120 protein-coding genes and 1 tRNA gene (2 of these 121 only partly in view) are annotated in these 111224 nt (G+C 60.7%); 62 read left to right on the forward strand and 59 right to left on the reverse strand.

Annotated elements, in window-relative coordinates; all coding sequences use genetic code 11:
• The 5 genes from alc to FHT78_RS05370 form a co-directional block, all read right to left on the reverse strand.
• Positions 1-679: the 5' portion of an allantoicase gene (alc, locus tag FHT78_RS05350; protein ID WP_183741331.1), read on the reverse strand. The gene continues 344 nt to the left of window position 1, outside the view; only the first 679 of its 1023 coding nucleotides appear in the window; the start codon lies at positions 677-679; the stop codon falls past the left edge of the window.
• On the reverse strand, positions 680-1177 hold the full coding sequence (uraD, locus tag FHT78_RS05355; RefSeq protein ID WP_183741333.1) for a 2-oxo-4-hydroxy-4-carboxy-5-ureidoimidazoline decarboxylase: 498 nt from the start codon (positions 1175-1177) through the stop codon (positions 680-682). It lies immediately after the preceding gene.
• Positions 1164-2099: an allantoinase PuuE gene (puuE, locus tag FHT78_RS05360; RefSeq protein WP_183741335.1), complete on the reverse strand. Its 936-nt coding sequence runs from the start codon at positions 2097-2099 to the stop codon at positions 1164-1166. Before puuE ends, uraD begins: the two co-directional genes overlap by 14 nt.
• Positions 2100-2198: 99 nt before the next feature.
• The gene (locus FHT78_RS05365; protein ID WP_183741337.1) at positions 2199-2906 is read right to left on the reverse strand and encodes a DUF1045 domain-containing protein; all 708 of its coding nucleotides are present in this window, start codon (positions 2904-2906) and stop codon (positions 2199-2201) included.
• A 116-nt stretch (positions 2907-3022) separates the two neighbouring features.
• Positions 3023-4201 carry an FAD-binding oxidoreductase gene (locus FHT78_RS05370; RefSeq protein ID WP_183741339.1) on the reverse strand — a complete coding sequence of 393 codons (1179 nt, stop codon included), beginning with the start codon at positions 4199-4201 and terminating at the stop codon, positions 3023-3025.
• Between FHT78_RS05370 and mnmD the strand changes: the two genes are divergently transcribed.
• On the forward strand, positions 4200-4922 hold the full coding sequence (mnmD, locus tag FHT78_RS05375) for a tRNA (5-methylaminomethyl-2-thiouridine)(34)-methyltransferase MnmD (protein WP_183741341.1): 723 nt from the start codon (positions 4200-4202) through the stop codon (positions 4920-4922). The two genes, FHT78_RS05370 and mnmD, sit on opposite strands and share 2 nt — an antisense overlap.
• Here the strand turns inward: mnmD and FHT78_RS05380 are convergent.
• Entirely contained in the window at positions 4916-8302 is a 3387-nt protein-coding gene (locus tag FHT78_RS05380) for a response regulator (protein WP_183741343.1), read from the reverse strand. The genes mnmD and FHT78_RS05380 overlap by 7 nt on opposite strands.
• A gap of 161 nt (positions 8303-8463) precedes the next feature.
• Positions 8464-8625 carry a hypothetical protein gene (locus tag FHT78_RS29120; RefSeq protein ID WP_210289747.1) on the reverse strand — a complete coding sequence of 54 codons (162 nt, stop codon included), beginning with the start codon at positions 8623-8625 and terminating at the stop codon, positions 8464-8466.
• Here FHT78_RS29120 and FHT78_RS05385 point away from each other — a divergent pair.
• The 8 genes from FHT78_RS05385 to FHT78_RS05420 all read left to right on the forward strand — a co-directional run bounded on the left by FHT78_RS05385 (position 8624) and on the right by FHT78_RS05420 (position 17995).
• Entirely contained in the window at positions 8624-8935 is a 312-nt protein-coding gene (locus FHT78_RS05385; protein WP_183741345.1) for a hypothetical protein, read from the forward strand. The two genes, FHT78_RS29120 and FHT78_RS05385, sit on opposite strands and share 2 nt — an antisense overlap.
• Positions 8936-9266: 331 nt before the next feature.
• Complete coding sequence (locus tag FHT78_RS05390; RefSeq protein ID WP_183741347.1) at positions 9267-10991, forward strand: DEAD/DEAH box helicase; 1725 nt, start codon at positions 9267-9269, stop codon at positions 10989-10991.
• 297 nt (positions 10992-11288) lie between these two features.
• A complete protein-coding gene (locus FHT78_RS05395) occupies positions 11289-12698 on the forward strand; it encodes a circularly permuted type 2 ATP-grasp protein (protein WP_183741349.1) in 1410 nt (469 codons plus the stop codon).
• Positions 12698-13639, forward strand: coding sequence for an alpha-E domain-containing protein (locus tag FHT78_RS05400; protein WP_183741351.1), 942 nt, complete (start codon positions 12698-12700; stop codon positions 13637-13639). The genes FHT78_RS05395 and FHT78_RS05400 overlap by 1 nt, the downstream gene beginning before the upstream one ends.
• Before the next feature lie 12 nt (positions 13640-13651).
• The gene (locus FHT78_RS05405; RefSeq protein ID WP_183741353.1) at positions 13652-14476 is read left to right on the forward strand and encodes a transglutaminase family protein; all 825 of its coding nucleotides are present in this window, start codon (positions 13652-13654) and stop codon (positions 14474-14476) included.
• A gap of 704 nt (positions 14477-15180) precedes the next feature.
• Positions 15181-15384: a hypothetical protein gene (locus tag FHT78_RS05410; protein WP_183741355.1), complete on the forward strand. Its 204-nt coding sequence runs from the start codon at positions 15181-15183 to the stop codon at positions 15382-15384.
• Between the two features lie 31 nt (positions 15385-15415).
• Complete coding sequence (locus FHT78_RS05415) at positions 15416-15901, forward strand: NUDIX domain-containing protein (RefSeq protein ID WP_183741860.1); 486 nt, start codon at positions 15416-15418, stop codon at positions 15899-15901.
• 333 nt (positions 15902-16234) lie between these two features.
• A complete protein-coding gene (locus tag FHT78_RS05420) occupies positions 16235-17995 on the forward strand; it encodes a penicillin-binding protein 2 (protein ID WP_183741357.1) in 1761 nt (586 codons plus the stop codon).
• Between the two features lie 80 nt (positions 17996-18075).
• On the opposite strand, the gene araD is transcribed toward FHT78_RS05420, so the two are convergent.
• The 6 genes from araD to chvE all read right to left on the reverse strand — a co-directional run bounded on the left by araD (position 18076) and on the right by chvE (position 26395).
• Complete coding sequence (gene araD, locus FHT78_RS05425; protein ID WP_183741359.1) at positions 18076-19815, reverse strand: L-arabinonate dehydratase; 1740 nt, start codon at positions 19813-19815, stop codon at positions 18076-18078.
• A 62-nt stretch (positions 19816-19877) separates the two neighbouring features.
• Entirely contained in the window at positions 19878-21311 is a 1434-nt protein-coding gene (locus FHT78_RS05430; protein WP_183741361.1) for an aldehyde dehydrogenase family protein, read from the reverse strand.
• A gap of 74 nt (positions 21312-21385) precedes the next feature.
• Positions 21386-22381, reverse strand: a complete 996-nt coding sequence (gene araD1, locus FHT78_RS05435; protein ID WP_183741862.1) for an AraD1 family protein — start codon at positions 22379-22381, stop codon at positions 21386-21388.
• Positions 22382-22487: 106 nt separating this feature from the next.
• Positions 22488-23699 carry a multiple monosaccharide ABC transporter permease gene (gene mmsB, locus FHT78_RS05440; RefSeq protein WP_183741363.1) on the reverse strand — a complete coding sequence of 404 codons (1212 nt, stop codon included), beginning with the start codon at positions 23697-23699 and terminating at the stop codon, positions 22488-22490.
• Positions 23696-25234 (reverse strand): multiple monosaccharide ABC transporter ATP-binding protein, encoded by a 1539-nt coding sequence (gene mmsA / locus FHT78_RS05445; protein ID WP_183741365.1) that lies wholly within the window; start codon positions 25232-25234, stop codon positions 23696-23698. Before mmsA ends, mmsB begins: the two co-directional genes overlap by 4 nt.
• A gap of 96 nt (positions 25235-25330) precedes the next feature.
• Positions 25331-26395, reverse strand: a complete 1065-nt coding sequence (gene chvE, locus FHT78_RS05450; protein ID WP_183741367.1) for a multiple monosaccharide ABC transporter substrate-binding protein — start codon at positions 26393-26395, stop codon at positions 25331-25333.
• Positions 26396-26666: 271 nt separating this feature from the next.
• On the opposite strand from chvE, the gene FHT78_RS05455 reads away from it, so the two are divergent.
• Positions 26667-27677, forward strand: coding sequence for a LysR family transcriptional regulator (locus FHT78_RS05455; protein WP_183741368.1), 1011 nt, complete (start codon positions 26667-26669; stop codon positions 27675-27677).
• Between the two features lie 69 nt (positions 27678-27746).
• Entirely contained in the window at positions 27747-28211 is a 465-nt protein-coding gene (locus FHT78_RS05460; RefSeq protein ID WP_183741371.1) for a hypothetical protein, read from the forward strand.
• Between the two features lie 76 nt (positions 28212-28287).
• Here the strand turns inward: FHT78_RS05460 and FHT78_RS05465 are convergent, their stop codons facing one another.
• A complete protein-coding gene (locus FHT78_RS05465) occupies positions 28288-28560 on the reverse strand; it encodes a hypothetical protein (RefSeq protein ID WP_183741372.1) in 273 nt (90 codons plus the stop codon).
• A gap of 175 nt (positions 28561-28735) precedes the next feature.
• Here FHT78_RS05465 and iolG point away from each other — a divergent pair, with 175 nt between their 5' ends.
• Positions 28736-29728 carry an inositol 2-dehydrogenase gene (iolG, locus tag FHT78_RS05470; RefSeq protein WP_183741375.1) on the forward strand — a complete coding sequence of 331 codons (993 nt, stop codon included), beginning with the start codon at positions 28736-28738 and terminating at the stop codon, positions 29726-29728.
• A gap of 374 nt (positions 29729-30102) precedes the next feature.
• Here iolG and FHT78_RS05475 read toward each other — a convergent pair whose 3' ends face one another.
• Positions 30103-31326 (reverse strand): ROK family transcriptional regulator, encoded by a 1224-nt coding sequence (locus tag FHT78_RS05475; protein WP_183741377.1) that lies wholly within the window; start codon positions 31324-31326, stop codon positions 30103-30105.
• Between the two features lie 226 nt (positions 31327-31552).
• Between FHT78_RS05475 and xylF the strand changes: the two genes are divergently transcribed.
• From xylF to FHT78_RS05490, 3 genes are all read left to right on the forward strand, one after another.
• The gene (gene xylF / locus FHT78_RS05480; RefSeq protein WP_183741379.1) at positions 31553-32593 is read left to right on the forward strand and encodes a D-xylose ABC transporter substrate-binding protein; all 1041 of its coding nucleotides are present in this window, start codon (positions 31553-31555) and stop codon (positions 32591-32593) included.
• A gap of 258 nt (positions 32594-32851) precedes the next feature.
• The gene (locus FHT78_RS05485; protein ID WP_183741381.1) at positions 32852-34162 is read left to right on the forward strand and encodes a sugar ABC transporter permease; all 1311 of its coding nucleotides are present in this window, start codon (positions 32852-32854) and stop codon (positions 34160-34162) included.
• Between the two features lie 14 nt (positions 34163-34176).
• On the forward strand, positions 34177-34959 hold the full coding sequence (locus FHT78_RS05490; protein ID WP_183741383.1) for an ATP-binding cassette domain-containing protein: 783 nt from the start codon (positions 34177-34179) through the stop codon (positions 34957-34959).
• Between the two features lie 66 nt (positions 34960-35025).
• Here the strand turns inward: FHT78_RS05490 and FHT78_RS05495 are convergent, their stop codons facing one another.
• The gene (locus FHT78_RS05495; protein WP_183741385.1) at positions 35026-35685 is read right to left on the reverse strand and encodes a tetratricopeptide repeat protein; all 660 of its coding nucleotides are present in this window, start codon (positions 35683-35685) and stop codon (positions 35026-35028) included.
• Positions 35686-35969: 284 nt separating this feature from the next.
• Between FHT78_RS05495 and FHT78_RS05500 the strand changes: the two genes are divergently transcribed.
• A tRNA-Arg gene (locus tag FHT78_RS05500) sits at positions 35970-36043 on the forward strand.
• 329 nt (positions 36044-36372) lie between these two features.
• Here FHT78_RS05500 and FHT78_RS05505 read toward each other — a convergent pair.
• Positions 36373-37008: a DUF1684 domain-containing protein gene (locus tag FHT78_RS05505; protein WP_183741387.1), complete on the reverse strand. Its 636-nt coding sequence runs from the start codon at positions 37006-37008 to the stop codon at positions 36373-36375.
• Positions 37009-37206: 198 nt separating this feature from the next.
• Here FHT78_RS05505 and FHT78_RS05510 point away from each other — a divergent pair, with 198 nt between their 5' ends.
• Positions 37207-37548, forward strand: coding sequence for an NIPSNAP family protein (locus FHT78_RS05510; protein WP_183741388.1), 342 nt, complete (start codon positions 37207-37209; stop codon positions 37546-37548).
• A gap of 42 nt (positions 37549-37590) precedes the next feature.
• Here FHT78_RS05510 and FHT78_RS05515 read toward each other — a convergent pair whose 3' ends face one another.
• The 3 genes from FHT78_RS05515 to FHT78_RS29255 form a co-directional block, all read right to left on the reverse strand.
• Entirely contained in the window at positions 37591-38034 is a 444-nt protein-coding gene (locus FHT78_RS05515; RefSeq protein WP_183741390.1) for a hypothetical protein, read from the reverse strand.
• Positions 38035-38043: 9 nt separating this feature from the next.
• Positions 38044-38367: a hypothetical protein gene (locus FHT78_RS29250; RefSeq protein WP_246715159.1), complete on the reverse strand. Its 324-nt coding sequence runs from the start codon at positions 38365-38367 to the stop codon at positions 38044-38046.
• A gap of 75 nt (positions 38368-38442) precedes the next feature.
• Positions 38443-38949, reverse strand: a complete 507-nt coding sequence (locus FHT78_RS29255; protein ID WP_246715161.1) for a hypothetical protein — start codon at positions 38947-38949, stop codon at positions 38443-38445.
• A 446-nt stretch (positions 38950-39395) separates the two neighbouring features.
• Here FHT78_RS29255 and FHT78_RS05525 point away from each other — a divergent pair, with 446 nt between their 5' ends.
• Positions 39396-39659 (forward strand): DUF982 domain-containing protein, encoded by a 264-nt coding sequence (locus FHT78_RS05525; protein WP_183741394.1) that lies wholly within the window; start codon positions 39396-39398, stop codon positions 39657-39659.
• A 415-nt stretch (positions 39660-40074) separates the two neighbouring features.
• Here the strand turns inward: FHT78_RS05525 and FHT78_RS05530 are convergent, their stop codons facing one another.
• The 4 genes from FHT78_RS05530 to FHT78_RS05545 all read right to left on the reverse strand — a co-directional run bounded on the left by FHT78_RS05530 (position 40075) and on the right by FHT78_RS05545 (position 42579).
• Positions 40075-41397, reverse strand: coding sequence for a virulence-associated E family protein (locus FHT78_RS05530; RefSeq protein WP_183741395.1), 1323 nt, complete (start codon positions 41395-41397; stop codon positions 40075-40077).
• Entirely contained in the window at positions 41381-41647 is a 267-nt protein-coding gene (locus FHT78_RS05535; protein ID WP_183741397.1) for an AlpA family transcriptional regulator, read from the reverse strand. Before FHT78_RS05535 ends, FHT78_RS05530 begins: the two co-directional genes overlap by 17 nt.
• Before the next feature lie 152 nt (positions 41648-41799).
• Complete coding sequence (locus tag FHT78_RS05540) at positions 41800-42051, reverse strand: hypothetical protein (protein ID WP_183741400.1); 252 nt, start codon at positions 42049-42051, stop codon at positions 41800-41802.
• A 54-nt stretch (positions 42052-42105) separates the two neighbouring features.
• The gene (locus tag FHT78_RS05545) at positions 42106-42579 is read right to left on the reverse strand and encodes an Hsp20 family protein (RefSeq protein WP_183741401.1); all 474 of its coding nucleotides are present in this window, start codon (positions 42577-42579) and stop codon (positions 42106-42108) included.
• Between the two features lie 243 nt (positions 42580-42822).
• Between FHT78_RS05545 and FHT78_RS05550 the strand changes: the two genes are divergently transcribed.
• The 5 genes from FHT78_RS05550 to FHT78_RS05570 all read left to right on the forward strand — a co-directional run bounded on the left by FHT78_RS05550 (position 42823) and on the right by FHT78_RS05570 (position 45364).
• Positions 42823-43137: a hypothetical protein gene (locus tag FHT78_RS05550; RefSeq protein ID WP_183741403.1), complete on the forward strand. Its 315-nt coding sequence runs from the start codon at positions 42823-42825 to the stop codon at positions 43135-43137.
• 10 nt (positions 43138-43147) lie between these two features.
• Positions 43148-43444, forward strand: a complete 297-nt coding sequence (locus FHT78_RS05555; RefSeq protein WP_183741405.1) for a hypothetical protein — start codon at positions 43148-43150, stop codon at positions 43442-43444.
• A gap of 179 nt (positions 43445-43623) precedes the next feature.
• On the forward strand, positions 43624-43875 hold the full coding sequence (locus tag FHT78_RS05560; protein ID WP_183741407.1) for a hypothetical protein: 252 nt from the start codon (positions 43624-43626) through the stop codon (positions 43873-43875).
• A gap of 77 nt (positions 43876-43952) precedes the next feature.
• The gene (locus FHT78_RS05565) at positions 43953-44477 is read left to right on the forward strand and encodes an AAA family ATPase (protein ID WP_183741410.1); all 525 of its coding nucleotides are present in this window, start codon (positions 43953-43955) and stop codon (positions 44475-44477) included.
• 74 nt (positions 44478-44551) lie between these two features.
• Positions 44552-45364 carry a class I SAM-dependent methyltransferase gene (locus tag FHT78_RS05570; RefSeq protein WP_183741412.1) on the forward strand — a complete coding sequence of 271 codons (813 nt, stop codon included), beginning with the start codon at positions 44552-44554 and terminating at the stop codon, positions 45362-45364.
• 30 nt (positions 45365-45394) lie between these two features.
• Here FHT78_RS05570 and FHT78_RS05575 read toward each other — a convergent pair whose 3' ends face one another.
• Positions 45395-46150, reverse strand: coding sequence for a glucose 1-dehydrogenase (locus FHT78_RS05575; protein ID WP_183741414.1), 756 nt, complete (start codon positions 46148-46150; stop codon positions 45395-45397).
• Between the two features lie 212 nt (positions 46151-46362).
• On the opposite strand from FHT78_RS05575, the gene FHT78_RS05580 reads away from it, so the two are divergent.
• The 6 genes from FHT78_RS05580 to FHT78_RS05600 all read left to right on the forward strand — a co-directional run bounded on the left by FHT78_RS05580 (position 46363) and on the right by FHT78_RS05600 (position 50432).
• The gene (locus FHT78_RS05580) at positions 46363-46956 is read left to right on the forward strand and encodes a L,D-transpeptidase (protein WP_183741864.1); all 594 of its coding nucleotides are present in this window, start codon (positions 46363-46365) and stop codon (positions 46954-46956) included.
• A 167-nt stretch (positions 46957-47123) separates the two neighbouring features.
• Positions 47124-47246: an ABC transporter gene (locus FHT78_RS29260; RefSeq protein WP_220337921.1), complete on the forward strand. Its 123-nt coding sequence runs from the start codon at positions 47124-47126 to the stop codon at positions 47244-47246.
• Positions 47247-47402: 156 nt separating this feature from the next.
• Entirely contained in the window at positions 47403-47981 is a 579-nt protein-coding gene (locus FHT78_RS05585; protein WP_183741416.1) for a hypothetical protein, read from the forward strand.
• Positions 47982-48096: 115 nt separating this feature from the next.
• Positions 48097-48684, forward strand: coding sequence for a protein-S-isoprenylcysteine O-methyltransferase (locus tag FHT78_RS05590; RefSeq protein WP_183741418.1), 588 nt, complete (start codon positions 48097-48099; stop codon positions 48682-48684).
• A 60-nt stretch (positions 48685-48744) separates the two neighbouring features.
• Complete coding sequence (locus FHT78_RS05595; protein WP_183741420.1) at positions 48745-49545, forward strand: hypothetical protein; 801 nt, start codon at positions 48745-48747, stop codon at positions 49543-49545.
• A 47-nt stretch (positions 49546-49592) separates the two neighbouring features.
• Positions 49593-50432: an SDR family oxidoreductase gene (locus tag FHT78_RS05600; RefSeq protein WP_183741865.1), complete on the forward strand. Its 840-nt coding sequence runs from the start codon at positions 49593-49595 to the stop codon at positions 50430-50432.
• Positions 50433-50492: 60 nt separating this feature from the next.
• Here the strand turns inward: FHT78_RS05600 and FHT78_RS05605 are convergent, their stop codons facing one another.
• A complete protein-coding gene (locus FHT78_RS05605) occupies positions 50493-50780 on the reverse strand; it encodes a hypothetical protein (RefSeq protein WP_183741423.1) in 288 nt (95 codons plus the stop codon).
• Positions 50781-50956: 176 nt separating this feature from the next.
• Here FHT78_RS05605 and FHT78_RS05610 point away from each other — a divergent pair, with 176 nt between their 5' ends.
• The 6 genes from FHT78_RS05610 to FHT78_RS05635 all read left to right on the forward strand — a co-directional run bounded on the left by FHT78_RS05610 (position 50957) and on the right by FHT78_RS05635 (position 57250).
• Entirely contained in the window at positions 50957-51646 is a 690-nt protein-coding gene (locus FHT78_RS05610; protein WP_183741425.1) for a CerR family C-terminal domain-containing protein, read from the forward strand.
• A complete protein-coding gene (hlyD, locus tag FHT78_RS05615) occupies positions 51643-52650 on the forward strand; it encodes a secretion protein HlyD (protein WP_183741427.1) in 1008 nt (335 codons plus the stop codon). Before FHT78_RS05610 ends, hlyD begins: the two co-directional genes overlap by 4 nt.
• Positions 52647-54407: an ATP-binding cassette domain-containing protein gene (locus FHT78_RS05620; RefSeq protein WP_183741429.1), complete on the forward strand. Its 1761-nt coding sequence runs from the start codon at positions 52647-52649 to the stop codon at positions 54405-54407. The genes hlyD and FHT78_RS05620 overlap by 4 nt, the downstream gene beginning before the upstream one ends.
• Positions 54404-55528, forward strand: coding sequence for an ABC transporter permease (locus tag FHT78_RS05625; protein WP_183741432.1), 1125 nt, complete (start codon positions 54404-54406; stop codon positions 55526-55528). The genes FHT78_RS05620 and FHT78_RS05625 overlap by 4 nt, the downstream gene beginning before the upstream one ends.
• Position 55529: 1 nt before the next feature.
• A complete protein-coding gene (locus tag FHT78_RS05630; protein ID WP_183741433.1) occupies positions 55530-56642 on the forward strand; it encodes an ABC transporter permease in 1113 nt (370 codons plus the stop codon).
• A gap of 212 nt (positions 56643-56854) precedes the next feature.
• The gene (locus tag FHT78_RS05635) at positions 56855-57250 is read left to right on the forward strand and encodes a DUF1236 domain-containing protein (RefSeq protein WP_183741435.1); all 396 of its coding nucleotides are present in this window, start codon (positions 56855-56857) and stop codon (positions 57248-57250) included.
• 179 nt (positions 57251-57429) lie between these two features.
• Here FHT78_RS05635 and FHT78_RS05640 read toward each other — a convergent pair whose 3' ends face one another.
• The 5 genes from FHT78_RS05640 to FHT78_RS05660 all read right to left on the reverse strand — a co-directional run bounded on the left by FHT78_RS05640 (position 57430) and on the right by FHT78_RS05660 (position 61512).
• A complete protein-coding gene (locus tag FHT78_RS05640) occupies positions 57430-58263 on the reverse strand; it encodes an aspartyl/asparaginyl beta-hydroxylase domain-containing protein (protein WP_183741437.1) in 834 nt (277 codons plus the stop codon).
• Between the two features lie 303 nt (positions 58264-58566).
• Positions 58567-59610, reverse strand: coding sequence for a Gfo/Idh/MocA family oxidoreductase (locus FHT78_RS05645; RefSeq protein ID WP_183741440.1), 1044 nt, complete (start codon positions 59608-59610; stop codon positions 58567-58569).
• A 9-nt stretch (positions 59611-59619) separates the two neighbouring features.
• Positions 59620-60405: a ThuA domain-containing protein gene (locus tag FHT78_RS05650; protein WP_183741442.1), complete on the reverse strand. Its 786-nt coding sequence runs from the start codon at positions 60403-60405 to the stop codon at positions 59620-59622.
• A 182-nt stretch (positions 60406-60587) separates the two neighbouring features.
• Positions 60588-60929: an SMR family transporter gene (locus FHT78_RS05655; protein WP_183741444.1), complete on the reverse strand. Its 342-nt coding sequence runs from the start codon at positions 60927-60929 to the stop codon at positions 60588-60590.
• A gap of 19 nt (positions 60930-60948) precedes the next feature.
• Complete coding sequence (locus FHT78_RS05660; protein ID WP_183741866.1) at positions 60949-61512, reverse strand: TetR/AcrR family transcriptional regulator; 564 nt, start codon at positions 61510-61512, stop codon at positions 60949-60951.
• Positions 61513-61754: 242 nt separating this feature from the next.
• Here FHT78_RS05660 and FHT78_RS05665 point away from each other — a divergent pair, with 242 nt between their 5' ends.
• Together FHT78_RS05665 and FHT78_RS05670 are read left to right on the forward strand one after the other, a co-directional pair.
• Positions 61755-62144 carry a group II truncated hemoglobin gene (locus FHT78_RS05665; protein ID WP_183741446.1) on the forward strand — a complete coding sequence of 130 codons (390 nt, stop codon included), beginning with the start codon at positions 61755-61757 and terminating at the stop codon, positions 62142-62144.
• Positions 62145-62146: 2 nt separating this feature from the next.
• Positions 62147-62518 (forward strand): DUF423 domain-containing protein, encoded by a 372-nt coding sequence (locus FHT78_RS05670; RefSeq protein ID WP_183741448.1) that lies wholly within the window; start codon positions 62147-62149, stop codon positions 62516-62518.
• Between the two features lie 168 nt (positions 62519-62686).
• Here the strand turns inward: FHT78_RS05670 and FHT78_RS05675 are convergent, their stop codons facing one another.
• The 5 genes from FHT78_RS05675 to FHT78_RS05695 all read right to left on the reverse strand — a co-directional run bounded on the left by FHT78_RS05675 (position 62687) and on the right by FHT78_RS05695 (position 65683).
• Complete coding sequence (locus tag FHT78_RS05675) at positions 62687-63001, reverse strand: antibiotic biosynthesis monooxygenase (RefSeq protein WP_183741450.1); 315 nt, start codon at positions 62999-63001, stop codon at positions 62687-62689.
• A gap of 10 nt (positions 63002-63011) precedes the next feature.
• Positions 63012-63284 carry a hypothetical protein gene (locus FHT78_RS05680; RefSeq protein ID WP_183741452.1) on the reverse strand — a complete coding sequence of 91 codons (273 nt, stop codon included), beginning with the start codon at positions 63282-63284 and terminating at the stop codon, positions 63012-63014.
• On the reverse strand, positions 63281-63688 hold the full coding sequence (locus FHT78_RS05685) for a DUF2325 domain-containing protein (protein WP_183741454.1): 408 nt from the start codon (positions 63686-63688) through the stop codon (positions 63281-63283). The genes FHT78_RS05680 and FHT78_RS05685 overlap by 4 nt, the downstream gene beginning before the upstream one ends.
• 108 nt (positions 63689-63796) lie before the next feature.
• A complete protein-coding gene (locus FHT78_RS05690) occupies positions 63797-65179 on the reverse strand; it encodes an energy transducer TonB (protein ID WP_183741456.1) in 1383 nt (460 codons plus the stop codon).
• 72 nt (positions 65180-65251) lie between these two features.
• Positions 65252-65683 carry a hypothetical protein gene (locus tag FHT78_RS05695; protein WP_183741458.1) on the reverse strand — a complete coding sequence of 144 codons (432 nt, stop codon included), beginning with the start codon at positions 65681-65683 and terminating at the stop codon, positions 65252-65254.
• A 181-nt stretch (positions 65684-65864) separates the two neighbouring features.
• Here FHT78_RS05695 and hemP point away from each other — a divergent pair, with 181 nt between their 5' ends.
• From hemP to FHT78_RS05730, 7 genes are all read left to right on the forward strand, one after another.
• Positions 65865-66050: a hemin uptake protein HemP gene (gene hemP / locus FHT78_RS05700; RefSeq protein WP_112544040.1), complete on the forward strand. Its 186-nt coding sequence runs from the start codon at positions 65865-65867 to the stop codon at positions 66048-66050.
• A 21-nt stretch (positions 66051-66071) separates the two neighbouring features.
• Positions 66072-67121, forward strand: coding sequence for a ChuX/HutX family heme-like substrate-binding protein (locus FHT78_RS05705; RefSeq protein ID WP_183741460.1), 1050 nt, complete (start codon positions 66072-66074; stop codon positions 67119-67121).
• Between the two features lie 11 nt (positions 67122-67132).
• On the forward strand, positions 67133-68062 hold the full coding sequence (locus FHT78_RS05710; protein WP_183741462.1) for an ABC transporter substrate-binding protein: 930 nt from the start codon (positions 67133-67135) through the stop codon (positions 68060-68062).
• Between the two features lie 2 nt (positions 68063-68064).
• Positions 68065-69174 carry an iron ABC transporter permease gene (locus FHT78_RS05715; protein ID WP_183741464.1) on the forward strand — a complete coding sequence of 370 codons (1110 nt, stop codon included), beginning with the start codon at positions 68065-68067 and terminating at the stop codon, positions 69172-69174.
• 10 nt (positions 69175-69184) lie between these two features.
• Positions 69185-69979 (forward strand): heme ABC transporter ATP-binding protein, encoded by a 795-nt coding sequence (locus FHT78_RS05720; protein WP_183741466.1) that lies wholly within the window; start codon positions 69185-69187, stop codon positions 69977-69979.
• 134 nt (positions 69980-70113) lie between these two features.
• Positions 70114-70458, forward strand: coding sequence for a DUF883 family protein (locus FHT78_RS05725; RefSeq protein WP_183741468.1), 345 nt, complete (start codon positions 70114-70116; stop codon positions 70456-70458).
• A 109-nt stretch (positions 70459-70567) separates the two neighbouring features.
• Positions 70568-70969: a hypothetical protein gene (locus FHT78_RS05730; protein ID WP_183741470.1), complete on the forward strand. Its 402-nt coding sequence runs from the start codon at positions 70568-70570 to the stop codon at positions 70967-70969.
• Between the two features lie 164 nt (positions 70970-71133).
• Here FHT78_RS05730 and FHT78_RS05735 read toward each other — a convergent pair whose 3' ends face one another.
• The gene (locus FHT78_RS05735; protein WP_007815244.1) at positions 71134-71688 is read right to left on the reverse strand and encodes an RNA polymerase sigma factor; all 555 of its coding nucleotides are present in this window, start codon (positions 71686-71688) and stop codon (positions 71134-71136) included.
• A gap of 11 nt (positions 71689-71699) precedes the next feature.
• Complete coding sequence (locus FHT78_RS05740; protein WP_183741472.1) at positions 71700-71906, reverse strand: NepR family anti-sigma factor; 207 nt, start codon at positions 71904-71906, stop codon at positions 71700-71702.
• A 273-nt stretch (positions 71907-72179) separates the two neighbouring features.
• Here FHT78_RS05740 and FHT78_RS05745 point away from each other — a divergent pair, with 273 nt between their 5' ends.
• The 4 genes from FHT78_RS05745 to preA all read left to right on the forward strand — a co-directional run bounded on the left by FHT78_RS05745 (position 72180) and on the right by preA (position 77313).
• A complete protein-coding gene (locus tag FHT78_RS05745; protein ID WP_183741474.1) occupies positions 72180-72974 on the forward strand; it encodes a response regulator in 795 nt (264 codons plus the stop codon).
• Between the two features lie 193 nt (positions 72975-73167).
• The gene (locus tag FHT78_RS05750) at positions 73168-74163 is read left to right on the forward strand and encodes a sensor histidine kinase (protein WP_183741867.1); all 996 of its coding nucleotides are present in this window, start codon (positions 73168-73170) and stop codon (positions 74161-74163) included.
• A gap of 459 nt (positions 74164-74622) precedes the next feature.
• The gene (locus FHT78_RS05755) at positions 74623-75984 is read left to right on the forward strand and encodes an NAD(P)-dependent oxidoreductase (RefSeq protein WP_183741476.1); all 1362 of its coding nucleotides are present in this window, start codon (positions 74623-74625) and stop codon (positions 75982-75984) included.
• Between the two features lie 15 nt (positions 75985-75999).
• Complete coding sequence (preA, locus tag FHT78_RS05760; RefSeq protein WP_183741478.1) at positions 76000-77313, forward strand: NAD-dependent dihydropyrimidine dehydrogenase subunit PreA; 1314 nt, start codon at positions 76000-76002, stop codon at positions 77311-77313.
• A gap of 67 nt (positions 77314-77380) precedes the next feature.
• Here the strand turns inward: preA and ftrA are convergent, their stop codons facing one another.
• A complete protein-coding gene (gene ftrA / locus FHT78_RS05765; protein WP_183741480.1) occupies positions 77381-78361 on the reverse strand; it encodes a transcriptional regulator FtrA in 981 nt (326 codons plus the stop codon).
• A 104-nt stretch (positions 78362-78465) separates the two neighbouring features.
• On the opposite strand from ftrA, the gene FHT78_RS05770 reads away from it, so the two are divergent.
• Positions 78466-78876, forward strand: coding sequence for a rhodanese-like domain-containing protein (locus tag FHT78_RS05770; RefSeq protein WP_183741482.1), 411 nt, complete (start codon positions 78466-78468; stop codon positions 78874-78876).
• Between the two features lie 42 nt (positions 78877-78918).
• Here the strand turns inward: FHT78_RS05770 and FHT78_RS05775 are convergent, their stop codons facing one another.
• Positions 78919-79941, reverse strand: a complete 1023-nt coding sequence (locus FHT78_RS05775; protein ID WP_183741484.1) for an NAD(P)-dependent alcohol dehydrogenase — start codon at positions 79939-79941, stop codon at positions 78919-78921.
• A 102-nt stretch (positions 79942-80043) separates the two neighbouring features.
• Between FHT78_RS05775 and FHT78_RS05780 the strand changes: the two genes are divergently transcribed.
• Positions 80044-80943 (forward strand): LysR family transcriptional regulator, encoded by a 900-nt coding sequence (locus tag FHT78_RS05780; RefSeq protein ID WP_183741486.1) that lies wholly within the window; start codon positions 80044-80046, stop codon positions 80941-80943.
• Positions 80944-80974: 31 nt separating this feature from the next.
• Here FHT78_RS05780 and FHT78_RS05785 read toward each other — a convergent pair whose 3' ends face one another.
• Positions 80975-81625 carry a TetR family transcriptional regulator C-terminal domain-containing protein gene (locus FHT78_RS05785; protein ID WP_183741488.1) on the reverse strand — a complete coding sequence of 217 codons (651 nt, stop codon included), beginning with the start codon at positions 81623-81625 and terminating at the stop codon, positions 80975-80977.
• A 311-nt stretch (positions 81626-81936) separates the two neighbouring features.
• Here FHT78_RS05785 and FHT78_RS05790 point away from each other — a divergent pair, with 311 nt between their 5' ends.
• Genes FHT78_RS05790 through FHT78_RS05805 form a run of 4 tightly spaced genes read left to right on the forward strand, consistent with a single transcriptional unit; the run spans position 81937 to position 85654 of the window.
• Positions 81937-83190 carry a Zn-dependent hydrolase gene (locus FHT78_RS05790; RefSeq protein WP_183741490.1) on the forward strand — a complete coding sequence of 418 codons (1254 nt, stop codon included), beginning with the start codon at positions 81937-81939 and terminating at the stop codon, positions 83188-83190.
• Positions 83187-83792 carry a hypothetical protein gene (locus FHT78_RS05795; protein ID WP_183741492.1) on the forward strand — a complete coding sequence of 202 codons (606 nt, stop codon included), beginning with the start codon at positions 83187-83189 and terminating at the stop codon, positions 83790-83792. The genes FHT78_RS05790 and FHT78_RS05795 overlap by 4 nt, the downstream gene beginning before the upstream one ends.
• A gap of 24 nt (positions 83793-83816) precedes the next feature.
• On the forward strand, positions 83817-85271 hold the full coding sequence (hydA, locus tag FHT78_RS05800) for a dihydropyrimidinase (RefSeq protein WP_183741493.1): 1455 nt from the start codon (positions 83817-83819) through the stop codon (positions 85269-85271).
• Between the two features lie 5 nt (positions 85272-85276).
• Positions 85277-85654 carry a hypothetical protein gene (locus FHT78_RS05805; protein WP_210289749.1) on the forward strand — a complete coding sequence of 126 codons (378 nt, stop codon included), beginning with the start codon at positions 85277-85279 and terminating at the stop codon, positions 85652-85654.
• 2 nt (positions 85655-85656) lie between these two features.
• Here the strand turns inward: FHT78_RS05805 and FHT78_RS05810 are convergent, their stop codons facing one another.
• Complete coding sequence (locus tag FHT78_RS05810; RefSeq protein ID WP_183741498.1) at positions 85657-86070, reverse strand: cupin domain-containing protein; 414 nt, start codon at positions 86068-86070, stop codon at positions 85657-85659.
• A 94-nt stretch (positions 86071-86164) separates the two neighbouring features.
• Between FHT78_RS05810 and FHT78_RS05815 the strand changes: the two genes are divergently transcribed.
• The 7 genes from FHT78_RS05815 to FHT78_RS05845 all read left to right on the forward strand — a co-directional run bounded on the left by FHT78_RS05815 (position 86165) and on the right by FHT78_RS05845 (position 95538).
• Positions 86165-86950 (forward strand): ABC transporter ATP-binding protein, encoded by a 786-nt coding sequence (locus FHT78_RS05815; RefSeq protein WP_183741500.1) that lies wholly within the window; start codon positions 86165-86167, stop codon positions 86948-86950.
• Positions 86951-87167: 217 nt separating this feature from the next.
• Positions 87168-87539, forward strand: a complete 372-nt coding sequence (locus FHT78_RS05820) for an endonuclease domain-containing protein (RefSeq protein ID WP_183741502.1) — start codon at positions 87168-87170, stop codon at positions 87537-87539.
• Complete coding sequence (locus tag FHT78_RS05825; protein ID WP_183741504.1) at positions 87536-88420, forward strand: ABC transporter permease; 885 nt, start codon at positions 87536-87538, stop codon at positions 88418-88420. Before FHT78_RS05820 ends, FHT78_RS05825 begins: the two co-directional genes overlap by 4 nt.
• Positions 88417-89544 (forward strand): ABC transporter permease, encoded by a 1128-nt coding sequence (locus tag FHT78_RS05830; RefSeq protein WP_183741506.1) that lies wholly within the window; start codon positions 88417-88419, stop codon positions 89542-89544. Before FHT78_RS05825 ends, FHT78_RS05830 begins: the two co-directional genes overlap by 4 nt.
• Before the next feature lie 54 nt (positions 89545-89598).
• A complete protein-coding gene (locus FHT78_RS05835; protein ID WP_183741508.1) occupies positions 89599-90570 on the forward strand; it encodes an ABC transporter substrate-binding protein in 972 nt (323 codons plus the stop codon).
• A 408-nt stretch (positions 90571-90978) separates the two neighbouring features.
• Complete coding sequence (locus tag FHT78_RS05840) at positions 90979-92205, forward strand: efflux RND transporter periplasmic adaptor subunit (RefSeq protein ID WP_183741510.1); 1227 nt, start codon at positions 90979-90981, stop codon at positions 92203-92205.
• 12 nt (positions 92206-92217) lie between these two features.
• Positions 92218-95538: an efflux RND transporter permease subunit gene (locus FHT78_RS05845; protein ID WP_183741512.1), complete on the forward strand. Its 3321-nt coding sequence runs from the start codon at positions 92218-92220 to the stop codon at positions 95536-95538.
• Between the two features lie 57 nt (positions 95539-95595).
• On the opposite strand, the gene FHT78_RS05850 is transcribed toward FHT78_RS05845, so the two are convergent.
• Positions 95596-96657 carry a LacI family DNA-binding transcriptional regulator gene (locus FHT78_RS05850; protein WP_183741514.1) on the reverse strand — a complete coding sequence of 354 codons (1062 nt, stop codon included), beginning with the start codon at positions 96655-96657 and terminating at the stop codon, positions 95596-95598.
• A 466-nt stretch (positions 96658-97123) separates the two neighbouring features.
• Here FHT78_RS05850 and FHT78_RS05855 point away from each other — a divergent pair, with 466 nt between their 5' ends.
• Positions 97124-97810: a Crp/Fnr family transcriptional regulator gene (locus FHT78_RS05855; RefSeq protein ID WP_183741516.1), complete on the forward strand. Its 687-nt coding sequence runs from the start codon at positions 97124-97126 to the stop codon at positions 97808-97810.
• A 92-nt stretch (positions 97811-97902) separates the two neighbouring features.
• Here FHT78_RS05855 and ureG read toward each other — a convergent pair whose 3' ends face one another.
• From ureG to urtA, 16 genes are all read right to left on the reverse strand, one after another.
• Positions 97903-98514, reverse strand: a complete 612-nt coding sequence (gene ureG / locus FHT78_RS05860) for an urease accessory protein UreG (protein WP_183741518.1) — start codon at positions 98512-98514, stop codon at positions 97903-97905.
• A gap of 87 nt (positions 98515-98601) precedes the next feature.
• A complete protein-coding gene (locus FHT78_RS05865; RefSeq protein ID WP_183741520.1) occupies positions 98602-99273 on the reverse strand; it encodes an urease accessory protein UreF in 672 nt (223 codons plus the stop codon).
• 6 nt (positions 99274-99279) lie between these two features.
• The gene (gene ureE, locus FHT78_RS05870) at positions 99280-99828 is read right to left on the reverse strand and encodes an urease accessory protein UreE (protein WP_183741521.1); all 549 of its coding nucleotides are present in this window, start codon (positions 99826-99828) and stop codon (positions 99280-99282) included.
• An 85-nt stretch (positions 99829-99913) separates the two neighbouring features.
• Complete coding sequence (locus FHT78_RS05875) at positions 99914-100777, reverse strand: GGDEF domain-containing protein (protein ID WP_183741522.1); 864 nt, start codon at positions 100775-100777, stop codon at positions 99914-99916.
• 641 nt (positions 100778-101418) lie between these two features.
• A complete protein-coding gene (gene ureC, locus FHT78_RS05880; protein ID WP_183741523.1) occupies positions 101419-103131 on the reverse strand; it encodes an urease subunit alpha in 1713 nt (570 codons plus the stop codon).
• A 3-nt stretch (positions 103132-103134) separates the two neighbouring features.
• The gene (locus FHT78_RS05885; RefSeq protein WP_183741868.1) at positions 103135-103758 is read right to left on the reverse strand and encodes a Urease operon accessory protein; all 624 of its coding nucleotides are present in this window, start codon (positions 103756-103758) and stop codon (positions 103135-103137) included.
• Between the two features lie 16 nt (positions 103759-103774).
• Positions 103775-104185, reverse strand: coding sequence for a lysozyme inhibitor LprI family protein (locus FHT78_RS05890; protein ID WP_183741524.1), 411 nt, complete (start codon positions 104183-104185; stop codon positions 103775-103777).
• Positions 104186-104212: 27 nt separating this feature from the next.
• Positions 104213-104518 (reverse strand): urease subunit beta, encoded by a 306-nt coding sequence (locus FHT78_RS05895; protein ID WP_183741525.1) that lies wholly within the window; start codon positions 104516-104518, stop codon positions 104213-104215.
• Positions 104519-104528: 10 nt separating this feature from the next.
• Complete coding sequence (locus FHT78_RS05900; protein WP_183741526.1) at positions 104529-104780, reverse strand: DUF1272 domain-containing protein; 252 nt, start codon at positions 104778-104780, stop codon at positions 104529-104531.
• A gap of 10 nt (positions 104781-104790) precedes the next feature.
• Positions 104791-105093, reverse strand: coding sequence for an urease subunit gamma (locus FHT78_RS05905; protein WP_007816043.1), 303 nt, complete (start codon positions 105091-105093; stop codon positions 104791-104793).
• Positions 105094-105113: 20 nt separating this feature from the next.
• On the reverse strand, positions 105114-105938 hold the full coding sequence (locus tag FHT78_RS05910; RefSeq protein WP_183741528.1) for an urease accessory protein UreD: 825 nt from the start codon (positions 105936-105938) through the stop codon (positions 105114-105116).
• A 176-nt stretch (positions 105939-106114) separates the two neighbouring features.
• On the reverse strand, positions 106115-106810 hold the full coding sequence (urtE, locus tag FHT78_RS05915) for an urea ABC transporter ATP-binding subunit UrtE (protein WP_183741530.1): 696 nt from the start codon (positions 106808-106810) through the stop codon (positions 106115-106117).
• Position 106811: 1 nt separating this feature from the next.
• Positions 106812-107567 (reverse strand): urea ABC transporter ATP-binding protein UrtD, encoded by a 756-nt coding sequence (urtD, locus tag FHT78_RS05920; protein WP_183741533.1) that lies wholly within the window; start codon positions 107565-107567, stop codon positions 106812-106814.
• 4 nt (positions 107568-107571) lie between these two features.
• Positions 107572-108735, reverse strand: a complete 1164-nt coding sequence (gene urtC / locus FHT78_RS05925; protein ID WP_183741535.1) for an urea ABC transporter permease subunit UrtC — start codon at positions 108733-108735, stop codon at positions 107572-107574.
• Positions 108732-110351 carry an urea ABC transporter permease subunit UrtB gene (urtB, locus tag FHT78_RS05930; protein WP_183741537.1) on the reverse strand — a complete coding sequence of 540 codons (1620 nt, stop codon included), beginning with the start codon at positions 110349-110351 and terminating at the stop codon, positions 108732-108734. The genes urtC and urtB overlap by 4 nt, the downstream gene beginning before the upstream one ends.
• 110 nt (positions 110352-110461) lie before the next feature.
• Positions 110462-111224: the 3' portion of an urea ABC transporter substrate-binding protein gene (urtA, locus tag FHT78_RS05935; protein ID WP_183741539.1), read on the reverse strand. It continues 530 nt past the right edge of the window; only the last 763 of its 1293 coding nucleotides appear in the window; the start codon falls outside the window, past its right edge; it ends in the stop codon at positions 110462-110464.

Below are 111224 nucleotides of genomic sequence, written 5' to 3' on the forward strand. Positions count from 1 at the left end.
GCTTGGTTTCCCAGCCGTCGCCCATGTTGAGGCCGCGGCCGGGGCCGAGCAGTTTGTCGGGATGGCCGTAATGCGCATCCGACCAGGCAAGCGATTTGGCGCCGTTGAAGATATAGGCAAGATCGACTTCCTCACTAGGCCCGACCTTCGACCAGTCGAAATAGGCAGAGCCATAGACGCGAAGACGCGCCACGCCACCATCCGGATAGATATGCAGGCGCAGATGCGTCCAGATCTTCTCCTTGTCGGCATTTTCGAAGAAATGATGGGCGCTGGAGCCAAGCGGCGATTTCGCCAGGATTTCCGTCCACGACGTTGCATCATCAGGATCGCCGCTTTCGAGAAAGGCAGCCTCGATCGAGCAATGCGGCGGATAATTGCCGGTAAAATAGCTGGTATCGACATCGAAGCCGAAGATGCGGCCCGGCATGGCAAGCTTCACGATCGCCCAGTCATGGCCGGGCACGCGCTTGCGGCGGCTTTCCCAGCCGTCCATGTACTTGCCGTTATCGTCGTAGAGATCCGGATCGAAGCTTGCCGGCACGTCCTGCAGCATGCGCTCCAGCGGCGCGAAGAATTCGTCCGTGGCGTAGAGACCCTTGGCGCCGAGACGGGCCGAGGCAAGATTGATGGCGCCCGTGGCGAAAGCTGGCAGGCTGGTATCGGTCATAACGGTCATTCAGGTCTCCGGAAGCATGGATGTCAGGCGCAGCAGCGCGATCTTCTCGACCTCAGCTGCGGCAGTCACGAATTCTTCGTCGCTATCATTGTCGATCCGCTTTTCGAAAGCGGCAAGGATATCGTCCTTGTTCAGCCCCTTCACCGCGATGATGAAGGGAAAACCGAATTTCTGCGTATAGGCGGTATTAAGCTCGGTAAAACGCGCGTGTTCTTCCGGGCTCAACCGGTCGAGCCCGGCACCGGCCTGCTCTTTCCGGCTGTCTTCCGTCAGCTCACCCGATATCGCCAGCCGCCCGGCAAGATCGGGATGAGCGCGCAACACACCGAGGCGCTCTTCCCTGCTCGCCGCGCGGAAAATGGCGACGAGCTCCGTATGCACGCGATCCACCGTCAGCTTCTCGCCGACAAAGCCGTCGTCATAGGCCCGCTCTGCGATGAAGGACGAATGCTCGAACACCCCGCCGAAGCGGGAGACAAATTCATCACGCGAAATCATCAGATCGTTCCGGCTTATGGTTCTGATGCCAGTGCTGCGCGATCTCGAGACGGCGCGGGATCCACACCTTGTCGTGCTTCAGCACATATTCCATGAACCGCTTGAGCGACGCTGCGCGTCCGGGCCGGCCGACGAGACGGCAATGCAGGCCGACGGACATCATCTTGGGGCTGCCTTCCTTGCCTTCCTCATAGAGCGTGTCGAAGGCGTCCTTGAGATAGGTGAAGAACTGATCGCCGGAATTGAAGCCCTGCGGCGTGGCAAAGCGCATGTCGTTGGTTTCGAGCGTATAGGGGATGATCAGGAAGGGACTTTCGTCGACGCTCTTGACCCAATAGGGCAGATCGTCGGCATAGGAGTCCGACGAATACAAGAAACCGCCCTCCTCCTGCACCAGCCGCAGCGTATTGTCGGAAGGCTTGCCCTGGTACATGCCATAGGGCCGCTCCCCCGTCAGCTCGGTATGCAGGCGCACAGCTTCGAGAATATGCTTGCGCTCAAGATCTTCGGAAAAATCCTTGTATTCCAGCCAGCGATAGCCGTGACTGGCGATCTCCCAGCCGGCTTCCTTCATGGCGGCGACTGCTTCCGGATTGCGGGCCATGGCAAGCGTCACCCCATAGACGGTCGCCTGAACCTTGAGGTCGGTGAAAAGACGCCAGAGCCGCCAGAAGCCGGCACGGGAGCCGTATTCGTAGATCGACTCCATGTTGAGATTGCGCTGGTTCGGCCAGGGCTGCGCGCCGACGATTTCCGACAGCAGGTTTTCCGAAGCCGGATCGCCATCGAGGATCGAGCTTTCGCCGCCCTCCTCGTAATTGATGACGAACTGCACTGCAACGCGTGCCTCGCCGGGCCATTTCGGGTCGGGCGTCTTGCGCCCATAACCGATGAGATTGCGCGGATAGGTCTCGGATACCATCAAATCACCTTTTGAAAAGACAGGTGAAACGGTAGCATCCGTGCGCGGAAAGTCGAGGCGTAAAAGTGCGTATCTGACCTTCAGCCCGAGATGCGAGCCTCAGGCGATCTTGCGCGCACTCACCCTGCCCATCGGATGCAGCGAGTGCACCCGGAACGGGCCGCCGGCACCTTCCTCGATCATCAGCGCGACACTCGAAACCGTTACCGGCTCGGCAAGCACCGGATCGAATATCGATCGCAGCGCCTGTTCGATGCGCGGCATATCGACGGCATTGACCGGCCCGGTGACCGGCATATGGAAGCGGAACTCGTCCATCACATAAGGATTGCCCCAGCGATGCAAATTCGCAAACTGCGCCGCCGAAAGTCCGTCAGGATCGCTGCGCTCTATATCCGCCTCGCTGAGGGGCGCGCGGAAACGGTCGAACTCTTGGACGATTGCGCAAGAGAGGTGATGAAGCTGATCGCAGGGGCGGATCGGCGACAGGCTGTAGAAAGTGCCGAGACGCGCAACTTCAAGACGCGGAATCCGGAAAGGCGAAAGCGTCCCGCAGAACCGCATGAGATCGCGCAGAAGTTGCGGTTCGGACACGTCGGACGAGAGATGGAAAGGGGCCTTCAGCACACCGTGGAATCCGTAGCGGCGGGGCACTGCCGTATGAAAGGCGATCTCGTGGATGCCGAGACCGCGGATTGCCGGCGGCTCGACCATTTCGCCCGAAAATACGTTGCGGCCAAGCCAATTGGCCGCCACATGCGAGAGCGGATCGCTCGCTGATGGCGTGAAGCAAATGGCATAGCGCATGCAATTTTCCTCCATCTGATTGAAGTGGGCGCGGATCGCTCCCGCGCCGCCGATGCGCAAGCAGATAGGTGATTTGCATGACAGAATAACGAAGCGGAGCGTCTTCTAATTCACGTTTAACGTGAAGAGACTGCGATGTGGCTTGAAATTGCAAAGCTTTCCGGCAACAAAAATTCTGTATTTGCATCGCTTGCAATGCATATCGCCGCTTCCGCAAGCCGGTGCGCGAGCCCGAAGCTGACCTTGAAACCGCCGGTCAGGGCAATGAGATTGTGATTCTCGGGATAGGCGCCGACCATCGGATCGCGGTCGATCGCCTTGGGGCGCAATCCGGCCCAGCGCTCGATGACAGGCGCGTCACGCAGCGCGGGAACCATCTCGCGGGCGGCCTCGATCAGCGCGTCGAGCTGCTCATCGGTGGAAAAGGGATCGGCAAAGCTATTCTCGCTCGTGCTGCCGACAGCCACATGCCGGCCCTCATGCGCGACCACATAGAGGCCATCGCGAAAGATCGTCGGCAGGCCGGGATCGATATCGGCCGCAAGCAGCGCCGCCTGCCCTTTCACAGCTTGCCCGAGAGGTTTCTGCAACCGTGGCGTCAGCTTCTCCAGAAAGGGAAACGAGCGATATCCCGCGGCAAGGATGCAGCGGCTGAAAGCGATCACTCCGCCCTCGATCGCCGCCGTCCCCCGCGCCGGATGGAGTTCCGTTACCTCCGTATTCTCCAGCACCCGGACATGCCGCGCCTTGCGCAGAAAGGCTTTGAGCGCAGCGATAAGCAGACGAGGAGCGACACGGGCGGCAAGCGTATCATGCACAAAACCGCTTTCGCCGGCTGCCGCATCGATCCAGCCTTGACCTGGTGGCCGATCCAGCACATGCCAATGAAAACGCCGCTCTCCCGCTCTCCAGTGCAGCTCTGCATCTTCGGAATGGCCCGACGCGATCTTGCGCAGATGCGGCTTCGGCAACGGAATGAGCCGGCCGGAGCGTCTGTAGCCCGCCGAAAGCCCGGTCGCGTCCTCGATGGCGGCAATCTCAGCTTCCAGAGAAACCAGCGCATCGAACTGAAACTGCTTCTTTTCCGACCAGCGATCCGGCATGTGCGGCATCAGCGCGCCGAGAAGCCCGCCACTTGCTCCGCTGCCGAGTCGGCCTGTATCGACAAGCAGGGTGTTGAGGCCGCGGCGCTCGGCATGAACGGCCGCCCACAGGCCCATGATGCCGCCGCCGACGATGAGGAGATCGATCGATGATTGACCCGGGGCCGGGGCGGGATTATCGGCTTTTTCCATGACAGACATCAATCCCGATCAGATCGGCGCGGGCAAGCCGCAGCCCCTCGAATGGCGCGACGGCGATATGCCCTATTCAACCGCCTTTGGCGACCACTTTTATTGCCAGACCGACGGACGGCTGGAATGCGGCCACGTCTTCCTCGCCGGAAACGGCCTGCCAGAACGGTGGAATGGCTGCACGAGCTTTCGCATCGGCGAACTCGGCTTCGGCACCGGGCTGAATTTCTCCGAGACATGGCGGCGGTGGAAACTCTGCCGCCGGCCGGGCCAGCATCTGCATTTCATGTCCTTCGAGCTTTACCCGATGCGCCGGGAGGAGATCGACCGTGCGCTTGCCCATTGGCCGGAAATCGACCCCGAACGCCAGGCACTCGCTGCCCTCTGGCCGGATGGCCCTGACGGCATCGTCTCCCTCGACCTCGACGAACAGACGAGGCTCAGCGTCGTCTGCGGCCGCGCGCTCGAAGGCGTCACTGCGGCGGCTTCCGGTTTCGATGCCTGGTATCTCGACGGCTTCGCCCCATCGCGCAACAGCGACATGTGGTCGGAAGAACTGATGCGCCTCGTCTGCGAAAAGACCGCTCCCGGCGGAAGCTTCGCGACCTATGCCGCGGCAGGCTTCGTGCGCCGCAACCTCGCGGCGGCCGGCTTCATTGTCGAGCGGCGCAAGGGGTTTGCGGGCAAGCGGGAAATGCTCTGCGGTGTGAAAAATCAGTAGCCCGAGCGGCCCGGCTGCAATTCACTACGGCCAAGCCACTGGCGGATCTTATCCTCCAGAAGTTCGGGGCTGATTGGCTTGGACATATAATCATCCATCCCCGCATCGAGGCAAAGCTCGCGGTCGCTTTCCAGCGCATGTGCCGTCACACCGATGACAGGCACGCGATGGCCCTGCCCCTGTTCCTTCTCGCGGATCAGTTTGGTCGCCTGATGACCGTTCATGACAGGCATGGAAACGTCCATCATGATCAGCCGCGGCGTATGCCGCTCCCAGGCCTCCACCGCCTCTTGACCGTTATTGACGACGAGGAAGGAAAGCCCCGTTCCCTGCAGGATCTGCGTGAAGACGATCTGGTTGACCTCATTGTCTTCGGCAACGAGAACATCGACGAAGTCGGCCTTCCGCTTTTGCGGGATCGGCGCAGGCGCAGGCGGTGCCTGGACCTCCTTTTGCAGCCTTGCAATTTCGGCCTCGGAAGCCCGTTTGACACGGCTTGCCCGCACCAGTTCGACGACCGTATTGCGCAGCAAATTGGCGCGCGCCGGTTTCATCAGATGCGCATGGCCGTTCAACGCCGCAAATTCCTTCTCCGTGCCGGAAATATCCATCGAGGTCAGAAAGATGATCGGCAGATCCAAGAAGCGGCTGTCGGCGCGCAGACGGCGGGCTACTTCTGCGCCGTTCATGTCAGGCATATGATAGTCGAGCACGACGGCATCGACCTTGATACCGAGATCGGCGGCAGCGTTCAGAATGGCAAAACCGGTTGCCCCACCTTCCGCGGCGACCCCGTCGAAGCCCCAGAGGCTAAGCTGTTCGGTCAGGATACGACGATTGACCTCGTTATCGTCGACAACAAGGATGCGGGCACCCTGCACATTGATCGGCAGCGGTTTCGGTTCGATGCGCGCGGCAGCGACTGCGAAAGGCAGCTTGACGGTAAAGACAGAACCCTTGCCCCATTCGCTTTCGACATTGACGTAGCCGCCGAAGAGATCGACGAGACCGGCTGTGATCGCAAGGCCGAGGCCGGTCCCCTCATGCCGCCGGGTCGATGAGGCATCAACCTGCGAGAATTTGTCGAAGACCGTTTCCACCTTCTCGGGCGGAATGCCGATGCCGGTATCCTCGACGCGGATGCTGATCATGATCTCGCCGCCAGTGGATTGCTCGGAACCGATATCGACGAAAACATGGCCGCGCTCGGTGAATTTGACAGCATTGCCGACGAGATTGGTGACGATCTGGCGGAAGCGCCCGGCATCGCCGATGACGGCGGCGGGCAGATCAGGCGCGGCGCGCACCAGAAGCTCGATGTCCTTTTCTGCCGCCGGCGAAGATAAGAGCGTCGCCACATCCTCGACGGCCTCAACCAGATCGAAGGCGGCCTTGCGCAGCTTCATCTGCCCGGCGTCGATCTTCGAGAAATCGAGGATGTCGTTGATGATCGTCAAGAGCGCATTGCCCGACTTAACGATAATGTCGACGAAGGTCTTCTGGCGGGTGTCGAGATTGGTCTTGGCCAGCAGTTCCGCCATGCCGAGCACACCGTTCATCGGCGTGCGGATCTCATGGCTCATATTGGCGAGGAATTCCGACTTGGCGCGATCGGCAGCCTCGGCCCGCGACAGAAGCTGCGTCAGCTCTTCCTCGCGCTGCTTCATCTCGGTGACGTCGGTGAAGAGCGCCACCCAATGCCGCCGTTCGCTGATGGTGGCTTCCATGTTTACCCAGCGCTCACCCCCGATATGGAAGACGGTGGAGATCGGCTGGCGCGCGGCAATATTGGTACGCCATTCTTCAAGCGTTTCGGCCGCCTTGTCGCCAAAATCGCCGCGATCGGCGCAGAACTGCAAGAAATCGCCCCATTCCCTGCCCGTCTCAGTCAGTTCCGCCGGAATGCGCAGCACTTCGGCAAGCCCGTCATTGGAAAGCTTGATCGCACCGTCCTGGACGATTGCGAGCCCTTGCGACATGGCATGCGTCGCATCGCGCATCATCTCGCCGAGGCTTTCCAGGGCAGCGCGCGCCTCATGGATTTCCTGCTCGCGCTCGCGCACGGCGGAAATATCGGAATAGGTCAGCAGGATGCGGTTGCTGGAAATACGCCTGGAATCGAAAATGACGGACTTCCCGGCCGCCCAGTCGAGCTGGATCGGCTCCGGGTTTGCCGCCTCGAAAAGCCCCTTGCGGAAGGTATAGATCTCGTCCGGCGTCTGCGTGTCGCCGTAGCGGCCGAGTTCGTAATTGCGCTTGATGACATCGATGAACGGCCGCCCATCGAAACGGTCGTCGAGCGGCAGCTCCCAGATGCTGTAGAACTCGTCGTTGACATAGAGGATGGTGTGATCGTTATCGAGGATCAGCACGCCGACCGGAAGCGAGCGCAGGATGCTCTCGATTTCCTGATGTAGCGCTTCTTCCTGTTCGCGCGCCTCGATCAATTCCTTCTCGCGCGCTTTCAACGGCGTGATATCGGAGAAGGAACCGACGACATAGCGCTTGCCGTCAGGCGTGACCACCCTGTTGACGCGGGAAATCACCTGGAAGATTTCGCCGTCTGTATTCGGCAGGGCGCTTTCGACCTCCGTCAACACGCCGTTTTGCAGCGCCTCCAGGTTTTCCTGATAGATCGCCTCGCCGGCCTCCTGCCCGAACATCTCATGCTCGGTCATACCAAGCGCTTTGGAACGGGCGTGGCCGGTGAAGGTCTCGTAATATTGGTTGGCATAGACCAGCCGATGCTCCTCGTCGCGCACGAAGGCGGCGACCGGAAGATCCTCCATGATGGTCCGCAACAGGTCGCGTTCGCGCACGCTTTCATGCCAGGCAGCCTCACCCGCCTGCGCAGAATTGCTGCCATCCGGCGCATACCTGCTGCCATTGCGATAGGCGGCGTTGACGACCAGCGGCCGGCCGTCCTCGGCGAAGATGCCGATCGGATGGCCGAGTTTTTCGAGCGCCGCGCGGATGCGGCCGAGATCGGCCGCCATCGTATCGGCAACCTCCGGAATGGCGCGGCGCGGCTCGCGTGCTTCGAAAATGCCGAGCACATAGGCGCGGTCATGCGAGGGCGAAAAGCTCTCGATCAGCACCCGCTCGTGGCTGAGACCGGCCGCATCGAAGGAAATGGCGCTCTCTTCCGTACCGAACACCAGCGCGCGGCGTTCGCGGTCCTCGCGCTCCTCTTCTTCTGGACGGTCGAAGAGTTCGCGGCTGCGCCGGCCGATGAAGTCGGAAATCTCGCGGCCGAAGAAACGGGCATAGGCCTCGTTGACGGCGACATAGCGAAGTTCGCTGTTTTTGACATAGGCCGGGGTATCCAGATCAGCGATCCGGCTGCAGGCCAGCTCTAGGAGTTCCCCGGTAGAATTCAAAAATCATCACTCCCGCAATGAATGAAATATCTCTGAGAACAACTATAAGACCAAGGCCTTTAACAAGCTGTTAACCATAAACTCCACAGGCGACGAGTCCGAGCCAGCTTATGAATTTGAGGAACAAAGTGGCGACAAAGGCTTGCACGAAGCTGAAATGGTCAGAAGCTCACGAGGGAAACGCCGCCAGGCAGTTCGGGTAGGCAAGAAATATGAAGAAAATTTAATCCCGCCGCGGCTTGCGCGACCATTAACGCGCCGTGATCGCAGCGGATTTTGGCGATGGCTTCAATGACGAGCCTACCACGAAAGGAATTCGACATGTCCGTTCTTCATAAGACAATGGCGGCGGGCCTGATTGCACTGACATTTGCCGGCGCCTCACTGGCAACGGCCGGGACCGCGAACGCCCGTTCCGGCGATGCTTTCTGGGGCGGCCTTGCCGGTGGCGTCGTCGGCGGCGTTGTGGGTGGGGCGATCGCCTCACGTCCCGCGTATCCGGCTTATCCCGCCTACCCTGTTTATCGCCCATATCCCGTCTACCGGACCTATTACCGTCCGTCCTATTGCCATATCGAATGGCGGCACGATGATTGGGGCAACCCCTACCGCGTCAAAGTCTGCCCTGACTAAAAAACGCATCCGGCGCCGATCGACCTCCCGGCGGCGCCGGTCCAATGCGGTGACGAGTTTCGGTACCGGAACGTTTCGTCGTTTCCATACCTGCCGAGGTCATCGTCGGCCCATCCTCTTGACTTTCGGCGTGAAATAGACCACATGGCACTCAGCTTTCACCTTCCGGCCGCCGCGTGAGCGTGCCACTGCAACAGATGCTGAAGAAGGACAGAGCGCATTCCGATAATGCCGCGACCCAAGAGCGGCAAGACGCGCTGGAAAGCTTTTTCCAACTTACAAGTTCCCATTTCACGCGGGGTTCTTGACGCCAGATTGACACCGGACCGCAATGTCGCGATCCGGCGTTTATGTTTGGCGCGCCCTAAAAGGTTATGACTTGACCAATTTTGAATCGCTCGGTGTCTCCAAGCCGGTCGTCGCCACCCTATTCCAGCTCGGCATCGAAACGCCGACGCCCATTCAGGAACAGGCTATCCCACTTCTCATCCAGGGCCGCGACCTGATCGGCCTTGCCCAGACCGGCACCGGCAAGACCGCTGCCTTCGGCCTGCCGCTCATCGAGCGCCTGCTCAAGGAAGAAAAGCGTCCCGACAACCGCTCCGTTCGCACGCTGATCCTGGCCCCGACCCGCGAACTGGTTAACCAGATCGCCGACAACCTCCGGAAATTCATCCGCAAGTCGCCGCTGCGCATCAATGTCGTCGTCGGGGGCGTCTCCATCAACAAGCAGCAGCTGCAGCTCGAAAAGGGCACCGACATCCTCGTCGCCACGCCCGGCCGCCTGCTCGACCTCTGCAACCGCAACGCCATCACGCTGACGGCCGTGCGCTACCTGGTCCTCGACGAAGCCGACCAGATGCTCGACCTCGGCTTCGTGCATGACCTGCGCAAGATCGCCAAGATGGTGCCGAAGCGCCGCCAGACCATGCTCTTCTCGGCCACCATGCCGAAGGCGATTGCCGATCTCGCCGGCGATTATCTGACAGATCCGGTCAAGGTCGAAGTGACGCCTCCGGGCAAGGCTGCCGACAAGGTGGAACAATATGTGCACTTCGTCCCCGGCAAGAACGACAAGACGGTTCTGCTCAAGAAGTCGCTGACCGAAAACCCCGATGGCCGCGCCATCGTCTTCCTGCGCACCAAGCATGGCGCTGAAAAGCTCGCCAAGCATCTGGAGCAGGTCGGCTATTCCGTCGCCTCCATCCACGGCAACAAGAGCCAGGGCCAGCGTGAGCGTGCGCTGAAGGGCTTCCGCGACGGCGCCATCAAGACGCTGATCGCAACCGACGTCGCCGCCCGTGGCATCGATATCCCTGCCGTCAGCCATGTCTTCAACTACGACCTGCCGGAAGTGCCTGACGCCTACGTGCACCGCATCGGCCGCACGGCCCGTGCCGGCCGCGACGGCATCGCGATTGCCTTCTGCGCACCCGACGAAGCGCGCCTGCTGCGCGATATCGAAAAGCTGATGGGCATCAGCATCGCGGTGGCGAGCGGCGAACCGCCGGTTGACCTGCGCGCCTCTGCACCCCGCAGCAACAATCGCGGCCGCGGCCAGAACCAGCAGCGCGGCCACGGTGGCCGTGGTGAAGGTGGCGAGCGTCGCGAAGGTGGCCACCGAGGCGGCGAACGTCGTGAAGGCGGACGCAGCGAAACCCGCAATGGCGGCCGTCCCGGCCATGGGGACCGCCGTCCGCGTCACGATGGCGACGTCACTGAAGTACGCGCCGGTGAAGAGCGCCGCGCCCGCCCTCAGCACAACAATCGCAATCAGGATTTCCGCGGCCAGCGCCGCAACGAGCAGGCTCCGGATCTCGGCCCGGACAATGATCTGGCCTCGACCTCGGATTTCCGCCCGGCCCGCAATCAGCATCAGCGCCCGGCCCAGACGGAAGCGACCGGCCATCACCGCGGCCACAAGCAGCACGTCCATGGCCGCCCGCCGCGCAATCACGGCGACCAGCAGCCGCAGGGCGAACAGCGCCGCGAGGGCAATGGCGGTCTGCGCCGCAAGGGCCGCAATGGCGGCGGCCCGCGTCGCGAACGCGCTTAAGCTAACGATATTAGTAGGGCCGGAGCGATCCGGCCCTTTTCTTTTGGCCGTCCTTCGGTCGCCGGCGCGGACGAGTTTGATCCGTCGCCCGAGCAGGAAATAATCACCTGCTCATCTTTTGTGCGCCGACAGCGAATTAACGCAGGGCGGCCTCCCGCCCCATCCCGATAAATGCCCAGTTTTTGACCCGTCTTTTGCATCGCAGAAGATTTTATGAATCTTCCATGCGAACTGTGCATGGTTCTTGCATTGCCTTTTGCGTTGTATTCAAATGAACAAAAAAGGGGAGCCACACCTTTGGCATTTGATGAAATGATCACCGGAGACGAAAGTCCCCGAGCGCCATATGAAAAATACTTTGAGTGGTACAACAGCCAAGACCGGGCACACCTGATTTCAAAGTCCCGCGACGCTGAAAACATCTTCCGCAAAACCGGCATCACCTTCGCGGTTTACGGCCACGCCGACAGTTCCGAAAAACTCATCCCCTTCGATATCATCCCACGCATCATCTCCGCCCGCGAATGGCGCAAGCTTGCCCAGGGCATCGAGCAGCGGGTGATCGCGCTGAACGCCTTCCTCGACGATATCTACCACAAGCAGGAAATCATCCGCGCCGGCCGCATCCCGCGCGAACTGATCGAGAAAAATGTTGCCTTCCTGCCCGAGATGATCGGCTTCCGGCCGCCCGGCGGCGTCTACACTCATATCGTCGGCACCGATATCGTACGAACAGGTGAAGACCAGTTCTATGTGCTGGAGGATAATGCCCGCACGCCGTCAGGCGTCAGCTACATGCTGGAAAACCGGGAAACCATGATGCAGATGTTCCCTGAACTCTTCCACGAGAACAAGGTGCAGCGCGTCGAGGACTATCCCTATCTCCTGCGCCAGAGCTTGGCGTCGCTCGCTCCTCCCGGCTGCAAGGGCAAGCCGCGTGTCGCGGTCCTGACACCCGGTATCTATAATTCCGCCTATTACGAACATTCCTTCCTCGCCGACACGATGGGCGTCGAGCTGGTCGAAGGCTCGGATCTGCGCGTCATCGACGGCAAGGTGAAGATGCGCACGACGCGCGGTTACGAGGCGATTGACGTGCTCTACCGCCGCGTCGACGACGACTTCCTCGATCCCCTCACCTTCCGCCCGGAATCGGCCCTCGGCATTCCCGGCATCATGGATGTCTACCGCTCCGGCAACATCACAATCGCCAATGCGCCCGGCACCGGTATTTCCGATGATAAGGCGATCTATTCCTATATGCCCGAGATCGTCGAGTTCTATACCGGCCGCAAGCCTATCCTCGAGAACGTGCCGACCTGGCGCTGCTCGGAAGCCGGCAGCCTGAAATATGTGCTTGAGCATCTGGAAGAACTGGTCGTCAAGGAGGTGCATGGCTCCGGCGGCTACGGCATGCTCGTCGGCCCGACCGCGTCCAAGAAGGAACGCGCCGATTTCGCCGACAAGCTGAAAGCCAAGCCCAGCAACTACATTGCTCAGCCGACGCTGTCGCTCTCCACCGTTCCGATCCTCGTCAACAAGGGCATCGCACCCCGCCATGTCGACCTGCGCCCTTACGTGCTGGTCTCCGACAAGGTGCAGATCATTCCGGGCGGGCTCACCCGCGTGGCGCTGAAGCAGGGCTCGCTGGTCGTCAACTCCAGCCAGGGCGGCGGCACCAAAGACACCTGGGTATTGGAGGACTGATGCTCGGAAGAACTGCAAACGGGCTCTACTGGATGTTCCGGTATATCGAGCGCGCCGAAAATATCGCACGTCTTGTCGATGCCGGCCTGCGCATGTCGCTGACGCGCAGCGACGCCGGTGATGACAATTGGGATGGCGTTCTGCAGAGCGCCGGCGTGCGCGAACTTTACGACGAGAGCCATTCGAAGCTGACCGGCCCTGACGTCATCGACTACATGCTACGCGACCGTCAGAACGCGTCGAGCGTCATGTCGTGCATCGATTTCGGCCGCAACAACGCCCGCATGGTGCGCACCGCGCTGACGCGTGAGACCTGGGAAGCGACCAACGAATGCTGGATCGATCTCAAGGAGCTGTTGTCGAAAAAGCTGAAGGCGGCGGAACTGCCTGAAGTCATCGATGTCATCAAGCATCGCGCCGGCCTCATCCGCGGCGCCTTCCATGGTTCGATGCTGCGCAACGAGCTCTATAATTTCGCCCGCATCGGCACCTTCATCGAGCGCGCGGACAATACGAGCCGCATCCTCGACGTGAAATATTACGTGCTGCTGCCATCGATCTCGCAGGTCGGTTCATCGGTCGACAACGTTCAATGGGAGTCGATCCTGCGTTCGGTTTCTGCCCACCGCTCCTATAGCTGGGCTTATGACGGCGAATACCGCGCCATGAACATCGCCGACTTCCTGATCCTGAACGGGCAGATGCCGCGCTCACTTGCCTATTCCTACGAGAAGATCGTCAGCAATCTTGGCTATATCGCCAAGGACTATGGCGAGCGGCTGCCGGCGCACGATACGGCGGATGCCATCCGCACCACACTGCAGACCCTGAACATCAAGGATGTCATGGATCAGGGCCTGCATGAGTTCCTCGAGGATTTCGTCGCGCACAACAACAAGCTCGGCAATGAGATCTCCGATGGCTACCGGTTCTATGCTTAAGCGGGTCAGATCATGAGACTGAAGATCAGCCACCTCACCGAATACCGCTACGACGAACCGGCGCAGTTTTCCCTGCAGCGGCTGCGCCTGACGCCGCCGACGACCGTTGGCCAGAGCGTGATCAACTGGTCGCTGCACGTCGAAGGCGCCAAGCCCGAAGTCGAATACGACGACCAGTTCGGCAATCATGTGAACCTCGTCTCGCTGGAAGGCGAGCAGCAGGTGACCCGCATCGTCGCCGAAGGCGAAGTCGAAACGGAAGACCGCAACGGCGTGACCGGTCCCCATACCGGGTTCTGCCCGCTCTGGCTCTTCCTGCGCGAGACGCCGCTGACCAAGAGCGGCAAGCTGGTCAAGGAGCTGATCAAGGGCGTGACCGGCGAGAACGAACTCGCCCGCATGCATGCTCTGATGGCGGCAATCCACGAGGCGGTGGAGTATAAGCCCGGCACCAGCAGCACAGAGACATCGGCCGAACAGGCGCTGGAGAAGAAGACCGGCGTCTGTCAGGACCATGCCCATATTTTCGTTGCAGCCGCACGTGCCCTGGATGTTCCGGCGCGCTATGTCTCCGGCTACCTGATGATGGAAGAAAAGGTCGAGCAGGCTGCCACACATGCCTGGGCCGAGGCGCATATTCCAAGCCTCGGCTGGGTCGGCTTCGATCCCGCCAACAAGATCTGCCCCGATGACCGCTATGTCCGCACGGCCTCCGGCCTCTGCTACCGTGACGCTGCACCCGTTTCAGGCATGCGCATCGGCACGCCCGGCGAAAAGCTCTCGGTCACCGTCAAGGTCGAAAACGGCGGCCAGATTCAGAGCCAAAGCCAGAGCTGAAGCGGACGGGTTTGCCGGTCGATGAGGCGCACGGGCTCGCAGCTCCTAAGCACGGCGTTCCTTTACCGTGACAAGGTGTATCTCGGCTTTTCGAAGGCGAACTCGGATGACGCGACTGTGTCATGCGCCGAAGGTAGAACATCCGAGACGCCGTAGGCCGACGGTATGTAGACGCGGTTTCCACGTGGCTTAGGCAATAGCGCCTGGGAAGCGACCAGATACAGGATGATTGCAAGCATAGTTGTACCGATCGCAAAGAGCGGGAAAATCGGCATCTCGGATACTTCGGACTTCGTTCTCATCGAACTCTCCATTGGTTGTCCGACGAGAGATTAGCTGCGGTGAGGTCGCGCTGAGAATCATACGCAAAGGTGGAGCCACCTATACTCTGGGATACAGCTTGCCGCTGCGGCGAAGGCACGACTGGTGAACAGGCGACTACGCAAGGTGTTGCGCCTCCCGAGGCGAGCGCATTTATCGCTGATGCCTCTTCACGCATCGCTGGACCGGGTGAGACGAAGTCGCTTGGTAGCACTCTTGGTCCTTCCAGACGACATTCGCGATGGCTTGACGCCAGACCATTCCCATTCGGACCATCCGGACATAGAATTAAGGTTTATCGCGTTCGCCTCCGCCACTTTCAGACAGGTTCGTCAATGTCCATTTTCGCACGAAAATGATACGCTTGTTCAAAGGAGGTCGCGATGCGTCTGGAAAATACGAACGTTGCACGAACCACGGCCGGAACGATCACTGTGGAATTCCGTGGCGAAGGGAACGACCTGATTACTGTTCGAATGTCGGCGGAACCCGGCAGCGCAGACGAGGCGGCCATCGTCCGGGCTAAGGAAATGATGGCAGAACTTGTGGCGGCACCTTCCGACCGCATTTCGCCCTCAGCTGTTTAGAGCCTTCCCTGGTCAACGTCAGGAATCCACGATGGCTGTTCGAAGCGCAGGGCTCCTTATTTACCGTTTTGTCGATGTTGCGGTGGAAGTGCTGCTCGTCCATCCCGGCGGACCGTTCTGGAAGGGAAAGGATGAGGCCGCGTGGTCGATACCAAAGGGTCTTGTCGAAGAGGGCGAAGATGAACTTGCCGCTGCCCGCCGGGAGACTTTTGAGGAACTTGGGGTCAATGTTTCCGGCCCCTTTGAGCGGCTTGGCGAATACAAGCAGCCTGGGGGAAAACTTGTCATCGTCTGGCTGACGGAAGCCGAGAGAGGCTTCGAGCCCAGAACCGAGCTCAGTTCAACCTTTAAAATGGAATGGCCGCCCCACTCGGGAAAGACGGAGGTTTTTCCCGAAGTCGATCGTGCCGCTTGGTTTTGCGCCGAGGAGGCAGAGTTCAAAATGCACAAGGGGCAAAGACCGATCCTGCAGGATTTTTTGAAGAAAAAGGGAAAGAGGGACGCGCAGGCGCCGTAAGCCTGTCACCCTGGCCATTCTCCCGCAGGCTGATCGATGCGATACCCGTTTCAGGCTTGCGTATCCGCGCGCCGGCCGAGAAGCTGTCGCTCATCGTCAAGGTCGAAAACGGCGGCCAGATGCAGGGCCAAAGCCAGAGCCGACCAAGCGGGCGATTAGTTAACGAAACGCAGAGCGGCCTTCTGCAATTTTAAATGTATATTAAGGCAGATTCAACCGCGTGAGGCACTCTACCAAGGCTCCGCTTGGTTCTTGGATTATTCAAGTGCAGGTTTCCAATCCGGCGGTCCCGGACCGTGGAGTTCACTGGCATTTGAATGGTCGTTGATCGGAATGATCGCTTTTGTGGTCCGGCTTAAGAGCCGCGCACATTTCATCTTGCAAGGCAAGACCGGCGCGAACGCGGCAGCCTTCATCGGGGCTGCCGAGCGTCGCAAGCGAGACGCGCGGCAGAGGTTGACCATTTTGATCGCCGGGTTTGCGGTCATGTATCTGGCAATTGGCGCGCGCCTCGTTCAATACGGAACGGCAGAGCCTGTCGTCGCCGGCTCGATCCATTTCGGTGACAACGCCGTAGCCTCCCGCCCGGATATCCTGGATCGGAATGGGGAACTGCTGGCGACAGATATCAACACCGTGTCGCTCTATGCCGAGCCCCGGCGCATTGTCGATGCCGATGAGGTGGTGGAAAAGCTCGCCACGGTCCTTCACGATCTCGATTGGGGCGAAACCTATAAAAAGCTTCGGTCAGGCTCCGCATTCCAGTGGTTACGGCGACAACTCACGCCTCGACAGCAGTCCGATATACTCGCCCTCGGCTTGCCTGGAATAGGATTTCGTCCGGAGAAGCGGCGCTTCTACCCCGGCGGCGTCAGCGCCTCCCATATCGTCGGTCATGTAAACATCGACAATCTCGGCCTTGCCGGCATGGAGCGGTATATCGATCAGCAAGGATATGCCGATCTGAGAGCTGCAGGATTGACGAATGATACGCGGCTTGAGCCTGTCCGTTTGTCGATTGACGTTCGTGTTCAGCATATTGTTCGTGAAGTCGCCGCACGCGCGATGAAGGACTATCAAGCCGAGGCAGCCGGCGCTGTGATCCTTGATGTGGAAACCGGCGAGGTTATCGCCATGGCCTCGGTTCCCGATTACGATCCGAACCAGCCTTCCCGCACGCTTCCTGACGGCACTGTGGACAAGGAATATGAAAAAGGCTGGTTCAATCGGATCAGCAATGCCACCTTTGAAATGGGCTCCACCTTCAAGAGCTTCACCCTGGCGATGGGTTTGGATGCCGAGAAAATAACGTTGAACTCGGTTGTCGATGCGTCACGGCCCATCCACATGGGCGGATTTACGATCAGAGACTTCAAGGGCAAGAATCGGCCGCTCACGATCCCTGAAGTGTTTCAGTATTCATCGAATATCGGCACTGCTGCGGTTGCCGATAAGGTCGGGATCGACGGTCATCGGGAATTCCTGACGAGGCTTGGACTTCTTTCGAAAATGGAGACGGAAATGCCGGGAGTTGCGATGCCCACGCAACCCAAGACATGGAAGAAGATCAATTCCGTTACCATCTCCTTCGGTCATGGGGTCGCCACCACCCCGCTGCAAACTGCTGCCGCGGCCGCAGCTCTGATCAATGGCGGAAGCCTGATCAACCCGACCTTTCTCCCGCGCTCGAAAGACCAGGCAGCCAGCATTTCACGCGCCGTCATCAAAGAAAAAACGAGCGCTGATATGCGATACCTCTACACCTGGAACGGACTAAAGGGTTCCGGTCGTGCCGCACAGGTAGAGGGCTTCAACGTCGGCGGAAAAACCGGGACGGCGGATAAGGTGATCAACGGCCGATATGCCAGCGACATCAACTTCAACGCTTTCGTGGCGGGCTTCCCGATGGACAAGCCGAAATTCGTCGTTCTGACCATAATTGATGCTCCAAAGACCGGCGTCCACGGAGGGCGAACAGCGGCTTCCACCGCCGCCCCGATGACGAAGGAAATCATCGCTCGGACGGCCGCCTTGCTTGGCGTCACGCCTCGGTTTGGCAGTGAAGACAGCCAGGAATTGCTGGTCAACTACTGATACACCGCGGAGCTCTCGACGAACTGAAAAGGCGGAGCTCTCGCTCCGCCTTTTCAATGTTCAGTCCAGAAGAGACCGGATCAGTGGCTGTCCTTGCCGACAGCACTGCCGCGGCATCCCTTAAGGAAGTCAAGGTCGGCGCCGGTATCGGCCCCTTCGACATGCTGCTGATGCAGGAAGGCATAGCCCGAGGTCGGCAGGTCGTGGTTCGGCTGCCATTCGGCCAGACGCTTCGCCAGTTCCTCTTCGGAAATGTCGAGATGCAGGCGGCGGTTCGGCACGTCGAGCTCGATCATGTCGCCGTTCCTGACGACCGCGAGCGGGCCGCCGACAGCGGCTTCCGGCGAGGTGTGGAGTACGACTGTGCCGTAGGCGGTGCCGGACATGCGGGCGTCGGAAATGCGCACCATGTCGGTGATGCCCTTCTTGAGCACCTTCGGCGGCAGACCCATGTTGCCGACCTCGGCCATGCCCGGATAGCCCTTCGGCCCACAGTTCTTCATGACCATGACGCAGTTTTCGTCGATGTCGAGGCTGTCATCGTTGATCTTGGCCTTGTAGTCGTCGATATCCTCGAACACGACTGCTCTGCCCCGGTGCACCATCAGATGCGGCGAAGCAGCCGACGGCTTCAAGACTGCGCCCTTCGGGGCGAGGTTGCCGCGCACCACGACGATGCCGCCCGATTGCGTCAGCGCCTTTTCGGCCGGCAGGATGACGTCCTCGTTCCAGTTGACCACATCCTTGACTTCGTCCCAGACGGTTTCGCCCGACACCGTCAGCGCATCCTTGTGCAGCAGGCCGGCCTCGCCGAGGCGCTTCAGCACGACGGGGAGGCCGCCGGCATAGAAGAACTCTTCCATCAGGTACTTGCCCGACGGCATCAGGTTGACGATCGTCGGAACGTCACGGCCGCAACGGTCCCAGTCGTCGAGCGTCAGATCGATGCCGACGCGGCCGGCAATTGCCAGCAGGTGGATGACGGCATTGGTCGAACCGCCGATCGCCGCATTGGTGCGGATGGCGTTTTCGAAAGCCTGCTTCGTCAGGATATCGGAAGGCTTCAGGTCGTCCTTGACCATCTGCACGATGCGGCGGCCGGTCAGCTGCGCCATGACCTTGCGGCGGGAATCGACGCCCGGGATTGCTGCGTTGCCTGACAGCGCCATGCCGAGCGCTTCAGCCATCGACGCCATGGTGGAGGCGGTACCCATCGTGTTGCAGGTGCCGGACGAACGGCTCATCGAAGCTTCCGCCTCGAGGAACTCGGCCTGCGTCATCTCGCCGGCCTTCACCATTTCGGAGAATTTCCACAGATGCGTGCCGGAGCCGACGCGCTCGCCGCGGAAATAACCGTTCAGCATCGGACCGCCGGTGACGACGATCGACGGCAGGTCGGTGGAGGCAGCACCCATCAAGAGCGACGGCGTGGTCTTGTCGCAGCCGACGAGCAGCACACAGCCGTCCATCGGCTGGCCGCGTATCGCTTCTTCGACCGCGAGAGCGGCAAGGTTGCGGTACATCATCGCGGTCGGGCGGAAGGTGTTCTCGGATGCCGAGAAAACAGGCACTTCGAGCGGGAAGCCGCCGGCCTCCCAGACACCGGCCTTCACCTTCTCGGCGAGCTCGCGCAGGTGGCCGTTGCACGGCGTCATGTCCGACCACGTGTTGAGGATGCCGATAACCGGGCGGCCGTCGAACAGGTCGTGCGGATATCCCTGGTTCTTGAGCCAGCCGCGGTGGTAGATCACGTCACGGCTCGTGCCGCCGTACCATTCCTGCGACCTCAGCTTACGCGGCCATTCTGCTTTCTTCTTCATAATCTCTGTCCTTCAGGATATCCCCTGATCGCCTCGTACGATCAGGGCTATCGCGCTTCGTCTCAGGCCAGCGTGTAGGCCGTCTTGACGGTTGTGTAGAATTCGGCGGCGTACTTGCCCTGCTCGCGCGGGCCGTAGGACGAGCCCTTGCGGCCGCCGAAAGGAACGTGGAAATCGACGCCGGCGGTCGGCAGGTTGACCATCACCATGCCGGCCTCGGAGTTGCGCTTGAAATGTGTCGCGTGTTTCAGGCTGGTCGTGGCAATGCCCGAGGACAGGCCGAACGGCGTGTCGTTGGCCGTTGCCAGCGCCTCGTCGTAATCCTTGACCCGGATGACGGAAACGACAGGTCCGAAGATCTCTTCGCGCGAGATGCGCATCTGATTGGTCGCGTCGGTAAACAGTGTCGGCTGCAGATAGAAACCGGGCGTGTCGCGGGAGATCACCTCGCCGCCGAAGGCGAGCTTGGCGCCCTCCTTCTTGCCGATCTCGATATAGTCAGTGTCGGTCTTCAGCTGCCGCTCGTCGACAACAGGGCCGATATGGGTGCCTGCCTTCAGAGCGTTGTCGACGACGAGCGTCTTCAGCTTTTCCGTGAGCGCGGCGACGAACTTGTCGTGGATGCCCTCGGTGACGATCAGCCGCGACGATGCCGTGCAGCGCTGGCCGGTGGAGAAGAAGCCGGAATTGGCGGCCGCCTCGACGGCGACATTGAGATCGGCGTCATCAAGCACGACCATCGGGTTCTTGCCGCCCATTTCGAGCTGGAACTTGCGGTTATGCTCGACGGAGGCGGCGGCGACGCGTTTTCCCGTACCGGTGGAGCCGGTAAAGGTGATGCCGGCAACATCCGGGCTGTCGAGTATCGTCTGGCCGACGATCGAGCCCTTGCCCATGACGAGGTTCAGCACGCCCTTCGGCAAGCCGGCGCGATGCAGGATATCGACGATCGCCCAGGAACAGGCAGGCACCAGCTCGGCCGGTTTGAAGACGACCGTGTTGCCGTAGCAGAGCGCCGGCGCGATCTTCCAGGCGGGAATGGCGATCGGAAAATTCCAGGGCGTGATGATGCCGATGACGCCGAGCCCCTCGCGGGTGATCTCGACCCCGATGTTCGGGCGCACGGACGGAATGACTTCGCCCGCCAGGCGCAGCGCCTCGCCGGCGAAGAATTCGAATATCTGCGAAGCGCGGATCGTTTCGCCGATCGCCTCAGGCAGCGTCTTGCCTTCTTCACGCGCAAGCAGAGCGCCAAGCTCGTCCTTGCGCGCCATGATTTCGTCGCCGGCCTTCTTCAGGATGACATGCCGTTCCCAGATGCCGGAACGCGACCAGGCCGGAAAGGCAGCCTTGGCGGCAGCGATCGCCGCCTTGGTATCGTCGACGCTCGCCTGAGCATAGAGGCCGACGACCTCGTTCGTATCGGACGGGTTGATGTTCTCGACGCCATTTGCGCCGGTCCATTCGCCGGCGATGAGATTCTGATGGACGGTCATGGCCTTGGAGCCTCCTCTATGACAAATGACCGGCGGCTTTCCTGGCGGCCGGCCCCTTGAGATCACAGTTGAAATCAGAGCTGCTTGACGGCGATCTCTTCTTCGGCAGCAACCTTCAGCGGGTTGCGCAGCGCCAGGCCGAAATCGGCGACCTCGATTTCAAAGACATCGCCCTCTTCCGCCTTGATGCCATCGGCAAAGGAAAGCGTCGCCGTACCGAACATGTGGACGTGAACGTCGCCGGGCACGCGGAACAGGCCATACTTGAAATGGTGGTATTCGAGATTGGCGAAAGTGTGGGACATGTTCGCCTCGCCGGACAGGAACGGCTTCTCGAAGATCACCTTGTCGCCGCGCTTGATGCGCGATGTGCCGCGGATATCCTCGGGCGCCGCGCCGATGCGGATTTCCGGGCCGAAGCTTGCCGGGCGCAGCTTGGAATGGGCGAGGAAGAGATAGTTGATCCGCTCGGTGACGTGGTCGGAAAACTCGTTCGACAGGGCAAAGCCGATGCGGAACGGCGTACCGTCCTTGGCGATGACGTAGATGCCGGCCATTTCCGGCTCCTCGCCGCCGTCGAGCGCGAAAGACGGCGAAACGAGCGGCGCGCCCGGAGCAGCAGCACCATAGCCGTTGCCCTTGTAGAACCATTCGGGCTGCACGCCCTTCTGGCCGGCAGCCGGCTTGCCGCCTTCGAGGCCCATTTTGAACATCTTCATGGAGTCGGTCAGCGTTTCCTCCGCCGCCTCTGATGTCTTCTTGTGCATGGAATCGCGCGTTGCAGCTGATCCCAGATGCGTCAGGCCCGTACCGGTCAGATGCAGGTGTGCTGCATCCGGATGCGTGATCGGCGGCAGGAAGCGGCCATCCGCATACGCCTTTTCCAGATCGACGGTTTCGCCGTATCCATGAGCCTCGATAACGGAGACGAGGGACTTGCCGCCATTTGCGGCTTCCATCGCCAGAGCATAGACGCTTTCAGCGCCTTTGACTGCCTTGGCGGCAGCACCCGGTTCGCGCACGGCGACGATGATCTCTCCGCTTGCGCCCTTGATCTGCGAGATAAGCACGGTCTTCATCCTTTCGTTTGGCGATGGCAAAGCTTCGCCGCTCCGGCTCCATCCGGAGCCGGAATTCAATTTTCATGTGACTGCGATACTGGGGTCGAGCCTGAACTCAGCCCTTGTTCTTGTTGTAGACGTCGAAGAACACGGCGGCGAGCAGCACCGCACCCTTGACCATCTGCTGGGAGTCGGTGCCAAGGCCGTGGATCGACATGCCGTTGTTCATGATGCCCATGATCAGAGCGCCAATGACAGCGCCGGTCACTTTGCCGACGCCGCCCTGCGCAGACGCGCCGCCGATGAAGCAGGCTGCGATCACGTCAAGCTCGAGACCGAAGCCGCCCTTGGCCGTTGCCGAGTTGAGACGCAGCGCAACGATCAGACCGGCCAGACCGGCAAGCAGACCCATATTTGCAAAGGTCAGGAACGTCAGCCTTTCGGTGTTGATACCGGAGAGCTTCGTCGCCTTCTCATTGCCGCCCATCGCATAGATGCGGCGGCCGATCGTCGTGCGGCGCGTAATGAACGCATAGGCGGCGACCAGGAACAGCATCACGACGAGGACGTTCGGGAAGCCGCGATAGATCGATAGCTGATAGCCGAGCGCCAGGATGGCGATGGTGACGATGGCGTTCTGGGCAAGGAAGAAGCCGAGTGGCTCGACATCGTTGCCATGCTTCTCATTCGACAGGCGCTTGCGCCATGCCAGGTAGAAGAGGGCTACGGCGCCGACGACGGTCAGGATGATCGAGGTCGAATTGATGCCGCCCATATCGAAAAGGTTCGGCAGGAAACCGATACTGATCAGCTGGAAAGCCGGCGGGAAAGGACCGATGCTCGTGCCGGTTCCCGATGCCGTCATCACGAACAGCGTCAGGCCGCGGAAGACCAGCATGCCGGCGAGCGTAACGATGAAGGACGGAATCTTGTGATAGGCGACGAAATAGCCCTGGATGCCGCCGACAAGCGCGCCAAGAGCAAGACAGACGATACCTGCCAGCACATAATTGGTGTGCCACTGCACCGTCATCACGCCGGCGATGGCGCCGATGAAGCCGACGACGGATCCGACTGAAAGATCGATATGACCGGCGACGATCACCAGCAGCATACCGAGCGCCATGATGACGATGAACGAGTTCTGCAGAATGATGTTCGTCAGGTTGAGCGGCTTGAAGAGAACACCGCCGGTCGAGAACTGGAAGAACACCATGATCGCGATGAGCGCGATGAACATGCCATATTCGCGGATGTTGCCACGAACATAGTCTCCGATGGAGACGACACGCCCCTGCTCGGCGATGGGTTGATTGATCGGCGTCATTGTTTCTTCTCCCCTGAGCGCATGATAGCGCGCATGATGGTTTCCTGGCTTGCTTCTCCCTTCGGCAGTTCAGCGACGAGGCGTCCTTCGTTCATCACGTAGATGCGGTCACAAGTGCCAAGCAGTTCGGGCATTTCCGATGAGATCATCAGAACGCCCTTTCCATCGGCGGCAAGCTGGTTGATGATAGTATAGATTTCGTATTTTGCGCCAACGTCGATGCCGCGCGTCGGCTCATCCAGGATCAGAACATCAGGATCGGAAAACAGCCATTTCGACAGAACCACCTTCTGCTGGTTCCCGCCGGAAAGATTGACCGCTTCCTGAAAGATGCTGGAGGAACGGATGCGCAGCTTCGAGCGATAGTCGGTCGCGACCCGTGATTCCTTGACGCTGTCGATAACGGAGGCATTCGACACCGCCTGCAGATTGGCGAGCGTCGTGTTGTGAACGATCGTCTCGCCCAGCACGAGGCCGAGATGTTTGCGGTCTTCCGTCACATAGGCGAGACCGGCGTCGATCGCCTTGCGCACGGTTGACGTATCGACCTTCTTGCCGCCGACGAAAACGTCGCCGCTGATCTTGTGACCGTAGGTCTTGCCGAAGACGCTCATGGCGAACTCGGTGCGGCCGGCGCCCATCAGCCCGGCGATGCCGACAACCTCGCCCTTGCGGACATTCAGGTTGATGTCGTGCAGGACCTGGCGGTCACGGTGCTGCTGGTGGAAGGCATTCCAGTTCTTGACTTCGAAGATCGTCTCGCCGATCGGCACCGAACGCGGCGGATAGCGGTCTTCGAGATCGCGGCCCACCATGTTCTTGATGATGATGTCTTCGCTGATCTCGTCCTTGTGACAGTCGAGCGTCTTGACGGTCATGCCGTCGCGCAGGACCGTGATCTGGTCCGCGACCTTGCGGATCTCGTTCAGCTTGTGGGAAATGATGATCGAGGTGATGCCCTGCTTGCGGAACTCCATCAAGAGGGTCAGCAGAGCGTCGGAATCTCTTTCGTTGAGCGAGGCGGTGGGCTCGTCGAGGATGAGCAGCTTGACGCTCTTCGACAGCGCCTTGGCGATCTCGACGAGCTGCTGCTTGCCGACGCCGATGTCGGTGACGAGCGTGTTCGGAGATTCCTGCAGCCCCACCTTCTTGAGCAATTGCTTCGTGCGGTTGAAGGTTTCGTCCCAGCTGATGACGCCGTTCTTGGCGTTTTCGTTGCCGAGGAAGATGTTTTCCCCGATCGACAGCAGGGGCACGAGCGCAAGCTCCTGGTGGATGATGACGATACCGATTTCTTCGGAATCCTTCAGAACCTTGAAGTGGCGCGTCTCGCCTTCATAGACGATGTCGCCTTCATAGCTCCCGGTCGGGTAGACGCCTGATAGCACTTTCATCAGGGTCGATTTTCCGGCCCCGTTTTCGCCTACCAACGCGTGAATCTCACCCTTGCGAACCCTGAGGTTCACGTTCTCCAGAGCCTTGACGCCCGGGAACGTCTTGGTGATGCTCCGCATTTCGAGGATGGTGTTGTCCATAGTCAAATTTCCAGCGCCTGCAGCCACAAAACGACCGGGCGATCATAAAATTGAAGGCCGGAACCCGCAAGCGCGGGCTCCGGCCTCCTGTTCAACTTACTTCAGCTTGTCTTCGGTGTAGTAACCGCTGTCGACGAGGATCTGCTTGTAGTTGGTCTTGTCGACGGCAACCGGCTTCAGCAGATAGGACGGAACGACCTTGACGCCGTTGTCGTAGGTCTTCGTGTCGTTGACCTCGGGTTCCTTGCCGGACATGACGGCATCGACCATGGCAACAGTGACCTTGGCGAGTTCGCGGGTGTCCTTGAAGATCGTCGAGTGCTGTTCGCCAGCGATGATCGACTTGACCGACGGGATTTCAGCGTCCTGACCGGTGACGATCGGGAGCGGCTGAGCAGCCGTGCCGTAACCGACGCCCTTCAGCGACGAGATGATGCCGATCGAGAGACCGTCATAGGGAGACAGGACGGCATCGACCTTGGCGTCGGTGTAGTTGGCCGAGAGCAGGTTGTCCATGCGGGCCTGGGCCGTTGCCGGATCCCAGCGCAGCGTGCCGACCTTGTCCATGCCGGTCTGGCCGGACTTCACGACGAGCTTGCCCGAGTCGATGTAGGGCTGCAGGACGGACATTGCGCCATCATAGAAGAAGAAGGCGTTGTTGTCGTCAGGCGAACCGCCGAAGAGTTCGATATTGAACGGACCCTTGCCATCCTTGAGGCCGAGGCCGTCGACGATGGAGTTTGCCTGCAGAACGCCGACCTGGAAGTTGTCGAAGGTGGCGTAGTAGTCGACATTGGCCGAGTCACGGATCAGGCGGTCGTAAGCGATGACCTTGATGCCTGCATCGTGGGCCTTCTGGAGAACGTCCGAAAGGGTCGTGCCGTCGATCGAAGCGATGACGAGAACCTTGGCGCCCTTCGTGACCATGTTTTCGATCTGCGAAAGCTGGTTCGGAATGTCGTCGTCTGCATACTGCAGGTCGGTCTGGTAACCGGCGGCCTGAAGCTGCTTGACGATGTTGTTGCCGTCGTCGATCCAGCGGGCCGAAGCCTTCGTCGGCATTGCGATGCCGACAGTGCCCTTGTCCGCTGCCATAGCCGGCACAACGAACGAAGCGACGCCGAAGGCAGCCGCTGCCATCAATGAGATAATGGATTTCATTTCTCTCTCCCTTGTTAATAAAGCAGCGGACGAAAAATCGCCCGCCCCGAAACTGTGGCAGGTTCCGTATTGGATAGTTACTTCAGATGGTGAGAAACGAAGTAGGTCTCCTCCACGATCTCACACGTGTTGAGTGCCAACCAGCACACGGCGGCAAACTGGTATGGATTCCTATAACTGTCAAATAGAATAACTGGTAATGTGCATAACAATTTTGGTATATCGTTAAAAAGTATTACTTTTGATGGAGCGCAGTGGGGAGGCTGCAACCATGACGATCATCCCGGAGCCATTTTCATTGGAACATGTCGACATCAACAGCGACAATTTTGGCGATGACGGCCTGTTGCGGGCAGGACTTAAGCTGAATCACCTGCGGATGATCGTCGCAATCGAAGATAGCGGGCAAATTTCGGCCGCGGCCGAAGTGCTGAACATATCCCAGCCCGCAGCGTCGCGAATGCTGTCGGATATGGAATCGATCATGAAGACGCCGCTCTATGAGCGGGTGGCCCGCGGCGTGGTGCTCACCACCTTCGGCGAAGCGCTCGCCAGGCGCGCGCGCAAGATCCTGCTGGAGCTTCGCGAGGCGAGCCGCGAGATCGGCGAATTGAAGAGCGGCAAGGGCGGCTCGGTCTTCATCGGCGCGGTCACCGCACCCGCCATGAGCCTCGTCGTTCCCGCCATCAACACGGTGCGCAAGACCTTTCCCGGCATCGAGGTCAACATCCAGGTCGAGACCAGCAACGTGCTGGCGCGCGAACTTCTCGCCGCCCGCCACGACTTCATCATCAGCCGCATTCCTGACGACCTGAACCCGCGTCCTTTCCAGGTGCGCGAGATCGGCGTCGAGAAAGCCTGCCTGATCGTGCGCAGCCGCCATCCCCTCCTGAAGAAGAGGAGCCCGAGCAGCCTGTCGGAGATCAAGGACTATGACTGGGTGTTCCAGCCGCCCGGCACGCTGCTGCGCCGCACGATCGAGGATATCTTCCTGTCGCGCGCCGTTCCGCTTCCGGGAAACATCGTCAACACCTCCTCGCTGCTGCTCACCTGCGCGATCATCTGCGAGACGGATGCAATCGCCCCCGTCGCCGTCGATGTCGCCCAGTTTCTCGCCTCGCAGAGTTCGAAAGCATCCGAAGTGCGCATCCTGCCGATCGATTTCGAGATCAACGTCAAGCCCTACAGCCTGATCACCGTCCGCGAACGTGCCCTGCCGCCGAGCGCGCGACTGCTCTACGACCTCATTCTGGCAGAGAGCGTCCGACAGGCCTCCGTCTAAATCCGGTATCGAAATCAAGCCCGACGCCAACTTGGCGCCGTTTAATGCGCCGCTCGCAAAGGAAGGCGCATGCTATTCGCACAATCGATATTCCAATCCGTTCTTGAACGGCTCAAGGCGGAAGACGAAGCCGCCGGCGAAGCGGAAGAGCCGGCCGCCCACCGCGTCCACGGCTTTTCGACCGGCCTTGCCTTCGACGTGATGGAGGGCGTTTCGGCTACCTCGCAGCGGGTGGGCGAAGCCTATTTCGACAATCTCGCTCCCGAACCTGCGGGTAAGGAGGCTCTTCCGGCAGCACCCGAGCCGGAACCGATCATGCCCGAACACCTGGCGCGGGTGGCGCCGGAAGAGATTGCCGCCGAACTGTCGATTTCATCCGCCGATACGCTACAGACGCTGAGCGAGAAGCGGCGGGCCTTCGCCAAGGCCAATCACCCCGATGGCGTCGCCCAGCCCTTCCGCGACCAGGCAAACAAGCGCATGACGATCGCCAATCTGCTGATCGACGAGGCGATGCGGCGGCTGCCGCGATAAAGCATGTCGCGCAAAAGCGCATGGCGTTTGGCATGCGCAAAGCAAGGAATCGAAGCGCGGCGAAGAGACGCTTCGATTAGTCGGGCTTCTTCTCTTCTTCCATATCGGCCTTTTCCTCGCCCTCTTCATCGTCATCGACGACGACGGGAGCCGCCGCTTCCGGCGGCTTCGGGTCGAAGGTCCAGATCAGCATATAGAAGGAATAGACACCGACGGCGCCTGCAAGCACGCCCCAGAAGGGATCGCCGCCTATGAATTCGAAGATCGCCCATCCGAGGCAGACCGCGACGATGGCAATACGGACCCAGAGATGCCGATAGGTTGGATGGTTGGGATCGATAAGCTGCATCTCGGTCTCGTTGTCTCGATGATCGGTCTCACTGTTGTGATGACCTCGCTTGTCTTTAGGATGGATTTCGCAAATGTGAAAGGCCCGCGGGCTTGACGCGGCGACTGGAAAATGGAATGAAAATTCTAAACTTATATCAATTCGGTTTATTTGTTCCGAATATAGGGAGGCAGTTATGACAGTGAGATTTGGTCTTCTCGGCGCAGGCCGCATCGGCAAGGTCCATGCGAAGGCCGTCAGCGGCGATGCCAATGCAAAGCTCGTGGCCGTCGCCGACGCCTTCCCGCAGGCGGCCGACGCGATCGCCTCCGCCTATGGCTGCGAAGTCCGCACCATCGAAGCGATCGAGGCGGCCAAGGATATCGACGCCGTTGTCATCTGCACGCCGACCGATACCCATGCAGATCTGATCGAGCGCTTCGCCCGCGCCGGCAAGGCGATCTTCTGCGAAAAGCCGATCGACTTGGATGTTGCGCGCGTAAAAGCCTGCATCAAGGTCGTGGAAGAAACCGGCGCCAAGCTGATGGTCGGCTTCAACCGCCGCTTCGACCCGCATTTCATGGCCGTGCGCAAGGTCATCGACGACGGCAAGATCGGCGACGTAGAAATGGTGACGATCACCTCGCGCGATCCCGGTGCCCCGCCGGTCGATTATATCAAGCGTTCGGGCGGCATCTTCCGCGACATGACGATCCACGATTTCGACATGGCTCGCTTCCTGCTCGGCGAAGAGCCGGTCTCGGTCGTGGCAACCGCTGCTGTCCTCGTCGACAAGGCGATCGGCGAAGCCGGCGATTACGATAGCGTTTCGGTGATCCTGCAGACGGCCTCCGGCAAGCAGGCGATCATCTCCAACTCGCGCCGCGCCACCTATGGCTACGACCAGCGCATCGAAGCGCACGGCTCCAAGGGCGTCGTCTCGGCTGAAAACCAGCGCCCGGTCTCGATCGAAGTCGCCAACGGCGAAGGCTATACCCGCCCGCCGCTGCACGATTTCTTCATGACCCGCTACACCGAAGCCTATGCCAACGAGATCGCAAGCTTCATCTCGGCGATCGAGAAAGGCTCGAAGATCTCGCCCTCGGGCGCTGACGGCCTGGCCGCTCTTGCGCTGGCAGATGCCGCCGTCCAGTCCGTGAAGGAAGGCAAGCTGATCAGGATCGGCTGACCGCCCTCTCCCGACGGTCGCCATCATGAGAAATGGTCGGGTGAAAGCCCGGCCATTTCTCGTTTGATGAGATGGGGGCGGGCCGGAACAGCCCCCCTTCCCACGAGGAAAGGGGAGAGTGTGACGGTGCCCGTCCCCTTCGCCCCAGCGGGGGTCCGAAGGACGGGTCGAGACCTGCGGCTCGACCCTGGCCGGTGGCCCGAAGGGTCGGATGAGGGGGCCGCGGACGCAAGGCTGACCAGTCTAAGCGACCAGCGTTCTCCGAGGCCAAAAAACAGTATTTGACAGAGACTTAAAGAAATCTCTGTCGGCGGTTGGGCCCCCTCATCCGCCCTTCGGGCACCTTCTCCCCGATGGGGCGAAGGGGGGAGCGACTAATCTCCGCCCTGCACACCCGCCACGACGATATCCTCATCAATCACCGCCAGTGCGCGATTCAGATGTCCTTCGAAGACGAGAATCTGCTCGTCGGCGACGACCCTGAGGTCAGGCATGCCCTCCATGCGCACCACATGGGATTGGCCGAGCCCCTCCTCGATCCCCTGCCGCAGCAGATCGTAATAGCGCGTGCCCGGCCCGGTGATCGCGATCGGCATGCGCTCGGTCAGGCTCAGCATGCGCGACAGGCCGTTGCCGAGCGCCAGCCCCGCCTGGCGGAAGGCGAAGCCCGAGATGCGGTGGCCCTGCCGCGCCCTTGCTGCGATCTTGTCGAGCTCGGCCACTGGCACGAACTTTGCCGGGATCGTATCGAGCGGCACTTCGAAGGCGGTGCGCAGGATGGCATAGAAACCGGCATAGGCCTCGATACAGCCGCGGGTGCCGCAGCGGCAGAGACCGCCATTGGCCATGTGCAGCATGTGCCCGAAATTGGGCGCCGAGACTTCATGCCCGCCATGGCTCGTCGGTCGGATGATTCCAAGCCCGATGCTGTGGCCGAGCGAAAGCGCCGCCAGAGAGCGGAAATCGCCGCCCTTCACATTCTCCTCGCGCGCGCCGAGGGCGGCGGCGACCAGCAGCGTCTCGTTGTCGAGAATGACCTTCGCCTTCCAGTCCGGCTTGAGCGCCAGTTCGAAATCGATCTGGTCGCTGCCGAAGATCGGCGACCAGACGAGGACAGGCTCGGAGGAATTGACCAGCCCCTTGCTGCTGATCGAGATGAGCAGCACCTTCTCCTGGCTGATGCGCGAGCGCGCCAGGACGCGGCTCAGCCCTTCCCGCACCCCGTTCACGAAGCGGGCGGCGCCATCGGGATCGTGCGATCTTTCCTCGCTGAAACGGTCGATCAGCTTGCCCGAGTAATCGACCAGCGAATATTGAACCGCATCCGAGGAGATGATGACGACGATGAGATAGCCGCAGTCGCGGCGCTGGCGCAGAAGCACGCGCGGGCGCCCTCGCCCGCTCGCTGCCTGCTGCTCGGATTTTTCGATCACCTGCGCCTTTTCGAGATCGGCCGTGATCGCAGAAACGGTCGCAGACGAAAGCCGCGTGTGATCGGATATCTCAGTGTGGGCAAGCGGCCCGTGGCGGCGCAGAGTAGCGAGCACGAGCACGCTGTTTCTCTGCCGTACGAGCTCCGTGCTCGACTTGGTCAGCATGGATAGCCGCCTCTCCCAGGTTCGTTCCGCCCCTCATTGCCACAGCATCTCTGGCCCCTTCCAGTCAAAGGAATTAAGCCGGTAGTGCGGTGTTGACAGTTGAAAAAATCTCTGACAGTAAATTTCTCGACTGTCGAGAAAAAAATCCGAACCTTTCTGGACAGGCTTTCGCGATGGCCGGAGGAGGCTGATGCTGGGCCGGCTGCATTTCACTCGGGAGGACATTATGAAGTCTCTTTACAAGCTGATGGCCGGTGCTGCCATCCTCGTTTCCGTGCACTCGGCGGCCATGGCTGCCGACCTCGTCGTCGGCGTTTCCTGGTCGAACTTCCAGGAAGAGCGTTGGAAGACGGACGAAGCCGCCATCAAGAAGGCTCTCGAAGCCAAGGGCGCAAAGTACATTTCCGCCGACGCCCAGTCGTCGGCTGCAAAGCAGCTCACCGACGTCGAATCGCTGATTTCGCAGGGCGCAAACGCACTCATCATCCTCGCCCAGGACTCCGACGCGATCGGCCCGGCCGTTGAAAAGGCCGCCAGCGAAGGCATCCCGGTCGTCGGTTACGACCGCCTGATCGAAAACCCGTCTGCCTTCTACATCACCTTCGACAATAAGGAAGTCGGCCGCCTGCAGGCGCAGGGCGTCTTCAAGGTCAAGCCGGAAGGCAACTACGTCTTCATCAAGGGCTCGTCTTCCGACCCGAACGCCGACTTCCTGTTCGCAGGCCAGATGGAAGTTCTGAAGGCTGCCATCGACGCCGGCAAGATCAAGAATGTCGGCGAAGCCTATACCGACGGCTGGCTGCCGCAGAACGCTCAGCGCAACATGGAGCAGTTCCTGACCGCCAACAACAACAAGGTTGACGCTGTCGTCGCTTCCAACGACGGCACGGCCGGCGGCGCGGTAGCCGCTCTCGACGCCCAGGGCATGGCCGGTTCCGTTCCGGTTTCCGGCCAGGATGCCGACAAGGCTGCTCTTAACCGCATCGCTCTCGGCACGCAGACGGTTTCCGTCTGGAAGGACAGCCGTGAACTCGGCAAGCGCGCTGCCGAAGTCGCTCTCGATCTCGCCGGCGGCACCTCCCTCGACAAGGTTGCCGGCGTGCAGACCTTCGAAGGCGGCCCGAAGAAGGTGAAGATGCAGTCGATCTTCCTGACCCCGCTCGCCATCACCAAGGACAACCTGAACGTCGTCATCGACGCCGGATGGATCTCCAAGGCTGAAGCCTGCCAGGGCGTCAAGGCCGGCTCCGTCAAGGCTTGCGACTGATCCTCGCCTGACGATCTGAAATACCGGCGCCGCAGCGGCCTTCCGCTGCGGCGCCGGATGCGGATGAAGCCCGCTCGGCGGCGCTTCTCCGTTCTCGCGCACATCGCGGATGCTTTGATTCCCTGCCAGAATAGTGCCGTTGTGATCGGCTATTTTCGGAAGCGTCCCGGTGGTCACAACAAGAACAGGGCGATGGTCGGCCTGCGGCTTCATCAGCAGCAAGGCCCGCGCCCAAACAGATGGGGGAAACGGCAACCCATGGCAGACATGACCCAATCGACGACCTCAGGCCCGCGTACCGCAGTTGAAGGCCCCTTCACCCGCTTCCTGCGGGCAACGGAAATAGACACCCGCCTTCTCGGCATGATCGGCGCGCTGCTGGTCATCTGGGTCGGGTTCCATTTCTATACCGGCGGCCTATTCCTCACGCCCCGAAACCTCTGGAACCTCTCTGTCCAGACCACCGAAATCGCGGTTCTCGCGACCGGCATGGTGCTGGTCATCGTCACCAGAAACATCGACCTGTCGATCGGCTCGATCCTTGGCTTCGTCGCCATGATCATGGGCGTGGTCCAGGCGAAATTCCTGCCGCAATATCTTGGCTTCGACAATTCCTTCACCTGGGTGATCACGCTGATCTGCGGCCTCCTCGTCGGCGCGGCGATCGGCACGTTCCAGGGTATCATCATCGCTTTTCTCGGCGTGCCCTCCTTCATCGTCACGCTTGGCGGCTTCCTCGCCTGGCGCGGCCTTGCCTGGTATGTCACGAGCGGCCAGACGGTCGCCCCCCTCGACACCACCTTCCGCATCATGGGCGGCGGTGCCGAAGGCGCGATCGGCGCCACCTGGAGCTGGATCATCGGCGCGGTCGCCTGCGTGCTCATCGTCGTCTCGATCATCGGCTCGCGCCACCAGCGCCGGCGCTTCAACTTCCCGCGCCGCCCGCTCTGGGCCGAATATGTTCTCGGCGTCCTCGGCTGCGCCATGGTGCTCGGCGCCATCTGGGTGTCGACGATCTATTACTGGCCGCCGGCAATCGCCAAGCGTTATGCCGAAGCCAACAATATCACCATGCCCGAAACCGGCCTGATGATCCCCTACGGCATCGCCGTGCCGGTGCTGATCGCCATTCTCGTCGGCATCGTCATGACCTTCATCGCCACGCGCCTGCGCTTCGGCCGCTATGTCTTCGCGATCGGCGGCAACCCGGAAGCAGCCGAACTCGCCGGCATCAAGACCCGCTGGGTGACGGTGCGCATCTTCGCGCTGATGGGCTTCCTCGCAGCAGTGGCCGCCGCCATCTCCACGGCGCGCCTCAACGCCGCCGCCAATTCGCAGGGCACGACCTACGAGCTCTATACGATCGCCGCAGCCGTCATCGGCGGCACGTCGCTCGCAGGCGGCACCGGCACGATCGCCGGCGCCATGCTCGGCGCGCTCGTCATGCAGTCGCTGCAGTCGGGCATGGGTCTCGCAAATGTCGATACGCCCATCCAGAACGTCGTCGTCGGCGCGGTGCTCGTCATTGCCGTCTGGCTCGACACCGTCTATCGCTCCCGTGCGAAGTAAGAGGAGTACGAACCATGGCTGAACAACGCACTCCCCTTGTGGAATTGAAGAACATCTCGATCTCCTTCGGCGGTATCCATGCGGTCGACAATGCCTCGGTCGATCTCTATCCCGGCGAAGTCGTGGCCCTTCTCGGCCATAACGGCGCCGGCAAGTCGACGCTGATCAAGATCCTCTCCGGCGCCTATAAGCGCGATTCGGGCGAGATCCTGATCGACGGCGAGCCGGTCGACATCCGCAATCCGCGCGATGCCAAGAAGTTCGGCATCGAGACGATCTACCAGACGCTCGCCGTCGCCGACAATGTCGACGCCGCCGCCAACCTCTATCTCGGCCGCGAGCTGAAGACCCGCTGGGGCACGCTCGACGACGTGGCGATGGAAGCCTCCGCCCGCGAGGTGATGGGCCGCCTCAACCCCAACTTCAAGCGCTTCAAGGAGCCGGTGAAAGCACTGTCAGGCGGCCAGCGCCAGTCGGTCGCGATCGCCCGCGCCATCCTGTTCAACGCCCGCATCCTGATCATGGACGAGCCGACGGCAGCCCTTGGCCCCCAGGAAACGGCGCAAGTGGGCGAGCTCATCAAGCAGCTGAAGAAGGAAGGCATCGGCATCTTCCTCATCAGCCACGACATCCACGACGTCTTCGACCTCGCCGACCGTGTCTCGGTGATGAAAAACGGCCAGGTCGTCGGCCACGCCCGCACCGAAGATGTCACCAAGGACGAAGTCCTCGGCATGATCATCCTCGGCAAGGTGCCCCCGAAGGCCATCCCCGGCCCTGGCGCCATGCAGGTCTGATACAAACAGCATCCAGCAAGCAAACTCCGCCGCCCGAAAGGCCCGGCGGAGTTTTTATTTGCGACATCAGTCCGCAGCCGCAGCACCCGCGGCAAGGGTCGCAAGCCGCGCTAGCCTGACAGGCTCATCCCGTACGAAGGACGCATTCTCCGAGAGAATCGCATGCGCCCGCGCCGCAAAGCGCTGCGCTTCCTCCATCTCGCCCTTCACCGCATAACACTCGGCCAACTCTTCATAGACATAAGGCGCCGCATCATTGGCCGCATCCGCAAGCGCCACGACCCTCTCCCCAAGCGCAATCGCCTCATCTACCCGCGACAATGCCCGGAGCGTACGCACGACCGCATACCGCGCCACCTTCAGCGTCTGCGCATTGCCGGAGGTCTCCCGGATCGCCTCATCCCGCCGGAAAGCGCCAAGCGCATCCTCGAAGCGCCCCGCCTCGAAATAGGTCCAGCCGAGATTGTGATGCAGCATGCCGCGCCACTGCGGCCCGACCCCATGCGCCTCGATATAATCGAGCGCGACGCTCACCCACCGTTCTGCCGCCTCGACATCGGACGCGATCGCCAGCACATGCGCCGCATCGACAGCCAGATCATGATCCCCTGCCCGCTGCGGTAGTTCCCATGCCGCGCTAAAGAACGGCAGCGCCCGCGCCGGCTCCCCGGCACTGTTGAAAAGCCGCCCCCCGCTCGATCGCAATCCACGCCCGCGCCCCAGCATCCTCGCCGGCCTGCGTCACGGCTCCATCCAGGATCTCATGCCCCAGCGAAAAATTCCCGGAAAGCCCAGCAAACCGCGCCCGCCGCGCCAGATCGAAAACCGCTTCGCCCATCTCATCCCCGATGAAAACCTAACTATCAGTGGAAGCTTTTAGCGACGCCCCATCGCCTTGAAAATCCCGGATAACAGCAACGAGCCGAAATTCCGCGAACTTCGCGATTGAAGCAGAGCCAAAGCTAGGCTAAGAACCACGTCATCGGACGACGAGTCACATCGTCAGGCATGCACCCGTAGCTCAGCTGGATAGAGTGTTGGATTCCGATTCCAAAGGTCACAGGTTCGAATCCTGTCGGGTGCGGTTCCGATCTTGCTGAAATCATTGAGTTTTCTCTTTATTCTGATTTCACTCCCAGGTTCGTCGCATGAACCGGAGGCATGGGTATTTCAGCTCCATTAAATCTCTCCGTCATCAAAACGACGGCATTTCGTACTTCGGAGCTTTTGCGATTCATACAACTGACTGTCGTTTCGAGTTTTGTCACGGCAGCACGGCTCAGCAGAGGGCGTGGGCAAATTGCGCTTCAACAAAAACGATGATGTTCAGCGGCGTTGAGCGATATGACCAACGCTCCTCGCGACCTTTGAATGGCCGACTACGCAGATTCAGGCTTCCGGCCCCGGCACTTATCATTTCAAGACAGGAAGCCGTTCCCCGGCTCTTACCGCGCCTTTCAGCCGATTGCCAGATGGCGCTAATGGGCAGACATAGCGGGGTGAATAGGCGCACGAAGGAAAATAGGAGAAGTTGAAATCCAGCACGAGTGTGCTGTCTGGCCTGACAACGCCGAGATCTGCTCCCTTGATGGTGTCGAGGAGATATCGACCACCGCCATACGTCTCGGTCCCGGAGGTCGCGTCGGCAAACGGCAGGAACACGCCACCGCCGTACCCCTCAATCCAGTAAAGGGTCAACTCGCCGCCCAATCTGGCCTCCAGCCCGCTTGTACGGGCGAACGTATGCATCGACAGGTCACCATCCACCCCTGTTGCGACGGTTATCTGTTCCAACGTTACCGGGGCAAGCTGTACCGTCAGGCGCAACGAGGGATCATAAGGAAACGTCGTCGGTCCTTCGAACGTCGTGCGGTCCGCCGGTTCGATTGGCGACTGGGGATGGTCGCGAAACATGGTCGAACGGGTATCGCACCAAAGCCGCCAGGCAGCAGCCGCATCCGGGCTGGAACGTATCTCGTAATAGAGATTTGCGATCTTCTGGCGCCACTCCCACAGCTGTATAGTTTCGTTCAAATCAGACCCTCCCATATCATGTGGCAATCTCCTGTCGGATCGTGCCACCTTAGCAGTCTGTCCATAATTGTTGCCACCAACGGCTGAAGCCCTTCCTGCGAAGCGGTGCGTTATGTTGACAACGGATCCAGCGCCGCTGGCAAGCGGCCCCTCGCTTTTTCGAGCGCTGAACGCTATGCACGATCTTGCCTGATCCGACACGAGGAGCATCCGATGATCCACGAATTGCGCATTTATACATGTCTGCCGGGGAGGCTGCCGGCATTGCAGCAGCGTTTCGAAACCGCGACTCTGGCAATCTGGGAACGCCTTGGCATCCGCTCGCTCGGCTTCTGGACGACGATGATCGGGTCTTCCAGCAACGATCTGACCTACCTGCTCGAATGGCGGTCGCTGGCGGAGCGCGAGCAGAAATGGGCCGAGTTCATAGCCGATCGCGAGTGGCAGGAAGCGAGGGCGAAGAGCGAGGCGGATGGGCCGATCGTCGCCAATATCGCCAGTTCGCTGCTGCAGCCGACACGCTTCTACCGCGGCTTCTCCAAATCGTCGGAATAACGGCCGGAACTGCGCACGCTGCCTCAGGGGATTATTCCGAGGTTACTGCTGGGGCAGAATGATTTTCTGTTCTGTGGTGCTCTTTACGGGCTTCTCTCCGGGCACGTGCGACATCGTGCGCGTCGTGCTCTGCAGTGAATCTTCACCGGCGGTTGTCTTTGTCCTCGATTTGCTGAAGGTGCCCTTGTCGACGGCCTGAGCCTTGGTCTGCGCCTTCAGTTTTTCGCTGTTGTCGTTGACGTGCGTCTTGCTTGTTGCCTTGCCGTCGACGGCCGCAGCGCTACCGCCAGAGCCGATGGAGGAGGTTGTGCCGCCCTCCGTCTGACAGACACCTGCGGTTCCTACAGAGCTCGCGGACGTACCGCCTGCAGCGGCGCTCCCTCCCGTCCCGACTGTGCCCGCAGCTGTGCATTCCTCTGCCGAGACGGTGGCTGTTGCAGACAAGAGCGCGAAGGTCATCACGCCAATAAGTTTGATCCTCTTCATTGGTCTCTCCTAGTTTTTCGGTTTGGTGACGGAGCAGGTGCCATCGGACCGCTTGGTGATAACCGTGCCGTCCGGCCGCGTAACGCTCGCCGTCGAGGAACTGTCGATACTTCCCGAACCTGCTGAGGAGCTCGATGCCGACGACGACGCCGAAGTTGATGACCCGGTTCCGGTCGTCGTCGATGATGTTACCTTGCCGTTTCCTGCCGTTACTGTGGTGGACATGTCGCCAGAAGCGGACTTTCCCTCGATCACGGTACATGTCGATCCATCATCCAGCTTGATATCTTCGGCTCCAGCCTGCGCTGCGATGAGCAGAGCGGCTCCATACATGAGTGATTTTGTAGCATGAGACATTGTTGGCCTCCGAATGAAGATGGCCGGCGTCTTGAAACGCCGGCCCAGTGGTTAGCACGATTGGGTCGAGCCGTTCTTCTTCACCTGTCCTGGAGCACAGCCCTTCTTTCCGTTGTTCTCATGAGAGGAGCCTGCCTGGCTTGCGCCGGTCCCCACGGTGCTGCCGCTCTGCCCGCTTCCTGCGGAAGAACCGCCCGTACCGACGGAGCTGCTGGAGGTTCCACCCCCCGCAGACGAGCCGCCCGTCCCAAGGGTGGAGGACGAACCGGAGCCCGAGCCTGAGCCAGCCGCCGAACCACCTGTGCCGACTGTACTGCTGGAGGTCCCGCCACCTGCCGAAGAGCCACCGGTGCCAACGGTCGACGAGCTGCCAGACGGACAGTTAGTCGCCCCTGCGGTGCAATCGCCTCCGGCGGAGCTTCCGCCAGTACCAACGGTGCTGCTGGACGTGCCACCGCCCGCAGACGAGCCACCGGTGCCAACTGTGCTTGATGACTGCGCGAATGCCGTGCTTGCGAGAAGGGCAGCCGCGAACGCGATGCCGGTTGCCTTGAACATGGAAAATTCCTCCATCGATTGTTGAACCAGTGCCGGATCGAAGCGACCAGCTGTCAGACGAACGACGGTATGCACTGACTGTTCCTCATCACGGACTTCAGTCGAGGGTACCTCGGACCATCGTCTGATGGTCCGATCCTGCGATCGCTCGAGATCCCCGTTCCGCAAACATGTATCTGCCGGTGCATATGCTGGATGAGGACGATGAAGCGGCAGGATTGGCAAGATCTTTTCAGCTAGAAGCCGGCGGGAATCGCCCGCCGGGCGGCCTGTCTCGCCTCAGGCTGTCAGTCTCTTGACTGCGGGCTTCCCTGCCTTGGAGAAATATTTCTCCCCGACCATCCTCCCGATGCCGGCAATGCCATGCCCGTCCCGCATAAGCGCCACGCCCCCGGCACATCCCTTGCATCGTTAACAATACACCATCCCATCGGGAGTATTGTGTCATGGAATGGGACACTCCAATCGAATTCGATCCCGTGATCCTGATGTTTCACGATCCGGATAGGCTCCTATCCGTGCGAACGGCTATCGGAGCCGCCAACGCGCTCATGACGGAATTCCCTTGCGATGACGGAGAGGAATTTCTTGCGGCGATCAAGGCCTGTCTTGATGTCATGCAGGGCAACGCCAGCCCCGAGGAATTGAGAGCGGCAATCATTCGCGCTGCAGCCGAGGCCGGGATTACCGCCATCGCCGTCCTTCACTGAGCTGTCTGTTTCTTGACCAGACCCGAGGCAGTGCCTTGCCGGCTCTGCGCGTCCTCGGGAATGGCCGCCTGATGCCCGATTTTGTAAGCGCTGCCATGCGTCCGCAAATTTCGTAAGCGCGCTTCTTGAACAAAATCAGAGGCTTAACGATCGCACTTACGAACTTACGAAATTACGGCACCTCTCCAACTCTCATAGCGATAGTCGACAGCCTCTCGAATACCGGTCTGTCCCCACCTGTGTTTCGTCATTGTCTCCGAAAGTCTGTAAGCCTACCAATAAATAACTGAAAACATTGAGGAAATTCGCTTACGAAGTTTATGTAAGCAATCGTAAGCGCTGTAAGCAACTGCGCAGGCGGCCCGCAAGACAAACCGCCGGAAGGCCGGCGTCTCCCGGGCATGCGCCTGCGACCCTAGAAGCGCCATTCGCGCCTTCGCGACCCGGACTCGAACTCGATGCGGCCATCAGCCCATCTCGCCCACGGCTTCCCGCTCACATCGCCACGAACATAAACTCTCACAGCCTCGCGCCCGCGATTGGAAACCACCGCCTGCGGTTCGAACCCCAGCCCGACAAGCGCCCTCTGCAGGTTGCCGCGCCAGCCGGTGGGCAGGCGGCTGGCGTCCTCGCTTCCGCCGGTCAGGAGCCTGCGCATGTCCGCGCACGGCACCATCATCTCGCCCTCAGGGATCAGGTCGCGGATGATGTCGTAGGTGGGGCCGAAATCCATCACGCCCTGATGCAGGGCTTCGAGATCGGCCTCCAACGCCGGGTCGCCCAAACACAGGAGCTCATGCTGATAGATCGTCATGACCTCGGCCCAGATCTGCGCGCGGTCGGCGCGGATAGCCGCGAGATCGATCGCTTTGGGCCTGACCGGCCACCAGCGGCGGTTGCCGCTCGTATCGGTCAGGAACTCGTCGGCGTTGGTCGTGGCGTAGAACACGAACTGGCGGGGCACGTCGTCCGACTTCTGCTGATACGCCCCGCGTGCGGTATCGACGCGAATCGTGATGAACTTCCTGATCGTCTCGATCTCCCTGGTCGACCGGCCGGCAAGCTCCGCAAGCTCGACGACGCAGCGCCCCCTGGTGATCTCGATCACTTCGCGCGCGCTTTCGCCCACCGTCAGGCCGTCGGTCACCCATTCCTCGACAGGAACGAGCGCCCGGCCGAAGGACGATTTTCCGAGCCCCTGCCTGCCCTGCAGGGTCAGCACGTGGTCGAACTGGCATCCGGGCTCAAAAACGCGTCTGGCAAGCGCCGAGAGCCATTTGCGCGCGAAGGCGCGGTTCAGCCGCGTGTCATCGGCGCCGAGATAGCAGGTCAGGAACGTGTCGACCCGCCGCGTCCCATCCCATGCCTGCAGCGACGACAGCCAGTCTTTCACAGGGTGATAGGGATGCCGGCCGGCGACCTTGTCGATGATGGGATTGATGTTGAAAACCTTTGGCGTCAGGCCGAAGCTCTCAAGCCATTCCACCGCTTCGGCAAGATCGTTGTTTGTGAGCGGGCGAGGCTTCCAGTCTCCCTTGCGCAAATCCCACGGCGGCCGGCGCAGCAGCATCGTCCGACCGCTGAATTCATCGAGCGCAAGCATTCCCCGCGCGTCGGGGTGGTGTTCCAGCACCACGGTCCAGTTGAGCGTGAGGCCCGGAAGGGGATTGCCCTTGTCATTCGTCTTGAGCATGGCGAGCCAGTCGCGCGACGGCGCGTGTTCAGTCATATGTGGCATCGGAGTTTTTCCGCGCGAGATGTGAAGGCTGCTTGGTTCCCCCGTGGGAGAAGGGGACGTCGCGCCCAGCCGCATCTGTCACCCGTTCAACAATCCACCCCTCGACCTGCCCTTCCATCCAGCCGACGGCGCGCTTGCCGATCTTCACCGGCCGCGGAAACCGGCCGTCGGCAATAAGCGCATAGAGGGTTGAGGTGGGAAGGCCCGTCCTGTTCTGAACCTCCGGGCGGCGGAGAATCCTTGATGTCATTGACCGTTTCCTTCTGGAATGTTTCGGACATCGCCAGACTTGTTTGGAAACGGTTGGGATATAGAATTGCGCCCGCAACGCCTGTTGTCGGCGGGCGCCTGCCGCGGGCACGGATCGTCAGCCGCGCATTGGCGGTAAGGCCGTCCGCTTGATCACGCGGCGGCGTGGCTGCTCCCGGCCTGACGGCTGAAGAGACCCCGCGCGCCTTCCACCATGATGCGCAGATGCTCCGGGTCGCGCACCCCCTGCCGGTAAAGCTCGACGACGATCGCGGCGATCCGCGCGGCCTCTTCAGAGGCCTTGTCGATACCGGCTTCTTTCACAAGCGTATCGAAAACGGGCTGGCAGGCTGCAAGATCGCGCGCGTCGAACGGCTGCGGCTTGCGAACATCGATCGATTTCATGTCCTTCAAAAGCCGGCGCCGTCCGGCGGCGCCGGCTTCCTCCTCCCCCTCCGGTTAAGCGACGTTCTTTTCGCCTTCGATCATCTGCATCGGCGCCTGAGAGCCCTCGGCGCTGGCGATCGCGATCTTGCGCGGCTTCATCTCTTCGGGGATCTCACGCTTCAGATCGATGGTCAGAAGGCCGTTCGTCAGCGAAGCGTTATCGACCCGGACATGGTCGGCAAGCTCGAAGCGCCGCTCGAAGGAGCGGCCGGCAATGCCGCGATGCAGGTAGTCGCCCTGCTTCTCTTCGTTCTTCTGGCCTCTGACGACCAGCACGTTGCGCTCCTGGGTGACATCGAGGTCGGTGTCGGCAAAGCCTGCGACCGCCATCTGGATGCGGTAGTCGTTCTCGCCGGACTTGACGATGTCGTAGGGCGGCCATGTGTCGATAGCCTGCAGGCGCTGCGGATTGTTCAGAAGGTTGAGCACCCGGTCGAAGCCAATGCTCGAGCGGTAGAAGGGTGCGAAGTCGAATTCGTTTCTCATGACCAAATCCTCCGTAAAGCGAGTTGGAAAGGAGACGCGTCGGAAACTGCGTCCCCGGCTTCCGGCCCCCTTTGGGCTGCCGGCGAATATCGATTTGGTTTGGCTTTTTTTGCCTTTCAAGAGGCCTCGAAAAATTTTTTTGAGCGCCCGGCGCCGGCCCACTTGAACCCTGAAAATACCGAAACGATCTCTTATCCGCCTGGAGATTTTCCTCATCCGTCGAAAGTTTTTAGGAGATCGAACATGACTATCGAAGGCACGAAATCAGCCGGCTCGGCCGCTGTCGTCGACGCCATCTCGGCGTCGCATATCCTCTATCCGCATCAGCATTTTTCCCATCCCGACGAAGTGGTCGCTTCGCGGACGATGACGACCGCAGAAAAGCGCGCGATCCTCGCGTCCTGGGCGTCCGACCTCCACGCGGTCGAATCCTGTCCCGAGCTCCGCCACCCTCCGGGTGTCGCCTGCTCCATCCGCTACCAGGATATCCTCTCCGCCCTGAAGGCTCTCGACGGGCGGCAGAAGGCTCGCAAGCCTGTCTGCACCATGTTCGGATAGGGAGGGCGGAATGCGACAGAAAGCGTCACCGTCTCCATCCGCTCCAAGAGGCAACCCGATCACCGACAGGCTTGTTCTCGCGTCGAGATATTCGGAATGCCTGCGGCGGCTCTCGCGATCTGCAAAGCGGCTGCGCCACACCGATCTCGGCGAGAAGCTGATGGAGATCGCCTTATGCCTCGACCGGATGAGCGGCGACATCGCGATCGACGATGTGGGCATCGAAATCCTGAGACGCGCAGCACGCCTCATCGGCACGGTAGAAGCCCTGATCGACCGCAAGGCGAAGGCATCGATCCTGCATTGAACGCTCGATCCGAAGCGACTTCCTTCTTCCAGCGTCCGAAGCGATTTCTTTTGGGCCGCCGTTAATCGCCTTTGCCGGGTCTGAGCGGCTGCAAATTTCGATAATGGTTGCTTTTTCGCGGCGGAAACGCGAGCCTCGCATGCCCGTGCCGGGAGGCTTGGCTACGAACGGATGGACGGATGGACGAAGAACAGAAAAACGCGATGCGTGAGCGCTTCAAGGCTGCGATTCGCCACGCCGAAGGCATGATCCAATTGATCGATGAATACCGTTTCGCGTTCAAGGACGTGAACGACACGAGAAGCGACAAAGAGGTCATGGACGAACAGAAGCAAATGCATCTGCGTATGATCGAAAGTTACACCGCATACCTGGACACTCTCGATGGTCGAGACACCAAGCTGCGGTTCATCAGGATCGGCAATAACTAAACGGTAAAAAACTGCCTCGGCGAACCGCGCGGGTATGATCGTCGGCTTGCAAGGTGCGGTTCAGCGACGAGAGCGAAATGGGCGCCAGAAACTATCTGATCGAAGGCGTGTCGGGGACGGGCAAGACCTCCGTCGCCACGGAGCTGCAGCGGCGCGGCTACCATGTCGTCCACGGTGACCGGGAGCTCGCCTACCGGGGCGATCCGCACACCGGCGAGCCGCTGGATGGCTCCGCGCCTGAGTGGAGCGATGTCGCCTTTGCCCATAGGCACCATCTCTGGAATGTCGAAAAGGTCGCATCGCTGGCGGCCGACAAAAGCTACCCGGTCTCCTTCTTCTGCGGCGGCTCGCGGAATTTTAATCGCTTCATCCATCTCTTCGACCGGGTTTTCGTTCTCGATGTCGACCCGCAGACGCTGAAAAGACGGCTTGCCGGCAGAGGGGACGACGAGTTCGGCGGAAAACCGGCTGAACTCGATTTGGTCTTGCGCGTGCATGCGACGAAGGAAGACATCCCCGGGAACGCGACCATCGTCGACGCCACGCAACCGCTCGCCGCCGTTGTCGACGACATTCTGTCGAAATGCGCAGAGCCCGGCTGAAGGCAATCGAAAACCGCCCGAAACGAACGGGCCTGTGCTAATCTGCCGTCTCGGACGAACCGTGGGTGGCAGCGATGTTGGAAACGGACAAGATCTTCGCCGGCTCGATCCCGGAAAACTACGACCGCTATATGGTGCCGCTGATCTTCGAACCCTTCGCGGCAGATCTCGCGCGACGGGCGGCATCCTTCTCGCCTGACGCCGTCCTGGAAATCGCCGCCGGCACCGGGGTCGTCACCCGCGCATTGGCGCCAAAGCTCTCCCCCGGCGCAACTTATACCGTCACCGACCTCAACCAGCCGATGCTCGACTATGCTGCCGCGCGCCAGCCTCCCGACAGCCGCATCGAGTGGCGCCAGGCGGACGCTCTGGCGCTGCCGTTCGAAGACGCAGCCTTCGATCTCGTCTTCTGTCAGTTCGGCGTGATGTTCTTTCCCGACCGGATATCCGGTTACCGCGAGGCGAAACGGGTTTTGAAGCCCGGAGGGCATCTCCTGTTCAATGTCTGGGACCGCATCGAGGAAAATGTCTTTGCCAACGATGTCACGAATGCGCTGGCGGAGATGTTTCCGGACGACCCGCCGCGCTTTCTGGCGCGCACGCCGCACGGCTATCACGATACCGCCGTGATCCGCCGCGAAGTGGAAGAAGCGGGGTTTTCCGACGTGGCGATCGAGACGAGAAAAGAGCGGAGCCGGGCGCCCTCACCCCGTCTTCCCGCCCTTGCCTATTGCCAGGGAACGCTTCTTCGCAGCGAGATAGAGGCACGGGACGCCCAAAAGCTCGCGGCGGCGACCGATCACACTGCATCCGCGATTGCAGGCAGGCACGGCAGCCGCGAGGTCTCGGCAAAAATTCAGGCACATGTCATCGAAGCCGTGGCCTGAACCGATCGGTTCCCCTTGCGCAGCCGCGTTCTAATGGGCGGTATAGGCGCCATCCACGAGATAGTGGGCACCGGTGATGAAGCTTGCCTGTTCCGACAGCAGGAAGCAGACGAGATTTGCCACTTCGTCCGGTGTCCCGCGCCTGCCCATCGGCTGGAGCGAGGCCATGCGGCGCATGCTCGCCGTTTCGAGATGCTCAGCCAGGAGCGGCGTGTCGATCCAGCCCGGACCGACGGCATTTACCCGGATGCCGTATCGCGCATATTCCATTCCCGCCACCTTCGTCAGCCCGACGACGCCGTGCTTGGCGGCGGTATAGGCTGCCGCGGTCGGCAGTCCGACGGTGCCGAGCATCGAAGACATGTTGACGATGGCGCCTCCGCCCCGCTTCAGCATCGCGCCGATCTCGAATTTCATGCAATAGAAGACGCTGTTGAGGTTGACGTTCATCACTCTGTGCCAGTCGTCGAGCGGATAGTCTGCAACCGGCGACCGCACTCCGTCGACCCCGGCATTGTTGACGGCCAGATCCAGACCGCCGCATGTCTCGACGGTGAAGTCGACGAGGCTCTGCACGGATGCGGGATCCTTCACATCGACGACGAACGGGCGGGCACGGCCGCCCTCCTCGCGGATTGCAGCGGCCACCTTTTGCGCGGCATCGCCATTGAGATCGGCGACGACGACCTCGGCACCCTCGACAGAAAGTTGCCGGGCTACCGCAGCCCCGATCCCGGAACCTGCACCCGTCACGATGACGACTTTTCCTTCAAGGCAAAGTTTCATGGCTTCCATCCATTTCACTATGCTAATGTTCCTGCAAAAAGCATGATTCATGCAAGGGGGTCATGAATGGAGGCACACGATTTGAAGCTGCACATCTTATCCGCTTAACACGCGCATGACGGAAATTCGAACATCCCGGTTCATCGGCGCGCTGTTGATCGGCGTCGTCAAGACCAGGGGACGACTTGGCAGAACGACTTGAGCAGGTGGAAATGAACGGACGAGATGTTGAACGCCGGGGCTTCATTTTGGGCAGCCTCGCTCTCATGCTTTCGGGATGCAGCACCACGACGGATGGCCCGCCGCTCGGCTATCGCGTATTCGGCAGCGACCCGGACGTCGATCCCCGCTATCGGCGGCAGGAAGTCGCCTATTCGGGAGGCGAGCCGCCCGGAACCGTCGTCGTCGATACCGGGGCACGCTTTCTCTATTTCGTCGAGGCCGATGGCCTTGCCACGCGCTACGGTGTCGCCGTCGGCGAAGAAGGGCTGAGCTTCAAGGGCGAGGCGACCATCGGCCGCAAGGCCGAATGGCCATCCTGGAAGCCCACCGACGATATGATCGCCCGCAAGCCGCGCCTCGCCCAATATGCCGATGGTGTGCCTGGCGGACCGGGCAATCCGCTGGGTGCCGCCGCCCTCTACCTCTATCAGGGCGGACGGGACACCCTGTTCCGGCTGCACGGAACGAACGCTCCCTGGTCGATCGGCCACGCGGTTTCGAACGGCTGCATCCGCCTGACCAACGCAAACATCGTCGACCTCTACGCGCGAACGCGCGTCGGAACCCGCGTGGTGGTCATTTGATGGCATTTACCATGTGAAATTACGGGGTTGGTCACGCCGGTTAGTATCTGCTAATGTAGATTCGTTGCACGTTGCATCACTCCCGCACTGTTCACGGTGCTGAATATCGTCAAACTTCGAGGCGCAGCCTCTTACGGTCTGCGTCATGATGAGGAGAGGACTTGTTAATGAGCAGAATTCTATTCGTCATCCTCGCAGTACTTGCGGTGGCCAATCTGAGTGCCTGCGGGTCGATTGGTAAAGGCAAGGGGAAAGCTCCGCCGCCTGCGGAAACAGCCGTCTACAAGTAAGCTCGCATAATTCCCGGGAAGGGCTCGCTCAGCCCTTCCCTTTTTCTCGACATCCGAAACCGGCCAGGATTGATCCCCCTGCATTCAGGGCACAAGAATGGCATATCTGCCGGCGTCGCATCGCCGCTGGGCAGAGCTTGCATATGGAGCGTGGTGATGGCGCTTGGAAGAAGCCGCTTGTGGCTGGTTATTGCTGTGGCGTTTGTAGCGTCGTCGTGCCAGACGGAAGACAAAGGTCCCCAGCCGCGTTATACATCCGCCGGCCGAGATCTGACGAAAACCACTGCCCAGAATAGATCGGGCGGGCGTTTTATAGAATTCCGCTCCCGCTATGCGCTGACCTACGGTCACACCTACGTCGTCTTCGGCAGCGCGGACAAGAACGGAAGAATGATCAATCCCGAGGTTGCGGGACTTGCCCCGGCTTCGGAAGATGCGGCGCCTTACGTCATCGGCCACTTCATTCCCGTACCTGCGACGACGGGGGAAACGGACGGCGACCTCGAGGAGCAGTATCGCTCGGCAAGCTGGCGCGTGATGCTGACGGATGCCGAATATAACGATACGGTCGCCTATATCCGCAAGCTGCAGGCGCGAAGCCGTCTCTGGGAGGCGACGGTCTACAATTGCAACGCCTTCGTGGCGGATATCGCAAAGCACATGGGCTACAAGACACCAGGCATCTGGCTACGGCCGCAGCAATTCATTACAAGACTGCGGGAGATGAATACGTGAGGCTGGCATAGAGCTGCGGGCGTCCGTCCGGACGCACCAAGAGCGCTCTAACTCTCTCCAACCGTTGGCGATCGCGGAAGCCTGATCGTGGAAAGGTTCTGGTGCCGGCTTGAACGTGTCGGTCAATATCATTGGCGAGGCTGTCTGGGTCCTCGGAATTATCGCATGGTACGTTATTCGATACCCGTTCGAGCGTCGGGGAAAGCGCGTGCCTGTCGTCAGCAGTCGGCGCAGCCTGTCTGAAGGTGTCGCACTGGCCGCAGCGCTTGCCGGGCTTGCGATCGTGCCGGGATTTTACGTCGCGACGGGCATCCCGAGGGCAGCCGACCATCCCTTGCATCTCTGGGCCGTCGTCATCGGCGCCGCACTCTTCTGCCTCGCAATGTGGGTCTTCCGAAGAACCCACAAGCAACTCGGGCGAAACTGGTCCATCACCCTGGAAATCCGCCAGAAGCATGAATTGATATGCGCCGGGCCTTACGCCTATGTCCGCCACCCCATGTACACCTCGTTCCTCCTGATGGGGCTTGCGCAGGCTTTTCTGCTGCCGAACTGGGTGGCAGGCATGGCCGGGATCGTCGGTTTCGCCGTGCTGTTCTTTCTGCGCGTCGACAAGGAAGAGCGTATGATGCTCGATGTTTTCGGCCCGCAATACCGCGCCTATATGGACAGGACCAAACGCATCATCCCTTATCTGTATTAGGGTGCTGACGCTCGGACATTTTCGATCTCTGCGGGCGGAAAGACGAGGGGGAGGAATAAGATGAAGGGACGGGCAATCAGGCTTTCCGCGGCAAGGCGGCTGGTTGGAGATCTCATGAGATTTTCGATCGGCATACCGCGCGTAACCGTTCAGCGGCAGATGAACATCCGCCCCCTTCTCGATGCCAGGCGGATGTCCGATCCCCGACCCTCCTGGACCACACTTTTCCTGAAAGGATATGCCCTCCTCTCGAAGGAGGTTCCGGATCTGAGGCGTGCCTACATCAAATTTCCACGGCATCAGCTATACGAATATCCGGCAAGCGTGGCCTCCATTGCCCATGAGCGCGAATATGAAGGAGAGCGGATCGTTCTCCTGAGCACGATCAAGACCCCCGAAGACCGGTCCATCCCCGAACTGGAGACGCAGATCCGCGAAGCGAGGTCGCGCCCCGTCCTGGAGATCAAGGAATTTCGCCGCTCGCTGAAGCTTGCCCGTGCCCCTGCTTTGCTCAGATGGTCGCTCATGTGGCTCGGGCTCAATCTGGGGCGAAAACGGGCGCGCTATTTCGGCACCTTCCAGCTGTCGGTCTATTCCGGCCTCGGGGCGGAATCCCTCAATCCTCTCAGCCCCTTGACCACGCTCATGAACTACGGCCCGATCGACGAGAACGGATCGGTGACCGTCCGCATCCACTATGACCACAGGGTCATGGATGGGGCGAGCATCGCCCGGGCATTGGAGCGGTTCGAGACTATCCTGAACGGCGCAGTTGTCGACGAGATGCGGGAGCTCCACCGGAAGGCAGCGCCCACCGGCGCGTCACCCACCGGCGCGTCGATTGCAGGAATGTCTCGATGATATCAGAGCAGTTCCAGCGAAGGCGAGGTGCGGTTTTGCGTGCGGAATTGCGGGAAAACAACGAAACAGGGATCCGCCCGGCCGTCGTCGTTCTTGGCGCCTCCCGGGGCATCGGGCGGGCGATTGCGAGGGTCGCGGCGCGCGAGCGCAACACCGTCGTGCTCGTGGCTCGCTCCCCGGACGAGCTTGCGGCGGCGGCCGCCGAGGTGGAAGAGGCCGGCGGAGAGGCTTTCGCGATCGAACTCGACCTCATGGCGCAAGACGCATCGTCGCGCCTCGAAGCCTTTCTGGCCGAGAACGGCCTGGTCTGTGACGTCCTTGTCAACAGTGCCGGCTACGGGCTGCGCGGCGCAGCAACGTCGCTGCCATCGGAGGATCAGCTCGGGATCATCGATCTCAACATACGGGCGCTTGCAGACATGAGCCTTCGCTTCCTGCCGGGAATGGTCGCCCGCCGGCGCGGCGGGGTGCTCAATCTCGGCTCAATCGCGGGTTTTGCGCCCGGGCCGTATATGGCCTTCTACTATGCCAGCAAGAGTTTCGTACACTCGTTTTCGGCTGCTCTTCATGAGGAAGTCCGCCGCTTCGGCGTCACCGTGACATGCGTGGCACCGGGGCCGGTATCGACCGATTTTCTTGAAAAATCCGGCGCCGATCGCGCCGCGCTCTTCAAGGTATTGCCCAAGCTGAAGGCGGATTACGTCGCCGAGCGAGCGTGGCGTGGCTTCAAGTCCGGGCGCAGCCTCGTCGTTCCCGGCTTCTCCGCGAAGCTGACCGCTTTTATCGCCAGGGTCCTGCCATCGGCGGCTGCCCTGCGGCTGATCGGCCGGGTCCAGCGCCGAAGCAGGGATCCGAGCCCGCACGGCTCACGCACGAGTGCCAAATAAAGCTGCGATCACGGCAGCGGCACGCCAGCGAAGTCATCTAAGCGGCAGCGCCAGCCTATATCACTGCCCTTCCTCCTTGCGGACAAAGACCTGCTTTGAACTCTCCGCATCGTCGCCTTGCGACGCCTCGTGCTTGATGCGCAGCCACCAGTCCGTGCTGAGATGCGGCGCCGTCAACCGCCCCTCGTGAGGCGCCGGCTTCAGGACTTCGTTTTGCCGGCGGCTGCCCTTTTGCGACCCGCCATCATCGGCGCAGGCCATGCTCACGGCAGAAGCAAGAGCAGCGCCGGTGACGAGCGCTCTCCAGGCATGTCGTCCGATGCTTGGCGTGACGTGCTGGTTTCTCATCAGCCCATTCAGCCAGAATATTAGCTTTTACGGAAGTACAAAACGCGGAATGGTCGGCACCAAACGCAAATATAACGGCGGCTCGCGCACCCGATCTCACACAGATCGGGAAAGGCCTTCGCAATGCATACATTCATTCGATTGACTGAAATCGCCGGCTCTGCTATATATGAGCCATGACTGATGAACAAACCCAACCGAACCGCGCCGAGATCACCCGCGAAAAGCTGCTGTCCGCCGCGCTCGATGTCTTCGGCCGCTACGGCTTCGACGGGGCTTCGACACGCCAGCTGAGCGAGGCTGCCGGCGTCAACCTGCAGGCCATCCCCTATTATTTCGGCGGCAAGGAAGGCCTCTATGTCGCGACCGCGGAATATCTGGTCTCCCGCATCGAGCGCCATATCGGCGGCCTGCGGCAGCGGATCGGCGCCCATCTCGGGGAACTCGCTGCTACCGGAGAGGCGCTCAGCGAAGAGGAGGCGCGGCGTTTCCTGACGGAGATGGCAACGGCCATGGTCACCCTTTTCGTCAGCAAGGAATCCGAGCCCTGGGCGCGCTTCATCATCCGCGAGCAGATGGAGCCGACCGAGGCCTTCGCAAGGGTCTATCAGGGCCTGATGGGTCCGATGATCGGCATGGCGCGGCAGATGATCGGCACCATCCTGCGCGAAGACCCGGCTTGCGAGCATGTGCGGCTGCGCACGCTGGCCTTCATCGGCAACATCATGATCTTCCGCGTCGCCCACGCCGCCGTTCTTGCCCAGATGGAATGGCAGTCGGTCGGCCCGGGCCAGCTTCAGGCCCTGCGCAATCTCGTTGCAGAACTTGTCGGCCAGTTGCAGCAGGCGAAAGGAAACAGCCGATGAGACGGATCATTCCCCTTGCCATTCTCATTCTCATTGCGGCAGGCGCCGCCGCCTGGTGGTACGGGCTGCCTCAGAAGTTCGGCTGGCTGCCCGAGCGCACACGAGAATTCGCGCTCTACGGCAATGTCGATATCCGCCAGGTCTCTCTCGGCTTTCGCGTCAATGGCCGGCTTGCCTCGCTTGCCGTCGATGAGGGCGATATGGTCAAGAGCGGCGACGTGCTGGGTACGCTCGACGCAGCACCCTTCGAAGCGGCCGTCGCTTCGGCTGAGGCCAATGTCGCCGCCCTGCAGGCAACGCTCGACAAGCTGAAGGCCGGTCCGCGCCCGACGGAGATCGCCCAGGCAGAGGCCGCCCATGATGAAAGCCTTGCCGCGCTGCGCAATGCCAACATCGCCTATGACCGCGCCCGCCAGCTTCGCCCCCAGGGCACGATCTCGGAGGCCAGCCTCGATCAGGCGACCGCCAACCGCTCGATGGCGGCAGCCCGTGCGGAATCATCCGAACAAGCGCTGAAACTCCTGCAGGAGGGCAGCCGCGTGGAAGACATTGCCAATGCCGAAGCGCAGTTGAAAGCCGCGCAATCCTCGCTCACCTCCGCCCGCATCTCGCTTGCCGATGCCGAGCTGCGCGCGCCTGATGACGGCGTCATCCTCTCCCGCGTGCGCGAACCCGGCGCCATCGTTTCGCCTGCCGATACCGTTTATGTGCTCTCGCTGACGCAGCCGGTCTGGGTGCGCAGCTATGTGGCCGAAGGCGATCTCGGTCGCCTGCATCCCGGCATGAAGGTCCAGGTGACCTCGGATACGCAAGCCGACAAGCCCTATGACGGTACTGTTGGATTCATCTCGCCGGTGGCCGAATTCACGCCGAAATCGGTCGAGACGCCGCAATTGCGCACCGATCTTGTCTATCGCCTGCGCATCGTCATCGACAAGCCCGGCCAGGACTTGCGCCAGGGCATGCCGGTTACCGTGCGCTTTCCCGCGCTGGCCGCGCGATGAGCCCGTCCCCCGCCAAAACGGATGAGGTGCTGGTCCGGCTTACCGACGTGAGCAAGCGCTTCGGCGATGGCCCGGCTGCACTCGACGCCGTCTCCGGCGAGGTCAAGGGTGGCGCCATCACCGGCCTCGTTGGCCCCGACGGAGCCGGCAAGACGACCCTGATCCGGCTGATGACCGGCCTGATGCTGCCCGATGGCGGCACGGTCGAAGTGCTGGGCTTTAATACGCAGAAGAACCCCGCCGGCATCCAGGCGGCGATAGGCTACATGCCGCAGCGCTTCGGCCTCTATGAGGATCTGTCGGTTCAGGAAAATCTCGATCTCTATGCCGATCTGCGCGGCCTGCCGAAAGGCGAGCGCGCAGCCGCCTTCGAGGAACTCCTGACCTTCACCGATCTCAAGCGCTTCACGACGCGGCTTGCAGGCAAGCTCTCGGGCGGCATGAAACAGAAGCTCGGCCTTGCCTGCGCACTCTTGAAGAAGCCGCGCCTGCTGCTGCTCGACGAGCCGGGCGTCGGCGTCGATCCGATCTCGCGCCGCGATCTCTGGAAAATGGTCGAGAACCTGACGCAGGAAGGCATCGGCGTTCTCTGGTCGACCGCCTATCTGGATGAAGCCGAGGCCTGCGATCATGTTCTGCTGCTCAACCAGGGCAAGCTGCTCTTTTCCGGCAAGCCGCATGACCTGACCGGCCGCGTGGAAGATCGCGTCTTCAAGGTATCGGGCGTGACAGGCCGCAGGCGGCAGGTGTTGGCCGAACTCCTGCAGACGAAAGGCGTCATCGACGGCGTCATCCAGGGCGATGCCATCCGCCTCGTTGCCGGCAAGGACGAGTCCCCCGATATCGGCGGCGCCGGCAACGGGGCAAAGCTCACCCCCGCCCCTCCCCGCTTCGAGGATGCCTTCGTCGACATGCTGCGCGGTGGTCCCGGCGGGCGTTCGAAACTCGCCGAAGCGCAGGGGCCGCCGAGCGAGATGGGCAACCGGCCCGTCATCGAGGCGCATGGCCTGACCAAGCGCTTCGGGGAGTTCACCGCCGCCGACAAGATCACCTTCGATATCAGCCGCGGCGAGATCTTCGGCCTGCTCGGCCCCAACGGCGCCGGCAAATCCACCACTTTCAAGATGCTCTGCGGCCTGTTGAAGCCGACGGAGGGCGAAGGCCGTGTTGCCGGTTTCGATCTGCGCAAGGATGCAGCCGAAGCCCGCAACCAGCTCGGCTACATGGCGCAGAAATTTTCGCTCTACGGCGATCTCACCGTCATGCAGAACCTCGAATTCTTCGCCGGCGTCTACGGCCTCTCAGGCAGCCGGCGGCGCGAGCGCATCGAGCTGATGACCGAGATCTTCGACTTCGCCCGCCACGCGCGCCACTCGGCCAAGGACCTGCCGCTCGGCCTGAAACAGCGCCTGGCGCTCGCCTGCGCCGTCATGCACGAGCCGCGCGCCCTCTTCCTCGACGAACCCACGTCAGGCGTTGATCCGATCACCCGTCGCGAATTCTGGACCCATATCAACGCGCTCGTCGAAAAAGGCGTGACCGTGCTGGTGACGACGCATTTCATGGACGAGGCCGAATATTGCGACCGCATCTCGCTGATCTATCGCGGCCGCTCGATTGCGCTTGGCTCCCCCGACGAACTGAAGGCCCGTGTCGCGACGAAAGAACAGCCCGACCCGACGATGGAGGATGCCTTCATCGCCCTCGTCCAGGAGTCGGAAAAGGAACAGGACTCGAAAGCGGAGGAAGCCGCATGAGCACCTCCTCCCGCAGCCGCCGCTTCATCGCCCTCGTGCGCAAGGAAAGCTATCAGGCGATCCGCGACCCCAGCACCATTCTCATCGCCTTCGTGCTGCCGCTGATCCTGCTCTTCCTCTTCGGCTACGGCGTGTCGCTCGATACGACCCGTACCCGCATCGGCCTCGTCCTGGAGCAGGCAACGCCGCTGACGCAGGATCTTGCGGCAAGCTTCCAGGCCTCGCGCTACTTCTCCGTCACCGTCGGGCGCGACCGGCGCATGTTCGAAGACGATCTCGTACTCGGCAATGTGCGCGGCATCGTCGTCATATCAGCCGATTTCGCGACCGATTATGCCGCCGGCAATCACCCGCAAATCCAGGTTCTCGTCGAGGGGTCAGACCCCAACACCGCCAATTTCGTGCAGAACTACGTACAGGGTGCAGTCGCCAATTGGGAGCGGCAGCGGCTATCCGAAACGATTGCGGCGGGACCGCCCATCGCCATCGAGCAACGTTTCTGGTTCAATCCGGAGCTGACCAGCCGCAACTTCCTCGTCCCCGGCTCCATCGCCATCGTCATGACGCTGGTCGGCACGCTCTTGACCTCGCTCGTCGTCGCCCGGGAATGGGAGCGCGGCACGATGGAGGCGATGATGGCGACACCGGTGACGGCGGCCGAGCTGCTGGCCGGCAAGATCCTGCCCTATTTCATCCTCGGCCTTGCCTCGATGACACTCTGCGTGCTGCTCGCGGTCTTCCTGTTCGGCGTGCCGTTCCGCGGCTCGGTCGCAGCCCTCTATGCGCTCTCTGCCGCCTTCCTGATCCCGGCGCTCGGCCAGGGCCTCTTGATCTCGACGGCAACCAAGAACCAGTTCCTCGCCTCGCAGCTGGCATTGATCTCCGCCTTCCTGCCGGCCTTCTTGCTGTCGGGCTTTCTCTTCGAGATCAATTCGATGCCTCGGATCATCCAGTGGATCACCATCATCGTGCCCGCCCGCTATCTGATCCCCAGTCTGCAGACGGTGTTTCTGGCCGGCGACATCTGGCCGATGTTTGCCCGCGCGATCGCCGTCATGCTTGCTATCGGCGGCATCATGTTCGTGCTGGCTGCCCGCAGCACGAGAAAAAGGATCGGCTGAGATGTGGTGGACCCGGCTTCGTGCTCTCATCGTCAAGGAACTGCTCGCCGTGCTGCGCGACCCGCGGGGACGCTTCGTGCTGATCGGGCCGCCCATCATGCAGCTTCTTATCTTCTCCTATGCGGCGACGCTCGAGGTGCGCAATGTCGATGTCATTGTGCTGAACCGCGACAGCGGCCATTGGGGACAGGAGCTGATCGAGCGCATTCAGGGCTCCCCGACATTCCGGCACATCGAGACTGCCGGGAATCAGAGCGACATCCGCGAGGCGATCGACGGCCAGTCGGCAATTGCGGCAATCGAGATCGGCCCGGATTTCTCCCGCAACATCGAGTCGGGCATTCCGGCCGACCTGCAGATCATCCTCGACGGACGCCGCTCCAACGCCTCGCAGATCGTTTCCGGCTATCTGACCCAGATCGGCATGACGCTCTCGGCCGAAACGCCGGCCGGCCGGCGCGCCATGGCGAAAACGGTGGCGACCGTGCCGCGCAACTGGTTCAACGCCAACCTCACCTATCAATGGTTCATGGTGCCGAACCTGATCGCCAGCATCGCGCTTCTGATCGGCCTCATCGTCACGGCCCTCTCCATCGCCCGCGAACGGGAACTCGGCACCTTCGACCAGCTGATGGTCTCGCCGCTGCGTGTCCACGAGATCCTGATCGGCAAACTCATTCCGCCTGTCATGATCGGCCTCTTCCACATGACACTCTATGTGCTGGCGGCGATCTTCATCTTCGGCGTGCCGTTGCGCGGCTCGCTTTTCCTGCTTTACGGCAGCTCGATCTTCTATCTGGGTTCGGTAGCGGGCCTCGGTCTCTTCATCTCGGCGCTCTCGATGACACAGCAGCAGGCGATCCTCGGCGCCTTCCTGTTCATGGTGCCGGCCATGCTGCTCTCGGGTTTCGCAACCCCGATCGAGAACATGCCGGGCTGGCTGCAGCCGGTGACTGTTATCAATCCGCTGCGCTATTTCCTCATCATCGTCAAAGGCGTCTTCCTGAAAGATATCCCCGCTTCCGAGGTGCTGAACCAGACCGTTCCGCTGGCATTGATCGCCTGCGCGACGCTAGGTTCTGCCGCCTGGCTGTTCCGCCGCAGGCTTGAATAGGCCTCACGCACTATGACTTCAGTTGCCAAAGCGTGACTCCTGAAATCAGGAACATCGAATCGCCAGGCCCGTTACCTCAACGCAAACCAAGGCAGTTCCGAGCAGATATGTGACGCGGTTCCGCGTCCGGAATTGCTTGAAAAGCAAAGAGTTAGAGCATTTCCGTCTTTCCTCGAAAAACGCAAATGCTCTCAGAGTCAAGGAGAAGCAAAATGTACAAGATCATTCTTGTGTCCGGCGCGCTGGCGCTCTCGTCGCTCGCCACGAATGCGATGGCCGATGGAGCCGTCACCGGTGCTGCCGGCGGCGCAATCACCGGCGCAATCGTGGGCGGTCCCGTGGGTGCTGCAATTGGCGGCGTAGCAGGCGGTGTCGCCGGTGCAGTGGTCGACCCGCCGCCGCGCGAGGTCGTAACCTACGTCCAGCAGCAGCCGGCCCCGCCGTCATCGGTGGTGGTCCAGCAGCCGATCGTCGTCGGCAAGCCGCTCCCGGCCGAAGTCCAGGTGATCCCGGTGCCGGATAATCCGCGCTACGCCTATACGGTCATCAACAACCGCCACGTGATCGTCGAACCGCAGACCCATCGTGTGGTTCAGGTGATCGAGTAATGCTGTTGGCCCCGCTTTTGCGGGGCCTTCAGTTTATGGATGCGGGTACAACTGCTGATTTTCGTCATGCTAGGGCTTGTCCCGAGCATCTAAGCCGTAGCCTTATCATCAACGTCAGCAGATCCTCGGCACAGGGCCGAGGATGACGTAGAGCAAGCGGTGAAGCCTGCAGGCCGCTCTTATCCACGATTCCTGAGCGCTTCCGCCTGCGCATAGAACTTCTTTTCCCATTCCTTGTGATTATCGAGCCCCTCGCGAATGAACGGCGTGAAGATCGCAAGATTGAGCAAGATCCAGTTGATCAGCCGCGCCGGAAATTTCAGCGGCTTGACGAAATCGATGAACAGGACGACGCGCGTCTTGTCCGTGTGGTTCCAGGCTTCGTGCTCATAGGCGTCGTCGAAGATCAGCGCCTTGCCTTCCTGCCAGTGGCAGATCTGGTCCTTGACGCGAATGGCCAACTTGTCGGCCGGCTCCGGCACCATCATGCCGAGATGCAGGCGCAGCACGCCATTATAAGGACCGCGATGGGCCGGCAGATGTTTGCCGGGCTCGAAGATCGAAAACATCGCCGTCTTCAGACCGGGAATCTTTTGCACCGCCTTCCAGGTTTCCGGGCAAGCGCTGATGTTCTGCTCCGACTTCACGCCGAAACCAACGAGGAAGAAGGTCTTCCAGCGGTTATCCTTGGAGATGGTCTGCACGTCGGTGGAGATTTCCTGAAAGCTCGGCAGCTCGCTCTGGCGCACCAGCACGCGGTCGAGTTCGGCGCGGATCTCAGGCCATGCCTTCTCGACCTCCTTCGCCCAGGGGAAGACCTCGATGTCGTAGACCGGCGGATTGCCGAGTTTTGCATATTTGAAGTTCAGGCGCTCTGCCCAGGCGACGATGCCCATGAAGAAACGCGTTATCGCGCTCGGCCGGTCCATGGGGGCAATGCCGGCGGTGGCAAAGTCTTGCGTGTTGGGGCTGGATTTTTCGGGAAGAGGCGTATTGGCGATACCGTCAGTCATGTGTTTTCCGTTGCGGACTAGAGCAATTCCCAACAAAAGTGCACAGCGGTTTTGCATCCGGAATTGCGTCAAAACGAAGAAAAGAGCGCTTCCGTGTTTTGAAGAAACGGAAAATGCTCTGGGAATGACATAGCTTTCCGCGCAGGAACCGACATGCCGGTATCGCGTTGGCCATTGAGCAAATATGGATAGTGCCGGGCGTGGCTCAAGTACACTTAAGTACAGGTTTTAGCGATCAATTGCCGCATGTTACCGCCGCCCGAAGGGCGCGGTAACAATCTCGAAGAAACGTCCACGAGAATATCAGACTTTCAGTTCGCGGCGGTCGCGCTCGGTGACCATGGCAAGGTCGAGCACTTTCTGCAGGTTTGCGGCGTGACGGAAGTTCGGATCGAGCTGCACGCCCGTTGCGACAGCCTCGGCAAAGCGCTGATAATTGGTTGGAACCGGCGGCACGTCGACCGGCTTCCAGGTCGCCGTTTCTACGTCGTCGCCGAGGCAACCGTGGAGTTCCGAACCGCTCGGACGGTGGATGACTTCGAGACTGCCCTTCTCGCCGTAGATGCGCAGCTTCAGCTCGTTGAGATGCCCGGTCGCCCAGCGGCTGGCATGGATGACCCCGAGCGCGCCATTGGCGAAATCGACCGACATTGTGAAGCTGTCATTGGCGTCGAGCATATATTCGCCGATCTGGCCGCCCGGCGCCTTGTTGAAGGTCTTCAGCCGCGCAAAGACATGGTCGATGTCGGTCGCCGCGCCATAGGCGGCGAAATCGAGGATATGGATACCGACATCGCCGAGCACACCGTTCGAACCGTGACCGGTCGACAAGCGCCACAGCCAGGTGGATTCCGTGCGCCAGTCGCCCCAGGCGCGCGATACCAGCCAGCTCTGCAGATAGGAAGCTTCCACATGCTTGATCGTACCGAGTTCGCCTGACAGCACCATCTCGCGGGCGCGCTGTAGCGGCGCGACGTTGCGATAGGTGAGGTTGACCATGTTGATGACGCCGGCCTTTTCAGCCGCTTCCGTCATCTCCAGAGCCTTCGGATAATTTTCCGCCAGCGGCTTTTCGCAAAGCACATGCTTGCCGGCCGCGATCAGCGCCATGGTGGTCGGATAATGGATTCGGTCAGGCGTGATATTCGTCGCCGCATCGAACTCCCCCCAGGCGATCGCCTCCTCCAGCGTCAGAAACCGCTTCTCGATATTGAACTTATCGGCAAAGGCGGCCAGCCGGTCGGAATCGGTATCGACGGCGCCGACCACGGTTACGCCCTCCATATTCGCGAAATGGGCGAGCTGGTTTTTCGCCATCACGCCCGTACCAAGAACGAGTAGTCGCATGGATGCTCCTCAGCGGTAACCGGCTTCGCCGGCCTGATGCAGTCTCGGGCCGCGTTCGACGATCGGCTCCAGTGCTTTTTCTACCGGCACATTTGGAGCATCGCTGATGCTCTTCAATGCACCCTCGGGGTTATAGGCCCACTTCACGCCGTTGATCAGCACCTTCTGCACGTTGGCATCGTGATAGGTCGGGTAGGTTTCGTGACCGGGACGGAAATAGAAGATGTTGCCGGCACCGCGCCGCCAGGTCAGGCCCGAGCGGAAGACTTCACCGCCCTGGAACCAGGAGATGAAGACAGTCTCCAGCGGTTCCGGCACGGAGAACTGCTCGCCGTACATTTCCTCGTTTTCCAGCTCGAAATGTTCGCCGATACCGGCGGCGATCGGGTGGCGCTGGTTGATTGTCCAGAGCCGCTCGCGCTCGCCCGCCTCGCGCCATTTCAGCGCGCAGGGCGTGCCCATCAGCCGCTTGAAGATCTTCGAGAAATGGCCGGAATGCAGCACCAAGAGGCCCATGCCTTCCCAGACCCGCTTGGCGACGCGCTCGACGACGACATCGGAGACCCCACCATGATCCTTGTGCCCCCACCAGGTCAGAACGTCGGTCTCGGCAAGCCGAGCTTCGGTGAGGCCATGCTCGGGCTCCTGCAGCGTCGCAGTGGTCGCCGAAATCGCCGGATCGGTGTTCAGCGCCTTGGCGATCGTGGTGTGCATGCCTTCAGGGTAGATGCCCCGGACGATCTCATTGGTTGTCTCATGGATGTTTTCACCCCAGACGATGGTGCGAATGGCCATTGCGATGCTCCTGTAGAACCTCTGGATTGCGCGACAGGCGGGAAGAAAGGGATTTAAGGCGCGTTGGAAAGATGACCAGCCAAATCAGTCTCTCCTCGATGTCAGAGGAAGACATAGACCTTTGTCGGTATTTTGACAGAGGGCTTTTACCTGCACCATGCGAAGGAAAAGCCCCTTTCCGATCAATGGGAAACGGTCTTGGAGAACAGGTTGACGACGACCACGCCCGAGATGATGAGGCCGAGACCGATAATGGCCGGCGTATCCAGCCGCTGCTTGAAAAACACGAGGCCGACGGAGGAAATGAGCACAATTCCCAAAGCACTCCAGATCGCATAGGCGATACCAACAGGGATATGCTTCAGCGTCAGCGACAGGCAATAGAAGGCAGCCCCATAGCAGGCGATGACGAGCGCCGTCGGCCCGAGACGGGTGAACTGCTGGGAAAGCTGAAGTGCGGTCGTGCCGATCACCTCAAGCACGATGGCTGCAACGAGCAACCCATAGACGACAGCCGGGTTCATTGCCGTATTCCTTCTTAATCTACTTGTGGGTCAGCTCGATGAGGCGGGCGATCAGCTCTCGCCTCAGAGCGCCGCTGATATCATGGCTTTCCAGCGTATCTGCCAACCACAGACCGTCGGCGGCAAAACGCACGATCAGCGTATCGAGCGCGGAGTCGGTGCCGATATATTCCTCGGCCCTTTCCGCCACCCATTGGCGCCATCGCAGGCGCAGCCGGGGTTCGGCAAGAAGCGCTATCGTCACCTGCGTCCAGCTTCTGGAATCGTCGGGACGATCCTTCAGCCCGGACACCGCCTGGAGATAGGCGCGCGAGAAACGGCCCTGTGGCAACGGATCGGCACGCATCAGCTGGTCTATCTCGGCGTCGAACTTTTCCAGCAGGCTTTCGAACAGGGCGTCCAGCAGCGCGTTCTTCGTCGGGAAGTGATGCAGCAGCCCGCCCTTGCTGACACCTGACGCGACCGAGACCGCATCGAGCGTGACAGCGCTCATGCCTTGCTCACCGGCAAGACGCGCGGCGACCTCCAGCAACTGCTGGCGCACGAGCACGGGCTGTTTCTTGCGATGATGAGCGTTCGACATGAATGACAAAGATACCGTCCGGACGGTTTTTGTCAAGAAGAATCGATTGAAGGCCCTGCCTCACAAAGGATTATGAGCGAAATGCCGCGGTGTTTTGATGACAGTTGCGATGATTTTCGATCGGGTGCATTGAGAACTTCGGCCGGAACGTGTGAGCGGCTTTCGGGTAATCCGATGCAGAAATAAAAATCGAGAGCGGTGGAGAGAACGCCACGCGCGGGCGGTATCAGAGGAATGGCTTCTTGTCGGAACAGATAACCACTTTATACGAGGCGATCGGCGGCGATCCGGTCGTTCGGGCGCTGACGCATCGTTTCTACGAGTTGATGGATACGCTGCCGGAGGCGAAGAACGTGCGCGCCGTGCATCCGCCAAGTCTCGAAGGCAGCGAAGAGAAATTCTACGAATATATGACCGGCTACCTCGGCGGCCCGCCACTCTATACCGACAAGCGCGGCCATCCCCGCCTGCGCAGCCGTCATTTCGTCACCGAAATCGGCCCGGTCGAACGCGACGAGTGGCTGCTCTGCTTTCGCCGCGCGCTGGATGAAACCATCGCCAGCCAGGCGCTGCGCGAGCTCATCTGGACGCCGGTGGAACGGCTCGCCCATCACATGCAGAACAGGGAATAGCCATGAGCCTGAACGCGCGCCTGGAGCCGGTGTTCTATCTCTTTGCCGGCCTGTTCGGCCTTGCCGGCGTGGCTCTTGCCGCACTTGCCGCCCATGGCGGCGGCGACGCGCATCTGGCCGCCTCGGCTTCGGCCATGTGCCTTGCACACGCCCCTGCCCTTCTGGCGCTGGCGCTGGGTGCCGGCAAAATCAGAACCGCCTGGCTTGCCGGTTTGCTGATGATTGCGGGAACGGTGCTGTTTGCAGGCGATCTCGTCACCCTGCGCTTCACCGGCTCCGGCCTCTTCCCCTACGCAGCACCATCAGGCGGTTGGGCTATGATGCTGGGCTGGCTGGCGGTCTCAGTGAGTGCGTTTTGGCGAGTGCGAGCGTAAGATTTCGGAGCCCCCTTCTCCCCAGCGGGGAGAAGGGAAAATCGACGCCGCGGTACGTCCCCCTACTCCCCTCGGGGTCTGAAGGACGTATTGAGACCCGTGGCTCAAACCGGGTCGGTGGCCCGAAAGGCGATGAGGGGCGGCAGGCACCGTGCTAGCCCTTAGCAATCATATGCCGTCAACCACGGTGAAGCCCTCGAACACAGGAGGCCCCTTGTACATCTGCCTGCGCTCCCCCGCATTGCGATGCGCGGCGCGGAAATTCTCCGACTTCGTCCAGTTCAGAAAATCCTCTTCGCTACGCCAGAGCGTATGGGAAGAAAACAGCGTATAGCCCTCCTCCGCATTGGCCTTGCCGCGCAGCAGGCGGAACTCGACGAAACCGGGAACCTGAGAAAGGCTGGAATCGCGATTGCGCCAGACAGTCTCGAAATCGCCCTCGGCGCCAGCGGCCACCTTGAAACGGTTCATCGCGATATACATCAAAAGCTCCTTACGCCTTTTTCTGAGTTGCACGTCTGGCATAGGTCGGAAAGGCGACGATATTATTGCCGTCAGCAGCATCCGCGCCAAGGGGCCATGCCGCCGCCTCACCGGGCATGCGTGCTTCCCAGGCGGGAAACAGCACCACATTGGGATAACTGCGCCGGCGCGCGGCATTCTCAAGGAAAACCTCGTAAAGCGCCGGCACTAGGCCGTCGCCACCGTGAGCGGCGAGCTTGTGCAGGCCGATCATCGTGAACCCGTCAGGGCGTTCTTCGTTCATCGGGAATTGTCTCGTTCATTCATCGTCTGCAGCGCCCGTTCCAGGCTGGATTTGCTGCCGTTGCGCAGCGGAATGAAGGCCTTGCTGAACTTCTTGCAGCCGGTCTTCACCCGCAGGCAGGCATCGTGGCTGATACAGTCGATGGGGCAGAACACGCAGTCGACCGAGGGAAGCAGCGTATCGATGCGCGAAACCGCTTCGCGAAGACCGCCATCATGGTGGATGAGTTCGGCGCCGAAATTACTGGCGATCTGGCGAAGATGCGCCACCTGGCAATCTCGGCCGCCCACATAGAGGAAACTGCGGCCATCCAGCTTGGAGCGCGCGGAGGAAGTCTCTTTGGCCTCCTGATCGGCCTGAACACGGATGTCCCGGTTCGCCCCCTTCTTTGCCTTTCGAGCCATTTACCACCCGTTCGCTCGTTGATCATCACACGATTCCTGCGTGTGCGACCGGGACCTTATTAAACTTGATTTTTGTAGTAAAGTATAAAGTTGATTGTTTTTGTCATATTATCGAGACGTGATCTCGATCGGCGCTGACATGGTCATCGCCTGGCCGCCCGGCGGAGGGCTGAACGGTGCCGCGCGACGGACCGCATCGAGAGCGAGCTGATCGATCTCCGGAACGCCGGAACCGCGCGAAACACGAGCCGACGTCAGGCTGCCGCTGCCGCTGACCGAGAAGGTGACGACAACACTACCTTCGACGCCCCGAGGCTTCCTGATCGCGCGGCGAATACGGCTACGAATCTTGCCGGTATAATTCGCGGTGGCGGCAGTCCCCACACCATTATTGCCATTGGCGGCCTGAGAACTGTTGTCAGATTGCGCGGACGAGTTCCCTTCGGCAACGCCGCGCGTCGATGACTGCTGCGCATCGCCCTTGTCGCCGGCTGTTTTCTGCGGAGAGCGCTTCTTCTCAACCGGCTTTTCCCGCGCCGTTACCTTCGGCTTCGGCGTGGGCGTGACAACCTCCTCCGGCTTTTCCGGCTCAGGCTGGCCTTCAGCCGTTTCGACGGGCTTGACCTCTTCGGGGGTCTGCGCGACCTCCGGTTGGGTCTCCGCGGGCTTGATTTCAGCCGGCGGCACCTCGGCAGGCTGGACGTTCGTCGGCTGGATCTCGGCGGGCTGCATTTCCGAAGGAACCGTATCGACGGGCGCCGGCTGCTCCGGAACGACCGTCGACATGGGCTGCACGACAGAATCCTCTGCCGGCACTTCGGACACTAGAATTTCCGGCTCCACTGCCGCAGAAGTCTCGGGCGAGACTCGCATCACCTCCGGCGCCGGCGCCTGCTGAACGGCATCCTGCGTCTCAACCGGCGCAACCTCTGTCGGCTGCACCGCCTCGGGCTGCACCTGCGCCGTCTCCATTGGCTGGATGGTATCGGGCTGGACGGCCTCCGGAATGATTTCTTCCTGGACCGTCGTCTCCGTCTCGCCGGCCGCCGCCTGATCGACATCGGAATCGCCGTACATGACGACGCTCATCGCCTGGCCGGCTTCCTCGATCGCCTCTTCAGGCGCTTTCGGAAAGGCAATGATCAGCGCAGTCGCCAATGCCGCGTGAAAGATCAGCGAGCAGATGCAGGTCAGTGTCAGCCGCCGCCGCACCGGGGCCTTCTCGTCCTCCTGCTTCTCCACCGCCGCATCCATCGGCAATGGTGTCACCGGAGCAGCGGGAGCGGCTTCCGGATGATCGGGAAAGGAGGAGATCTGCGCAAAACGCGCATAGTGGATGACCTGTTCTCCGGCCGGCTGGCGCTGCGCGTTGCGCAGATCGACAAGCTCGTGGCCGGGATGCATGCCGGGATTGTTGTCATTCAGGCCCTTGTCAGCGCCCTCCTCCTCGATGAGCACGTGTCTCGATCTGGATTTCGCTGAAATTGCCATCTGACGCCTCGGACAACCTGAAACATGCGCACCGGGTTTCCTCCCGGCCCGGTCTTGGCCTTCGACCTGGTCTTAGCCTTCGAAAGGAACTGATATCTGTGAGCGGGTCACGAGACCCTTCATGCATTCGCCGGCCGCCGGTCCGTCACAGACGGGCGTGTCGTTGATCAGCACGCGCGTGACTGTCTCGCACTTTACGTTCGGCATATCGAACTGGCGCACGCGCTTCTTGCCCTGCGGCAGGTCGCGGAAATCGAGCACGGTGATGCGGTCGACGGCGTTCTTGTCGTTGAAGAAAGCAAGCTCGAAGGAGACCTTGTTGATCGGCGTCGCCAGATTGTTCTCGGCAACGAAGGTCATCATGCAGCCCTTCTGCGAGGGCGTCAGCGCGTTGAGCTCGACATCGAGCTTGGAAGCCGCCGCCGCATCCTGCGCATAGGCTTGTTCCGCGTACGAAACCGAAAACAAGAGACCAGCCGCAAAAGCGGCAAACCGACCCGTCATTATAACCTCTCCAAAGAGCAAATCGACCGCCCTAAGGCGGCTTCAAAACAGCCCCGTCAAAAACTTGACTGCTTTTGTCTTCAATTATTGCGTCTTTAAAAAACTATGAGTATGAGAGTCAAGATAAATGTAGCCGGAACCGGGGCCTTCAACCCCGCAATCACGGGAAAAGCCGACCGAAATGATGGTTGAAAAGCCAGATAATTTTAAGCTCGCACAGCTGCGCAACGAGCCAGCAGTGGCCGAGATCCGTGTTCTCGAAAGCGGCGATCTTTTTGCCGGCACCAACGAGATCATGATCAGGCACGACGGCGTGATCTACCGCCTGAAGATCACCCGTCAGGGCAAACTCATTCTCAACAAGTAAGCTTGATAAGCAGGGTAGTACATGACCGAGCAGAGCAGACCGGCACCATCCGAAATCCGCGCATTCCGCGCTGAGAACCCAAAAATGCGCGAGCGCGATATTGCCGCGCAACTCAAGATTTCCGAGGCGGCCCTCGTCGCCGCCGAAGTCGGCATCAGCGCTATCAGGATCGATGCCAGCGCCGCAAAGCTCCTGGAACGTGTCGCCGATCTCGGCGAAGTCATGGCGCTGTCGCGCAACGAAAGCGCCGTGCACGAGAAGATCGGCGTCTACGAAAACATCAAGGTCGGCGAGCACAATGCGATCGTGCTCGGCGAAAACATCGATCTGCGCGTCTTCCCGAGCCGCTGGGTCCACGCCTTTGCCGTCACCAAGAAGGATGGCGACACCGAACGCCTCAGTCTTCAGTATTTCGACAAGACCGGCAATGCCGTTCACAAGATCCACCTGCGCCCGGCATCCAATGTCGAAGCCTACCATCGCATCGTCGCCGAGCTGAAGATCGATGACCAGAGCCAGGAACTCGTCGAAGCCGAGGCTGCCCCGGATGCCGACGAAGACGGCAATGTCAGCCGCGAAGAGCTGCGCGACAACTGGAGCAAGATGACCGATACGCATGAATTCTTCGGCATGCTGAAGCGCCTGAAGATCGGCCGCCAGGCCGCCGTGCGCACCGTCGGCGAGGACTATGCCTGGAAGCTCGACAATACGGCGACGGCAAAGATGATGCATGCCGCCGTCAAATCAGGCCTGCCGATCATGTGCTTCGTCGCCAATAACGGCATCGTGCAGATCCATTCCGGCCCGATCTTCAACGTCCAGCCGATGGGTCCGTGGATCAACATCCTCGACGAAACCTTCCATCTGCATCTGCGCCAGGACCACATTGCCGAGACCTGGGCTGTACGCAAGCCGACCAAGGACGGCCACGTCACCTCGCTCGAAGCCTATGATGCTAATGGCAAGATGATCATCCAGTTCTTCGGCAAGCGGAAGGAAGGCTCCGACGAGAATGCCGAATGGCGTGACATCCTGGAAAATCTGCCACGGGCAACAAGCGTCGCCGCATAAGGATCGCAACGATGAAGATGCGTAACAACCTGCGCCGGATCCGCCTCCGGGAACTGGTCTTGACTGCGGCCGTCATCGCCCTGCCGCTGATCCCCGCAGCACCGGCGGGCGAGAACTATGCTTTCGTCCGCGCCGCGCACGCTGAGGAAAAGAAGCTCGACACGTCGCGGCTGGTTTCGGTCGGCGGCGACGTCACCGAGGTCATCTACGCGCTCGGTGAGGAAAGCAGGCTGATCGCCCGCGATACGACGAGCACGTATCCGGAAGCCGCCTTGAAGCTGCCCGACGTCGGCTATATGCGCGCCCTCTCACCGGAAGGGATTCTCGGCATGAACCCGACGGCGATCATCGCCGTCGAGGGCTCAGGCCCGCAGGAAGCGCTGAACGTCCTGAAGAACGCCAGCGTGCCCTTCGAGACCGTGCCGAACGCCTATACGCGCGACGGCATCATCGCCAAGATCGATCGCGTCGGAACGCTGCTGAACGTCCAGGACAAGGCAAAGGCGCTTGAAGAAAAGGTCGGCGCCGATCTCGACGCCGCCGTCGCAGACGCCGGAAAGCGCCCCGAAGCGGAGCGCAAGCGCGTTCTCTTCATCCTCAGTGCCCAGAACGGCCGCATCATGGCTTCAGGCATCGGCACCGCTGCTGATGGCATCATCAAGCTTGCCGGCGCGATCAATGCTGTCGGCGAATTCCCCGGCTACAAGCCGCTCACCGATGAGGCGATCATCAGCGCCAAGCCGGACGTGATCCTGATGATGAACCGCGGCGATGGTGCCGGCATCAAGAACGAGGATCTGCTGGCACAGCCGTCGATCGCGCTGACGCCGGCCGGCGAAAACAAGGCGATCATCCGTATGGACGGCATGCATCTCCTGGGCTTCGGTCCGCGCACGGCAAGTGCTGTCCGCGAACTCAACGCGGCGATCTACGGGGGCTGATTATGGCCGTTCCGGAAGCCATGATGGAAAACAGGCGATCCCTTTCGGCTCTATTCCAACGGAGCCGGCAGGCGGGCGATAGAACCGAACTGGCCTTGCTTGCGATCACCCTGCTCGTCCTGGCTTCCGTCTTCGCGCTGCTCTTCTCCGTCACGACAGGCGCATCGGACGCGTCCATTCTCGATGTTCTGAGAAACATGGCGGGCTCACAAACGGCGCTCAGCGCCCGCGACCGGATCATCATCTTCGATATACGCCTGCCCCGCGCCATCCTCGGCTTCCTGATCGGCGGATCGCTCGCCGTCTCCGGCGCAGTCATGCAGGGCCTGTTCCGCAACCCGCTGGCCGATCCCGGCCTTGTCGGTGTCTCCTCCGGCGCGGGTCTCGGCGCTGTCATCATGATCGTGCTCGGCGGTACGATCGCGGCACCGTTTTACCTTGTGCTCGGCATCTACGCCCTTCCGCTTGCAGCCTTCGGCGGCGGCCTCGCCACCACCCTGCTGCTCTACCGGGTCGCCACCAGCAACGGCCAGACCTCCGTCGCCACCATGCTGCTCGCCGGCATCGCGCTCGGCGCCTTGGCCGGGGCACTGACGGGGGTGCTGATCTACATGGCGAATGACCAGCAGCTGCGCGATCTCACCTTCTGGGGCATGGGCTCGCTTGCCGGTGCCACCTGGATCAAGATATCAGCAGCAGGCCCCATCATCCTGGTTTCCTTCATCGCGCTGCCCTTCATGGCCCGGGGCTTGAATGCGATCACGCTCGGCGAGGCCGCAGCCTTTCACATGGGCGTATCCGTCCAGCGGCTGAAGAATATCGCCATCGTCACCGTTGCGGCCGCAACCGGCGCTTCGGTCGCCGTCAGCGGCGGCATCGGCTTCGTCGGCATCGTCGTGCCGCATATTCTGCGCATGGTGATCGGTCCGGACCACCGCTTCCTGCTGCCGGCATCGGCCCTGCTTGGCGGCTCGCTGCTGATCTTCGCCGACGTGCTCGCCCGCACCATCGTCGCACCGGCCGAACTGCCGATCGGCATCATCACGGCAGCGGTCGGCGGCCCCTTCTTCCTCTGGATCCTGTTGCGGCAGCGCTCGCGCCTTGCCCTCTGAGTTTGCCCCAATGATCGAAGTTTCCGGCGTCAGCGTGCGCCTCTCCGGCAAGACCATCGTTCGCGACGTCGCCTTCACCGCGAAGGCCGGCGAGCTTACCGCCATTGCCGGCCCCAATGGCTCCGGCAAGACGACGACGATGAAGGCCGTTTCCGGCGAGCTTGCCTATGACGGCTCCGTACGTCTCAACGGCGAAGAGGTGCGCACACTGAAGCCGTGGCAGCTTGCCTCCGTCAGGGGGGTCCTGCCACAGGCAAGCAGTATCTCCTTCCCGTTCACCGTGCGCGAGATCGTTCGCATGGGTCTGACATCAGGCCTCAACCTCCACCCGGATCAGACCGATGAGACAGCCGCAAAAGCGCTTGCCGCCGTTGATCTCGCCGGCTTCGAAGGGCGTTTCTATCAGGAACTCTCGGGCGGCGAGCAGCAGCGCGTGCAGCTTGCCCGCGTGCTCTGCCAGATTGCCCAGCCGGTCGTTGACGGCAAGCCCTGCTGGCTGCTGCTCGACGAGCCGGTCTCCAGTCTCGATATCAGCCACCAGCTGACGATCATGACGCTGGCGCGCAATTTCTGCGAACGCGGCGGTGGGGTGATAGCAGTCATGCACGATCTCAACCTGACGGCTCTCTTCGCCGACAGGATCGTGCTGATGAAATCCGGCCGGCTGGCAGCCGCCGGCAATGTGCGCGAGGTGCTGACGGACGAATGCATGCAGTCCGTCTTCGGGTGCCCCCTGCGCGTCAACAAGGTGCCATCGGACGGCACGCCCTTCGTGCTGGCCCACAGCGCCTTGGCCGTCAACTGAGGAACCTTTGCGACCCGAATGCGTTGTCCGCAATGATTTGGGTCAAAGCCGGGCGCTCTCTTCCCTGCCATTGATGGCAATGACCCCGCGCGAAACCGGGCGGCGCTTGTGCGCGCCCAGCTATGGAGACAGTCATGGCCTACTCCTTCTTCCATTCCAGCCGCAGCCGCCGCAACGGCGCTCTCCACCATCTCGAAACCAGCATCGAAGACCAGATCGAGGCGCTGCGCGAAGAACTCGCCGAACTCACCCATGTTCTCGGCAAGACCTCCCGCCATCAGAGTGAAAAGCTGCGCTCGCAGGCATCTGCAAGCTATGAGGACATTCTCGGCCGCAGTGAGGATCTGCTGAACGAATTGCAGCAGCGTTACCTGCGCAGCGCCGGCGAAGTACGAAACACCGTACGCCGCCATCCGCTCGCAACGATCGGTGCCGCTGCCGCCTTCGGCCTGCTCGTCGCCATGCTCGCCCGACGCTAGAGTATTCCCGCTCTTTTCGAATAACGGAAACACTCTATCTCTTTGTTTTAACGCAATTCCGGACGCAAAACCGCTGCGCACTTTTGCTGGAATTGCTGTAGGAGGCTCGATGCTCTTCCCAATCCTGAGCCTGCTGGTCGGCACCAGCGTTCACCGCACCGTGGAACGCACCAAGCGCAACGGCATCTTCATCGCCGTTGCGCTGCTTTTTCTGCTGACCGCCTATGCGCTCGCCGTTACTGCCGGGGCCATCTGGCTGGCGGGCATCTATGGCGCCATCGGCGCATCCCTTTTCCTGGCCGCCTGCGCGCTGCTGATCGCGATCGTCGTCCTCATCATTATGGCGATCATGAATCATCAGGAAGCGCGCCGTGCCCGCGAACGCCGTGCGGCCATGGAATCCCTGGCAACCGTCGGCCTCGGCCTTATCCGTTCCCAACCGTTGCTGACAGCGGGAATTGTCGCCGCTCTTGTCGCGTCCAGTCTGCTCAGCTCGAAGCATCACGACTGACCATCACGTCTTTCACGGTGATTGCCGCGGAATATGACGCGCACAGGTTTTTGGCTGCACCATACGTTGCGGCATCGTCTTGAAATCGGCCGGACGTCTTACCGCGACAAAAAAGCCGGCGCCCGATGGGCAGCCGGCCATCTTTCCTCCCCGGAAAAGGTCGATCAGAAGGCAAAAGCCTTCGAGGTCAACGGCGCCGACGTGGCATCCGGGCCAAAATCCGCCTCGCCTGATATCTGCAGGAGATCCTGCAGCCGTTGGCGCGCGCGGTTCACGCGGCTCTTGATGGTGCCGACGGCGCAACCGCAGATTTCTGCTGCTTCCTCGTAAGAGAAGCCCGATGCGCCAACGAGAATGATCGCTTCGCGCTGATCCGGCGGCAGCTGATCCAGCGCCTTTTTGAAGTCCTGCAGGTCGAGTGCGCCGTATTGGGAGGGGTGCGTGGCCATGGATTCGGTAAACAAGCCGTCGCTATCCTGCACCTCGCGGCCGCTCTTGCGCATCTGGCTGTAAAGCTCGTTGCGCAGGATCGTGAAGAGCCAGGCCTTCATATTGGTGCCCATCTCGAAATGATCCTGCTTGGCCCAGGCCTTCATGATGGTGTCCTGAACCAGGTCGTCGGCGCGGTCGTGCCGGCCGATCAGCGATATGGCGAAAGCACGAAGACTGGGGAGGGCCGCCAGGAGTTCGCGCTTGAAGCTCGGTTGCGCTTTTTCCATGCCGGTATTTCCTATTCGGCCATCTTTGCGGAAGCCATCATTTCGGCCTGATCGAGCTTTTCGAGCAGGTCGAGGAAGCGATCGGGAATGGCTTCTTCCTGCGCGGAGGCATAGAGGGAGCGCAACCGGATACCGATTTGATTGTTCGGATCCAGTATGTCGCTTGCCCGCAGCTCCAGCTGGCGCTCGTCGGGTGCCTCTGTCTTTTGTGTCGTCATCAACTAATCACTTCTTGGCTGTTGTCTCGGAATGAAAGGCAGACTCTGCTGTGAAAGTTAAATGGAAAGGATATCCGGTCGATCAAGCCGATCCTTGCAAACCCTTGATCCCGCAGATCCATTCCGTCCATATGTATCAAGACGTGACGCCCTTCATTGTCGGCTAGGATAATGCGACGCCGCAAAAAAAGTTCCTCACCTCCGGAACTTTTTTAGGGAAATCGCGTTTTTAAGTCATTGAAGCCACTCACCGGCTTGGAGACGGAGTTTTTAATGACACTTTCCACTCGAATTGCGCCGCACCTTCCTTATCTGCGTCGCTATTCTCGCGCACTTACCGGCACTCAGACATCAGGCGATGCTTACGTCGCCGCCGTCCTCGAAGCGATCATCGCCGATCTCTCCATATTCCCGGATACCGCGAATGACCGCGTCGCACTCTACAAACTGTTCACGCAACTGTTTGGTTCCACAGCGGTCGAGATTCCCGAACCGTCCTCTCCCTATGCCTGGGAACAGCGCGCGACGCTGAACCTTTCCAAGGTTTCTCCGCTCGCCCGGCAGGCTTTCCTGCTGGCATCGGTCGAGAACTTCCGCGTCTCCGAGATCGCCGACATTCTCGAAATCACCGAGGAGGAAACCATGCAGTTGCTCGACAAGGCTTCGCACGAGATTTCGCGCCAGGTCGCGACCGATATCATGATCATCGAGGACGAACCGCTGATCGCCATGGATATCGAGCAGATGGTCGAAAGCCTCGGCCACCGCGTCACCGGCATCGCCCGCACCCATGCGGAAGCCGTCGCGCTCTACAATAAAACGAAGCCGAGCATGGTGCTGGCCGATATCCAGTTGGCCGACGGCAGCTCCGGCATCGACGCCGTCAACGATATTCTCAAGACATCGAGCGTGCCCGTCATCTTCATCACCGCCTTTCCCGAGAGACTGCTGACCGGGGAGCGGCCGGAGCCCACGTTCCTTGTAACCAAGCCCTTCAACCCCGACATGGTCAAAGCCCTGATCAGCCAGGCGCTTTTCTTCAATGAAACGACACGTGTGGCGGCCTGAAACATGAATCTCAGCCGCGCCGGAACCATTCCGGCAACGATGCGTTCCGGCTCTGCCGGGACGTATTGGCGGCCTTAACGTTTTTTGCAGTGCTTGCTTTTAGAATGACCGGCATGTTTGTCGGGAGGGTAGCATTCCCTCCATATGTTCGAAGGGACTGAGGAAAGGCGGCCGAGTGAATACGACTGGACCACTGTCCGGAACGCCTTTCACCACCGAAGGCAAAGCGGCCATGATGGAGCGCGCGCTCGCCAGCGCAGCCATCTCCATCCTATATCAGGATGCCAGCCTTGCCATGATTTACGCCGAGAATCTCCTCCCCTATTTCCAGAAGCGTTTCGTGGCCGGTGGCGATGACGGCTCGCTATTCGGCGAGGCTCACGGCAAATCCCTTGCCGCGATGAAGCTCAGGGTGCTCGAAACCGGCGCCTCCAGCAATGCCGAGGTCGAAGTTGCGATCGACGGCGAAACCAGGACATTCGAACTGAAGGTTGAACGCACCGGCGCGCGCGGAAATTACGGCCTGCTTTCCGTCATCTCTGAGATTACCGAAAGCCGGCACCGCGAAAAGGTGCTGAAATCGCTGCTGCGCGAGCTTTCCCACCGCTCCAAGAACCTGCTTGCCATCATTCAGGGCATTGCCACCCAGACTGCGCGAAACACAATTTCCCTCGATACTTTCCTGACGAAGTTCCGCGGGCGCCTTCAATCGCTCTCCAACTCACAGGATCTGATCACCGATTCCAGCTGGCGCGGGGCCTTCCTGTTCGAACTCGCCGAAAAGCAGTTCGCGCCCTATTGGCCGGAAACATCGGGCTCCATGCCGATTTCTGGCGTCAACGCGCATCTGACGCCGAACGCCGCCGTGCATCTCGGCCTGGCGCTGCATGAACTGATCGTCAATTCCGCCTCCTATGGCGCAATCGCCAGCGGCGCGACGTCGGTGACGCTGAATTGCCTCGAAACTGACATCGCCGGCCGCCGGGCAATCGAGCTCACCTGGGTGGAAGTGCTGCCAAACAGCGCCGATGTGCACGAATTCAGCGAAAACAGCTTCGGACGCACAGTGCTGGAGCGGGTCGTGCCCTCCTCCGTCAACGGCAAGGCCGAACTGACGCTGACACCCGGCCGTATCGAATACCACCTGACGGTTCCGGAAACCGAATTCGAAATCCTCAAGCGTCCCTGAGGCATTCCATGCAATTTGCGGCATTCGGCGCGATTTGCATTTTCTGACGTTGCCTGAGCTCAAACGGAAAAACAGCCGGCGCGAGGGCGGCGCACCGGCTGTTTCGACTCACCGGGAGGGGACCGTGAGTTCGTCCGAATGATGGGTTGGGGGCGCGCATGTTGGGTCGATGCGGTCATCATCCGGATATCGCATTAACTACGCACGTTAACTTTGGTTCCGCCGTTTCGGAAAAAAATTGGACTTTTATCAATTTTTTCTCGGACACCCGAATTGGGGCGCCATCCAAATCCTTCCAATGGGAAGGCAGAGCCTGCCTAAAGAATTATCATACCAAACAAAATCAATCACTTACATGAAGTATGCGAAAGAAAATTGCCAAAATTTTACCGTTTGATAAATTTTTGAACCTGAGTTACGATTTCCTCACTAGCCGTTACCGATAAAGAGGGAACTTCAATGGAACGTCTGGAAACTGGGATTCGTGCCGGCCGGCTTTCGTCCGCCGAGTACGAGGCTAATTTCTCCGATCTTCATCCGCGCTTAGACAATCACGAAGCGTTGGTCGCCGCCGACCGCTGTTATTTCTGCTATGACGCACCGTGCATGACGGCCTGTCCGACCTCCATCGACATTCCGCTCTTCATCCGCCAGATTTCGACCGGCAATCCGTTGGGTTCGGCGAAGACCATCTTCGATCAGAATATCCTCGGCGGCATGTGCGCCCGCGTCTGTCCCACCGAAGAGCTCTGCGAGCAGGCCTGTGTGCGCAATACCGCCGAAGAGCGCCCGGTCGAGATCGGCCGTCTGCAACGCTATGCGACGGATGCGGCGATGGCCGCTGGCAAGCAGTTCTACCGACGCGCGGAACCAACCGGCAAGAAGATCGCCGTCGTCGGCGCCGGTCCCGCCGGCCTCGCGGCAGCCCATCGCCTCGCCATTAAGGGCCATGATGTGGTGATCTACGATGCCAAGCCGAAATCCGGCGGCCTCAACGAATATGGCATTGCCACCTACAAGACGGTCGATGACTTCGCCCAAAAGGAAGTAGATTACGTCCTGTCGATTGGCGGCATTGAGGTGAAGCACGGCCAGCAGCTCGGCCGCGATTTCTCGCTCGCCGACCTGCAGAGCCAGTATGACGCCGTCTTCCTCGGCCTCGGCCTTGCCGGCGTCAACGCATTGCGCGTCGACAACGAAAACCTGCCCGGTGTCGATGACGCCGTCGATTTCATCGCCGCCCTGCGCCAGGCCAGGAACAAAGGCGACATCGCCATCGGCCGCCGTGTCGTCGTTCTCGGCGGCGGCATGACTGCGATTGACGCCGCCGTACAGGCAAAGCTGCTTGGCGCCGAGGAAGTGACGATCTGCTATCGCCGCGGCAAGGAACATATGAACGCCTCGGAATTCGAGCAGGATCTCGCCACCTCCAAGGGCGTCATCATCCGCCATTGGCTGGCGCCGAAATCCATCCTCTCGCAGGACGGCAAGGTGGCGGCGATCGAGGTGGAATATACCAGCCTCGTCGACGGCCGCCTCACCGGCACCGGCGAGACCGGCGTCATCGCCGCCGATCATATCCTGAAAGCCATAGGCCAGGCCTTCGAAGCCTCCAGCCTCGGCGCGCTGAGGATGGAATCCGGCCGCATCGCGGTTGATGCTGAAGGCCGCACATCGATCGAAGGTGTGTGGGCCGGCGGCGACTGCGTCTTTGGCGGTGAAGACCTGACCGTATCTGCCGTCGCCCATGGCCGTGATGCGGCCGAATCCATTCACCGCACCCTCACTGCTGCAGCCGCTCCGGCTGTCGCTGTCGCCTGAAGGGGAGAATGAACAATGGCTGATCTCCGCAATAATTTCGTCGGCATCAAGTCCCCAAACCCCTTCTGGCTCGCCTCTGCACCGCCGACCGACAAGGCCTACAATGTCGAGCGCGCCTTCAAGGCCGGCTGGGGCGGCGTCGTCTGGAAGACGCTGGGCGAGGAAGGCCCGCCTGTTGTCAACGTCAACGGCCCGCGTTACGGCGCGATCTGGGGCGCCGACCGCCGCCTGCTCGGCTTGAACAATATCGAGCTCATCACCGACCGCGACCTGCAAACCAATCTCAGGGAAATGAAGCAGGTCAAGATGAATTGGCCGGACCGGGCGCTCATTGCTTCGATCATGGTCCCGTGCGAGGAACAGGCCTGGAAGGCCATCCTGCCGCTGGTGGAAGAGACCGGCGCTGACGGCATCGAACTGAATTTCGGCTGTCCGCACGGCATGTCCGAGCGCGGCATGGGCTCGGCCGTCGGCCAGGTGCCGGAATATATCGAAATGGTCGTGCGCTGGTGCAAGCAGTACACGCGCATGCCCGTCATCACCAAGCTGACGCCCAACATCACCGACATCCGCCGCCCTGCCCGCGCCGCCAAGGCCGGCGGCACGGATGCCGTATCGCTGATCAATACGATCAACTCGATCGTCTCGGTCGATCTCGACAATTTCGCCCCTAACCCAACGGTCGGCGGCAAGGGCAGCCATGGCGGCTATTGCGGCCCGGCGGTGAAGCCGATCGCGCTCAACATGGTCGCCGAGATCGCCCGCGATCCGGAAACCTACGGCCTGCCGATCTCGGGCATCGGCGGCATCACCACGTGGCGCGATGCAGCCGAATTCCTGGTGCTCGGCGCCGGCAACGTGCAGGTCTGCACCGCAGCCATGACCTACGGCTTCAAGATCGTGCAGGAGATGATCACGGGCCTCTCGGACTGGATGGATGAAAAGGGCCACAAGACCCTCGACGACATCACCGGCCGCGCCGTTCAGAACGTCACCGACTGGCAGTACCTCAACCTCAACTACATCGCCAAGGCCAAGATCGATCAGGACGCCTGCATCAAATGCGGCCGCTGCTACATCGCCTGCGAGGACACTTCGCACCAGGCGATCACCAACTTCGTCGACGGCGTTCGCCATTTCGAGGTGATGGACGAGGAATGCGTCGGCTGCAATCTCTGCGTCAGCGTCTGCCCGGTAGAAAACTGCATCACCATGGAGCAGCTTCCGGCTGGCGCTCTGGACAAGCGCACCGGCAAGGTGGTCGACCCGAATTACGCCAACTGGACGACACATCCAAATAACCCGATGGCGCGCCAGGCTGCGGAGTAATACCCCCGAAAGCCTGATGAAAAAGCCGCCCGTCCAAGGCGGCTTTTTCTTGCCCGTTACCCGGCCCTCAAAGGCCGAACGACTTCCTGTAAGCGCTCGGGCTCGTCCCGAGCCGCCTGCGGAAATGATGGCGCATGGTCGCCAATGTCCCAAACCCACTGGCAAGAGCAATATCGTCGAGCGACACCGCAAGCTGCTTTTCCAAGAGTTCACGCGCATGCCGCAGCCGCTCCTTCAGCAGCCACTCGCCGACGCTGTCGCCTGTCGTCGCCTCGAAGCGGCGCTGGAAGGTGCGCATGCTCATGCCGGCCTTGCCTGCAAGCAAGCTGATCGGCTGCTCATCGGAAAGCCGTTCGCGCATCCATTCGATCAGCGGTCCCAAACGAATGCCTTCGCGCTCTTCCGGCACGGGCGCAGCGATGAATTGCGCCTGCCCGCCCTCGCGATGCGGCGGAACGACGAGCCGCCGCGCCACGCTGTTGGCCGCGTCGGGCCCAAAATCACCGCGCACCACATGCAGGCAGAGGTCGATCCCTGCGGCACTGCCGGCCGCCGTCAGGATGCTGCCCTCATCCATGTAGAGCACGTCGGCATCGAGCGCGATGTCAGGGTAGCGTTCGGCAAGCGAGGCGACATAGCGCCAGTGGGTCGTCGCCCGACGCCCGGCAAGCAGCCCGGCAGCGGCAAGCACGGCGACACCCGAGCAGAGCGACATCACTCGCGCGCCCCGTTGGTGCGCAGCACGCAAGGCAGCAGTCAGGGTTTCCGGCACCGGCGCATCGATCGCCCGCCATCCAGGCGCAATGATGAGATCCGCCTCGCCGAGCAGTTCGAGCCCCTCGTCGACCGCGACCGTCAGCCCACCAGCGGCCCGCAGCGGACCTGACTCTACGCCGGCGACCGAGAAGCGATACCAGCCCTCCCCCATCTCCGGCCGCGGCAGGCCGAAGACCTCATAGGCGATACCGAATTCGAAGGTGCAGAGCCCGTCATAGGCCAGCGCTACGACATGCGGCCCACGCGTCTTGTGCACATTCGATTCTGGCATGATCTTTACGCTATCCGTCGTAACGGCCAATTTCGCTCATCACTATCATCGGCAATGATCGGCCGCAATCCAAGCCAAGACCAGCCCCAGGAAAGGACAAGATCATGCCGAGCCCCGTTTCCGAAATTTCCGCCGCCTCTCCCGAAGCCACCGTCGAATACTTCGCCCGCAAGCTCGCCTTCGAGACCGACTGCTCGGATGTGCATGCCGCCTTCGCCTCCGGCAAGGTCGATTTCGTGTTGCTCGATGTGCGCTCGCCAGCACTCTTCAACCTCTCGCATATTCCGGGTGCCCTCAACCTGCCGCATGGCAAGATGACTGCGCACCGCATGTCCGAATGGCCTGACGATACGCTGTTCGTGGTCTATTGCGCCGGCCCGCATTGCAACGGTGCGGACAAGGCGGCACTCCGCCTCTCCCGTCTCGGTCTGTCCGTCAAGCTAATGATCGGTGGTCTGACCGGATGGGCGGATGAAGGCTTTATTTTCGAAGGCGAAGCAGGTGTTGCTGCCTGATCCGGTTCCCCTCTCCTCGTTTGAGGAGAAGGGAACCATCCCTCAAAACTCGACCACGACCTTGCCGAACGGTCCGCGATAGAGGTGATCGAGCGCTTCGGGGAATTCCTCGAACGCGTAGCGCTTGTCGATGACGGGTTTCAGCCCGGTCTGATCCACCGCCCGAACCAGATCCTCCAGCGCCCGGCGATGACCGACGGAAATACCCTGCACCACAGGCGCCTTGAGCAAGAGCTGGGCAGCCGGACCGGACACTTCGAAACCTTCGAGAACCCCGATGACCGAGATACGGCCGTTGACCGCCACCGCCTTCAGCGCCTGCCCGAGATGCGCGCCACCGACGATTTCAAGGACGTGGTCGGCGCCGTAGCCGTCGGTCAGCGAATAGAGCTGCTCCACCCAATCGCCGTCATTCCGGCTGAGCGCATGATCAGCGCCGAGCGCAACGGCGCGTTCCAGCTTCTCCCCGCTGCCCGATGTGATGAAGACCTCCGCCCCATGCGCCTTGGCGATCTGCAGTCCGAAGAGCGCAACGCCGCCGGTGCCCTGAACCAGCACCTTGTCACCGGCTTTCAGGCCTCCGCGCTCGATCAGCGCAAACCACGCCGTCAGTCCTGCGCAAGGCAAGGTACTCGCCTCAGCAGCATTAAGCGTCTTCGGCGCCGGCGAATACCATTCCTGTGACAGGACGGTGTACTGCGAGAGAACGCCGGGATAGAAGCCACCGCGTGTCTTGTAGGGTGGCGTACGTGCATCGCCTAGGCCGCGGCTGTCGATCCAATCAGGCGAGAAGGTCGAGATCACCCTGTCGCCCGGCTTGAAACGCGTGACCTCGGGACCGACCTCCTCCACGATGCCCGCCATGTCGGAGGCCGGTACGAAGGGAAATTGCAGCGGCAATCCCATACCGGTTTCCATCACCAGCCTGTCACGGAAATTCAGCGAAACGGCCTGCGTCCGCACCAGAACCTTGTTGCCCAAAACCGGCTCCAGCCTCCGCTCGCCGATGACAAGCGCCCGTTCCGGCCCGACCTTATCGATCTGCCACTGTCGAGTTGTCTGCATCGTCTTGCTCCTTGTCCATTGCAGGGAGCGTGAGCATATCGTTGAATATTCAGCACCAGTTGTGATATAAATTCGCCAAACTGGTTCCAAAGTGGAAGCAATATGGAGCAGCTGAAAGGCATCTCGATCTTCGTCGAAGCCGTTGAGGCCGGCGGTTTTTCAGCCGCCGCCGAACGGCTGCACCTGACCCGTTCTGCTGTCGGCAAGACGATTGCACGGCTCGAACGGCGGCTCGGCGTCCGCCTCTTCAACCGCACGACCCGCATGCAGAGCCTGACGGAGGAGGGCCGCTTCTTCTACGAGCGCTGCTTGCGCGCGGTGGAAGAAATACGCCTCGGGGAGGCAATGCTGGAAACAGGCCGGCGCGTCGTGCGCGGCCGACTGCGCATCTCCATGCCGGTGCTTTTCGGTCGCCTTTGCATTGCGCCGATATTGGAGAAACTGCTCGACGAGCATCCCGAGCTTGAACTTGATCTTTCGTTCAACGATCGCATCGTCGACCTTCTGGAAGATGGCTTCGATCTTGCCATCCGCAATGGACCACTGAAAGACAATCCCGAGCTGATGGCCCGCGCCGTCGCTCGCCAGCGGATGACCGTCTGCGCATCCCCCGCCTATCTGGAAAGATACGGGATACCGCAGACGATCGCCGACATTCCGCAGCATCGAGGCGTCATCTACAGGCGTGGCGATTATGAAAGAAGCTGGATCTTCCCGGCGCCGGGTGACCCATGGCGAGAGATCCAGCCGCAAGCGCGGCTGCGGCTCGACGATCTCGGGGCGATATCGGATGCGGCGGTTGCCGGACGAGGACTTGCCTGGCTGCCCTGCTGGCTGGTGCGCGAGGATGTAGCCGCAGGCCGCCTCGTCCAGGTGCTGAAACATGAGGCGGCGAATATCGTCGATGCCCATGCCGTCTGGCTTCGTTCACCGGTCATGCTGCCGAAGGTAAGATTGGCGATCGACACACTCGCGACCCGTCTTCCGGCCGTGATGGGCTGACGGAAGAAACCGGTTCCGGGCGGATCCTAAATCAGGCGCCCGACCGATCCGGCCGCAATCCGCCGATGAAAAGCTGCTCAAGGAAGCGCGCTGCATCCTCGAAGCGCCCGTCGCCGGAATGCTCTTCGCCGAGCACGGCGCGAACCTGCACGTCGAAATCGGCATAGTGCTGCGTCGTCGACCAGATCGAGAAGATCAGGTGATAGGGGTCGCAATGGACGATCTTGCCGCTTTTGATCCAGGTGCGGATCACGGCCGCCTTTTCGTCGACCAGCTCTTTCAGCGGCCCTTTCAGCATATCAAGGACGTGCGGCGCGCCCTGCAGCATCTCATTGGCGAAGAGCCGGCTCTCGCGCGGGAAATCGCGGGCCAACTCGAGTTTGCGGCGAATATAGCTGCGGATCTCCGATTCCGGATTGCCTTCCGCATCGAAGGCCCTCAGCGGCTCCAGCCAGTTGAAAAGCACCCGGTCGATCAACGCGCGGTGCATCGCTTCCTTGGTGCGGAAATAATAGAGGAGATTCGGCTTCGACATGCCGGCCACCTCGGCGATCTGGTCGATAGTCGAGCCCCGGAACCCGCTGACCGAAAATACATCGAGCGCCGCTTCCAGGATCTGCTCTTCCTTTTCTTCCTGGATGCGTGTCCGCCGAAGTGTCTTCGCCGCTCTCGGTATGGCCATTCGCTCTTTCCCCTTGAAATTCAACTCCTCGCTCAAGATTGGAAGAACGGCCTCTCCTGCCGCTTTAATGGGCACTTGCCAGCATTTTTGCCCATTTTTTTGTATGTATTTTTCGTGATTTTCGTCTTGAGCGCAGCGATGGAAGTTGTAATGTTTACCAATCGGTCAAATTATCCGCCAGATAAAAAACAAAGGCAACTGGCGATTTTCCGGCGCTGACAGAACAACGGGCAGCAGCGGAATTTGACCACGGGAACAAGGCAGGCAGGCATCTCGCATGACTGCCGCAAAACAGGTGAGGATTTTCAACTATGGTGGCAGCGCCAGGCGAAAACATGCGCGTCAATGGGGACCGTCTCTGGGACAGTCTCATGGACATGGCAAAGATCGGCCCGGGAATTGCCGGCGGCAACAACCGCCAGACGCTGACGGATTCCGATGCCGAGGGCCGCAACCTCTTCAAGACATGGTGCGAAGACGCAGGCATGACGCTCGGCGTCGACAAGATGGGCACGATGTTTGCAACCCGCCCCGGCACCGATCCTGACGCGCTCCCCGTTTATGTCGGCTCGCATCTCGATACCCAGCCGACCGGCGGCAAGTATGATGGCGTGCTCGGCGTCCTCGGTGCCCTCGAAATCGTCAGGACCATGAACGATCTCGGCATCAAGACGAAGCACCCCATCGTCGTCACCAACTGGACCAACGAGGAAGGCGCCCGATTCGCGCCTGCCATGCTGGCCTCTGGCGTCTTTGCTGGTGTGCACAGCCTGGACTTCGCCTATAACCGAAAAGATCCCGAAGGCAATCTCTTCGGCGATGAGCTGAAGCGCATCGGCTGGGTCGGCGACGAGGAAGTCGGCGCGCGCAAGATGCACGCCTATTTCGAATATCACATCGAGCAGGGTCCGATCCTTGAAGCCGAAAACAAGCAGATCGGCGTCGTCACCCACTGTCAGGGCCTGTGGTGGCTGGAATTTACGCTGACCGGCAAGGAAGCGCATACCGGCTCGACGCCGATGAACATGCGCGTCAATGCCGGCCTTGCAATGTCGCGCATCCTGGAAATGGTTCAGAGCGTGGCGATGGGCGAACAGCCGGGCGCCGTCGGCGGCGTCGGCCAGGTCTTCTTCTCGCCGAACTCCCGCAACGTGCTGCCGGGCAAGGTGGTCTTCACCGTCGACATCCGCTCGCCCGACAAGGCCAAGCTCGACCGAATGCGTGCAAAGATCGAGGCGGAAGCGCCCAAGATCTGTGATGCGCTGGGAGTCGGCTGCTCCATCGAGGCGATCGGCCATTTCGAGCCCGTCACCTTCGACGAAAAGCTGGTCACATCCGTCCGCTCCGCCGCCGAACGCCTCGGCTACAGCCACCTGAACATCATCTCCGGCGCCGGCCACGACGCCTGCTGGGCCGCCAAGGTCGCGCCCGCGACGATGGTCATGTGCCCATGTGTGGGTGGTCTCTCGCACAATGAGGCGGAAGATATCTCCAAGGAATGGGCGACGGCCGGAGCCGACGTGTTGTTCCATGCGGTGGTCGAGACGGCGGAGATTGTCGTGTGATGGCGTCCGACTTGCCAACGACCTATCTCGATTACGCTGATGCTTTTAAGTTCTATAGTCAGCGAACTGCCGACGACCTTGCATGGGCCAATGCCAATCTGACGCCGGTGAACGACGGGCCGTGGGACGATGTACCTAGCGCGCAGGTCTACTACATTGGCATCAACGCCGTAGGCGAGCGGATCAAGCTTTCACAAATATCGGGTTTCTGGCGGTATAAACCCTCCAATGTCGAGCTAGCCGGGTCGGATGCCTCCTCGCGCCATCAATCCTACTATCTCGCTGGGGAGCCTGGGTCTGTTGCTGTCGTTCGGATCGAACTCGGCCCTTCCATGCCCGGAATACTGATCGAACGCCCCAAGGGCAGCCAACCCGTACAGTCAACTGGGCTCATCGATGGCAAGGATTTCTACTTTCGCGAAAGCGATGGTTTTTGGTCATTGTCAGTCGGTGGCGCTGACGTCGTTGAGCAGCCCGACTGGTATTACGAGGAAGAGCACGACACTCCCGACGATCTGAGTGAGGAGGCAGTTTACAGCCTCATCGCAAAAGGGGCCGCGCTCCTGCGAAGTGGCACGCCCACGATGGCAGTTGAACAGTAACAGCTAGGAAAAGGAGCAGCAGCCATGACTACAGTCATCAAGAACGGCACCATCGTCACGGCCGACCTCACCTATAAGGCTGACGTGAAGATCGACGGCGGCAAGATCGTCGAGATCGGCCCGAACCTCTCCGGCAACGAGGTGCTGGATGCCACGGGCTGTTACATCATGCCCGGCGGCATCGATCCGCATACCCATCTCGAAATGCCCTTCATGGGCACCTATTCCTCGGACGATTTCGAAAGCGGCACGCGGGCGGCCCTGTCCGGCGGCACGACCATGGTCGTCGATTTCGCCCTTCCCTCGCCCGGCCAGTCGCTGCTCGAGGCGCTGACCATGTGGGACAACAAGTCGACCCGCGCCAATTGCGACTATTCCTTCCACATGGCGATCACATGGTGGGGCGAGCAGGTCTTCAATGAAATGAAGACGATCGTGCAGGACAAGGGCATCAACACCTTCAAGCACTTCATGGCCTATAAGGGCGCGCTGATGGTGAACGATGACGAGATGTTCGCCTCCTTCCAGCGCTGCGCCGAGCTCGGTGCCCTGCCGCTCGTCCATGCCGAAAACGGCGACGTCGTCGCTTCCCTTTCCGCCAAGCTGCTGTCGGAAGGCAATAACGGCCCCGAGGCACATGCCTATTCGCGCCCGGCCGAAGTCGAGGGCGAAGCCACCAACCGCGCCATCATGATTGCCGACATGGCCGGCTGCCCCGTCTATATCGTCCACACATCCTGCGAACAGGCCCATGAAGCGATCCGCCGCGCCCGCCAGAAGGGCATCCGCGCCTATGGCGAGCCGCTGATCCAGCACCTGACCCTCGACGAGACCGAATATTTCGACAAGGACTGGGATCACGCCGCCCGCCGCGTCATGTCCCCACCCTTCCGCAACAAGCAGCATCAGGACTCGCTCTGGGCCGGCCTCGCCTCCGGTTCGCTGCAGGTGGTGGCGACCGATCACTGCGCCTTCACCACGGCGCAGAAGCGTTTCGGCGTCGGTGATTTCACCAAGATCCCGAACGGCACCGGCGGTCTCGAAGACCGCATGCCGATGCTCTGGACTTATGGCGTCAACACGGGCCGCCTGACGATGAACGAATTCGTCGCCGTCACCTCGACCAACATCGCCAAGATCCTGAACATCTACCCGAAGAAGGGCGCCATCCTCGTCGGCGCCGATGCCGATCTCGTCGTCTGGGATCCGAAGCGCTCCAAGACTATTTCGTCGAAGCGCCAGCAATCGGCGATCGATTATAACGTTTTCGAAGGCAAGGAAGTGACCGGCCTGCCGCGCTATACGCTGACGCGTGGGGTCGTGGCGATCGAGGAGGATACGGTCAAGACCCACTCGGGCCATGGCGAATTCGTCAGGCGCGAGCCGGTCACAGCCGTCAGCAAGGCGCTGTCGACCTGGAAGGAGATTACCGCTCCCCGCAAGGTTGAACGCACGGGCATCCCGGCGAGTGGGGTGTGACACATATGCGCGGCCATCTGCTTCTGACGATCGTTTCCCTGGCCGCGCTTTCCACCGCGGCGAATGCTGACACGCTGCCCATCAAGGGCAGCTACGGCAACAAGGATGGCTGTGCCTACGCCAAGAGCGGCGAAAGTACAGGCTCCGACAACTTCTTTCTGTTGACTTCCGAGGGCATCACCACGGCGGCCTCTTACTGCGAAATCAAGAAAATCCTGAAGACCGAAGGCAAGGACTTCACCGCCACGGTCGCTTGCCAGGCGGAGGGCGAAGAGAGCAGCAACGACGACACCGTCAAGATCACGTCAGGGCCTAAAGGCTATACAATCGGGTTCGTGGCCGATGCCGCAATCAAGTGGGGGCCGTTGCCGCTATGCAAATAGCCTCACGCCGGCACCAGCGCATCCAGCTCGGGCAGCAGGATCACGCTTTCCTGCTCGTTCGGATCGGTGCGGGCAATGATCGCCGTGCAGGGCGTGCTGCTCAAGTTGGCCGGCAAATGCGGGACGCCCGCCGGGATGTAGAAAAGCTCGCCGGCATGCACGACAATGTGGTTTTCCAGTCTGTCGCCGTACCAGGTATGCGCCTCGCCGGAGAGCATGTAGATCGCAGTCTCATGCGACTCATGCAGATGCGCCTTGGCGCGCACGCCAGGCGGGATCGTCAGAAGATGCATGCAGATGCCCTTCGCACCAACCGTCTCGGCGGCGATGCCCTGGAAATAGCTCAGCCCCTGCTTGCCGTCATAGGTGTGGTTGGGGCGAACAATATGGCAGGTGGGCTTTGATTTTGCGTCCATCCTCATCCTCCAAGGACCGTGCTGTCGGTAAGACCGGCGGCAATGATATCATGGAAAACCGCGACGGCGCGGCGAAAACAAGACTGGTTTATTGATGCAAGCACCCTCCGTCGTATCCGCCAAGGATCTCTGTCTCAGCTACCAGACGAATGACGGCGCGGTGCATGCGCTTGCTGATGTCAATCTCGATATCCGCAGGGGCGAGTTCGTCTCCTTCATCGGCCCTTCCGGCTGCGGCAAGACGACTTTCCTGCGCGTCATCGCCGACCTCGAGCGCAAGACCTCCGGCGACATTGCCATCAACGGCATGACACCGGAAGAGGCCCGCAAGGCCCGCGCCTATGGCTACGTCTTCCAGGCGCCGGCCCTTTATCCCTGGCGCACGATCGAGAAGAACATCGCCCTGCCGCTGGAGATCATGGGCTATTCGAAACCCGAACAGAAGAAGCGCATTGCTGGGGCGCTCGACCTCGTCGAACTCTCCGGCTTCGAGAAGAAATTCCCCTGGCAACTGTCAGGCGGCATGCAGCAGCGCGCGTCGATCGCCCGCGCGCTCGCCTTCGACGCAGACCTGCTTTTAATGGACGAACCCTTCGGGGCGCTGGACGAAATCGTTCGCGACCATCTGAACGCGGCGCTCCTCAAACTGTGGGCACGCACCAACAAGACGATCTGCTTCGTCACCCATTCCATTCCGGAGGCGGTCTATCTCTCCACCAAGATCGTGGTCATGTCGCCCCGCCCAGGCCGCGTGACGGATATCATCGACTCGACGCTGCCAAGCGAGCGCCCGCTCGATATCCGCGAGACTGCTGAATTCCTGGAAATCGCCCATCGCGTCCGCGAAGGGCTGAGGGCGGGGCATAGTTATGAGCAGTAGATTGAGTGCCATGGACTCGGCAAAAACCCCTCCCCAACCCCTCCGCACAAGGGAGAGGGGCAGATCTGCCGCACCCTCCACTTTCAACGTCAAGCGCGTTGCTGGCATCGGGGTTGAGAGGAGTGTTCAAGGCGGGCGGCAACCTCCTGAGCCCCTCCCCCTTGTGGGGAGGGGTTGGGGAGGGGTTTTCTTCGCTACGACAGGAATGGAGGCCTGAATGCCGCATTCCAATATCACACCAAAAACGCGAGACAGAGCCCGCCGCCTTCGCCGTGAATTGACAAAGGCCGAATCCGCCATGTGGGACACGCTTCGAGATCTTCGCCCCTACGTCGCGCGCTTCCGTCGCGAAACGCCGATCGGCCCATATATTGCCGATTTCGCCTGGCTCTCAGCGCGCCTGATCGTGGAAGTTGACGGCGATAGCCATGAAACCGAAAGCGGTCGCCGCCATGACATCGCTCGCGATGCCTTCTTGAAAAATCAGGGCTTCACTGTACTCCGCTTCGACAATTCCCAAGTGCTGGACGGCCCGGACTACGTTTTCATCCAGAAACAGGCGGCACCATTCCTGAAGGAGGCCGCATGAAACCCGAGACCTTCAAGGACAAGATTGTCCCCGTCCTCACAATCCTGCTGGTGCTGATCGCGATCTGGTATGTCGCAGCCATCATCCTGAACACGCCGTTCCAGCGTGACATGGATACCCGCAACAACATCACCTCGACCACGATGGAATTTATCGGCAAGACGCTTTCCCAGCCGAAGCCCGTCCTGCCGGCGCCGCATCAGGTGGCGCAGAACGTATTCGAAAACACCTTCCTCAGAAAGCTCTCCAGCAACCGCAGCTTGGTCTACCACGCCGGCGTCACCCTCTCCTCGACCGTGCTCGGCTTTACGTTCGGCACGCTGCTCGGCATCGTCATTGCCATCGGCATCATCCACGTCAAGGCGCTCGACCGCAGCCTGATGCCCTGGATCATCGCCTCGCAGACCGTGCCCATCCTGGCAGTCGCGCCGATGGTGATCGTAGTGCTCGGTTCGATCAATATCACTGGCCTGATCCCCAAGGCGCTGATATCAACCTACCTCTCCTTCTTCCCAGTCGCCGTCGGCATGGTGAAGGGGTTGCGTTCGCCCGAAGTGATGCATCTCGACCTGATGCGCACCTATAATGCCACGGCTGCGCAGACTTTCTGGAAGCTGCGTGTGCCCGCCTCCATTCCCTTCCTCTTCACCTCGATGAAAGTGGCAATTGCCGCAAGCCTCGTCGGCACCATCGTCGGCGAGCTGCCGACCGGCGCTGTCGCAGGCATCGGCTCCAAACTGCTTGCCGGCTCCTATTACAGCCAGACAATCGATATCTGGGCCGCTCTTGTCGCGGGCTCGGTGCTTGCGGCCATCCTCGTTGCCTTCGTCGGCCTTGTGGCCAAGATCGTCGACCGCTCCATGGGCGGGAGACCGGCATGAAGCGGGTAACGATCTCCTGGCAGGCTCTGATTGCCCTTCTCTGTGTCGTCGGTGCAATGGTCATGCTGCCGCTCTTTTCGGCAGGCGCGCCTCAACCCCCGTCTGCAAGCACTGTCGCGCTGATAGCCCTGCTTGCGATCGCCGCAGCGCTTCTGTCCTTTACACCTCTCTCTGCCCCGCTCATTGCAACCGTTCTCTTCGCCGGCGCTCACGGCGCCGCATGGCTGCTGCTTGGCACCCTCGCAGGTAATGAAGGTTTCGCCGGACCTGCATTCTTCCTGCTGCTTGCCGCCTGCTGGCTGATCGCATGGCGTTGCGTGACGCAACTTTCGGACCTCCAGCCGACAAGACCGACCGGTCAGTGGCTGCTGCGCCTTTTGATTCCGGCGATTTTCGGCGCCTGGATCCTCGTGATCTGGGAAGCGCTCACACGCGGCGGCGGCATTCCCTTCGTCATCCTGCCGCCGCCGAGTGCGATCTGGGCACGCATCGCAGGCTCCCTGCCGACCCTCGGCGAAGATGTCAGGCAGACGATTTTCAAGGCCGTATTGGTCGGCTACATCGTCGGCTGCATCAGCGGCTTCGTGGTCGCCATCCTCGCCGACCGTGTCGACTTCCTGCGCCGTGGCCTGCTGCCGATCGGCAATATGGTCTCCGCACTGCCGATCATCGGTGTCGCACCCATCATGGTCATGTGGTTCGGCTTCGACTGGCAATCGAAGGCCGCCGTCGTCATCATCATGACCTTCTTCCCGATGCTGGTGAACACCGTCGCCGGCCTTGCCGCCTCCGGCAACATGGAGCGCGACCTCATGCGCACCTACGCATCGAACGACTGGCAGACGCTCGTAAAGCTCCGGCTTCCGGCCGCAATGCCCTTCATTTTCAATGCACTGAAGATCAACTCGACGCTGGCCATGATTGGTGCCATCGTTGCTGAATTCTTCGGGACGCCGATCGTCGGCATGGGCTTCCGTATCTCTACCGAGATGGGTCGCATGAATGTCGACATGGTCTGGGCCGAGATCGCCGTCGCGGCGCTTGCAGGCTCGGTCTTCTATGGTGTCGTCGCCCTTGCCGAGAGGGCGGTGACGTTCTGGCATCCGTCTATCCGTGGTGGTTAGACGCGCCCCGGCCCCGCATCGGGATCAGGGCATAACTTCAGAGGGAAAAAGAAAATGAAAAAGTTGATGGTTGCAATGATGGCGAGCGCGATGTCGCTTGCCGCGGCACACGCGATGGCCGCCGACAAGGTCACGCTGCAGCTGAAATGGGTCACCCAGTCTCAGTTCGCCGGTTATTACGTTGCCAAGGATAAGGGTTATTACGAAGAGGAAGGCCTCGACGTCGATATCAAGCCGGGCGGCCCTGACATCGCTCCCGAGCAGGTGATTGCCGGCGGCGGCGCCGATGTGATCGTCGACTGGATGGGCGGCGCGCTGGTCGCCCGCGAAAAGGGCGTTCCGCTCGTCAATATCGCCCAGCCTTACCAGAAGTCGGGCATGGAAATGATCTGCCGCAAGGATGGCCCGGTCAAGACCGAAGCCGACTTCAAGGGCCACACGCTGGGCGTCTGGTTCTTCGGCAACGAATATCCGTTCTTTGCCTGGATGAACAAGCTCGGCCTTAAAACCGATGGCGGGCCAAATGGCGTGACCGTGCTCAAGCAGAGTTTCGACGTGCAGCCGCTCCTGCAGAAGCAGGCCGACTGCATTTCCGTCATGACCTATAACGAATATTGGCAGGCGATCGATGCCGGCTTCAAGCCTGAAGACCTCACTGTCTTTAACTACACCGCCATGGGCAACGACCTCCTGGAAGATGGCCTCTATGCGATGGAAGACAAGCTGAAGGACCCGGCCTTCAAGGAGAAGATGGTCAAGTTCGTCCGCGCCTCCATGAAGGGCTGGAAATACGCTATGGAGAATCCTGATGATGCTGCCGAAATCGTCGTGGATGCCGGCGGCCAGGACGAAAACCACCAGAAGCGCATGATGGGCGAAGTCGCCAAGCTGATCGGTGACGGGACCGGCAAGCTCGACACCAAGCTCTATGACCGCACGGCGAAGGCGCTGCTCGACCAGAAGATCATCAACAAGGAGCCGTCGGGCGCCTGGACGCACGACATCACGGATGCCGCCGCGAAGTAAGACGCGCCGATACCGAAATGCAACGCGTGGGGGAATTTTCCCCACGCGTTTCTAGTTTTTGTATCCAACGAAAAAAATCGCCTTGCAACCGTCGCATTTGTCAGGCGTCAAACGTCAAACACACGGGAAGCCGATCAATCATCGTCATGTTCGCATAACCCTAAAATGATTGATGAGCGCCGCAATGGTAATTAATATTATCTCACGGGGAATTATTTTCTGCCGGGCTTGCGCATGGAGCAAATCGATACCACGTACTAGCCGGATTTGCCGGATGGGACGATAAGCTCCGGCAAATGGCATGCGGGTAAATACCTCTGAGATTAGAAGACGGCATTTGCCCGGTTCGCGAGTTGCATGACGACGCGCGAGTCCGGCCGATCCTGTCAAGAGATTGGACGAAGACGCATGGCCCTGAAGCCGCAAGCATTACTACGCGCCTCCACTTTCCCTGTCGCCGCTTTTGCGGTCTCGGCCCTTTTTGTCGCCACTTTTGCGGCCTCGGCTGTATTTGCCCAGGAATCCCAGACTTCTCAGCCGCAGGCCCTGCAGAACCTGCCGGCGATCGTCGTCACTAAGGCGGAGAACCGCACCCTCGTCGACCGTGTCATCGGCACGGGAACGGTCAAGCCCGTCGAGGAAGTCTATATCCAGCCCCAGGTCGAAGGCCTTTCGATCCGCACGTTGAAAGCCGATGTCGGCGACAAAGTTCAAGCGGAAAGCACGCTTGCCACGCTGAACGATGACGCGCTGGTCCTTGAAAAGAGCCAGATGATGGCGACGAAAGCCAAGGGCGAGGCAACCCTCGCCCAGCTGCGCGCCCAGCTCATCGAAGCGCAGGCCAATGCCGAACAGGCACGGCAGCAGCAAGCCCGCGCCCAGGAAATGGGTAAGAAGGGTACGGTTTCGACTGCCCAGGTCGAGCAGGCCGATGCGACTGCTGCCGCTGCTAACGCCCGCGTCGTTTCCGCCGAACAGGCGATCGAGGTCGCCGAAGCCGATCTCAAGGTCTTCGACAGCCAGATTGCCGATGCGGATCTGAAACTCGCGCGAACCGACGTGAAGACGCCGGTCGCCGGCACGATTTCGGCAAAGAACGCCAAGGTCGGCGCCATTGCCGCCGGCACCGGCGATCCGCTGTTCACGCTCATCCGCGACGGCGATATCGAGCTTGTCGCCGAAGTCGCCGAAAGCGACATCGTCAAGGTGATGGCCGGCCAGAAGGCGACGATTTCGCTTTCTGGCAGCCGGGAAAAACTTTCCGGCGCCGTCCGCCTGGTTTCGCCGACTGTAGACCCGGTCACTCGCCTCGGCCTGGTCCATATCTCCATCGACGACGACAGCAAGGCACGTTCAGGCATGTATGGGAGCGCCGAGATCATCGTCCGCGAGACGGAGGGCGTGTCGCTTCCCCTGACCGCCGTGCTCACCGGCATTGAAGGCTCCTCGGCCCGCAGGGTCGAGGACGGTGTCGTAAAATTCGCCAAGATCCAGACCGGTATCCAGGACGGTGCCTATGTCGAGATCGTCGATGGATTGAAGAGCGGCGACGAGGTCGTGGCCAAGGCGGGCGCCTATGTCCGTGATGGCGACCACATCACGCCGGTGCGTGAACAGCCTCCGGCTTCCAACTAAAGAGACCATCCGATGAATTTTTCAGCCTGGTCCATCCGAAACCCGATCGCGCCGCTCCTGGCCTTCTGCCTGCTGATATTCATCGGCATGCAGTCCTTCAATAAACTGCCGATCACCCGCTTCCCGAATATTGACGTGCCGCTCGTTTCGATCAGCGTGACGCAGAGCGGCGCTTCCCCGGCCGAACTCGAAATGCAGGTGACGAAGGAGATCGAAGACGCGATCGCCTCCATTACCGGCATCGACGAAATCCAGTCGACTGTGACCGACGGCAGCTCGCAGACCAACGTCATGTTCCGGATGGAAGTGCCGACGGAACAGGCCGTACAGGACGTCAAGGACGCGATCGACCGCATTCGCAGCGATCTGCCCGCAACAGCCGAAACGCCGATTGTTACCAAGGTCGACGTCGAGGGTCAGGCGATCCAGACCTTCGCCGTTTCCTCGCCCGACATGTCGCTGGAAGAACTCTCCTGGTTCGTGGATGACACGATCAAGCGTGCACTGCAGGGTCAGGCCGGCATCGGCCGCGTCGACCGGTACGGCGGCGCAGAGCGCGAAGTGCGCATCGAACTTACGCCCGGCAAGCTCGACGCCTACGGCATTACCGCCGCAAGCGTGAACCAGCAGCTGCGTGGTACCAACATCGACCTCGGCTCCGGCCGCGGCCAGGTGGCCGGCAGCGAACAGGCGATCCGCGTTCTCGGAGACGCCCGCAACGTCGCTGAACTCGCCGATACGACGATTGCCCTGCCCAACGGCCGCTTCGTCAAGCTGTCCGATCTCGGCGTCATCAAGGATACGTACGAGGAGCCGAAATCCTTCTCGCGCTTCGACGACACACCGGTCGTCACCTTCGGCGTCTTCCGCTCGAAAGGCGCCAGCGAAGTCAGCGTCGCCGAAACCGTCGCGCAGAGCCTCGACAAGGTGCGAAGCGAAAACCCGAACGTGAAGATCGAGATGATCGACGATTCGGTCTATTTCACCTACGGCAACTATGAAGCCGCCATCCATACTCTGCTCGAAGGCGCCCTGCTCGCCGTCATCGTGGTCCTCCTGTTCCTCCGGAACTGGCGCGCGACCCTGATTTCGGCCATCGCCTTGCCGCTCTCCGCGATCCCGACCTTCTGGGTCATGGATCTAATGGGCTTCTCTCTGAACCTGGTCAGCTTCCTCGCCCTGACGCTCGCGACAGGTATTCTGGTCGACGATGCGATCGTTGAAATCGAGAACATCGCCCGCCACATCAAGATGGGCAAGACGCCCTATAGAGCGGCGATCGATGCGGCGGACGAAATCGGCCTCGCCGTCATCGCCACCACCTTCACCATCATCGCCGTCTTCGTGCCGGTTTCCTTCATGCCGGGCATCCCGGGCCAGTACTTCATTCAGTTCGGCCTGACCGTTGCTTTTTCCGTCTTCTTCTCACTGCTGGTCGCGCGCCTCATCACCCCGATGATGGCCGCTTATCTCATGCGCGCCGAAGACGGCATGGAAGACCATCACGATAATGATGGCTTGCTGATGAAGGGTTATACGCGCCTGATACGCAGTACGACCGGGCATAAGTATTCACGATATCTGACACTGCTTGCGGCGATTGGCTTCCTGGTTGGTTCAGTTTTCCTGCTGATGAAGGTTCCGGGCAGTTTCCTGCCGCCGGAAGATGCCTCGCGCATCGTTCTCTCGGTCGAACTGCCGCCGAATGCGCGGCTCGACGATACCGAGAAGACGACGAAAGCGATCTATGACAGGGTCAAAGACATCAACGGCGTCGAAAGCGTCTTCGTCCTCGGCGGCGCATCGCCGAAGGGCGATCTCGAACTGCGGCGTGCGACCATCACGCTGGCGCTCCACAAGCTCGACCAATCGCTGGTCAAGAAGGTGGTCAACGATGTGCTGGGTCATATTCCGGTCATCGGTCCGATGCTGCCGAAGGTGGAAGTCCACGGCCGTGAACGTCCGCAATGGGATATCGAGAAGGAAGTCTTCGCAAAGCTGCGCGACATTCCGGACGTCCACATCCTGAAACTGAATGACCGCGGCGAACGCGACCTCTCCTTCAATTTCCTTTCCAAGAACGAGAAGGATCTGAACGACGCCATCGGCATTCTGGAATCGAAGCTCCGCGCCGATCCGCTGCTCGCCAATGTCAGCGCCGATGGCGCCTTGCCCCGTCCGGAACTGCAAGTCTACCCGCGCAAGGACGAGGCCGCCCGCCTCGGTATCACGCCGCAGCAGATCTCCGAGACGATCCGCGTCGCCACCATCGGCGATGTCGACGCGGCCCTTGCCAAGATCTCGCTCGACGATCGCCAGATCCCGATCCGGGTACAGGCGGCGGTCGACATGCGCCGCGATCTTGCAGCCATCCGCGCATTGAAGATCCAGACTGCCAGCGGCGGTACCGTTCCGCTCGCAACCGTCGCCAACATCGATTATTCGGAAGGCGTAAGCTCGATCAAGCGTAACAACCGTTACCGCGTCGTTTCGATCGGCTCGGACCTGCCGCAGGGCGTAGCACTCGACACCGCCTCGGCCCGCTTCCGCCAGATCGTCAATGACGCCAATATCCCGGCCACGGTGCATCTTGCCGAAAGCGGCGACACCAAGGTTCAGACCGAAATGCAGCAGAGTTTCGTCAACGCCATGTTGATGGGTCTCCTGCTGGTGCTGACCGTGCTGATCCTCCTCTTCAAGGATGTGATCCAGCCCTTCACCATCCTGTTCTCGCTGCCGCTCGCCATCGGCGGCGTGGCGGCCGGCCTGATCCTCACCAGCAACCCGCTGTCGATGCCCGTCATGATCGGCATCCTGATGCTGATGGGTATTGTCACCAAGAACGCTATCCTGCTCGTCGATTTCGCGATCGAGATGCGCCATCGCGGCATGGCTCGCGTCGACGCCATGGTCGAAGCCGGCCGCAAGCGCGCCCGGCCGATCATCATGACCTCGATCGCCATGTCGGCGGGCATGTTGCCTTCCGCGCTCGGCGTCGGCGAAGGCGGCTCGTTCCGTGCGCCAATGGCTATCGCGGTGATTGGCGGCATCATCGTCTCGACAGTGCTCTCGCTCGTCGTCGTCCCCTCCTTCTTCCTCATCATGGACGATCTTTCCCGCCTGCTCGGCTGGCTGTTCGGCCGCCTCGTCGGCAAGAAGGACGAGGAGGAACTGGCCATGTCGCGTGAGGAAATTACCCGCGAACTCAAAACGAGCCAGAACGCCATCGAGGCTCTCGAGGAGCGCCTGAACGCGATCGAGAAGCCGGCAAGCAAGCGCAAGACCGGCAATGACACCAACGTGCTGCGCCTGCCGCCATTCGCGGCAGAATAAGGCCGGGACCATCTGACAAAAGGCCGGGCGCCGATCCGGCCTTTTTGTTGTCCACGCTCACTGCGGCCTTGGGGCCGCAGTGCTGTCTCTCACGACGAGTTCGAGATCGAGCGCCTCGTGATTTTTCGGCAGCGCATTTTCCAGGATTGCCGTTACCGACCGCCGCGCAATTTCCGCAAAGGGCTGCGCGACGGTGGTGAGACGCGGCAACGAGGCTGCAGCTTCTGGCACGCCGTCAAAGCCGATGATGGAAACGTCCTCGGGTACCTTCAGCCCCCTCTCCGCCAGCCACTGCATGGCAAACAGCGCGACGTTATCCGACATGGCCAGAATCGCCGTCGGCGGATTATCGGTGGAGAACAGCGCCTCCATCGCCGTCAGCGTGCTCGGCCTGTCATGCAATGTCCCCTGGATCGGAACGGCCTCGCGGGGGATGCCGAATTCCGCCAGCGCCTGCCAATAGCCATGCATGCGGTCACGCGGGGTGGCTTCCATTTCAGGATCGACACGCTCGGGCGCCACCAGGCCGACAAGACCATCGACATCGCCGATCGACAGGATCGCAATGTCACGGTGCCCGAGTTCCAGCAGATGCCGCGCGGCCGCAGCTCCGCCAGCGACATTGTCGATGCCGATCGCCGGAATGGTCTCGTCCTCAATGCCGAGAGCCAGCGCGATGAACGGCAGCTGGCGTTGACGGGTGAGTTCCACGAGCCTTTCTCCGCCTTCCACGCAAAGCAGAATGAAGCCGTCGACGAGCGCGCTGTTGATGTTCCAGGCAAGCCTCTCCTCGTTCATCGCCGATACGACGGCAATGCCGGTGCCGCTGGCGTCACAGACCTCGCCGATCGCCGTCATCAGCGAACGCGCCCAGGGATCGTCAAAAAAATAGGTGAGCGGTTCCACGGCGGCGACGCCGATCGCGTTCACCCGCCCTGCCCTCAGCAGCCTGCCCTTCACATCAGGCCCACCGTAACCGAGCTCGCGGGCGACGTTGAGCACCCGCTCGCGCACTTCCTCTCGGACCACGTCAGGACGGCTGAAAACATTCGATGCCGTGCCCTGCGATACGCCTGCCGCCTTGGCGACATCGGCCAACCTTACATGCCCTTTACCCAAAGCTGCTCCTTACGAGTGCGGATTTAATGCACAGAGTAGCAAAGGATTGTATCGGTTCAAAATAAACTTGACAAAGTCGAGGACGAGAGCGAGGATTGAATCGGTTCAATAACTCTATCGAGCTTTTGAATCGATTCAAATAATGGAGAATGAGGCGATGATCCCGATCAGTTCGCTATTCAAGGACCTTTACGAGGACCGGTGGGGTAACCCGCGCGACAACCACCTCGCTGAAGAAAGGGAACGGGGCAAGCACCTGTTTGTCTTGCTTCCTTTCACGCGCCGCTTGATGGGAAACGGCAAACGCCCGGACGCCTGGTCCTTTACTATACCGACCGACCGCAGGCCTCGATAAGTACATGTAACGGCAGCGTTTGATCAAAATCAATTCCGCCGCGCTTTACTTCCCCTATTCTGGCATCGTCAGGGAGATTGGCGGCATGAACCGCTGCCGGAGGGCCGGAACATGAACAGAATGCTGATGCCGAACAGTCGCGAGCGGACGCTGCTCTCGAGGGCTGGAATTTTTGCAGAGCTGAATGGCGCTGAAGCAGAAGCGTTACGCGCCTGCTCTACCGTGATCTCCTCCGCTTCGCACGACATTCTCTTCCAGGAAGGCGAACCTGGCGTTTATTTCTATAGCGTATTGGAGGGTTACGTGCGGCTCTTTCGCCTCAACGGCGAAGGCAGGGAGGCAGATATCCGGATCTGCGAACCGGGCGACAGTTTTGCTGAATGCCTCATTCAGGCTGGCGGCACCTATCGCTACGGAGCTCAGTCGATGGACAACACGGTGCTCGCCCGCTTCCATATTGGTAAGGTGCGCGCTCTCTTGGCGGAACACCCGCAGATCGGCACCGCCATTATGCACAGCCTCTCGCTGCATCTGCTGGCCACGCTGGAATGCCTGGCCAACGATCGCATGCAGACCGCTCCACAGCGTGTGGCGCATTACATTCTCTCTCATTGCGTGGAGGACGGCGTAGCAACTGCTTCGCTGCGGCTGCCCTTCCCGAAGAACCTGCTCGCCCGAAAGCTGGGGCTCGCACCCGAGGCGCTCTCGCGCGCCTTTTCGACGCTCAAATCAGCAGGTGTGACCGTTCGCGGCCGCTTCATCGCCGTCAGCGACGTCAACATCCTGAAGCGTATCTAGGCTCCAGCAAAGTGCACAGCGGTTTTGCGTCCGGAATTGCATGGGAACAGGGAGATAGAGCATCTCCCGTTATTCGAAAAACCGGAGCTGCTCTATAGACCGCCTTGCACCCGCAGGAAGTCGACGATCGAATTGATGCCGTCACCGCACTTCATGTCGGAAAAGACGAAAGGGCGCGTTGCGCGCATGCGTGTCGCATCCCGGTCCATCACTTCGAGGTCGGCCCCGACATAAGGCGCCAGATCCTTCTTATTGATCACGAGAAGATCCGACCTTGTAATGCCCGGACCACCCTTGCGCGGAATTTCCTCACCCTGGCAGACGGAGATCACATAGATGGTGATGTCGGCAAGGTCAGGCGAAAAGGTCGCCGCCAGATTGTCACCGCCGGATTCGATGAAAACGACGTCGAGATCGGGAATGCGCTCGTTGAGACCTGCGATGGCCTGCAGGTTGATCGTCGCATCTTCACGGATGGCAGTATGCGGGCAGCCGCCGGTCTCGACGCCGACGATGCGCTCGGACGGCAGCGCCTGCATGCGCACCAGCGCCTCAGCATCTTCGGTCGTGTAGATGTCATTGGTTACGACAGCGACGGAATAGTCGTCACGCATCGCCTTGCAGAGCTTTTCGGTCAGCGCCGTCTTGCCAGAGCCGACCGGGCCGCCGATACCGACGCGCAGGGGTCCGTTTCTTGATTTCATATGTCTTACTCCAATCGAAGTCGGATGATAGCGAAGCGCTGCTTTCCCGCCACCGTCAAATGACGCAGCTGCGCGGGTAATTTCACATCACGAGCGGAACAGCCGCGTCTGCTGCGTCTCGTGGCGAAGCCCGGCGATATCGGCCTGGACCGTCGCCGAACCCAAATCGTCAAGATCGGAGCGAGCTGCACGCGCGGCAATATCGATCACGTGCTCCTCCAGTCCGGCAAGGATGCCAACGCCGTCCTTCTGCCCCGCAACGCCGAGCCGGATACCGGCGGAAACGGCTTGAGAGAGATAGGCGTGCAGAAAGGCGACAAGCGCCTTTTCCAGCTGAATGCCATGCGCGCCCGTTATCGCGCCAACGGCAACCGGATAGGCTGTTTTCTTCGGTAACCGACCGAACACGTCGTCCGGCCAGGCTTGCGCAGCCGTGAGAAAAGCTTCTCCGAGCAGCAGCGTTTCCTGATGCCGCTCGCGCGACCCCGCAAGGGCTGCAGCCAGTTCGGCAAGCCCCGCAAGGCGATCCCCATTGCCATGACCACGATGGCTTTCGGCAAGAAGCACCGCATCGTTCCAGACCGAACCGCTGCCGGTCAGCGTCTCCAGCCAGCGCCGCAACATCTCCGCGTCGCCGACGAGTCCATCCGCTACCGCCCGCTCCAGGCCGCCGGAATAGGCAAAGGAACCGATCGGAAAGGCCGGCGAAAGCCATGCCGTCAGGCGCAGCAGAGCCTGCAGCTCACGATCCTCAGCCATCACGCATCAGTCGTGTTTGTGATGATGGTGACCATGCTCATGGTCATGGTCGTGATGATCGTGCCCATGGTCATGGTGCTCGTGGTCGTGATCATGATGGTCATGACCGTGCGAATGTCCGCCATGAGAATGATAGGCGCCGCGGGCCGGCTGGAAGGGTTCGTTGATATCAAGCACCATCGCACCCAGCCCCTGCAGCATGGTGCAGATAACGTGATCGCGCAGGATCAGGATGCGATCCTCCTCGATCTGCGCCGCGAGATGGCGGTTGCCGAGGTGCCAGGCGAGTTCGGTCAGATGCACGCGGTCGCGGCCGCGCACTTCAAACAGCTTCTCGTCGGCGGCGAGGATTTCGATCAGCTCGCCATCCTCGCGCACCAGCATATCGCCATTGGCAAAAAGCACCGGCTCCTTGAGATCGAGCATCACCATCTCGCCATTCTCCAAATGCAGGAGCTTGCGGCGCAGGTGCCGCAGATCGTGCGGCAGCTTGACCTGTGCGGTCGGATGGGCGGAAGGGGTGCCGGCGGGCAGATAAGATGTGACGCGCTGCATGACATATCCGTTAAACTGGGGCCTAGACCATGCAAAATAGCCCTTCAGGATGCAAGCACCAATGCACGTTTCGTGACGAACTGGCCTAGATTCCAGATGCCTGCAGCAGGCCTGCCTCCTCAGGCGCAACACCCTGCACCCCGAGGCCGTTTTCCACCAGCCCGTGCCAAGCGTGGTTCAGCCCTTCCCGCTCATGGACGACACGATTGCGGCCGAGCGCCTTGGCGAGATAGAGCGCCTTGTCGGCGGAGGCATAGACTGCCTCCTTGTCCCGTCCCTCATGAAGATCGGCAATGCCGCCTGATATCGTGATGGTGACGGCATGCCCATCCGCCGGAATCGGCCGCGCAGCAATCTGTGCTCTCACCCCTTCGATGCGTGCCACGCGCTCCTCCGGCGTCCCGCCCTGAACGACGACACCAAACTCCTCACCGCCGAGCCGCGCCACGACCGACGCGCCGTCGAAAGCCGCGGAAAGCATGGCTGAGACGGCAGTAATCACGGCATCACCGCAGCCATGGCCGAAACGATCGTTGATAGCCTTGAAACGGTCTACGTCGAAAATGGCGAGGCAGGCATCGCCGTCCACCCTTTCCAGGGCGTCGGTGAAAGCGCGCCGGTTCAGGAGTCCTGACAATGTATCAGTGCGGCTGAGCTTTTCGAATTTGGCACGGGAGACGGTCAGGTCGTGAATGGCGAAGCCAGCAACGAGCGACAGCACGCCGGACACCATTCCGCCGATCAGCCAGGAGAGGATGATGGCAAAGGTCATGGCGTGCCCGAGTGTGATCGGCAGCACCCCCATGAAGTTGAGCGGAGGCAGCGTCACCCCGATGATGAAGCCGGACAGAATAACTGCCAAAAAACTCATCTTCAGCGCAAAAGTATAAACGGTCTTGCGATGCTCGAAACTGCCCAGTTCAGCCTGAAGCGATATCCAGTTTTCCATGAGAATCGGCCTTCCTGCACAGCGTTTCCAAGGCATTGATAGGGTTGCAGTTGCTGCGGAGGTCTTAATTCAATTACTAAAATCCGAGCGATTTCAGAGGATTCGGCCGATCTATTTTTTCTAGCAGGAGGTGCAACTTTTCGGCACAGGCACGCCCGCCATGGGAAATACACCTAACTAGTTGATTTGAAATATATTTAATGCGGATTTCCAGGCGCGTGTTTCAGAATGGGCTATGGCTGAAAAACCACAGTTCACCTACAGGTTTTTACAACCATCTGGAGAGCGACGTTCGGATTTCGCTTTAAGGGCAACGGTGGTGAGCAGCGCGTCTAAAAGACAAGCGTTAAAACGGGAAATAACGCTACGGGATCAACGGTGCCAAGATTGCAGAATATCTCTATACTTCAATTATGGAGGATAGGCGAAAGCACGAGCGTCTGCGGCAACGGGTTCCATGAACCTGTTCGCGAGCCGCCTATCCGGACGCCGCCGTAGTCCATGTGCAGTCCGTATGTTGCAGCCAAAAGGCTGCGACGAGCAGCCGCCTCGGAATGACCGTGCCGCCAGTAGCAAAAGCAGCGCAATCAGCCGTATCAGCCATCGCGCTGCCACTTCAGACCACCCCTGAACGAATGGTCTCAGAACAGGAAATATCGCTGCGCCATCGGCAGCACCGTTGCCGGTTCGCAGGTCAGCAACTCCCCATTCGCCCGTACTTCGTAGGTTTCCGGATCAACCTCGATGTCGGGGGTGAGGTCGTTGTGGACCATCGACGCCTTGGAGATGCCGCCGCGAGTGTTCTTCACTGCAACGAGATCCTTGGCAACACCGAGACGGCCCTTGAGGCCGGCATCGAGCGAAGCCTGCGAAACGAAGGTGACCGAAGAGTTCGTCAGGCTCTTGCCGAAGGACGCAAACATCGGCCGGTAATGCACCGGTTGAGGCGTCGGGATCGAGGCATTTGGATCGCCCATGGGTGCCGCGGCAATGGAGCCGCCGAGCAGCACCATATCCGGCTTCACGCCGAAAAAGGCCGGGTTCCATAGGACGAGATCGGCGCGCTTGCCGATTTCGATGGAGCCGATCTCGTGCGACAGCCCGTGCGCAATCGCCGGATTGATCGTGTATTTGGCGACGTAACGGCGGACACGGAAATTGTCGTTGTCGCCCTTTTCTTCTTTCAGACGGCCGCGCTGGCGCTTCATCTTGTCTGCGGTTTGCCAGGTGCGGATCAGCACCTCACCGACACGGCCCATGGCCTGACTGTCCGAGGAGATGATCGAGAACGCTCCGATATCGTGCAGGATGTCTTCCGCAGCGATCGTCTCCTTTCGGATACGGCTTTCAGCAAAGGCGATATCCTCAGGGATCGACGGCGACAGGTGATGGCACACCATCAGCATGTCCAAATGCTCGGCAATCGTGTTGACCGTATAGGGCCGCGTCGGGTTGGTGGATGACGGAATGACGTTCGGTTGACCGCAGATCTTGATGATGTCGGGTGCGTGACCGCCACCCGCACCCTCCGTATGGAAGGCATGGATGGTACGGCCCTTGATCGCGCCGATCGTATCTTCCACGAAGCCGCTTTCGTTCAGCGTATCGGTATGGATCATCACCTGTACGTCATATTCGTCTGCAACCGACAGGCAGCAGTCGATGGCGCCGGGCGTCGTGCCCCAATCCTCGTGCAGCTTAAGCGAGGTCGCACCGGCAAGCACCATTTCCTGCAATGCGCCCGGCAGCGACGCATTGCCCTTGCCGGCGAAAGCAAGGTTCATCGGGAAGGCATCGGCAGCCTCGATCATGCGCGCGATATGCCACGGACCTGGGGTACAGGTGGTCGCCAGTGTGCCGTGCGCAGGCCCGGTGCCGCCGCCTAGCATACAGGTGAGCCCGCTCATCAGCGCTTCTTCGATCTGCTGCGGAGCGATGAAATGGATGTGGCTATCCATGCCGCCGGCCGTGATGATCTTGCCTTCACCGGCAATCGCTTCCGTACCCGGACCGACTATGATGTTGACACCGGGCTGTGTGTCCGGATTGCCGGCCTTGCCGATCGCCGCGATACGACCGTCCTTCAGGCCGATATCAGCCTTGTAGATGCCGGAATGGTCGATGATGACGGCATTGGTGATGACGGTATCGACCGCGCCATCCGCCCGCGTCACCTGGCTCTGGCCCATGCCGTCACGGATGACTTTCCCGCCGCCGAACTTCACCTCTTCGCCATAGGTGGTAAAATCCTTTTCGATCTCGATAAAAAGCTCCGTATCGGCAAGGCGGACCTTGTCGCCGGTGGTCGGACCGAACATGCCGGCGTATGCCTTGCGAGAGATCTTGTGGGGCATCTATCAGGCTCCTTGGGAGGAAGAGACGAATGGTTTTCCGGCAAACCGCCTGAGACGGCCGGCCGCAATATAGGAGTCGACGAGCTGCTTTTCGGCGGCGAAGGGATGCCATTCCCAGCCCACATGGCCGAAACCTGCGAGCGTCACCTCGTCGTTGGGAAATCTGTCGAGCACTTCGCCGATCACGATCATGCCGCTGCTCGGCACGACGTAAGGCGCCGGCGAGAAGGCAGACAGCGCCTGATCGACGGCTTCGTGAACCTGTTTGTCAACGATCCGATGCACCTTGCCGGCTTCAGCACAGAAAGCGTTGAATTGGCTGGTGTAATCGTCGCAGAAATCATCGAGCTCCGGATGCGAAGCCGCAAGAGGTGCCCGCATCGCCGCGAATTTTTCGGGATCACGCACACTCCAGATTTCCGAGGCTTCGACAACACCGGGATGGATGCGCCAGCTTTCGGAGCCGAGCATGGCCTTGGCGGGCCGGCCGGTATTGCATACGGCAACCACATCAGTGCGCGTGCCGCCGGCACCATAGGAGCGGCATTCGTTGAAGCGGATGACGAGGTCTGCGGCATCGATGATCTCAGCCCCTCCTTCTCCCACTTCGCCGTTGCCCACGATCATGATCGTCCTGCCCACCTTACTGGCCCATTCCATTGGCGAGTTCTTTGAGCTCCTTGGTCCTGAGGTCCGTCAGGTCAGCAAGACAGCCCGCCACCAGCATCGGCTCCATCGTGCCGCCGCGTGCCTGAAAGCCGTAATTCTCACAGTGAGCGTCGCGATAACTGATCCAGGCGCGCTGTGCCTTGAGAAGCGCCTGTTCGGCACCCTTCATGTCACCATCGAGATCCTTGTCCATCGCCACCATTGCTGCGCGTGTCTGCTTGTACTGGGCATTGAGCGCCTTGTCGGCCTCCTCATAGCGCGCCTGCGCGCAGCTCGTCATGTCGGACTGTGTCTGAGCATTGTCGCAGTCCACATCCTCGGCATGGGCGGCACAGGCGGCAAGCAGCACAAATGCCCCACCGATGAGCCCGATCTTCAAGCGCATGAATTTCCTCCCGTCATTTTCTTTTAATTAGAGCCGGCCCATGACGAGCTGGCGGAAGCCATAGACTTCGCGCTTGCCGGAGAGCGGTATGAGCGTCACCGAGCGGGTCTGGCCCGGCTCGAAACGGACGGCCGTGCCCGAGGGAATGTCGAGGCGCATGCCGCGAGCCTTGTCACGATCGAAGGACAGGCCGGCATTGGTTTCGGCAAAATGATAGTGGCTGCCCACCTGCACAGGGCGGTCACCAGTATTGGAAACGTCGAGCGTCACGGTCGGTGCGCCGGCATTGAGCTCGATCTCGCCATCAGCGGCAATGATTTCGCCAGGGATCATGTATCTCTCCTTAAGCCGCCTCGGGCGCGCAGCCCTCGGCCTTCAGAACACGCTTCGTCGAAGCCGGATATTTCTCAAGCTTCGATGCGGGCCGGATCGGTCGGGCGGCAAAATTGCCGCCGCAATTGGGGCACTCGCCCTTCAGCACATTGTCGACACAAGCCGCACAGAACGTGCATTCGAAGGTACAGATCATCGCTTCCGCGCTGTCAGGCGGCAGATCCTTGTCGCAGCATTCGCAATTGGGTCGCAGGTCCAGCATGGCGCGCGCCTCAGCGGATTGGTTCGTGCACGGTCACAAGCTTCGTGCCGTCGGGGAATGTCGCCTCGACCTGCACGTCATGGATCATCTCGGCAATGCCTTCCATCACCTGGTCGCGGCTGATCACATGGGCGCCAGCTTCCATCAGTTCGGCGACCGGGCGGCCGTCACGGGCGCCTTCGACGACGAAATCGCTAATGAGGGCGATCGCCTCCGGATAGTTCAGCTTGACGCCGCGCTCCAGCCGCCGGCGGGCCACCATGGCGGCCATGGAAATCAACAGCTTGTCTTTTTCTCTCGGAGTGAGGTTCATCGTCTATCCGCTTGTTGAACTCATAGATTCCAGACTTTCGGCACAGGCGCTCCATTGCGCAAGGCGGAAATGACCGGGATGAGGATTTTTCTGAGAGCAAAGCCATCGGCTGCAGCAAGGCGCACGACGATTTTATCGCTCCAGGCGCTTGCTCCACCCATATGCCCGTCCACCAGCGGTCGCACTTTGGCGAGATAGGCTTCCGACATCGGTCCGGCATAAAGCACCGTCGCGAAAGCCACCTGCCCGCCGAGCACCGCCTGCTCTGCCGCAAGCAGCGCCACCGCATCGGAAAGGCGCAGTTCCTCGGCATGAACAAGCTGGCCCGAGCGGCGGATGCGCCAGCGATCGCGAAACAGGCCCGTCTCCATCGTCTCACCCATTGCCGTACGCCCGAGCAGGATGGCTTCGACAGCGAGGAACTCCGCGCTGTCGTCGAGATCGACATCCAGGCGACGAAACAGCGAGGCACGATCGAAAAGAATGGTCTCCTGCGGCAGCCAGTCGACGCGGGCGCCTGGTCCCACCGCGATCTGCGTCGTCACATCTGCCGTTCCGGCCGATGCCCTGTAGATCTTCTCGCAGGCTTGCGTCGTCACGTCGATGCGCGTACCCGCTCCCGCTGACACGCTCCAGTTCATCCGGTCGCCGCCAGTCAATCCGCCGGCCGTATTGATGATGACGGCTTCCATCGAGGCATCGAACGTATCCGGCAGGCGGATCTTCGCCGCACCTTCCTGATAAAGCTCCTGAATCCGCGTACGCCCGCCCTGCACCTTGGCAGCAAGATGCCCGCGTCCTTCTGCTCTCTGCGGTCTCGTGATACCCGCTGCCACGCCTGTCATGCCACCCCCGTGCAGAAGCCATCCTGTCTGGCAACTTGCGTTGAATGTGTCTGTTGACTGCAACAAAGCAAGTCCCGTGCCGCTTTCCGAGTGCCCGTGCCCTAACGGGCCACACGGATGGCGCGGAAGGCATCTGCCGCAAAATGCGGCATCTGCCAGCGCGATCGCCAGAGGGGTCATACGGTCAGATGGCGGCGCGCTTCCGGCGTATCCAGCGTCTCGGCAAGACCCTCGTGAACGATCTCTCCGCGGTCCATGATGTAGACATAATCGGCAAGCTCGCGGCAGAAATCGAGATATTGCTCGACGAGCAGGATCGCCATGCCGGTGGAATCGCGGAGATAACGGATTGCCCGGCCGATATCCTTAATGATGGAGGGCTGGATGCCCTCGGTCGGCTCGTCGAGCACCAGGATCTTCGGCCGCGTGACCATGGCGCGGCCGATCGCCAGCTGCTGTTGCTGCCCGCCCGAGAGATCGCCGCCGCGACGGGACAACATCGACTTCAGCACCGGGAAGAGGCTGAAGATATCGTCGGGGATGTTGCGGTCGCGACGACCAAGCGGAGCAAAACCGGTCTCGAGGTTTTCCTTGACAGTGAGCAACGGGAAGATTTCACGCCCCTGCGGCACATAACCGATGCCTTGTTTGGCGCGGGCAAAGGGCGGCAAGCCGTTCAGCTTGGTATCGTTGAAGGTGATCGTACCGGCAGACAGCGGATGCTGGCCGGTAACGGCGCGCAGAAGAGAACTCTTCCCCACGCCGTTACGCCCCAGCACGCAGGTGATCTTGCCCATCTCGGCCTTGATCGAGATGCCACGCAGCGCCTGGGCTGCGCCATAATGAAGATTTGCGTTTTCGACTGTCAGCATCTTAGCGCCCCAGATAGTTCTCGATCACCTTCGGATCGTTGCTGACGAAATCGATGGATCCTTCTGCCAGCACCGAGCCTTCCGCAAGGCATGTCACCTTCACGCCGAGATCTCGGATGAAACCCATGTCGTGCTCGACAACGACGACGGACCGGGTCCTGGCTATATCCTTGAGCAGGATCGCCGTCTCCGCCGTTTCCGCATCGGTCATGCCTGCCACCGGTTCGTCGACGAGCAGCAGCTTCGGCTCCTGCGCCAGCAGCATGCCGATTTCCAGCCACTGCTTCTGGCCGTGCGACAGGTTGGCCGCGAGCTCATCGCGCCGGTGCGTCAGCCGCACCGTCTCAAGGATCTCATCGATACGATCCCTGTCCTCACCGGAAAGGCGATAGAAGAGCGTCGAAAACACCGTGCGCCGGCGGTTGAGCGCCAGTTCCAGATTGTCCCAGACCGTATGGCTTTCGAAGACCGTCGGCTTCTGGAACTTTCGGCCGATGCCAAGTTGAGCGATGTCGGCCTCGTCCTTCTTGGTGAGATCAACCGTGCCGTTGAAGAAGACCTCGCCCTCATCGGGCCTGGTCTTACCGGTGATGATATCCATCATCGTCGTCTTGCCGGCGCCGTTCGGGCCGATGATCGCCCGGAGTTCGCCGGGTTCGATGACGATGGAGAGTGAGTTCAGCGCCTTGAACCCGTCGAAGGAGACCGAGACACCATTGAGATAGAGCACGCTGTTGGGTTTGACGTCGGGGATCATGGGTCTACTCCGCAGCCTGGATTTTTGCGTCGACGCCCTCTTCCGCGGCGACCGGCGTCACGCCGTTCGAGGCCGTCTTCCGCTTGCCGAGATACTGGGCGATCGTGCCGACAATGCCCTTCGGCAGGAACAGCGTGACGAGTACGAAAAGACCGCCCAGCGCAAACAGCCAGTAATCGGGAAAGAGGCCGGTGAAGATCGTCTTGCCGCCATTGACGAGGATCGCGCCAATGATCGGCCCGATCAGCGTCGCGCGCCCGCCGACGGCCGTCCAGATGACGACTTCGATCGAGTTCGCCGGCGCGAATTCGCCGGGATTGATGATGCCGACCTGCGGCACATAGAGCGCGCCGGCGATGCCCGCCATCATCGCCGAAATGACAAAGGTGAAGAGCTTGAAATGCTCGACGCGGTAGCCGAGGAAGCGCGTGCGGCTTTCCGCGTCGCGCACGCCGACCAGTACCTTGCCGAATTTCGAGCGCACGATCGCCGAGGCGATCATCAGCGAAAGTGCCAGGAAGATCGCCGTCGCCGCAAAGAGCGTCGCACGCGTGCCATCGGCCTGCACGTTGAAGCCGAGAATATCCTTGAAATCGGTCATGCCGTTATTGCCGCCGAAACCCATGTCGTTGCGGAAGAAGGCGAGCAGCAGCGCGTAGGTCATGGCCTGCGTGATGATCGACAGATAAACGCCGTTGACGCGTGAGCGGAAGGCAAACCAGCCGAAGATGAATGCCAGCAGGCCGGGCACCAGCAGCACCATGAGTGCCGCAAACCAGAACTGGTCGAAGCCGTGCCAGAACCACGGCAGCTCCTTCCAGTTCAGGAAGACCATGAAGTCCGGCAGGATAGGATCGCCATAGACGCCCCGCGGGCCGATCTGACGCATCAGATACATGCCCATCGCATAACCGCCGAGCGCGAAGAAGGCGCCGTGGCCGAGCGAGAGAATGCCGCAGAAGCCCCAGACGAGATCGAGCGCCAGCGCCAAGAGCGCATAGGTCAGGTACTTACCGAACAGTGCCATGATGTAGGTCGGCACATGCAACGGATTGTCCGCCGACGTCGCCAGATTGAGCACCGGCACCAGAACCGCGACCACCAGCAGGATGGCGATGGCAAGGGAGATCCGGCGATCGAGAGACCGGAGAAGGAAGGCCGTAATCATGCTTCCACCGCCCTTCCTTTGAGTGCGAAGAGCCCGCGCGGACGCTTCTGGATGAAGAGAATGATGAGAACGAGCACCAGGATCTTGCCAAGCACCGCTCCTGCAAAGGGCTCGATGAACTTGTTGACGACACCGAGCGACAGTGCGCCGACCAGCGTGCCCCAGAGATTGCCGACACCGCCGAAGACCACGACCATGAAACTGTCGATGATGTAGCTCTGGCCGAGATTCGGCGAGACGTTATCGATCTGCGAGAGCGCCACGCCCGCCATGCCGGCAATGCCGGAGCCGAGCGCGAAGGTGAAGGCATCGACCCAGCCGGTGCGGATACCCATGGATGACGCCATGCGCCGGTTCTGGGTAACGGCACGCATCTGCAGGCCGAAGGCGGAGCGTTTCAGGAGCATCAACAGTGTCACGAAGACGGCCATAGAGAAGACGATGATCCAGAGACGGTTCCAGGTGATCGACAGGCCACCGAACTCGAAAGCGCCCGACATCCAGCTCGGATTGCGCACTTCGCGGTTGGTCGGGCCGAAGACCGTGCGCACCGCCTGCTGCAGGATCAGCGATACGCCCCAGGTGGCCAGCAGCGTCTCCAGCGGCCGGCCATAAAGGTAGCGGATGACGATGCGTTCGATGATGAGGCCAACGAAACCGGTAAACACGAAGGCGGCAGGCACGGCGAAGGCCAGCGAATAATCGGCCATGCCGGGAAAGTTCGCAGTGATGTATTCCTGCACGACATAGGTCGTGTAGGCGCCGATCATCACCATTTCGCCATGCGCCATGTTGATGACGCCCATGACGCCGAAGGTGATGGCAAGGCCGATGGCCGCAAGCAGCAGCACCGAGCCGAGAGACAGTCCGTACCAGACGTTCTGGACAATATTCCAGAGAGCCAGGCTGCGGTTGATGGTGGAAATATGCGCCTGAATGGCAGGCTTGAGATCATCGGGCGCCGTTGCCAGCGCCGTGGTCAGAATGGTCAGCGCATCGCGGCCGCCACGGGCAGCAACCGTATCGATGGCAGCCCTCTTCTCATCGGCGCTCATTTCGCTCTTCAGCACCATGACCGCGCGGGCCGCTTCCATCGTGCTCTTGATATCGGCATCCTTTTCGTCGGCCAAAGCGGAATTCAAGAGGTCGAGATTGGCCGGATCGGCATCCTTCAAAAGCCCCTGGGCAGCCGCAAGGCGGGCGGCGCGATCGGGGCTCAGGAGCGTCATTTGGCTCGTCATCGTACCGATGAGCGTGCGCAGCGAATTATTGATCTTCACCTTCGACATCATGTCGGGATCGATATCCGCGACAGCCTCGCCGGTGATCGGGTCGGAATAGGTCGGCTCGTCATCCGTGCCGCCCTGAACGAGGACGGGCCCTCCCGCGTCGGAATTGGCGTAGAGAAGACCATCGCTCAGCTGCTGCAATATCTGGCTGACATGCGCATCCTTGGAAGCAACGAGCGCCCTGATGGCCGCTTCACGCTCCGGAAAACCGCCGATACCGAGCGCATCGACGAGAGCGTGGATATCGTCCTGGGCCTTCAGGCCTGCCGTCACGCCGGTAAGCGTTAGGCAAAGGGTTAAAAGAAAGATCTTGATGGCGCGATACATCGGCTTTCCCGCCTAAATCGTTGGCCTCTCGGCAATACCGCTGGGGACGGAGCTTCCGCCCGGATTGAAATCCGGACGGAAGTCTTGAGGCTCGTGTCGGATCGGCTAACTCAGGAACCCTTGCCGCCGCACTTGCCGGTGGCAACGTTGAAGTTGCCGCAGTTCATCGGCTTGCGCCAATCGGAGATCAGATCCTTGGAGTCCGGCAGGAAGTCGGACCATTCGTCGCCGACGACCGCAGGAGTCTGCTGAACGATTTCGAACTGGCCGTCGGCCTGAATTTCACCGATCAGCACCGGCTTGGTGATGTGGTGGTTCGGCATGACGGTCGCCGTGCCACCGGAAAGGTTTGGAACGGAGACGCCGATGATGTGGTCGAGAACCGCATCCGTGTCGGTCGTGCCGGCGGCCTGAACAGCCTTAACCCAGGCATTGAAACCGATATACGCAGCTTCCATCGGGTCGTTGGTCACGCGCTTGTCGTTCTTGGTGTAGGCATGCCATTCCTTGATGAACTTCTTGTTGATCGGCGTATCGACCGATTCAAAGTAGTTCCAGGCGGCGAGATGGCCGACGAGCGGCTTGGTATCGAGACCGGCAAGTTCTTCTTCGCCAACCGAGAAGGCCACGACCGGGATGTCGGTTGCCTTGATGCCCTGGTTGCCGAGCTCCTTGTAGAAGGGAACGTTGGCGTCACCGTTAATCGTGGAGACGACGGCGGTCTTCTTGCCGGCCGAGCCGAATTCCTTAATCTTGGAGACTTCCGTCTGCCAGTCGGAGAAGCCGAACGGTGTATAGTTGATCAGGATGTCTTCCTTCGGAATGCCCTTGGATTCGAGATAGGCTTCCAGGATCTTGTTGGTCGTGCGCGGA

It is taken from the genome of Rhizobium sp. BK196 (assembly GCF_014193255.1).
Taxonomy (GTDB): Bacteria; Pseudomonadota; Alphaproteobacteria; order Rhizobiales; family Rhizobiaceae; genus Rhizobium.

Coding starts and splice junctions, on each gene's coding strand:
- FHT78_RS05580 (WP_183741864.1), top strand. CDS start 46,363: ATGAACGGACGAGATGTTGAACGCCGGGGCTTCATTTTGGGCAGCCTC.
- FHT78_RS05890 (WP_183741524.1), bottom strand. CDS start 104,185: ATGCGCTTGAAGATCGGGCTCATCGGTGGGGCATTTGTGCTGCTTGCC.
- FHT78_RS05900 (WP_183741526.1), bottom strand. CDS start 104,780: ATGCTGGACCTGCGACCCAATTGCGAATGCTGCGACAAGGATCTGCCG.
- FHT78_RS05735 (WP_007815244.1), bottom strand. CDS start 71,688: ATGGAAAAAGCGCAACCGAGCTTCAAGCGCGAACTCCTGGCGGCCCTC.
- FHT78_RS05515 (WP_183741390.1), bottom strand. CDS start 38,034: ATGAAGAGGATCAAACTTATTGGCGTGATGACCTTCGCGCTCTTGTCT.
- FHT78_RS05755 (WP_183741476.1), top strand. CDS start 74,623: ATGGAACGTCTGGAAACTGGGATTCGTGCCGGCCGGCTTTCGTCCGCC.
- FHT78_RS05740 (WP_183741472.1), bottom strand. CDS start 71,906: ATGACGACACAAAAGACAGAGGCACCCGACGAGCGCCAGCTGGAGCTG.
- iolG (WP_183741375.1), top strand. CDS start 28,736: ATGACAGTGAGATTTGGTCTTCTCGGCGCAGGCCGCATCGGCAAGGTC.
- FHT78_RS05545 (WP_183741401.1), bottom strand. CDS start 42,579: ATGAGAAACGAATTCGACTTCGCACCCTTCTACCGCTCGAGCATTGGC.
- FHT78_RS05835 (WP_183741508.1), top strand. CDS start 89,599: ATGAAAAAGTTGATGGTTGCAATGATGGCGAGCGCGATGTCGCTTGCC.
- FHT78_RS29255 (WP_246715161.1), bottom strand. CDS start 38,949: ATGTTCAAGGCAACCGGCATCGCGTTCGCGGCTGCCCTTCTCGCAAGC.
- FHT78_RS05830 (WP_183741506.1), top strand. CDS start 88,417: ATGAAGCGGGTAACGATCTCCTGGCAGGCTCTGATTGCCCTTCTCTGT.
- FHT78_RS29260 (WP_220337921.1), top strand. CDS start 47,124: ATGAGCAGAATTCTATTCGTCATCCTCGCAGTACTTGCGGTGGCCAAT.
- FHT78_RS05810 (WP_183741498.1), bottom strand. CDS start 86,070: ATGGACGCAAAATCAAAGCCCACCTGCCATATTGTTCGCCCCAACCAC.
- urtD (WP_183741533.1), bottom strand. CDS start 107,567: ATGATCCCCGACGTCAAACCCAACAGCGTGCTCTATCTCAATGGTGTC.
- FHT78_RS05610 (WP_183741425.1), top strand. CDS start 50,957: ATGACTGATGAACAAACCCAACCGAACCGCGCCGAGATCACCCGCGAA.
- FHT78_RS05715 (WP_183741464.1), top strand. CDS start 68,065: ATGGCCGTTCCGGAAGCCATGATGGAAAACAGGCGATCCCTTTCGGCT.
- xylF (WP_183741379.1), top strand. CDS start 31,553: ATGAAGTCTCTTTACAAGCTGATGGCCGGTGCTGCCATCCTCGTTTCC.
- FHT78_RS05845 (WP_183741512.1), top strand. CDS start 92,218: ATGAATTTTTCAGCCTGGTCCATCCGAAACCCGATCGCGCCGCTCCTG.
- FHT78_RS05885 (WP_183741868.1), bottom strand. CDS start 103,758: ATGATCGTGGGCAACGGCGAAGTGGGAGAAGGAGGGGCTGAGATCATC.
- urtE (WP_183741530.1), bottom strand. CDS start 106,810: ATGCTGACAGTCGAAAACGCAAATCTTCATTATGGCGCAGCCCAGGCG.
- FHT78_RS05650 (WP_183741442.1), bottom strand. CDS start 60,405: ATGGCCATTCGCACCATCGTCTGGGGTGAAAACATCCATGAGACAACC.
- FHT78_RS05725 (WP_183741468.1), top strand. CDS start 70,114: ATGGCCTACTCCTTCTTCCATTCCAGCCGCAGCCGCCGCAACGGCGCT.
- FHT78_RS05855 (WP_183741516.1), top strand. CDS start 97,124: ATGAACAGAATGCTGATGCCGAACAGTCGCGAGCGGACGCTGCTCTCG.
- FHT78_RS05785 (WP_183741488.1), bottom strand. CDS start 81,625: ATGGCCATACCGAGAGCGGCGAAGACACTTCGGCGGACACGCATCCAG.
- puuE (WP_183741335.1), bottom strand. CDS start 2,099: ATGGTATCCGAGACCTATCCGCGCAATCTCATCGGTTATGGGCGCAAG.
- preA (WP_183741478.1), top strand. CDS start 76,000: ATGGCTGATCTCCGCAATAATTTCGTCGGCATCAAGTCCCCAAACCCC.
- urtB (WP_183741537.1), bottom strand. CDS start 110,351: ATGTATCGCGCCATCAAGATCTTTCTTTTAACCCTTTGCCTAACGCTT.
- ureE (WP_183741521.1), bottom strand. CDS start 99,828: ATGCAGCGCGTCACATCTTATCTGCCCGCCGGCACCCCTTCCGCCCAT.
- FHT78_RS05655 (WP_183741444.1), bottom strand. CDS start 60,929: ATGAACCCGGCTGTCGTCTATGGGTTGCTCGTTGCAGCCATCGTGCTT.
- FHT78_RS05410 (WP_183741355.1), top strand. CDS start 15,181: ATGCGTCTGGAAAATACGAACGTTGCACGAACCACGGCCGGAACGATC.
- FHT78_RS05585 (WP_183741416.1), top strand. CDS start 47,403: ATGGCGCTTGGAAGAAGCCGCTTGTGGCTGGTTATTGCTGTGGCGTTT.
- FHT78_RS05400 (WP_183741351.1), top strand. CDS start 12,698: ATGCTCGGAAGAACTGCAAACGGGCTCTACTGGATGTTCCGGTATATC.
- FHT78_RS05680 (WP_183741452.1), bottom strand. CDS start 63,284: ATGAACGAAGAACGCCCTGACGGGTTCACGATGATCGGCCTGCACAAG.
- FHT78_RS05505 (WP_183741387.1), bottom strand. CDS start 37,008: ATGGGAGGGTCTGATTTGAACGAAACTATACAGCTGTGGGAGTGGCGC.
- FHT78_RS05705 (WP_183741460.1), top strand. CDS start 66,072: ATGACCGAGCAGAGCAGACCGGCACCATCCGAAATCCGCGCATTCCGC.
- FHT78_RS05695 (WP_183741458.1), bottom strand. CDS start 65,683: ATGACGGGTCGGTTTGCCGCTTTTGCGGCTGGTCTCTTGTTTTCGGTT.
- FHT78_RS05645 (WP_183741440.1), bottom strand. CDS start 59,610: ATGCGACTACTCGTTCTTGGTACGGGCGTGATGGCGAAAAACCAGCTC.
- uraD (WP_183741333.1), bottom strand. CDS start 1,177: ATGATTTCGCGTGATGAATTTGTCTCCCGCTTCGGCGGGGTGTTCGAG.
- mmsB (WP_183741363.1), bottom strand. CDS start 23,699: ATGACGCCGATCAATCAACCCATCGCCGAGCAGGGGCGTGTCGTCTCC.
- FHT78_RS05605 (WP_183741423.1), bottom strand. CDS start 50,780: ATGAGAAACCAGCACGTCACGCCAAGCATCGGACGACATGCCTGGAGA.
- chvE (WP_183741367.1), bottom strand. CDS start 26,395: ATGAAATCCATTATCTCATTGATGGCAGCGGCTGCCTTCGGCGTCGCT.
- FHT78_RS05815 (WP_183741500.1), top strand. CDS start 86,165: ATGCAAGCACCCTCCGTCGTATCCGCCAAGGATCTCTGTCTCAGCTAC.
- FHT78_RS05485 (WP_183741381.1), top strand. CDS start 32,852: ATGGCAGACATGACCCAATCGACGACCTCAGGCCCGCGTACCGCAGTT.
- FHT78_RS05675 (WP_183741450.1), bottom strand. CDS start 63,001: ATGTATATCGCGATGAACCGTTTCAAGGTGGCCGCTGGCGCCGAGGGC.
- FHT78_RS05555 (WP_183741405.1), top strand. CDS start 43,148: ATGCGACAGAAAGCGTCACCGTCTCCATCCGCTCCAAGAGGCAACCCG.
- FHT78_RS05535 (WP_183741397.1), bottom strand. CDS start 41,647: ATGACATCAAGGATTCTCCGCCGCCCGGAGGTTCAGAACAGGACGGGC.
- FHT78_RS29250 (WP_246715159.1), bottom strand. CDS start 38,367: ATGTATGGAGCCGCTCTGCTCATCGCAGCGCAGGCTGGAGCCGAAGAT.
- FHT78_RS05745 (WP_183741474.1), top strand. CDS start 72,180: ATGACACTTTCCACTCGAATTGCGCCGCACCTTCCTTATCTGCGTCGC.
- FHT78_RS29120 (WP_210289747.1), bottom strand. CDS start 8,625: ATGTCGAATTCCTTTCGTGGTAGGCTCGTCATTGAAGCCATCGCCAAA.
- FHT78_RS05430 (WP_183741361.1), bottom strand. CDS start 21,311: ATGACCGTCCATCAGAATCTCATCGCCGGCGAATGGACCGGCGCAAAT.
- FHT78_RS05365 (WP_183741337.1), bottom strand. CDS start 2,906: ATGCGCTATGCCATTTGCTTCACGCCATCAGCGAGCGATCCGCTCTCG.
- FHT78_RS05670 (WP_183741448.1), top strand. CDS start 62,147: ATGAGCCTGAACGCGCGCCTGGAGCCGGTGTTCTATCTCTTTGCCGGC.
- FHT78_RS05465 (WP_183741372.1), bottom strand. CDS start 28,560: ATGCAGCTTATCGATCCCAACCATCCAACCTATCGGCATCTCTGGGTC.
- FHT78_RS05540 (WP_183741400.1), bottom strand. CDS start 42,051: ATGAAATCGATCGATGTTCGCAAGCCGCAGCCGTTCGACGCGCGCGAT.
- FHT78_RS05550 (WP_183741403.1), top strand. CDS start 42,823: ATGACTATCGAAGGCACGAAATCAGCCGGCTCGGCCGCTGTCGTCGAC.
- mmsA (WP_183741365.1), bottom strand. CDS start 25,234: ATGGACAACACCATCCTCGAAATGCGGAGCATCACCAAGACGTTCCCG.
- FHT78_RS05570 (WP_183741412.1), top strand. CDS start 44,552: ATGTTGGAAACGGACAAGATCTTCGCCGGCTCGATCCCGGAAAACTAC.
- FHT78_RS05390 (WP_183741347.1), top strand. CDS start 9,267: ATGTCGCGATCCGGCGTTTATGTTTGGCGCGCCCTAAAAGGTTATGAC.
- ureG (WP_183741518.1), bottom strand. CDS start 98,514: ATGAAATCAAGAAACGGACCCCTGCGCGTCGGTATCGGCGGCCCGGTC.
- FHT78_RS05625 (WP_183741432.1), top strand. CDS start 54,404: ATGAGCACCTCCTCCCGCAGCCGCCGCTTCATCGCCCTCGTGCGCAAG.
- FHT78_RS05685 (WP_183741454.1), bottom strand. CDS start 63,688: ATGGCTCGAAAGGCAAAGAAGGGGGCGAACCGGGACATCCGTGTTCAG.
- FHT78_RS05910 (WP_183741528.1), bottom strand. CDS start 105,938: ATGACAGGCGTGGCAGCGGGTATCACGAGACCGCAGAGAGCAGAAGGA.
- FHT78_RS05455 (WP_183741368.1), top strand. CDS start 26,667: ATGACGATCATCCCGGAGCCATTTTCATTGGAACATGTCGACATCAAC.
- ftrA (WP_183741480.1), bottom strand. CDS start 78,361: ATGCCAGAATCGAATGTGCACAAGACGCGTGGGCCGCATGTCGTAGCG.
- araD (WP_183741359.1), bottom strand. CDS start 19,815: ATGAAGAAGAAAGCAGAATGGCCGCGTAAGCTGAGGTCGCAGGAATGG.
- hlyD (WP_183741427.1), top strand. CDS start 51,643: ATGAGACGGATCATTCCCCTTGCCATTCTCATTCTCATTGCGGCAGGC.
- FHT78_RS05370 (WP_183741339.1), bottom strand. CDS start 4,201: ATGGAAAAAGCCGATAATCCCGCCCCGGCCCCGGGTCAATCATCGATC.
- FHT78_RS05640 (WP_183741437.1), bottom strand. CDS start 58,263: ATGACTGACGGTATCGCCAATACGCCTCTTCCCGAAAAATCCAGCCCC.
- FHT78_RS05720 (WP_183741466.1), top strand. CDS start 69,185: ATGATCGAAGTTTCCGGCGTCAGCGTGCGCCTCTCCGGCAAGACCATC.
- FHT78_RS05775 (WP_183741484.1), bottom strand. CDS start 79,941: ATGCAGACAACTCGACAGTGGCAGATCGATAAGGTCGGGCCGGAACGG.
- FHT78_RS05690 (WP_183741456.1), bottom strand. CDS start 65,179: ATGGCAATTTCAGCGAAATCCAGATCGAGACACGTGCTCATCGAGGAG.
- FHT78_RS05490 (WP_183741383.1), top strand. CDS start 34,177: ATGGCTGAACAACGCACTCCCCTTGTGGAATTGAAGAACATCTCGATC.
- FHT78_RS05825 (WP_183741504.1), top strand. CDS start 87,536: ATGAAACCCGAGACCTTCAAGGACAAGATTGTCCCCGTCCTCACAATC.
- FHT78_RS05420 (WP_183741357.1), top strand. CDS start 16,235: ATGATCGCTTTTGTGGTCCGGCTTAAGAGCCGCGCACATTTCATCTTG.
- FHT78_RS05460 (WP_183741371.1), top strand. CDS start 27,747: ATGCTATTCGCACAATCGATATTCCAATCCGTTCTTGAACGGCTCAAG.
- FHT78_RS05510 (WP_183741388.1), top strand. CDS start 37,207: ATGATCCACGAATTGCGCATTTATACATGTCTGCCGGGGAGGCTGCCG.
- FHT78_RS05820 (WP_183741502.1), top strand. CDS start 87,168: ATGCCGCATTCCAATATCACACCAAAAACGCGAGACAGAGCCCGCCGC.
- hydA (WP_183741493.1), top strand. CDS start 83,817: ATGACTACAGTCATCAAGAACGGCACCATCGTCACGGCCGACCTCACC.
- FHT78_RS05565 (WP_183741410.1), top strand. CDS start 43,953: ATGGGCGCCAGAAACTATCTGATCGAAGGCGTGTCGGGGACGGGCAAG.
- FHT78_RS05525 (WP_183741394.1), top strand. CDS start 39,396: ATGGAATGGGACACTCCAATCGAATTCGATCCCGTGATCCTGATGTTT.
- urtC (WP_183741535.1), bottom strand. CDS start 108,735: ATGATTACGGCCTTCCTTCTCCGGTCTCTCGATCGCCGGATCTCCCTT.
- FHT78_RS05865 (WP_183741520.1), bottom strand. CDS start 99,273: ATGGCTGAGGATCGTGAGCTGCAGGCTCTGCTGCGCCTGACGGCATGG.
- FHT78_RS05575 (WP_183741414.1), bottom strand. CDS start 46,150: ATGAAACTTTGCCTTGAAGGAAAAGTCGTCATCGTGACGGGTGCAGGT.
- FHT78_RS05620 (WP_183741429.1), top strand. CDS start 52,647: ATGAGCCCGTCCCCCGCCAAAACGGATGAGGTGCTGGTCCGGCTTACC.
- FHT78_RS05475 (WP_183741377.1), bottom strand. CDS start 31,326: ATGCTGACCAAGTCGAGCACGGAGCTCGTACGGCAGAGAAACAGCGTG.
- FHT78_RS05660 (WP_183741866.1), bottom strand. CDS start 61,512: ATGTCGAACGCTCATCATCGCAAGAAACAGCCCGTGCTCGTGCGCCAG.
- FHT78_RS05770 (WP_183741482.1), top strand. CDS start 78,466: ATGCCGAGCCCCGTTTCCGAAATTTCCGCCGCCTCTCCCGAAGCCACC.
- FHT78_RS05595 (WP_183741420.1), top strand. CDS start 48,745: ATGAAGGGACGGGCAATCAGGCTTTCCGCGGCAAGGCGGCTGGTTGGA.
- FHT78_RS05630 (WP_183741433.1), top strand. CDS start 55,530: ATGTGGTGGACCCGGCTTCGTGCTCTCATCGTCAAGGAACTGCTCGCC.
- FHT78_RS05805 (WP_210289749.1), top strand. CDS start 85,277: ATGCGCGGCCATCTGCTTCTGACGATCGTTTCCCTGGCCGCGCTTTCC.
- ureC (WP_183741523.1), bottom strand. CDS start 103,131: ATGCCCCACAAGATCTCTCGCAAGGCATACGCCGGCATGTTCGGTCCG.
- FHT78_RS05635 (WP_183741435.1), top strand. CDS start 56,855: ATGTACAAGATCATTCTTGTGTCCGGCGCGCTGGCGCTCTCGTCGCTC.
- FHT78_RS05560 (WP_183741407.1), top strand. CDS start 43,624: ATGGACGAAGAACAGAAAAACGCGATGCGTGAGCGCTTCAAGGCTGCG.
- FHT78_RS05385 (WP_183741345.1), top strand. CDS start 8,624: ATGTCCGTTCTTCATAAGACAATGGCGGCGGGCCTGATTGCACTGACA.
- FHT78_RS05905 (WP_007816043.1), bottom strand. CDS start 105,093: ATGAACCTCACTCCGAGAGAAAAAGACAAGCTGTTGATTTCCATGGCC.
- FHT78_RS05495 (WP_183741385.1), bottom strand. CDS start 35,685: ATGCTGGGGCGCGGGCGTGGATTGCGATCGAGCGGGGGGCGGCTTTTC.
- FHT78_RS05780 (WP_183741486.1), top strand. CDS start 80,044: ATGGAGCAGCTGAAAGGCATCTCGATCTTCGTCGAAGCCGTTGAGGCC.
- FHT78_RS05415 (WP_183741860.1), top strand. CDS start 15,416: ATGGCTGTTCGAAGCGCAGGGCTCCTTATTTACCGTTTTGTCGATGTT.
- FHT78_RS05530 (WP_183741395.1), bottom strand. CDS start 41,397: ATGCCACATATGACTGAACACGCGCCGTCGCGCGACTGGCTCGCCATG.
- FHT78_RS05790 (WP_183741490.1), top strand. CDS start 81,937: ATGGTGGCAGCGCCAGGCGAAAACATGCGCGTCAATGGGGACCGTCTC.
- FHT78_RS05840 (WP_183741510.1), top strand. CDS start 90,979: ATGGCCCTGAAGCCGCAAGCATTACTACGCGCCTCCACTTTCCCTGTC.
- FHT78_RS05405 (WP_183741353.1), top strand. CDS start 13,652: ATGAGACTGAAGATCAGCCACCTCACCGAATACCGCTACGACGAACCG.
- FHT78_RS05875 (WP_183741522.1), bottom strand. CDS start 100,777: ATGGAAAACTGGATATCGCTTCAGGCTGAACTGGGCAGTTTCGAGCAT.
- mnmD (WP_183741341.1), top strand. CDS start 4,200: ATGACAGACATCAATCCCGATCAGATCGGCGCGGGCAAGCCGCAGCCC.
- FHT78_RS05895 (WP_183741525.1), bottom strand. CDS start 104,518: ATGATCCCTGGCGAAATCATTGCCGCTGATGGCGAGATCGAGCTCAAT.
- FHT78_RS05730 (WP_183741470.1), top strand. CDS start 70,568: ATGCTCTTCCCAATCCTGAGCCTGCTGGTCGGCACCAGCGTTCACCGC.
- FHT78_RS05710 (WP_183741462.1), top strand. CDS start 67,133: ATGAAGATGCGTAACAACCTGCGCCGGATCCGCCTCCGGGAACTGGTC.
- hemP (WP_112544040.1), top strand. CDS start 65,865: ATGATGGTTGAAAAGCCAGATAATTTTAAGCTCGCACAGCTGCGCAAC.